Raw genomic sequence first — 112,857 nt, forward strand, 5'->3', positions numbered from 1 at the left:
ACGGTCACCAGGCCGCTCTTGCTGGCCAGCACGGTGTGCTCGCGGCTGATCTTCTTGGTGTTGTCGCCGTCGTCGTCCTGCGGCTTGACCAGGGGGCGCAGGCCCACCCAGATGCTGCGGATGTCGGCCACCTTGGGGGCCCGGGTGAGATAGCGGGCCGCCTCGTCGAGGATGAAGGCCACCTCTTCCTTGAAGGCCAGGGGCTCGCGCACCACGTCCTGGCGCGGGCTGTCGGTGGTGCCCAGAATGAGCTTGCCCAGCCACGGCACGGCAAACAGCACCCGGCCGTCTGCCGTCTTGGGCACCATCAGGGCATGGTCGGAGGGCAGGAATTCGCGGTCCACCACGATGTGCACGCCCTGGCTGGGCGCCACGATGGGCTTGACCGGGCGGCCGATGGCGTCGCCATCCATCTGGCGCAGGGCATCCACCCAGACACCGGTGGCGTTGACCACGGCCTTGGCGCGCACGGTGAACTGGCGGCCGCTGGCGCTGTCTTCGCAGACGAAGCCGGCCACCTTGCCGCTGTCATGGACCAGCGAGGTCGCCGGGCAGTAATTGACCAGTAGCGCACCCTTGGCGGCCGCCGTGCGGGCCAGGGCCAGCGCCAGGCGGGCATCGTCGAACTGGCCGTCCCAGTATTTCACGCCGCCCTTGAGCCCGTCCTGGCGCGCGTTGGGCAGGCATTGCAGCGTCTTGGCGCGGCCCAGGAACTGGGTGGACCCCAGGCCCGCCTTGCCGGCCAGGGCGTCGTACATCATCAGGCCGATGCCGTAGAACGGCGTCTCCCACACCTTGTAGGACGGCATGACGAAGGCCAGGGGCTGGGCCAGGTGGGGGGCGTTGTTGAGCAGCGTCGTGCGCTCGTGCAGGGCCTCGCGCACCAGCGCGATGTTGCCCTGGGCCAGGTAGCGCACGCCTCCGTGCACGAGTTTGGTGGCACGCGAGGAGGTTCCCTTGGCGAAATCGTGCGAATCGACCAGCACCACGCTGAAGCCCCGGGCCGCCGCGTCCAGCGCCACACCGAGGCCCGTCGCCCCGCCCCCGATCACGGCCAGGTCGTACTGGTGCGGCGCGGCAAGGCGGTCAAGGAGGTCGGAGCGCCGCGTGGGCAGGGGAGCGAAAGCGTGGGTCATAGGTGCTGATTGTCCACAGGCACGGGGGTTGGGCTAGGGTAAACCCTGAATTCTTGACACCTGCGGGGCGGATTGGCCTGGTGGGCCTCCCGCGCCCGCGGATGCGGAGGAGAAAAAATGGCGGCCGGCTGTCCATGGATACATGGACAGAGGACCGGCCGCCAGGGGCCTGGGCGCTCAGCGCGCCTTGCCGTCCTTCCAAGCCTGCAGCAGCTTGTCGTAGGCAATGGTTTCGCCCTTCGGCTTCTCATTGGCCAGCTTGGCCCATGGGGCCTGCTTGTCGCTCAGCCACTTGGTGGGTGCGCTCTTGGGGTTGAGCTTGGGCGCGCAGTGGGCCATGCCGGCGCGCTCCAGGCGGGCCATCACCTGGTCCATCTCATCGGCCAGCGTGTCCATGGCGCCCTGGGGGGTCTTTTCACCCGTGACGGCCTGGGCCACGTTCTTCCACCACAGCTGGGCCAGCTTGGGGTAGTCGGGCACGTTGGTACCGGTGGGCGACCATGCGACGCGGGCCGGGCTGCGGTAGAACTCCACCAGGCCACCGAGCTTGGGCGCCATGTCGGTCATGGCCTTGGACTGGATGTCGCTTTCACGGATCGGCGTCAGGCCCACCAGGGTCTTCTTGAGCGAGGTGGTCTTGGCCGTCACGAACTGGGCGTAGAGCCAGGCAGCAGCGGTCTTGTTGGCGTCATGGTCCTTGAAGAAGGTCCAGGAGCCCACGTCCTGGTAACCGTTCTGCATGCCCTGCTTCCAGTAAGGACCGTTCGGGCCGGGGGCCATGCGCCACTTGGGCGTGCCGTCGGCATTCACCACGGGCAGGCCGGGCTTGGTCATGTCGGCCGTGAAGGCGGTGTACCAGAAGATCTGCTGGGCGATCTGGCCCTGGGCAGGCACGGGGCCGGCCTCGCCGAAGGTCATGCCCGTGGCTTCCTTGGGCGCGTACTTCTTCATCCAGTCCACGTACTTGGTCAGTGCATAGACGGCTGCGGGCGAGTTGGTCGCACCGCCACGGGCCACCGAGGCGCCCACGGGCGTGCACTTGTCGTCGGCCACGCGGATGCCCCATTCGTCGATCGGCAGGCCATTGGGCGCGCCGATGTCGGCGGTGCCGGCCATGGACAGCCAGGCATCGGTGAAGCGCCAGCCCAGCGAAGGGTCCTTCTTGCCGTAGTCCATGTGACCATAGATGGCCTTGCCATCGATGGTCTTCACGTCGTTGGTGAAGAACTCGGCGATGTCCTCGTAGGCGCTCCAGTTGAGCGGCACACCCAGGTCGTAGCCGAACTTGGCCTTGAACTTGTCCTTGATGTCCTTGCGGTCGAACAGGTCGGCGCGGAACCAGTACAGGTTGGCGAACTGCTGGTCAGGCAGCTGGTACATCTTTCCGTCCGGACCGGTCGTGAACTTGGTCCCGATGTAGTCCTTGAGATCGATGCCCGGGTTGGTGAACTCCTTGCCCGCGCCGCCCATGTAGTCGGTCAGGCTCATGATCTTGCCGTAGCGGTAGTGCGTACCGATCAGGTCCGAGTCCGAGATCCAGCCGTCATAGATCGACTTGCCCGACTGCATCGAGGTCTGCAGCTTCTCGACCACGTCGCCTTCCTGGATCAGGTCGTGCTTGACCTTGATGCCCGTGATCTCCTCGAAGGCCTTGGCCAGGGTCTTGGATTCGTACTCATGGGTGGTGATGGTCTCGGAGACCACGGAGATCTCCTTGACCCCCTTGCCCTGGAGCTTCTTGGCAGCGTCGATGAACCACTTCATCTCGGCCATCTGCTGGTCCTTGCTCAGCGTGGAAGGCTGGAACTCGCTGTCGACCCACTTCTTGGCTTCGGCCTCGCCCGCCATGGCCGACTGCCCGGTCACGACTGCTACCGCCAGTGCCAGCGCTGTATACCGCGTCTTCATAGTGCCTGTCTCCTCATAGTCATCTCCCCATTGGATACACAAGGGTCGCCCGGCTCCGGGGAAGGTTTGAGCCGTGCAACGGGAACATTTCCAGGGCGCCTTCAGCCCTTGCGCATGATCAGTCCGAGCAACAGCATGGACAGCACGAAGCTGAACCAGATCGACGGGTCCTCGCCCAGATCGAACCACTGCGCGAGCCTGCCGCTCACGCCCACGAAGATCAGGTTCACATAGGCCGCCGACAGCAGCCCGATGAACAGGCGGTCGCCGCGCGTTGTTTCCAGGGGCAGGAAGCCCTTGCGCATCGTGGTGGGGGACTTGAACTCCCACACCGCCATGCCAGCCAGCATCAGCACGATGCACGTGAAGAACACCGCCACCGGCAGGGTCCAGGCCATCCACTCGAACATGGCAGCTCCTTCTTAAACGCGGCCCATCGCGAAACCCTTCGCGATGTAGTGCCGAACAAACCAGATCACGATGGCGCCCGGCACGATGGTGAGCACGCCGGCCGCAGCCAGCGTTGCCCAGTCCATGCCCGAGGCGCTCACGGTGCGCGTCATGGTGGCCACGATGGGCTTGGCGTTGACGCTGGTCAGCGTGCGCGCCAGCAGCAGCTCGACCCAGCTGAACATGAAGCAGAAGAACGCTGCCACGCCCACGCCGGCCTTGATCAGTGGCAGGAAGATGGTCACGAAGAAGCGCGGGAAGCTGTAGCCGTCGATGTAGGCGGTTTCGTCGATCTCGCGCGGGATGCCGCTCATGAAGCCCTCCAGGATCCACACCGCCAGCGGCACATTGAACAACAGGTGGGCCAGCGCCACGGCAATGTGCGTGTCCATCAGTCCCACCGTGGTGTACAGCTGGAAGAAGGGCAGCAGGAACACGGCAGGCGGCGTCATGCGGTTGGTCAGCAGCCAGAAGAACACATGCTTGTCGCCCATGAACTGGTAACGCGAGAAGGCGTAGGCCGCCGGCAGCGCCACGGTGAGCGAGATCACCGTGTTGATGCCCACGTAGATCAAGCTATTGATGTAGCCCGAGTACCAGGATGCATCGGTGAAGATGGTCCTGTAGTTGTCCCAGGTGAAGTGCTGGGGAAAGAACGAGAACGAGGACAGGATCTCCGCATTCGTCTTGAAGCTCATGTTGATCATCCAGTAGATGGGCAACACGGCGAAAATCAGATAGGCGATCAGGAACAGCGACCGCTTGTGGAAGCGTTTTTCATTCATGGCCGGCCCCCTCGTTGCTGGCGGTGCCCACGCGCTGCATCCAGTTGTAGAGGATGAAGCACAGGAGCAGGATGATGAAGAAGTAGATCAGCGAGAACGCCGCCGCCGGGCCCAGGTCGAACTGGCCCACGGCTTTGGTCGTCAGGTACTGGCTCAGGAAGGTGGTGGCATTGCCCGGCCCGCCGCCCGTGAGCACAAAGGGCTCGGTGTAGATCATGAAGCTGTCCATGAAGCGCAGCAGCACCGCGATCATGAGCACCCCACGCATCTTGGGCAGCTGGATGTAGCGAAACACCGCGAACTTGCTGGCCCCGTCAATGCGCGCCGCCTGGTAGTAGGCGTCGGGAATGGAGCGCAGGCCGGCGAACGCCAGCAGCGCCACCAGCGGAGTCCAGTGCCACACATCCATCAGCAGCACCGTGAGCCAGGCCTGCGTGGCATTGCCGGTGTAGCTGTACTCGATGCCGATCTCCTGCAGCATGCGGCCCATGAGCCCGATGTCGGCGCGGCCGTAGATCTGCCAGATGGTGCCCACCACGTTCCAGGGGATCAGCAGCGACAGGGCCACCACCACCAGCACGGCCGACGACTTCCAGCCCTGCGCGGGCATGGACAGCGCCAGCATGATGCCCAGCGGAATCTCCACCGCCAGCACCGCCAGCGAGAAGGTGATCTGGCGCCACAGCGCGGCGTGCAGCTCTTCGTCGCGCATCACGGCGGCAAACCATTCGGTGCCAACGAACACGCGGCGCTCGGGCGAGATGATGTCCTGCACCGAGTAGTTCACCACCGTCATCAGCGGCAGGATGGCCGAGAAGGCCACGCAGATGATGACCGGCAGGATCAGGAACCAGGCCTTCTGGTTCACCGGCTTGGTCGTGGTGCTCATGGGGTGACCTCCGCAGCCAGCAATTGTTCGTTCTGGTAGAAGCAGGTGTGCGTTCCCAGCACCTGCAGCCACGCCGTGTCACCGGTCGACGGCAACCGGGTCTCCGGCGCAAAGCGCGCCTTGAGCGTGTGCTCGCCCACCTTGGCGGTGAGCATCAGGTAGGTGCCGATGTCCTGCACCTGCACCACGGTGCAAGGCAAGGCGCCTGGCTGCTGCGGCTCGGCCAGGGCCAGGTACTCCGGCCGTATGCCCACCTGCAGGGCGCCTTCGGGCAGCGTGCGGCCCACGGGCGCCGACAGGCGGTGCCCGGCCACCGAGAGGTTGCCTCCATCGCGCTGCGCGGGCAGGAAATTCATGCCCGGCGAGCCGATGAAGTGGCCCACGAACACGTGCGCGGGGCGCTCGAACAGCGCATCGGCCGAGCCCACCTGCACGGCACGGCCGCGCGTCATCACCACCACCTGGTCGGCAAAAGTCAGCGCTTCGACCTGGTCGTGGGTCACGTAGATCAGGGTCAGCTTGAGTTCGTGGTGGATCTGCTTGAGCTTGCGGCGCAGCTGCCACTTGAGGTGCGGGTCGATCACCGTGAGCGGCTCGTCGAACAGCACGGCCGCCACGTCCGAGCGCACCAGGCCGCGGCCCAGCGAAATCTTCTGCTTGGCGTCGGCCGCCAGGCCCGCCGCGCGCTGGTTGAGCTGGCCGCTCATCTCCAGCATCTCGGCGATCACGCCCACGCGCTGCTTGATCTGGTCTTCGGGCACCTTGCGGTTGCGCAGCGGGAAGGCCAGGTTCTCGGCCACCGTCATGGTGTCGTAGATCACGGGGAACTGGAACACCTGGGCGATGTTGCGCTCCTGCGGGCTGGCGCGCGTGACGTCGCGGCCATCGAACAGCACCTTGCCATGCGAGGGCACGAGCAGGCCCGACATGATGTTGAGCATGGTCGTCTTGCCGCAGCCCGAGGGGCCGAGCAGCGCATACGCACCGCCGTCCTCGAACTCCATTTTCAGGGGCAGCAGCGCGTAGTCGCTGTCCTGCTTGGGGTTGGGCTTGTAGGAATGCGCCAGATCCAGGCTGATACGTGCCATCTCAACGCCCTCCCAGGCGCGCGGGCGCCCACACCAGCCGGTCGTCGGCACCGAACACATAGGCCTGCGCCGGGTCCAGGTGCAGCGCCAGGGGCGTGCCCAGTTCAAAGTAATGCACCCCGGTGAGCTGTGCCACCAGGTCGCCCCAGGGGGTGGAGGCATGCACGAAGGTGTCCGAGCCCGAGATCTCTGCCAACTCCACCGTGCCGTTCACGCTCACGTCGCCGGGGCGGGCGTGCACGCGCAGTGCGCTGGCGCGCACGCCGACGGTGACAGCGCCGGCCGCCGTACCCTCTGGCAGCGGGATGGACAGCGTGGCTCCGCCTTGCAATTGCACGCCTTGCGCGGCCACCGTGGCCGCGATCAGGTTCATCGGCGGGTCGCTGAAGGCACGCGCCACGCGCAGCGAATTGGGGGCATGGAACACCTCGGCCGTGGGGCCGTACTGCAGCAGGCGGCCTTCGTCGAGCACGGCGGTGTAGCCGCCCAGCAGCAGGGCCTCGCCCGGCTCGGTGGTGGCATAGACCACCGTGGACTGACCGGCGGCGAACAGCTGGGTCAGTTCCTCGCGCAGTTCCTCGCGCAGCTTGTAGTCCAGGTTCACCAGCGGCTCGTCGAGCAGCATCAGCGGCGCGCCCTTGGCCAGGGCGCGCGCCAGCGCCACGCGCTGCTGCTGGCCGCCCGAGAGCTCGGCAGGGTAGCGGTCGAGGAACATCTCGATGTGCAGGCGGGCGGCGATTTCGCGCACGCGGGTGTCGATGTTCTTTTCGCCGCGCAGCTTGAGCGGCGAGGCGATGTTGTCCGCCACCTTCATCGAGGGGTAATTGATGAACTGCTGGTAGACCATGGCCACGTTGCGCTCGCGCACCGGCACACCGGTCACGTCCGCACCGTCCACCCGCACGCTGCCGGCGGTGGGCGTGTCGAGCCCGGCCATGATGCGCATCAGGCTGGTCTTGCCGGCTTGCGTGGCGCCCAGCAGCACCGTCACGGCGCCGCTGTGCAGCGCCATGCTCATGTCATGGAGCCAGGTCTGCGCCCCCACCCTCTTGCTGATGCTGTCCAGTGCCAGCTGCATCACGCATGCCTTTCCATAGTGCCCCTCAAGGGGCCTGTTGCGCCAAACCGCTGGCACAGGCGCACAGCGGTCGTTTATTTTCGATTGCGTTCATTCTTGTTCTTTTGTGATCGTTTCAAATCAAGGTTTACCCTTAACGGGTTCCTTTTTGTTCCATTTAAAGTACATCCACCACTGGCGTCCTTCTTGCTGATCCATTCGCGTGAATACCAACCCCCGACAACTCCTGCTCCTCGAAGAAGTACGCGCACGCAAATCCGCCAGCGTTGAACAGTTGGCCGAAACCCTGGGCGTGACCCTGCAGACGGTGCGCCGCGACGTGCAGCGCCTGGCCGAATCGGGCCTGCTCACGCGCTTTCACGGCGGGGTGCGCGTGCCCAGCTCCACCGTGGAGAACCTGGCCCACACGCAGCGCGAAACCCTGCATGCCGAGGGCAAGGCGCGCATTGCACGCGCCGTGGCCGAGCAGGTACCCAACGACTGCTCGCTGATCCTGAACATCGGCACCACCACCGAAGCCATCGCGAAGGCGCTGCTGCACCACCGCGGCCTGCGCGTGATCACCAACAACCTGAACGTGGCCGCCATCCTGAGCGGCAACCCCGAGTGCGAGGTGATCGTGGCCGGCGGGGTGGTGCGCACGCGCGACCGCGGCATCGTGGGCGAGGCGGCGGTGGACTTCATCCGCCAGTTCCGCGTGGACATCGCGCTGATCGGCATCTCGGGCATCGAGCCCGATGGCTCGCTGCGCGACTTCGACTACCGCGAGGTGAAGGTGGCACAGACCATCATTGCCCAGTCACGCGAGGTCTGGCTGGCGGCCGACCAGAGCAAGTTCAACCGCCCGGCCATGGTGCAGCTGGCCACTCTGCAGCAGATCGACCGGCTGTTCACCGATGCGCCGCCGCCCGAGCCCTTCCCTGTACTGCTCCAGGACGCCGAGGTGATCTGCACCGTGGCTGCCTGACTTATCCTTGTTTGCCATGACCTACCTGCTTGCACTCGACCAAGGCACCTCCAGCTCCCGCAGCATCGTCTTTGACGAGCAGGGCCACATCGTGGCCCAGGCCCAGCGCGAGCTGCCGCAGATCTACCCACAGCCCGGCTGGGTGGAACACGACCCCATGGAGATCTGGCGCACCCAGCTGGCCACGGCCCGCGAGGCGCTGGAGAAGGCGAACATCCAGGCCAGCGCCATCCGCGCGGTGGGCATCACCAACCAGCGCGAGACGACCGTGCTGTGGAACCGCAAGACTGGCCTGCCGGTGCACCACGCCATCGTCTGGCAGGACCGCCGGGCCGAGCCCGCCTGCGCCGCGCTGCGCGAGCAAGGCAAGGCCGGAACCATCCAGGCCAAGACCGGCCTGCTGATCGATGCCTATTTTTCAGGCACGAAGCTGCAGTGGCTGCTGGACCATGTGCCCGGCGCACGCGACCAGGCAGAGCGCGGCGAGCTGGCCTTCGGCACGGTGGACAGCTGGCTCATGTGGCAGCTCACCCACGGCGAGGTGCATGTGACCGATGTGAGCAATGCCTCGCGCACCATGCTGTTCAACGTGCACACCAACCAGTGGGACGATGAGCTGCTGGCGCTGCTGCGCATTCCCAAATCGCTGATGCCCAGCGTGCAGCCATCGAGCTCGCATTTCTGCGACGTGGCCCCCGACCTGCTGGGCCACGCCATCCGCGTGGGCGGCGTGGCGGGCGACCAGCAGAGCGCCCTTTTCGGTCAGGCCTGCTTTGGCGCGGGCATGGCCAAGAACACCTATGGCACGGGCTGCTTCATGCTCATGCACACGGGCACCACCTTCCAGACCTCGCAGAACGGCCTGCTCACGACCAGCGCGGCCCAGGCCGGCACGCAGACCGAGTTTGCGATGGAGGGCAGCGTCTTCGTCGGGGGCGCCGTGGTGCAGTGGCTGCGTGACGGCCTGCGCGCCATCTCTACCAGCGGCGAGGTCGAGTCGCTCGCGCAGAGCGTGCCCGACTCGGGCGGCGTGATGATGGTGCCGGCCTTCACCGGCCTGGGCGCCCCCTACTGGAAGCCAGATGCGCGCGGCACCATCACCGGCCTGACGCGCGGCTCCACCTTGGGCCACATCGCGCGTGCCGCATTGGAGAGCATCGCCTACCAGAGCGCCGCCCTGCTGCTGGCCATGAGCCGCGACGCCGTGGCCGCCGGCGGCGCGCCGGTGAGCGAGCTGCGCGTGGATGGCGGGGCCTGCATCAACGACCTGCTGATGCAGTTCCAGGCCGACCTGCTGGGCATACCCGTGGTGCGCCCGGCTGTGATCGAGACCACGGCCCTGGGCGCAGCCTATCTCGCAGGCCTGTCGAGCGGCGTGTACGGCAGCACCGCCGAGCTGTCGCAGCTGTGGCGCGCCGAGCGGCGCTTCGTGCCCACCCTGGGCAAGGCGCGCGCGCAGGAACTCATGGAGCGCTGGGAGCTGGCGGTGCGCCAAGCCACCCTGGAATGACGACCCCGGTGGTCGGCGGGGCGGCTACCATCATGCCCCTGCCGTTCCCTTGTCTTCGTTCTTCCGACTGCACACCATGAGCCAGACCACCGCCTCCCTTTCCCTTCCCGTGATCGCCTTCATCGGCGGCGGCAACATGGCCAGCGCCATCATCGGTGGCCTCATCCGCCAGGGGCACCCGGCCAGCCAGATCGAGGTGGTCGAGCCCTGGGCCGAGGCGCGGGACGCCTTGCTCAAGAACCATGGTCTGCAGGCACAGCCCGAGGCCGGCCCTGCCCTGCAGCGCGCCCGCATCGTGGTCTGGGCGGTCAAGCCCCAGACGTTCAAGGATGCCGCGGCCCAGACCCGCGCCCATACCGAGGACGCCCTGCACCTGAGCGTGGCCGCCGGCATCCGCTCGGACAGCATCGCCCAGTGGCTCGGCAGCGAGCGCGTAGTGCGCACCATGCCCAACACCCCGGCCCTGGTGGGCAAGGGCATGAGCGCTCTGTATGCCCGCCCCGGTGTGTCACCAGCGGAGCGCGAGAGCGCGCAGGCCATCATGGCCACCACGGGCGAGTACCTGTGGGTGGACAGCGAAAAGCAGCTCGACGCTGTGACGGCCCTGTCGGGCTCGGGCCCGGCCTATGTCTTTTACTTTCTGGAAGCCATGGCGCGCGCGGGCACGGCCATGGGCCTCTCGGCAGAGCAGGCGCACCAGTTGGCAGTAGGCACCTTCGTGGGCGCGTCGGAGCTGGCGCGCCGCTCCGACGAATCACCGGCCGTGCTGCGCCAGCGTGTCACGTCCAAGGGCGGCACCACCTACGCGGCCCTGCAGTCCATGGAAAAGGATGGCGTGGGCGAGGCCTTCGAGCGCGCGATGAAAGCCGCCGAGCAGCGCGCCGACGAACTGGGCAACGAGTTCGGGGCCTGAGCCCTGGAGATTGCTATTCAGTTGGCCGTCATCTGCCGCAGCAGATAGCTGCCGGCAATGCCGGCGAACACCGTGGCGCCGAGCCAGTGGTTGACCCGGAAGGCGATGAAGCAGCCTTCGCGGGTGCGGTGGCGTATCAGCGTCCAGTGCCAGACACCCTGCGCCAGGGCCGCGCCCGTGGCCAGCCAGTACACCGGGCCCAGGCCATAAGGCGCCAGCGCCACGCCCCAGATGGCCAGGAACAGCAGGTAGAACAGAACGATGGCTGCCACATCGAAACGGCCCAGGGTGATGGCCGAGGTCTTGATGCCGATCTTCAAGTCGTCATCGCGGTCGACCATCGCGTACTCGGTGTCGTAGGCCAGCACCCAGAACAGGTTGCCGAGCCACATCCACCAGGCCACGGCAGGCACCTGGCCCTGCACCGCGGCGAACGCGATCACGATGCCGAAGTTGAAGGCAATGCCCAGCACCGCCTGGGGCATGGCGATCACGCGCTTGGAAAACGGGTAGGCAATGGCCACCAGCACGGCGGGCACGGACCAGGCGATGGCCGCTGCATTGGTGGTCAGCACCAGGCCGAAGGACACCAGGGCCAGCAAGGCGCCCACGGTCAGCGCCTCCTTGACGGAAACCGCGCCCGTGGTCACGGGCCGCGCCGCCGTGCGCTTGACGTGGCGGTCGAAGTCGCGGTCGGCCACATCGTTCACGCAGCAGCCGGCGCTGCGCATGAGGAAGGTGCCCAGCACGAACACCGCCAGCAGGTGCCAGCCCGGAAAACCGTCCGAGGCAATCCAGAGCGCGCTCAAGGTGGGCCACAGGCAGACCAGCCAGCCGGCGGGCCGGTTCCAGCGGATCAGGTCAAGGTAGAGGGAAAGGCGGCTGCGCGAAGGGGCGGGCATGGCGAAGAAGGCGGCAAATACGGGCAATGTTGCCCGTCGGGCGGGCGGCACCGGGAATGTAGCAGCCGCGCGGACCCCACTCGCCGCGCCTGCGATGCAGGAAATGTCCTACATCGGGAATTTGTACAAACCCGTTACATTGTCCGGTTGCCCCTCAACCGGAACCCGCTTCGCATGCCCCGATCACCGAGTACCCAGGCCGCCCAGCGTTTTGCCATTCCTCGCAGCCTGATGGCGGGGTTCATCGTGGCGGCCCTGGCCACGCTGGTCATTGCCTTCGTCAACTACCGCGCCTCGGAAGTGCGGGCCGATGCCGTCGCCGCCATGGACCGCACCTCGCAAGGCATGCGCCAGCTGTCGCTGGTTCACTCGGCGCTCAAGGACCAGGAGACTGGCCAGCGCGGCTACCTGCTTACAGGCGATGCCTCGTACCTGCAGCCCTACCTGCTGGCGCAGAACGTGCTGGACCGGCAGTTGACGGCCCTCAAGGCCAGCACCGAGGGCAACGCCAGCCAGCGCCGCCTCGTCATCCAGATCGAGGACCTGGCCCGGCAAAAGCGCAGCGAGCTCGCCGAAACCGTGGAGCTACGCAAGGCGGGCAACGTGGAAGGCGCCATGGCACTGGTGCGCACCGACACGGGCAAGAACATCATGGACAGGGTGCGCGACCTGGCCTCGGACCTGGCGGGCCTGCAGACCCAGGAACTTGAAGACCGCCGCCGCGGCTGGGAGGAAGCGACGTCGCTGTCGGCCTATTACTCATGGGGCGGCTCGCTGGTGCTGATGGCACTGATCTGCATCTCCGCCGCCTTGACGGCACGCGAGCACCGCCTGAAAGCGCGCCAGAACTGGGTGGTGACAGGCCTGAGCGGCCTGGCCCAGCGCCTGCAAGGTGACCGCCGCGTGGAAGAGATCGGCGAGCTAGCGCTCGAATACCTGGCCACCTACCTCAACGCCAAGGTGGGCGCGGCCTACGCGGTCAACGAACATGGCGGCGGCTTCACCCTGTTCGGCGGCTACGCCCTGCCGCGTGAGCGCCTGGCGCAGAAGCTGATCGACGGCGAGGGCCTGGTGGGCCAGTGCGCGCGCTCGCGCGAGCTGCTGCATGTGCGCGATGTGCCGGCCAACCACCTGACCGTGTCCTCCAGCACGGGCGCGTCGGCGCCGGCCGAGTTGCTGGTGGCACCCGCCATGGAGAACGGCGAGGTCTTTGCGGTGATCGAGCTCGGTTTCTACCGCGCAGTGGACGACTTCGAGCACCGCCTGTTCAAGCAGGCCTCCGAGATGCTGGCCGTGGCGATTCGCTCCGGCCAGGACCGCAGCCGGCTCGAAGCCCTGCTCGAAGAGACCCAGCGCCAGTCCGAAGAGCTGCAGGCCCAGCAGGAGGAACTGCGCGTCAACAACGAGGAGTTGGAGCAGCAAAGCCGCATCCTGCAGGAGTCGCAGGCGCAGATGGAGCTGCAGCAGACCGAGCTGGAGCAGACCAATGCCCAGCTCGAAGAGCAGACCCAGCAGCTCGAGAACCAGCGCGAGGAGCTGCTCGCCGCCCAGACGGACCTGACCGAGAAGGCGCGCGAGATCGAGCAGACCAGCCAGTACAAGAGCGAGTTCCTGGCCAACATGAGCCACGAACTGCGCACCCCGCTCAACTCCACCCTGATCCTGGCCAAGCTGCTGGCCGACAACAAGGCCGGCAACCTGACGAGCGAGCAGGTCAAGTACGCGCAGACCATCTCCTCGGCCGGCAACGACCTGCTGGCGCTGATCAACGACATCCTGGACCTGTCCAAGATCGAGGCCGGCCAGGCCACCATCGACATCGAGACCGTGGACATCGCGCGCGCCATGCAGTCGCTGGTCGACCCGCTGCGCCCCATCGCCGAGGAAAAGGGCCTGACCCTGGCCTTCACTATCGATGCCAACGTACCGGCCACCATGGACACCGATGCCCTGCGCCTGGGCCAGGTGCTCAAGAACCTGCTGTCCAACGCCGTGAAGTTCACCGAGCAGGGCAGCGTGGCGCTGCATGTCTCGCACCAGCCAGGCGACCTGCTGGCCTTTGCCGTGCGCGACACCGGCATCGGCATTCCCGAGCACCAGCAGGAGCTGGTCTTCGAAGCCTTCCGCCAGGCCGACGGCAGCACCCACCGCAAGTATGGCGGCACCGGCCTGGGCCTGTCGATCTCGCGCGATCTGGCCCAGCTGCTGGGCGGCAGCATCGCCATCCACAGCACGCCAGGCCAGGGCAGCGAGTTCACGCTGACGGTGCCGCGCCATGCCGTGCAGTCCGACGAGCCATCCACCGGCCGTGCCTTCCAGGCCCCCCAGAGCGCCGCCAGCGCGCCGCCTCCGGCGCCAGCCTCCAGGCCTGCCCGGCCGGCGCCGACAGCCCCCGCCATCCTGCCCGTGGCAGCGCGCCCCAAGGGCGAGCGCAACATCCTCGTGATCGAGGACGACGTGCGCTTTGCCAACATCCTGAACGACCTGGCGCAGGAGATGGATTTCCACTGCATCCTGGCCCACACGGCCACGGAGGGCCTGGCGGCGGCCACCCTGCACCAGCCCAGCGCCATCGTGCTGGACGTGAACCTGCCCGACTTCTCGGGTCTCGGGGTGCTCGACCAGCTCAAGCGCAACCCGGCCACGCGGCACATCCCCGTGCACGTGGTGTCGGTGGCCGACTACTCGCAGGAGGCCATGGGCCGCGGTGCCGTTGGCTACGCGCTCAAGCCCGTCAAGCGCGAAGAGCTGGTGCACGCCCTGCAGCGCCTGGAGGCCAAGTTCACCCAGGGCATGCGCCGCGTGCTGGTGGTGGAAGACGACGCGCGCCAGCGCGAGAGCGTGCGCGCCCTACTGGCCAGCGATGGCGTGGACATCGTGTGCGTGGAGAACGCCACGGCGGCCCTGGATTACCTGCGCAGCAGCACCTTCGACTGCATGGTGATGGATGTGAACCTGCCCGACCTGAGCGGGTACGAGCTGCTCCAGGCCATGTCCGAGCAGGAGGACGTCTCCTTTCCGCCCGTCATCGTCTACACCGGGCGCGCCCTCACGCGCGACGAGGAACAGCAGCTGCGCCGCTTCTCCAAGTCCATCATCATCAAAGACGCACGCTCGCCCGAGCGCCTGCTCGACGAGGTGACGCTGTTTCTGCACCAGGTGGAATCCGAACTTTCGGTGGAGCGCCGGCAGATGCTGCAGGTGGCGCGCAGCCGCGACGCGGCCTTCGAGGGCCGCACGGTGCTGGTGGTGGAGGACGACGTGCGCAACGTGTTCGCGCTCTCCAGCATCCTGGAGCCCACGGGCATCTCGGTGCAGATCGCGCGCAACGGCCGCGAGGCGATCGAGTTCCTGGAGCGCTCGGGTGGCAGCGGGCCCGCCGTCGACCTGGTGCTGATGGACATCATGATGCCGGAGATGGATGGCTACACCGCCATGCGCGAGATCCGCAAGCAGCCCGCCTGGCGCAGGCTGCCCATCATCGCCCTCACGGCCAAGGCCATGAAGGACGACCAGGACAAATGCCTGGCCGCCGGCGCCAACGACTACATCGCCAAGCCACTGGACGTGGAGAAGCTGCTGTCGCTGGTACGGGTGTGGATGCCCAAGTGAGCGCCCACCCCAAGACGGCCAGGATTGCCGACATCGAGCAGCGCCTGCTGCTGGACGCGATCTACTACCGCTACCACTACGACTTTCGCGGCTACGCGCAGGCTTCGCTCAAGCGGCGCCTGCAGACCGCGATCTCGCGCTTTGGCTGCCAGACGCTGTCGCAGCTGCAGGACAAGGTGCTGCACGACGCCACCGTGTTCCCGGCGCTGCTCGAATACCTCACGGTGCAGGTCAGCGAGATGTTCCGCGACCCGCGCTACTTCAAGTCGCTGCGCGAGCAGGTGATCCCCATCCTGCGCACCTACCCCTCGCTCAAGGTCTGGGTGGCCGGCTGCAGCAACGGCGAAGAGGTGTACTCGCTGGCCATCCTGCTGCACGAAGAAGGCCTGCTGGAGCGCACCATCATCTACGCCACCGACATCAACCAGCAGGCCCTGCAGGCCGCCGAGGCCGGCGTGTTCGACCTGGCGCGCGTAGCGGCCTTCACCGAAAACCATGCACGCTCGGGCGGCAAGACCTCGCTCTCGGACTACTACTCGGCCGGCTACGGCCGGGTGGTGTTCGACCGTGCGCTGCGCAAGCAGGTAGTGTTCTCCGACCACAGCCTGGCGACGGACACGGTGTTTGCCGAGGTGCACCTGGTGTCCTGCCGCAACGTGCTGATCTATTTCGAGCGCGAACTGCAGAACCGGGCGCTGGGCCTGTTCAAGGAGGCGCTGTGCCGCCGGGGTTTCCTGGGCCTGGGGTCCAAGGAGTCGATGCGCTTCACCGAGCAGGCCCCAGCCTTCGACGACTTCGTGCTCGAAGACCGCATCTACCGCAAGAAGGTAGGTACCTGATGGCATCTTCACCGGGATACCCGCACGGCCCGCGCGCCTTCGATGCCATCGTGATCGGTGGCTCGGCGGGCGCCATCGATGCCATCTCCACCATCCTGCCATCGCTTCAGGCGCAGACCCGCGTGGCGGTGCTGGTCACCCTGCACCTGCCGCGCGAGGCCCCCAGCCTGCTGCCCGAGATCTTTCGCCCGCGCTGTGCGCTGCGCACGGCCGAGGCGCAGGACAAGGAGCCCATCGAGGCCGGCAACGTGTACTTTGCCCCACCCGACTACCACCTGCTGGTGGATGCCGGTCCGCAGCTGGCGCTGTCGGTCGATGCCCCCGTGCACTTCTCGCGCCCGTCCATCGACGTGCTGTTCGAATCGGCGGCGGACATTTATGGAGAGCGTTTGATTGGTATGCTCCTGTCCGGTGCCAACCACGATGGCGCCCGTGGCATGGCCGCCATCGGCGCTGCAGGGGGGCTCTGCATCGTGCAGTCTCCTGCAAGCGCCGCCATGTCCGCCATGCCCCAGTCCGCGTTGGACCTGATGACGCCGCACCACATCCTCCCCCCTTCGGAGATCGCATCCCTGCTGACCGAACTGCAAATGCGGAGAATCCTGTGAGCCCCACCCTTCTCCACCCCCAGCCACCGCCAGCCGAGCGCATCAAGTGCCTGGTGGTGGACGACGTGCCCGAAAACCTCGTGGCCGTGGAAGCCCTGCTGCACAGCGACAGCATCGAGGTGCTCAAGGCGCAATCGGGCCCCGAGGCACTGGAACTGCTGCTGCTGCACGGTGACGTGGCGCTGGCGCTGCTGGACGTGCAGATGCCCGAGATGAACGGTTTCGAGCTGGCCGAGCTGATCCGCGGCAGCGAGCGCACGCGCCATATCCCCCTGATCTTCATGACCGCCGGTTCGCGCGACCCGAACTGGCAGTTCCGTGGCTACGAGACGGGGGCCGTGGACTTTCTGTACAAGCCCATCGATCCACAGATGCTGGCATCCAAGGCGGGCGTGTTCTTCGAGCTGTTCCGCCAGAAGCGCAGCCTGGCCCGCGAACTGCGCGAGCGCACCGAGGCGCTGCGCATCAACGAAATGTTCATGGCGGTGCTCAGCCATGACCTGCGCACGCCCCTGATGGCCATCGGCGCGGCGGCCACGGCGCTGCAACGCCAGCCCCTGGCGGCGGACAGGGCACAGGCGCTGGCCGGCCGCGTGCTCAGCAGCAGCCAGCGCATGGCACGCATGATCGAGGACCTGCTGGATGTGACGCGCATCCGCCAGGGCTCCGGCCTGGCGATGCGCATGGCCCCGGTGGACCTGCATGCCGTACTGCAGCGCTCGCTGCAGGAGATACGCACCAGCTTTCCCAACCATGTGATCAGCACCAGCGACCAGGGGAATCTGGCCGGCATGGGGGACGAGGAGCGCCTGTGCCAGCTGGCCATCAACCTCATCGGCAATGCGGTGCACCACGGCGATCCCGCGGTGGCGATCCATGTGGCACTCGATGGCACCGACACGGACACCATCGCCTTGACGGTGACCAACGGCGGCACCATTCCGCCGGCCCTGCTTCCGCAGTTGTTCAGCCCGTTTCGGGGGCGTGACCAGGAACCGGGGCGCCACCAGGGCCTGGGGCTGGGCCTGTTCATCGTGCAGCAGATCGTGCGCTCGCACGGCGGCCGGATCGATGTGCAGTCCGAAGACGGCACCACGCGCTTCCATGTGGTTCTGCCGCGCTGCGGCGCTGCGGCTGCAGGCTGATCGGACATCTGCCCGCGCTGCGGCGGCAGCTCCCGCGCCGGCCGCGCAGGAAGTCAGTGCCCGGCGGGCGTCTTTTCGAGGGTGGACTGCACCTGCACCAGCAATGCCTCCAGGTCTTCCAGCTCGAAAGGCTTCATCAGCGTGCGCACATGGGGGCCCCAGCCCGATGGATGCGCGCCCAGGTCATAGCCGGTGCACAACACCACCCAGCGCTGCGGGTCCACCGCCAGCACCTGCCGGGCCAGGTCCGTGCCCGACAGCCCGGGCAGGCTCACGTCGGTCACCAGCAGGTCAAAGCTGCCGGCCTTTTCGAGTTCGAGCGCCTCTTCGGCAGTAGTGCAGGTCGTGATCGCGCGCCCCTCGCCCTCCATCAGCATGCCGATGGTTTCGCGCAGTTCGGGGTTGTCCTCTACATAAAGGATTCGCATAGGGCGTCGTGTTCTCGAAGGCTGGCCATGGTTGAAAGAGGCAAATGCCAGCGGCGATCATTCCGCATCGCGCTGGCAGAGCTTGTAGGACGAGCACCCAAGGTGCAGCGCCGTCCTGCGGAAAAAGACCGGGCCGGATGAAAAACGGGGCCTCCGGGCCCCGTTCGCGCGGCGGACTGGCGGCTTATTCTTCGAGGAGCGAACGCAGCATCCACGCGGTCTGCTCATGCACCGTGAGGCGCTGGGTCAGCAGATCGGCCGTGGGCTCGTCGCTGGCCTTGTCGGCCAGGGGAAATAGGCTGCGCGCCGTGCGGGCCACGGCCTCATGACCTTCGACCAGCACGCGCACCATGTCCAGCGCCTTGGGCGGCCTGCTCGGCGCATCGGCGACGGTGGCCAGCTTGCCGAAGTCGGCATACGAGCCGGGAGCGATGTGGCCCAGCGAGCGGATGCGCTCGGCAATAGGGTCCACCGCGGTCCACAGCTCGGTGTACTGCGCCATGAACATGGTGTGCAGGGTGTTGAACATGGGCCCCGTCACGTTCCAATGGAAGTTGTGCGTGGTCAGGTACAGCGTATAGGTGTCGGCCAGCAGGCGCGACAGGCCCTGGGCGATGGCAGCCCGATCTTTTTCGCTGATGCCGATGTTGATGGTGGGGGCGGTGGACTTGGCGGCTTTGGCCATGGGGGGCTCCTTCGTTGGGATGGTGGTCGATCAATCGATGGAAGTACGCCGCGCCAGTGGACCGGGAAGGCTCCCGGCCAGAGCACGGCGGCTTGCGGTCACTTTAGCGCAAGCGCCTTTTCCCTCACTGCATCTGGCCCAAATTGCCGATGCGCACCAGCATCTCGGTGAACATCTGCATGTCGGCATCGAGGTCCACCACCTCCTTGAATTCCTTGGCGTTGTGGGCCGTGTACTTCTTGCCCGGCATGGCGGGGCCGAAGTTGATGGCGTTGGGCATGAGCTTGGCCGTGGTGCTGCCGGCGGTGGACACCGGCTGGGCTGTGAGGCCCGTGGTGTCGCCGAAGGTGTTGAGCAGCGTGGACAGCCAGGCGCCCTTGGGGTCGCGCGCCATCCAGTTGCCCTGCTGGTGGTCGATGATCACCGGAACGGACGCCTGCGCGGCCCAATCGTTGACCTTGACCTTGGTGGCGTGCACCAGGGCGTCGGGCGTTCTGCCGCGCGGCATGCGCACGTTCACCAGCACGTCGACCATGCCATCCTTCTCGCGCACGAGGTTGGGCGACATGGTCAGCGGGCCCATGAAGTCGTCGCTGTAGGCCAAGCCGATGGTGCGGCCCAGGTAGTCCGTGCCGTACAGCTCGGCGAGGTAGCGCACAGCGTTGGCATAGCCGGTGGGTGCCACGGGCACTTCGGATTCGCGCAGGAACAGTGCCATGCGCGGCAGCGGGTTCACGCCTTCTTCAGGGCGCGAGCCGTGGGCGGAGGTGCCCGTCACCTTGATCTGCACCGCGCTGGCGTCCTGCACCACGTCGATGCCGAAGCTGCCGCCCTGGGGCGTGTACTTGGCGATGAACGCAGCCTTGGCGGCGTTCAGGCGGGCCGCCACGGCAGCCAGGTCACCGCCCTGCAGACGCGCGGTCGCGGTCTGCGGCACGGCATTGGTGGAGGCGGCACCGGCCATGGCAGCGATGTAGGTGAAACCGGCCGGCGCATCCTGCAGCGGGAATGAGGTGCGCAGCGCGCCCGAGCCCTTCTCTGCGACCACGGCCGGGTACTTGCTGTCGAGCACGATGTTGTACTCGGGCAGCTCGGTCTTGGTGCGGTAGTACTTCATGGCGTCGCCACCGGTCTCTTCGGTGGTCTCGATCATGAGGCGGATGGTGCGCGACAGCGGCAGTCCGCTGTCCTTGACGGCCTTCATCGCATACAGCACGGTGGCGATGGAGCCCTTGTCGTCGATGGAGCCGCGGCCGTGAAGGTTGCCGCCCACCCGCGTGAGCTTGAAGGGATCGAGGCGCGTGCCGTCGTCCAGCACCCATTCGTCGGCCACCACGGGCACCACGTCGGCGTGCGTGAGGATACCGAATTCTTCCTTGCCGGTGCCCGGCAGCTTTACCTCGAAGATGCGGTTGTCCACATTGCGGTATTCCAGGCCGAAATCCTTGGCCATGGCTTCGACCAGCGCACCGAAGGCGATGATGGCCTTGTCCTCGTGCGGAGGCACCTTGTCGCTCCGGAAGGTGGGAAGGGCGACCATGCGCGCCGTGGCATCGATCACCGCAGCCTGGTTGCGCAAACGGTTGTACAGGCCCAGCAGGCGGCTGATGTTGACCAGGTCGTCGCCGGCCAGCGGCGCCTTGGCCTTGTAGCCGGCCACGCTGGCCTGCAGCATGGGGTTCTCACGCGCGGCCTGCGCCAGGAACTCATCAAAGCTGCCCTGGGCGGCGGCGGGCAATGTAGCCACCAGGCGGTCCATCTGGACCTTCTTGATCGTCGTGGCCTGCGGCGCGTTGGTCGTCACGCTGGAGCAGGCGGCAAGGCCCACGGCGAGGCCTGCGGCCATCAAAATCTTCTTCATCTCTGTAGCTTTCCTTGGGAATTGGGGAGCGCGGGACAGGCGCGGGCTGCATGTGGCGCAGCTTCGCAGCACCGGACCCCGTGTATGGCACGCCGGCAGGCCCTGCGCGGCGAAAGTGTAGCGCTGCCGGCCCCGGCAGCGCCAGGAATGCCCTGAATGGCAGATTTCATTCCGACCTGCGTGCAAGGGCGGCGCAGAGCATGAAACTGGCGCGACCCAAGCCAGCGCCCCCGCGCAAGGGCCGCCCCGCCGCGAAGAGGGCGTATCCATCGCTTGCGCTGGGGGCGTCCCCCTCCCAGATTGCGAAGCAATATGAGAGAGGGGTGAAGGCGCGCAGCGCCTCAGGGGGTGCTCACCTCACGACAGGCGCGTGACGCCCGGCAGCTCGCAGGCGTAGATCGCGTTGCGCAGCGCGGCAATGGCTTCGTAGCGCGTGAAGCTGCGCCGCCAGGCGAGCACCACGCGGCGCATGGGTGGCGGGCTGCCATCGTCCTCGCGGATGGGGATGTAGCGGATGTAGTTCTCGTCGCTCTTGCGCCGGCGCGACACCGTGAGCAGCGCATCGCGCGGCACCGACAGGCGCGGCACCAGGGTCACGCCCATGCCGGCCGCCACCATGTGTTTGATGGTTTCCAGCGACGAACCCTCGAAGGACCTGCGGATACCCTCGGCATTGCTGGCAAAGCGCGCGAACTCGGGGCAGACCTCCAGCACATGGTCGCGAAAGCAGTGGCCCGCGCCCAGCAGCAGCATGGTTTCGCTCTTGAGTTCTGCGGCTGTGATGGATTTCTGCGTGCCGAGGGGATGGGTGCTGGGCAGGGCGGCCATGAAAGGCTCGTCGTACAGCGGCGCCATGGCCAGGCCGGTGTCGGGAAAGGGCTCGGCCAGGATGGCGCAGTCGATCTCGCCGGTGCGCAGCATCTCCAGCAGCTTGACGGTGAAGTTCTCCTGCAGCATCAGCGGCATCTGCGGGGTGCGTGCGATCGAGTGGCGCACCAGGTCGGGCAGCAGGTAGGGGCCGATGGTGTAGATCACGCCCAGGGTCAGCGGCCCGGCCAGGGGATCCTTGCCGCGCTTGGCGATCTCCTTGATGGCGGCCGCCTGCTCCAGCACGCTTTGCGCCTGGCGCACGATCTCGTCGCCCAGCGGGGTGACGGTCACTTCGCCGGCGCTGCGCTCGAAAAGCTTCACGTCAAGTTCCTCTTCGAGCTTCTTGATGGCCACCGACAGTGTGGGCTGCGACACATAGCAGGCATCGGCGGCGTGGCCGAAGTGCTTTTCGCGCGCCACCGCGACGATGTATTTGAGTTCGGTGAGGGTCATGGAGATTCCAGACGGGTAGACCCCGCATTGTGCAGCGCCGCGTGCCATGCCACCCAGGGCGTGGTGCCGCAGCGGTGCAGAAAGAAGACCGACAGCAGCACAAGAATCCTCGCACAGGCTGCAACGGCAGGGATGGCCAACGGGTGGGACACGGTGACGGCCGGCCACGGCTTGGCAACTGGGGCTTGCGTCATGGCGGGGTCAGGCTTTCAGATAGTCGGATTTTCCACCCAGCCAGCGCATCACGTGGCGCTCGGCCAGCTCGGCGTGGCGGTCCAGCATCATCGGCGCGAGTTCGCGCGCCCATTCGAGCAGGTGGGTGTCGGTGGCCAGGTCGGCAAAGCGCAGCAGCGCGTCGCCCGACTGCCGGGCCCCGAGGAATTCGCCCGGCCCGCGGATCTCCAGGTCGCGCCGGGCGATCTCGAAGCCATCATTCGTGTCCGACATGGCCCTCAACCGCTCCTTGGCGGTCTCGCCCACCCGGCCGCTGTCGTTGGTGGAATACAGCAGCACGCAGGCCGATGCCGCCGCACCGCGCCCCACGCGCCCGCGCAGCTGGTGCAGCTGCGACAGGCCGAAGCGCTCGGCATGCTCGATCACCATCAGCGAGGCATTGGGCACATCCACCCCCACCTCGATCACCGTGGTGCTCACCAGCACGCCCATCTGGCCGCTGCTGAAGAGCGCCATCACGGCCTTCTTTTCCGCCGTCGGCATGCGCGAGTGCAGCAGGCCGACCATGATGCCGGGCAGGGCCTCGCTCAGGTCGGCATGGGTGGCGGTGGCATTGCTCAGGTCCAACGCCTCGCTTTCCTCGATCAGCGGGCACACCCAGTAGACCTGCCTTCCGTCGTTTACCTGGGCGCCAATGCGAGCGATCACTTCGTCCTTGCGGCTGTCGGCAATGAGCTTGGTGACGATGGGAGTGCGCCCGGGCGGCAGTTCATCGATCACCGAGACATCGAGGTCGGCGTAGTAGCTCATGGCCAGGGTACGCGGAATGGGCGTGGCACTCATCATGAGCATGTGCGGTTCCATGCCCTGAGCCGCCAATTTCTGGCGCAAGGAAAGGCGCTGCGCCACGCCGAAGCGGTGCTGCTCGTCGATGATGGCCAGCGCCAGGTTCTTGAAGCGCACCTGGTCCTGGATCACGGCATGCGTACCCACCACCAGCGCGGCCTCGCCGCTTTCGACCAGGGCCAGCATGGCCGTGCGTTCCTTCTTCTTCTGCCCGCCCACCAGCCAGGCCACGCGCCGGCCGTGCGCCGCCAGCAGCGGCTCCAGCCAGCCGATCATCTTGGCGAAGTGCTGCTCGGCCAGGATCTCGGTGGGTGCCATCAGCGCGCACTGCCAGCCGGCGTCCATGGCGATGGCGGCGGCCAGCGCCGCCACGACGGTCTTGCCCGAGCCCACGTCGCCCTGCAGCAGGCGGTGCATGGGCACGCGGTGCGCCAGGTCTTTGGCAATCTCCACCCCAACCCGCCGCTGGGCGGCGGTCAGGGAAAAGGGCAGCACGGCCATCAGTTGTTCGTGCAGCGGCAGCACGCCATCCACCACCTTGCGGGGGCGCAGCACCGGTGCGCGCAATTGGTCGCGCTCGCGGCGCGACTGCTGCTGCGACAGCTGCTGTGCCAGCAGTTCCTCGGCCTTCAGGCGCTGCCAGGCCGGGTGGCTGTGGTCCTCCAGTGTGGACAGCGACACGTCGGGCGTGGGGTGGTGCAAAAAAGTGAGCGCCTCGCGCAGATTGAACGCGCGGTAGCTGCCGTTGTCATGCCGGAAGACGGCGTACGGCGGCTCGGTGCCGGCAGGCAGGGTTTCGGACAGGTCCACCCGGCTGAGCGCACCCACCACCGCCCGGCGCAGGTAGGCCTGCGGCAGGCCGGCCGTGGTCGGGTAGACGGGGGTCAGCGCGGCCGGCAGCTCGCCGCCGGCCTGGCGAAAGGCCGGGTGCAGCATCTGCCGGCCCCAGAAGCCGCCCTTGACCTCGCCCCGGATGCGCAGGCGCGCGCCCACGGCCAGGGTCTTCTGGTGCGAGGGGTAGAAGCTGAAGAAGCGCAGCTCACAGGAGCCCGAAGCGTCCTCCACCTGCACCAGCAACTGGCGGCGCGGGCGCAACTGCACTTCGCAGGCCGTCACGGTGGCTTCGATCTGCACCATCTGGCCGTCGCGGGCACTGGACAGCGGCGTGATGCGGGTTTCATCCTCATAACGCAGTGGCAGGTGCAGGGCCAGATCGATATCGCGCTTCAGACCCAGCTTGTGCAGTGCCTTTTGCGCCACGCTGGCGGTGGAGGGCTTGCTGGGAGCAGCAGCCGCGGGCATTTTGTTCAAAGGTTATCCGGCAGGGCGAAGGTTTCGGCAGTCAAAAAGGCTACCATGGTTACTGTTTATTACCTGATTTCGGCAGACCCCGGCGATCCGGACAGATTCCATGCTCAAGCGCATCAGTATTCAGCATCTCACGTTGGGCATGTACCTGCACGACTTCTGCGGCTCCTGGATGGACCACCCCTTCTGGCGTGCCAAGTTCGTTCTCAAGGATCCCAAGGATCTGGCGCGCATCAAGGATACGGCCATTGAGGAGGTGTGGATCGACATTTCCAAGGGCCTGGACGTGGCGGCGGGCGTGCGCTCCATCTCGCGCGAAGAGGCGGACATCCAGGTCGAGACGGACTTCAGCATGCTGGAGAACCTGCCCTCCCTGGTGGTCGACCCCCCACCCCCTCCTGCCCCCCCCGCGCGCCGCCAGACACGCGGCAAGGCACCCGCCAGCATGCACAGCGAACTGCTGGCGGCCGCCTCGATCTGTGGCGAGGCCAAGCAGGCCATGGTCTCCATGTTCCGGGAAGCGCGCATGGGCAAGGCCGTGAATTCCGAGAATGCCCGCGGGCTGGTGGAGGAGATTTCCGACTCGGTCACGCGCAATCCGGGCGCCCTGATCAGCCTGGCCCGGCTCAAGACGGCCGACGACTACACCTACATGCACTCGGTGGCGGTGTGCGCGCTCATGGTGGCATTGGCCAAGCAGATCAACCTCAACGAAGAACACACCCGCAGCGCCGGCATGGCGGGGCTGCTGCACGACCTGGGCAAGGCAGCGATCCCGCTGGCGGTGCTCAACAAGCCGGGCAAGCTCACCGACAGCGAGTTCGCCATCGTCCAGACCCACCCACAGGAGGGCTACGACATGCTCAAGGAGGGTGGCAGCGTGGAAGATGCGGTGCTCGATGCCTGCCGCCACCACCACGAGAAGATGGACGGCTCGGGCTACCCCAGCAAGCTCAAGGGCGACGAGATCAGCCTGATTGCCCGCATGACGGCCATCTGCGATGTCTACGACGCCATCACCTCCGACCGCCCCTACAAGTCAGGCTGGGACCCGGCGGAGTCGCTGCGCCGCATGGCCGAGTGGACCAAAGGCCATTTCGACCCCCGCCTGTTCCAGGCCTTCGTCAAGAGCATCGGCATCTACCCCGTGGGTTCGCTGGTGCGGCTGACGTCCGGGCGCATCGGCGTGGTGATGGAGCAGGGGCAGCAATCACTGACCTCGCCCAAGGTGAAGCTCTTCTTTTCCACCAAGTCGGACCTGCGCATTCCGCCCGAGGTGGTGGACCTGGCTGCGCCCGGTTGTGCCGAGAAGATCGTGGCCCGCGAAGACCCGGACAAGTGGAAGTTCCCGGACCTTAACCAGCTGTGGTCCGGTTTTGCCGGGCAGGCCTGGTAAAGGCAGCCCGGGCTGGCGTGGGAAAATAGCGCCCCTGTTTCTTTACCCCTTGGTACGGGCCCGTCCGGCCCTCAAGCTCCATGACTGCTTCTGCCACGCCGGCCCCGCGCCACTTCACGCTCAGCGATTTCGACTTCTCGCTGCCCCCCGAACTCATTGCCCAACACCCCGCTGCAGAGCGCAGCGCATCGCGCCTGCTCGACGGCCGCGCGAGCGCACCGGTGGACCGCATCTTCCGCGAGCTGCCTGGCCTGCTGCAAAGCGGCGACCTAGTGGTCTTCAACGACACGCGCGTGGTCAAGGCGCGCATCTTTGGCGAAAAGGCCAGCGGCGGCAAGCTGGAGCTGCTGATCGAGCGCGTGCTGCTGGGCAATGAGGTCGTGGCCCACATGAAGGTCAGCAAGAAACCGCTGCCCGGCGCCGTGGTGCACATGGCGGGTGGTCTACGCGGCGGCGGCTTCAACGCCACCCTGCTCTCGCGCTGGCCGTCCGAGGACGATGGCCCGCTGTTCCGCTTTGCGCTCCAAGGTCCGGCCGGCGAGACGCCGCATGAGCTGATGGAGCGCCATGGCCACCTGCCATTGCCGCCCTACATCGAACGCCAGCAGAACGCCGACCACGACCCCGATGCGGCCGAGGACGCACAGCGTTACCAGACCGTGTTCGCGCGCGCACCCGGCGCAGTGGCCGCGCCTACGGCGGCCCTGCATTTCGACGAAGGCGTGCTGGCCGCGCTGGCAGAACGCGGCGTGGAGCGTGCGAGCGTCACCCTGCACGTGGGCGCCGGCACCTTCCAGCCCGTGAAGACCGAGAACCTTGCGGAGCACCAGATGCACAGCGAGTGGTACGAGGTGCCGCAGGCCACGCTGGCAGCGCTCGAGCGCTGCCGCCAGCGCGGCGGCCGCGTGGTGGCGGTGGGCACGACGACGGTGCGCACCCTCGAATCCTGGGCCCGCAGCGGCCAGTCCTCGGGCGATACGAACATATTCATCACCCCGGGCTTTGCATTCCAGGTGGTGGACCTGCTGCTCACCAACTTCCACCTGCCCAAGAGCACGCTGATGATGCTGGTCAGCGCCTTCGCGGGCTATGGGCGGATCATGGATCTGTACCGCCATGCCATTGCGCAGCAGTACCGCTTCTTCAGCTATGGCGATTCGATGCTGCTGGAGCGCCAGCGCCCCTAGTCCACTGAAACCGAGAAATCGGCTGTGCGTGAGGGACTGGCAGGGCCGCAATCTAGGCGCCGGGCGCAGCCGGGTTGCACACCCGGCGAGCACGGCAACGACGAGTGCGGCCCTGCCAGACCCTCACCCTGCGGGCCGGGTTGCAGCGGGCACATCGCTGCGTTGCGGGCTTTGCCAAGGCGGCCAGCCTTGGCCGCAGCCCGCGCCTTGCGCTGCATCCCGCGGCCACCCCGGCGCACTGCCGATTTCTCGGTTTCAGTGGACTAGGGCATGCTCAGCAGTTCGTGACGGTGGCGATGCGGGGCGCGGCCCCCACCTCCGGCAGGCGGTTGGCCGAGGGCAGGCGCACACAGTAGACGCCGGCCTCGCTCTCCACGCGCGTGACCCGGCCTGAATACGCGTTCTGCCACTCCTTTTCGGTGAGGGTGCCCAGGGGCCGGGGAGCCGGGCTTGCCGCGTTCGCAGCGAGTGCCGCAGCGGCGGGTGAACCATGGCGGCGCTGCCATTCACGCTCCTGCCGCGCGGCACGGGCCACGCCCTCGGGGCTCCATTGGATGGCGGGCACATCGCGGGTATCGGAGGCGGCGGGCAACGGTGCCGGGACGGCCACCAGGCCCGGACTGGGCTCCTGCGGCAAGGCCAAAACAGCAGGTGAGTGCACACTGCGGCCCTCGCGCACCGGCCCAGGCCGAGGTTCGGCCGACCTGGGGGGCTGCGCCGCCACCGGTTCTGGCGCGGGCGTTCTGGACACCGGTACCGCAACCTGCGGCGCCGTGATCCACAGGACTTCCATCGCCTGCCTGTCGGGCGGATCGGGTACCCGCACGGCCGTTGCCGGCAGCACCAGCCGCCACAGCAGCACCGCGTGCAGCAGCAGCGAAGCCACCACGGCAGCCCCAAGGCGCCGTCGGCCCGGGCGGTAGCCGTCAGGTGGCCACATCGTCCACGGCGCCGTCGTCCACACCATTCTCGGACGCCACCCAGGCGAGCAGTTCGCCGGGCTGGCACTGCAGGTAATCGCAGATGGCGGCCAGGGTCTCGAAGCGCACGCCCTTGACCTTGCCGCTCTTGAGCAGCGACAGGTTGGCCTCGGTGATGCCCACGTGCGCCGCCAGGTCGCGCGACTTCACCTTGCGGCGCACCAGCATTTCATCAAGGGTGACGACGATGGGCATGGCCACCTTTCCGGCGCGCGCCCTGGTCGTTGAACAGGCAGGCCCCCAGGCGGTCAGACAAACGCACTGGACTCCTCCTGCAGGCGCTGGCCCTCGGCCATCACGTGGGCCAACAGCAGCATCATCAGGCCGACGATCAGCACGCTCATCTCGAACGAACCCACCGACAGCGCCACCTGCCCGCCGCGCTGGCCCGAGGCCAGCCAGGACAACAGCGCCGTCACTGCCGCGCCGTGCACCAGCGAGGCCGCGAACATCGCGATGAAGCCCCAGCCCACGCCACGAAAGCCGCGCACCACTGCCGAACCGAACACCTCGCCACGCAGAAAGGCGGTGCAGATGCGGTGCAGGCACCACACGGTGAACAGCATGGCGGCGGTCGGCAGGCATTCGATGGCCAGGCCCACCAGGCGCCAGCTCACGTCGATCTGCAAAGGGGCGCCAATGTTTGCCTGCAGCGCCTGCGAGGGCAGCAGCATCTGCGCCAGGCCGCCCGATTCGCCACGGCCCAGCAGCAGCCAGCGGGCCACGGAAAAGCACACGCCCGCCAGCGCGCACAGCAGGGTCAGCGCGTGCAGCCCGCAGGACAAGCGCCGGAAGGCCGGGCTTTGGATGGATGCCATGGTGATTGCCTCATGTTTTCTGTAAAACAATAATAATATTCTGCCATACAGAAACAAAAAGGCAATCACCCGGTGCGCAGCCGCCCCCCAGGGCCGACAGCCGCTCTCTGATGCGTCAGAAAGCGACCGCGTGCCCGTCCTTGCGCGGGTCGGAGCCGGCGATGTAGCTGCCACCGTCACGCAGCACGAGCTGGGCGCCGCCGAAGGCGAAGACGCCATTGCCCTCCTCCACCGTGACCTCGTGGCCACGAGCGCGCAGTGCGGCGACCACGGCGGGGTCGAAGGCCGGCTCCACCGCCACGCCCTTGCCGCCCGTCACGCGCCAGCGCGGGGCGTCGGCCGCTGCCTGCGGGTTCTGGCCGTAGCGCAGCACGCGCAGGGCCATCTGCAGGTGGCCCTGGGACTGCATGGGGCCGCCCATTACGCCAAAGGCCATCTGCGGCGTGCCGTCGGCATGCATGGAAAAAGCCGGGATGATGGTGTGCGAGGGACGCTTGCGCGGGGCCACCTCGTTGGCATGCCCTGGCGTGAGGGTGAAGCCGTGGCCCCGGTTCTGCAGGCTGATGCCCGTGCCCGGCACGACCACGCCGGAGCCGAAGCCCATGTAGTTGGACTGGATGAACGAGACCATCATGCCCGAGGCATCGGCCGCTGCCAGGTACACCGTACCGCCGGGGCGCGGCGCACCGTGGCCGGGGTCGCCGGCCTGCGCGGCATCAATCAGTTGTGCGCGCTGCGCCAGATAGCCGGCGTCGAGCAGGTCGCGCGGCGTCACCGCCCGCATGGCATCGATGTCGGCGTTGTACTGGTGCAGGTCGGCCAGCGCGAGCTTCATGGCCTCGATGCTGGCGTGCACCGTGTCCACATGGTCCAAAGGCTGGCCGCCGATGCCGAAGGACTCAAGCATGCCCAGCGCCATCAGCGTGGCGATGCCCTGGCCGTTGGGCGGGATTTCATGGACCACCGAATCGCCGAAGCGCTGGCTCACGGTGCCCACCCAGTCGGCCTGGTGCGAAGCGAGGTCATCCTCGGTCATGGCTCCGCCATTGGCGCGGGAATGCTCCACCATCTGGCGTGCCAGGGTGCCACGGTAGAAGGCCTCGCCCTCGGTCTGGGCAATCAGCTCCAGCGTGCGCGCATGGGCTTCGCTGCGGAAGATCTCGCCCGCGCGCGGTGCGCGGCCACCGGGCATGAAGCACTCGGCAAAGCCGGGCTGGGCACCGAGCTTGGCCGCCCCCAGCGCCCACAGCCGGGCGATGGTGGGCGAAACCGGGAAGCCATTGCGCGCATAGTCGATGGCGGGCTCGGCCAGTTTGGCAAACGGCAACTTGCCCAGGCGTTTGGACAGGGCCACCCAGGCGGACACGGCGCCAGGCACGGTGACGGCGTTCCAGCCCGTCTCGGGCAGGCCCCCGCGCTCGGCGAAGTACGCAGGTGTCCATGCGGCGGGCGAACGGCCCGAGGCGTTCAGCCCATGCAGTTCCTTGCCGTCCCAGACGATGGCGAAGCCGTCGCTGCCCAGGCCGCAGCCCGTGGGCTCGACCACGGTGAGCGCCATGGCGGCAGCGATGGCGGCGTCCACGGCGTTGCCGCCGGCCAGCAGCATGCGCAGCCCCGCCTGCGCGGCCAGCGGCTGCGAGGTGGAGACGACGTTGCGCCCCATCACCGCGCTGCGGTGGGAGGCATAAGGCAGGGCCCAGTCCAGGGCGGGGGTGTCGGCAGGGGTGCGTGCGTTCATCGTCTCGGTCACTCCACGGAAATCTTGTGCTGGCGGATCACGGTGGCCCAGCGGGCGCTGTCGGCCTGCACCATGGCAGCGAACTTGGCGGGTGTGCTGGGGGCGGCGGGCTCCACGCCGAGCTTGGCCAGGCCTTCGGCCACCTCGGTCGACTGAATGGCCTTGGCAAAGGCCTTGTGGATGCGGTCCACCAGTGCGGGCGGTGCGCCGGCCGGCAGGTACACGCCGAACCAGGTCACCGAGGAATAGCCGGGCAGGCCGGACTCTGCCATGGTGGGCAGTTCGGGCGCGAGCGCGCTGCGCTTTTCGCTGGTCACCGCCAGGGCGCGCAGGCGACCGCCCTTGACGTGCGGCATGCCCGTGGGCAGCGAGTCGAACAGCACGTGGGTCTGACCAGCCACAAGGTCGGGGATGGCAAGGGCCGTGCCCTTGTAGGGCACGTGCATCATCTCGACGCCGGCCTGGGCGCTGAAGGCCGCAGCGTTCAGGTGCACGATGGTGCCATTGCCACTGGTGGCGTAATTGAGCTTGCCGGGGTGGGCCTTGCCGTAGGCAATCAGCTCGCCCACCGTCTTCACGGGCAACGAGTTGGTCACCAGCAGCACGCTGGGCGCATCGGCCAGGTGGGCGACGGGCGTGAAGTCCTTGCGCGGGTCGTAGGCCAGACGCGGCATCAGATGGGGCGAGATGGCGTGCGTGCTGCTCGTGGTGAGCAGCAGGGTGTAACCGTCGGGTTGCGCCTTGGCGGCTTCGGCCGCGCCGATGGTGCCGCCCGCGCCGGGGCGGTTGTCCACCACCATCTGCTGGCCCAGGTCCTGCGCCACGCGCTGCGCGACCACGCGGGCCACGAGGTCGGTGGCACCGCTGGCCGGGAAGGGAACGATCACCCGCACCGGACGGTCGGGCCAGTTCGATTGCGCATGCGCCCCCGCACACACGGCCATCAGGCAGGCCAGGCCAAGCACGCTACGGCCCCAGGAAAAAAGACGCATACGAAGCACTCCAGAAAAAGAACGGGGACAGGAAGAACCGGGCACGCTCTCCCCCGATATCCACAGGAAGGCGGCGCAACAGGCTTCATCTTAGGAATGTGGCAGTCGCATGACCACCACCAAATCAGCAAATAGCTTTGCCGCACCGGCAAAGCGCTTCGCTTTTTGAGATGATCCACGGCAAACCTCCCATCGACCCCTCCATGCGCGCCCAACTCCTGCAAGACACGGCTCTGCGCTACTTCCTCGAAGTGGCGCAAAGCGGCTCGCTCACCGAAGCCTCGGCGCGGCTGCACGTGGCCGCCTCGGCCCTGAGCCGGCAGATCGCCGGGCTCGAATCGCAGCTGGGCACGCCGCTGTTCGAGCGGCACCCGCGCGGCATGGTGCTCACCGCGGCCGGCGTGATCCTGGCCACGCACGCGCGCCGCACGGTGCTCGACGCCGAACGGGCGCTGGGGGAGATCGGCGCCTTGCAGGGACTGCGCGCCGGTCAGGTGCGCCTGGCCACTTCCGACGCCTTTGCCAACGAGCTGGTGCCGCGCCTGTGCGTGGAATTCCAGCGCACGCACACCGGCATCCAGTTCGAGGTGCAGTCCCTGCCCACGGCCCAGGTGCCCGGTGCGGTGCGCAGCGGCGCGGCCGACATCGGCCTGTGCTTCAGCCGCGCGCCACACAAGGACATCGACGTAGCCTACCGCCAGCGGGCGCCGGTGCTGGCCCTGGTGCCGCCCGGCCACCCTCTGGCCGGTGCGAAGAGCGTGACGCTGGCGCGCATGGGCCAGTACCCGCTGGCCCTGCCGCCGCCCGAAACCACGGTGCGCCAGATGATCGACATCGTCTGCAGCCGCCAGGGCCTGCAGCTGGCGCCGGTGCTGGTGAGCAACCACGTCAAGACCATGCTCCACTTCGTGGCCAACGGGGGTGGGCTGTCGGTGTCCAGCGAGATCGCGGCGCGCCACATGGTGGCCGCTGGCGACATCGTCGCGCTGCCCATCGGCGACCAGGGCATGGACCTGCGCGACCTGGAGCTGCAGACCCTGTCGGGCCGCAGCCTGCCCGTGGCGGCGCAGGCCTTTCTGGACCTGCTCAGGGAGCGGCTGCCCGGGCCCTGGTGATTCTCAATCGCGCCCTTCGTGCTGTTGGCGGAATTCGCGCGCCTTGCCGAAGTGGCCGTTGCCGATGAAGGGCACGGGGGGCCGCAGAGCCGACAGCGGCGAGGGGTGGTTGGAGGTCAGCACCATGTGCCCCCGGTCGGCCGGGATCCACACGCGCTTGGACTGGGCATGCGCGCCCCAGAGCATGAATACCACCGGGCGCTCGCCTTCGGCCACGTGGCGGATCACGGCGTCGGTCAGTTCCTCCCAGCCCTTGCCGGAATGGCTCGCGGCCTGGCCCTCTTCCACCGTGAGGCCGGTGTTGAGCAGCAGCACGCCGTTCTTCGCCCATTTGACGAGGCTGCCGCCCGGCTCGGGCCATGCGGGAAACGGGGTCTCCAGGTCACGCTGCATCTCCTTGAAGATGTTGCGCAGCGAGGGCGGCAACTGCACGCCGGGCGCGACGGAGAACGCCAACCCCTCGGCCTGGCCACGCCCGTGGTACGGGTCCTGGCCGAGGATGACCACGCGCACCTGCTCGGGTGGTGTCAGCTCCAGCGCGCGCAAAGGCTTGGGCGGGAAGATGGCAGCGCCGGCGGCCAGGCGCTGTTGCAGATAGCCCAGCAGCGCCTGGCCACGCGGGCCGGCGAAGAAGGCATCGACCAGCGGCTGCCAGCCGGGAGCCACAGGCCAGTCAGCGGGGTCAGCGCTTTGCAGTTGGGTGGCGTCGGTCATGGGTGGCAGGCCGTGGATCAGGCGAACAGGTTCGCCAGCGCCTCGCCGGGTTCAGGCGCGCGCATGAAGGCCTCGCCCACCAGGAAGGCATTCACGCCCGCATCGCGCATGGTCTTCACGTCGGCCGGCGTGAGGATGCCGGACTCGGTGACCAGCAGGCGGTCGGCCGGCACGTTCTTCTGCAGGTCCAGCGTGGTCTGCAGCGACACCTCGAAGGTGCGCAGGTTGCGGTTGTTGATGCCCACGAGCCGGGTCTTGAGCTTGAGCGCACGCTCGAGCTCAGCACCGTCATGCACCTCAACCAGCACCGCCATATCCAGGCTGCGCGCAATCGCCTCGAAGTCGGCCATCTGGGCATCGTCCAGGCTGGCCGCGATCAGCAAAATGGCATCGGCGCCCATGGCCCGCGATTCGTAGATCTGGTAGGCGTCGACCATGAAGTCCTTGCGCAGCACGGGCAGCTGGCAGCTGGCGCGCGCCTGCTTGAGGGCATCCACGCTGCCCTGGAAGAACTGCTTGTCGGTCAGCACCGAAAGGCAGGCCGCGCTCACCGTGCCATCGCCATCGGCATAGCTCTGCGCGATATCGGCGGGGATGAAGTCGGCGCGCAGCACACCCTTGCTGGGGCTGGCCTTCTTGACCTCGGCGATCACCGCCGCCTGGCCTTTGGCGATCTTGGCGCGCAGCGCGCCCTCGAAGTCGCGCGTGAGCACACGGCTCTCGGCATCGGCACGCATCGCGGCCAGGGGCATGCGCTTGGTAGCGGCGGCCACTTCTTCGTGCTTGACGGCCACGATCTTGTTGAGGATGTCACTCATGGGAAAACCTTCACGAAAAATTCAAACTAGCCGCACCAAAGTACACCACGAAACTTCGGCACACAAGAAATCAGCGGTGGCGTGATGCCGCCTCTGGCTACCGGCCCTGCCTTGGCTCGACACCCTGGAGACCAAGACGACCGTTCAAATGCTCCAGGCACCGGTCAATCAATGCCTGGTCACGCCTGGAGCCACGCTGCAACGTCAGGCTCGTCAGTGGGATTCTCTGGCCAGCAGGCCCAGGGTCCAGTACCAGGCGGCAGTAAAACATCGTCCCCTTCGCATTGCCAAAGGGCTCCCAGCTCAGGCCGCACCCCTCATGCAAGACAACTGTGCCTTGCCTCTTCAAGCCCAGAGGCGTAAGTGTGCGGCTTCGAAAATCCAGTATCCAGCCCCGCGACTTGTCGTTTTGGAATCGAAGTCGCAGAGCGATGGTTGCGCAAGCAACGCAAGGCAGCCCAACAGACCAGAAATGCTCCAAAGATACTGCGCCCGCCAATCCAGGACCATGATCACCGTTGCAACAAAAACAAGCACCGACATGCCACACAATGGGACGAAAACCGTCAGATCCGCGAGACTGGCGCCCCCGAGGCTCAAGGGAAGCCACACCCTGGATTGCTGCTCGATAGCAGCCACCCAAGCCGACAAAATGCGCAGACGTGCGGGCACAGGTGAAGGCTTGCGCGTCACGACGAGTCCTCTGACCTGGGGCAACGCGCAATGCGGTCGCAAAGAGAGACGCAGGCGCATCTGCCAATACACAGCGCGCCGGAAAGGCACGCCAGGCAGCCAGCGCGAAAAAGCCCGCCACCATCGAATGCCCCCCGCAGATGCATGCGGCGTGTGCCGGCCCAGCCACCCTCCCGGCGCATTCGCGCGCATGGGCACGATGCCCCCGGTATCGGCGAGCACCATGGCCCGGCGCGGTGCGCCGGGGGACGGGTGGCAGCATGGCAGCTCGGCACGCAGGACAGGTCAGTAGACAGGCATCAAGCGGCCACCGGACCGCCGGATACCGAGGCGGGCCGCCAGTTCATCCACGCACCGGTCGAGGGTGCCCATCTGCATAGACAGCGTTTCGGTATCGGAGGACTGCAGTTCCACCGCGAACAGGGTCGCGATCGGACCTGCTGTTCTATGGCGAAACTCGACCTCGCAGGAAAGGGAGCCGTGATCTGGAGGGCCGGGCATGATGCCGATGGAATGCGCCGGGTCCAGGGGAATGGCCGGGCCTGCTGCCTGTGCAGGCAGCAACGTGCGCAGGGACATGTTCAGCACCCACCGCACCCGGTACGTGAAGCGCCGCAGCTGCCACCAGCACATGCCCATGGCGGTGCCAACGACCAGCGCAATGACCCACCACGCGGTAGCGATCGAAGGCTGCAGCACGAATAGAAAGAAGTAGCAGCTGCCCCAGGCGAACAGGACAGGTCCCAGATAGGCCCATACGGCCTTTCGGTGCAGCCGCTCGGGCAGGTACAGACAGGCGTCCTCCCTCACGGCAGCCGCGAGGTCGTTGACGTCCCGCAACATGCGGTGCCCTTGTGTTGTCATGCGCTGCTGCGGCGATCAGACCGCCAGCGCGTGCGTGCGCGCCACCAGTTGCTCAAGCCGGGCCAGCGCGGCACCCGAGGCAATCGCTGCGCGCGCCTTGGCCAGGCCATCCGCGATGGAACTCGCCACATTGGCCGCATACAGCGCGGCGCCGGCGTTCAGGCAGACGATGTCTTGCGCGGCACCGGGATCGCCCTTGAGCACACCGATCAGCATGTCGCGCGACTGCTCGGGGGTTTCCACCTTGAGTGTGCGGTTGCTGGACATGGCCAGGCCGAAGTCCTCGGGGTGCACCTCGTACTCGGTGATCTGGCCGTTCTTCAACTCCCCCACCAGGGTGGCGGCACCCAGGCTGACTTCGTCCATGCCGTCGCGGCCATAGACCACCAGCGCATGCTCGGCGCCCAGGCGCTGCAATGCGCGAACCTGGATACCGACCAAGTCGGGGTGGAACACGCCCATGAGGATGTTGGGTGCACCGGCCGGGTTGGTCAGCGGGCCGAGGATGTTGAAGATGGTGCGCACGCCCAGCTCACGGCGCACGGGCGCCACGTTCTTCATCGCGGGGTGGTGGTTGGGCGCGAACATGAAGCCGATGCCCACCTCGGCGATGCATTGGGCAATCGCCTCGGGCGTGAGGTTGATGTGGATGCCCAGCGCCTCCATCACGTCGGCACTGCCGCTCTTGCTCGACACGCCGCGCCCGCCATGCTTGCTGACCTTGGCGCCCGCAGCAGCCGCCACGAACATCGAGCAGGTGGAGATGTTGAAGGTGTTGGCCCCGTCGCCGCCGGTGCCCACGATGTCCACCAGGTGCATGCTGTCGGGCACGTGGACTTTGGTGGAGAACTCGCGCATCACCTGCGCGGCGGCCGTGATCTCGCCGATGGTTTCCTTCTTCACGCGCAGGCCGGTGATGATGGCCGCCATCATCACCGGCGAGAGCTCGCCGCTCATGATCAGGCGCATCAGGTGCAGCATCTCGTCGTGGAAGATTTCGCGGTGCTCGATGGTGCGCTGCAGCGCTTCCTGGGGGGTGATGGACATGGTGTGGTCTCCGTCTCGTAATTTTTTAAGCGGCAGGCCGGTCCGAGAAGGCCAGCTTGAGGCCGAAGCCGATGAACATTGCCCCGGCGACGCGGTCCAGCCAGTGCATGCCGCGCTGCACGGCGCCCACGCGGCGCGCCATCCAGCTGGCGGCCAGCGCCCAGCCCACGTTGACGGGGATGGCGTTGAGGTTGAACAGCACCCCGAGCAGCACGAAGGCCAGGGCCTTGCTGTCCGTGCCCGGCGCGATGAACTGGGGCACAAAGGCCAGGAAGAAGATCGCCACCTTGGGGTTGAGCACATTGGTCCAGAAGCCGCCCATGAAGACGCCGCGCAGCGGCACGGCCGCAGCCGGCGCGGCCTGCGCCGCAGCGATGGCGGCACCGCTGCCACCATCACCCGAGGCCTTGGCGAACAGCATGCGCACGCCCATCCACAGCAGGTAGGCCGCGCCCACCCACTTGAGCACGGTGAAGGCCGTGGCCGACGCGGCCAGCAGCGCGCCCACACCCACGGCGGCGGCAAAGATGTGCACGAAGCAGCCGGCCGTGATACCCAGGCCCGCCACGATGCCCGCGCGCGTGCCAGAACGCAGCGCGTTGGAGACGATGTAGAGCACATCCGGCCCAGGCGTCAGGTTCAGCAGCCAGCCGGCCGCGATGAACATCAGCAGTTGGTGCGTCTCGATGATCATGGCCGGGGCTCCAGGAAGTTCTTGAGCATGGCGTGGCCGTGTTCGGTGAGGATGCTCTCGGGATGGAACTGCACGCCCTCGATGTCCAGCGTCTTGTGGCGCACGCCCATGATCTCGCCATCGTCGGTCCAGGCGGTCACGGCCAGCACCTCGGGGCAACTGGCGCGCTCGATGGACAGCGAGTGGTAGCGGTTCACGGTGAACTTCTCGGGCAGGCCCGCGAACACGCCCTGCTGCGTGGTGGTGATGACGCTGGTCTTGCCGTGCATCAACTGCTGTGCGCGCACGATGGTGCCGCCGAAGGCCGCGCCGATGGCCTGGTGGCCCAGGCACACGCCCAGAATGGGCAACTTACCGGCGAAGTGCTGGATCGCAGCCACCGAGATGCCGGCCTCGGCCGGTGAACACGGACCGGGCGAGATCACCAGCCGGTCGAGCTGGCCGGCGGCCAGGCGGGCGGCAATCTCGTCGACCGTGATCTCGTCGTTGCGGTGCACCTCGACCTCGGCACCGAGCTCGCCGAAATACTGCACGATGTTGTAGGTGAAGCTGTCGTAGTTGTCGACCATCAAGAGTTTCATGCTGCGCTCCCTGCGGTCTGGCCCGCGTCGCTGGCGTGCCCGGCGCGCAGGCGCGCGAACTCGCGGTGTTCGTAGGCAATGGATGCCTCCATGAGGCCCCGGTAGATGGCTTCCATCACTTCGGCCTGGCCGCCCTGTGCCAGGGCGCGCTCGCGCACCCGGTCCACGATGGCCTGGATGCGCGCCTCGTCGCGCACCTGCGCGTCGCTGTGCTTGATGCGCGCAGCCTGCGTCATGTAGCCCGTGCGCAGCACCAAGAGCGGCACGAGCACGTCGTCGAGTGCGTCGATTTCACGGCGCACGTCGGCCATGGTGGTGCAGTGCTGCACCTGGTCGATGGCGCGGCTCATTCGAGGCCCTCCTCGACGAGCTCCGCAGCGCGCAGCAGGGCGCGGGCCTTGTGCTCGGTTTCCTTCCATTCGAGCTCGGGCACCGAATCGGCCACCACCCCGGCGGCTGCCTGCACGTAGAGCGTGCCGTTCTTGATGATGCCGGTGCGGATGGCGATGGCCACGTCCATGTCGCCGGCATAGCTCAGGTAGCCGCAGGCGCCGCCGTACAGGCCGCGCTTGGTGGGTTCAAGCTGGTCGATGACTTCCATCGCATGAACTTTGGGCGCACCCGTGAGCGTGCCCGCCGGGAAGGTGGCCTTGAGCACGTCGATGGCCGTCATGCCGTCGTTGAGCATGCCCTCGACATTGCTCACGATGTGCATCACGTGGCTGTAGCGCTCCACGGCGAAGGCCTCGGTCACCTTCACGGTGCCGGTCTTGGCGATGCGGCCGATGTCGTTGCGCGCCAGGTCGATCAGCATCACATGCTCGGCGCGCTCCTTGGGGTCGTTGATGAGTTCGACCTCGGCGGCCTTGTCCTTCTCTGGCGTGGCGCCGCGCGGGCGCGTGCCGGCCAGCGGGCGGATGGTGATCTTCTGCCCGTCCGGCGTGCTCTCCTGGCGCACCAGAATCTCGGGGCTGGCGCCCACCACGTGGAAGTCGCCGAAGTCATAGAAATACATGTACGGCGAGGGGTTGAGCGAGCGCAGCGCACGGTACAGCGACAGCGGGCTTTCGGTGTAGCGCTTGTGGATGCGCTGGCCCACCTGCACCTGCATGAAGTCCCCGGCGGCGATCAGCTCCTTTGCGCGGTCCACCGCGGCCAGGTAGTCGGCCTTGGAAAAATCGCGCTGCGCGGGATGGCTCTCGGTGGGCTTGACCACCGGGGCGCTGACCGAATACTTGAGCTGCTCTTTCAGTTCGCGCAGGCGCTTCTTGGCCTTGGCATAGGCTTCGGGCGTGGCAGGATCGGCGTAGACGATGAGGTAGAGCTTGCCCGAGAGGTTGTCGATGACCGCCAGTTCCTCGCACTGCAGCAGCAGGATGTCGGGGCAGCCCAGGGTATCGGGCGGGCAGGTGTTCTCGAGCTTCTTTTCGATGTAACGCACAGCGTCGTAGCCGAAGTACCCTGCCAGGCCACCGCAAAAACGCGGCAAGCCGGGGCGCAGCGCTACCTTGAAGCGCTTTTGGTAAGCCGCGATGAAGTCGAGCGGATTGCCTTCGGCAGTCTCCACCACCTGGCCGTCGGTAACGACCTCGGTGCGCGCCGCAGCGCCGAAACCGCTGGCGCGCAGCAAGGTGCGCGCCGGCAGGCCGATGAAGCTGTAGCGCCCGAAGCGCTCGCCGCCCACCACGGATTCGAGCAGGAAGCTGTGCTTGCCGCCCTCCTTGGCGCGCGCCAGCTTCAGATAAAGCGAGAGCGGGGTTTCCAGGTCCGCAAAGGCCTCGGCCATGAGCGGAATGCGGTTGTAGCCTTCGCCGGCCAGGCTTTTGAATTCAAGTTCAGTGATCACGGGGAGAGCTCCCAGCTATCACAGCGCGTGTCCCCGCCAATGGGCATTGGGGGCGCTGCGGTTCATTCAATCGGCCCTGACAAGGGCCACGGGTGCACGCTGGGGCGGATCGCCCAGGTGCCATCAGGCGTTCAGGCAGACAGGCTGACGCCAGGGCCAGGCTCCCCGGTCGCTGCAACCTGTGATGAACACGTGGTGAATGAACATGGTCCAAAGTGTAGCAAAGGTCTTGGAGCTTTCGGGTTTTTGGCATGCAATCACCATGAAGAACCACTCGAAAACCCTGTTGCGCCCGTTGCACGGTCTTGCAACAATTAGAAACGAACGGTCGTTCTATTTTGAGGAGACAAGCATGAAAAACATGGTGCGATGCGCTGCACTCGCCGCCGCATGCATTCTGGCCGGGGCCACCATGGCCCAGCCCATCACGGTGTCCAACGTGAAGTACGAAGAGACCACCCAGGTGGCCGACAGCAGCCTGCAGCTCAATGGTGCGGGCGTGCGCTACAAGGCGGTGTTCAAGGTCTACACCGCCGGGCTGTACCTCGAGAAGAAGGCCGGCACCCCGCAGGAGGTGGCGAGCCAGAAGGGCCCCAAGCGCATGAGCATCACCATGCTGCGCGAGATCGATTCCACCGAGCTGGGCAAGCTGTTCTCGCGTGGCATGGAAGACAACATGGACCGCGCGGCCTTCTCCAAGCTGATCCCCGGCGTGCTGCGCATGAGCCAGATCTTCTCCGACCACAAGAAGCTCATGGCCGGTGACCAGTTCCAAGTGGACTGGATTCCCGGCACCGGCACCGTGATCACCGTCAAGGGCAAGCCCCAGGGCGAGCCTTTCAAGGAGCCCGAGTTCTTCAACGCCCTGCTGGGCATCTGGCTGGGCAATGCGCCGGCGGACTGGAAGCTCAAGGACGCGCTGCTGGGCAAGCAGCCTGCGTAAGCAGCTCTCCCATTGCGCCCACCCTCCCGGGAAAGCACCTACCCACCTCTGTCACCCGGCAGACACAGCGTCTGCAAACCGCAGGCGTAACCTTCGAAGAACCTGTTCAAGCCCCGGCAGCGTGTGCATGCGCCATCCGCCGCACGCTGCAGCCGGGCCTTCTCCTCGCCGGAGCGATCCGCCGACAACCCTCGCCCTATGACCCTGCACCTTCGTTCGCGCGCCTGACCACACCATGAAACCAAGCAACCTCTCCGTCGGCCTGCGCCTGGGCCTGTCCTTCAGCGCCATTTTGCTCATCACGGCGCTCATCGCAGCCACCGGCATGTGGCGCATCGCCAGCCTGCAGGGCGCCAGCGAGCGCGTGGCCACGCAGGAGATCGAACAACAGACCCTGGTCGAGAACTGGGCCGCCGACATCCGCCTGAACTGGGTGCGCACCGAGGCCTTCCTCAAGGCCATTGACCGCGACTACATGGAGAAGCTCACGGCCGACACGCAGGCCACGGCCAAGGGCATCGAGGCCAAGGTCCAGCGCGTCGAAGGCCTGGTGCAGGGTGACAGCAACCGCGCGCAACTGGCCACCATCGCTGCCGCCAGCAAGGCCTACAGCGAGAAGCTCGCCGAGATCCGCGAGCTGCACCGCGGTGGCGAGCCGAATGTACCCACACTGGTGGACAAGGAACTGCGCCCACTGGCCGACCGGTACCTCAAGTCCCTCGATGACCTGCGCACCGCCATGGCCACGCAACTGGCCGCGAGCCAGAGCGACACCGGCGCGCTGGCCAAAGCCAGCCAGGTGCTGCTGGGCGTGGGCACGCTGATCGCGGTGGCGCTGGGCGCTCTGCTGGCCTTCACCGTCACGCGCTCCATCGTGCGGCCGGTGCAGCAGGGCAAGCAGGCGGCCGAAAGCATTGCCGATGGCGACCTGACGCACCCCATCACCACCACGCACAACGACGAAACCGGCCAGTTGCTGCAGGCCCTGGCCACCATGCAGTCGCGCCTGGCAACCATCGTCGGCAATGTGCGCCACAGCGCCGAGGGCGTGGCCACCGCCAGCGCCGAGATCGCCTCGGGCAACAACGACCTGTCGGCCCGCACCGAGCAGCAGGCGTCGGCGCTCGAAGAAACCGCCGCCTCCATGGAGGAACTGGGCTCCACCGTGCGCCAGAACGCCGACAACGCACGCCAGGCCAACCAACTGGCGATGAGCGCTTCGACCGTCGCCATCCAGGGCGGCCAGGTGGTGGCCGAGGTGGTGGACACCATGAAGGGCATCAACGAAAGCAGCAAGAAGATCGCCGACATCATCAGCGTGATCGACTCCATTGCCTTCCAGACGAACATCCTGGCCTTGAATGCCGCAGTGGAAGCAGCCCGCGCGGGTGAACAGGGCCGCGGCTTTGCCGTGGTGGCCAGCGAGGTGCGCAACCTGGCCCAGCGCAGCGCCGAGGCGGCCAAGGAGATCAAGGGCCTGATCGGCACCAGCGTGGAACGTGTGGAGCGCGGCAGCGCCCTGGTGGACCGGGCCGGCGCCACCATGAGCGAGGTGGTGGCATCCATCCGCCGCGTGACCGACATCATGGGCGAGATCAGCGCCGCCAGCAGCGAGCAGAGCTCGGGCGTGGGCCAGGTGGGCGAGGCCATCACGCAGATGGACCAGGCCACGCAGCAGAACGCCGCGCTGGTGGAGCAGAGCGCTGCGGCGGCCGACAGCTTGAAGACCCAGGCCGGGCAGTTGGTGGAGGCGGTGGCCGTGTTCCGGCTCGGGGCGGGCCATGCCACCCCGGTCGCAGCCCCCCGCCCAGCCAGCAATGCCTCACGCCTGCTGCCGGCGAACGGACAGCGCCGTATCGCGGCCTGACAAACCCTCAGGTTGCGGCCGAGAACTCCGCGAGCGCATCCACGAAGCCATCGGCATCCACGGCCCGCACGGGGTGGCCGTGGTTGTAGCCATAGGTCACCAGCACCACGGGGCAGCCGGCGGCGCGCGCAGCCTGTGCGTCATTGCTCGAATCACCGACCATCAGCGTGCGCGCAGGCGCAGTGCCCAGGGCCTCGCAGGTCTTGAGCAGGGGCAGCGGATCGGGCTTCTTGCGCTCGAAGCTGTCGCCACCGAACACCTGCGAGAAATAACCGTGGAGCCCCTTGGCCTTGAGCAGCGGCACGGCAAAGTCCGTGGGCTTGTTGGTCAGGCAGGCAAGGCGCAGGCCTGCCTCCTGCAGCGCCTGCAGGCCTGCCACGACGCCTGGGTACACCTGCGCGTACTGGCCATTGATATCAAGGTAGTGCTTCTGGTAGCTGGCCCAGGCAGCGAGGTACAGCGACTCCACCTGCGCGGCATCTGCCGCCTGCGCGCCGGACGCCAGCACATGGCCCAGCACCGAACGCAGCAGGTGCTCCGAACCCTTGCCCACCATGTGCTCGATGTGCTCGGCCCCGATGGCAGGCAGCGCCAGTTCGCGCAGCATGCGGTTGAGCGCCTCGGCAAAGTCCCCGAGCGTGTCCACCATGGTGCCGTCCAGGTCCACGATGGCGGCGTCCACGCGGGACAGCAGGGCGGACAACGGTGGCGATGCGGACATGCGAAGAACTCCTCGGAATGCGGATGAAGAAAGGCCGGGCAGCGCTGCCCGGCCTTGGCGAGTTTAAAGGCGCCGGCTTACCGCAGACTCAAGGTCTGGCGCTTCCAGGCGGGATCCTGCCAGCGCTGGAACAGGGGCAGCGCAGCCACGTCGCCGGTCACGCGCTCGGTGGCCAGGCCTTCCAGGCGCACGATCTCGAAGCTGCGGCGGTAGCGGCCCTGGCCCCGGGCCTCGCGCGCCACCAGCATCTGCTGGCCGCCAGGCACCCAGCCGGCCCACTCGGCCACGCCGGTCTCGGGCGCGCTGGCGGCGGGGGGCAGCACGTCGACCAGCCAGCCCTCGGCTGTCTTGCGCATCACCCACAGTTCGCGCCAGCCTTCCAGGGGCTGCACGGCAAGCGCCAGGGCCGTGCCCTCGCGGTTCACACTGGCCGAGGCGGCCCAGACCACGCCGTAGGTGCAGCGGCGCACCAATGGTGCCTTCACACCCTTCTGGGCATCGACCAGCAGCACGCAGGTCTCGCCGGGCGCTCCGGGCTCGGTCACGATGCCGGGGCGGTTGCCTTGGGCTGCCGGCAGGCTGGTGGGCACCAGGGCCCAGCGCACGGCGCCTACGCGCATGGCGGCATCGTTGTAGGCGGCCTGGTCTTCATCGGGCAGGTCGTTCTTGCTGACTCCCGCGAACTCGGCCAGGGCGCGGGATGCCGCAGCGGCCACGGCCGGGCCGGCGGCGTCCTTGCGCGCCTGCTGGAAAGCCATGGCGCTCCACACGCCAGCGCGGCGCATCTGGATGCGGTTGCGCACATAGGGCGACAGGCCCGCCACTTCCACGCGCTCGAGCACCTGCGATTGCCACTCCTGCACGCGGGCCCGTTCGTGCGGCGGCAGGTCGGGGTTCACGCACTCGGGCCGCGTCAGCGCCAGGGCGGCGCGGGCGCGCTGCTCGGCATCGGCCATGGGCATGGCCAGCACGCGGCGAAAAGCCTCGCCGTCGTAGCAGACCTGCATGCGGCCTTCGACCTCGTAGGTGGTGAAGCGCACACCGTAGCCGTTGGCCACGTCCAGGTGGGCCGACAAGGTGGCGCCCGAGGCCTTGCCAGGCACGGCGGCCGAGGCGCGGCGCGCCAGCCGGTCGGCCAGGGTTCCCAATGCGTCGAAGGCCTGGGCGCCCTGCTCGCCGGCCAGCGCACTGGCGGGCGCCGCCTGCAGGTAGGCGGCCGTGATGCCGATGCCCAGCGCCTCGGAACCCGGAGTGTCGCGCACAAAGCGCAGCACCGACAGCAGCGCCGGGCCCTCGGCCTCATCGAGCGCCACGCGGCGCACGTCGCTGGTGCGGATGAAACCGCCGCGCTCGCGCTTGTGGTCCCATACCTGCAGGTAATCGAGACGCTCACCGCGCACCTCGAGCACCTCGCCCTGCCACAGGGCGGACTGCTGCTGGGCCGAGTCACGGGGGGCAGCACGCAGGCTGGCCTGGTCCTGCACGACGATGGCGCTGCCCAGGGCGCTGGCAGGTGCGGGCTGCACGGCAGCGGTGGCGACCATGGTGGCGGCAGAGGCGATGGCCGCGACGAGCGTCAGGGTGGTGCGGTTCATGTTCATTGCTCCGTGGCTTGGGTCGTGGAGGCGTCGTCGGCACCGGCAGCAGCCTGCGCGGCCACGGCCTGGGCGTTGCGGTTGCCGCCCAGCAGCGCGGCACCGATGAAGTCGCCATTGGTCGGAGGGGGCGCGATGATGACCTGGATCTTGTCCGACAGCTTGTCGGCCAGCGTCTTCTGGATCAGCAGCGGGTGGCGCGTGACCAGCGCGCCTTCGCGCGCCATCTGCTCGGCGTTGACCTTGCCGATGCGGTCCATGCGGTAGGCCTCGGCCTCGGCCAGCTTCTGGCGCGCGTCGGCCTCGCCGTTGGCTTCGATGCGGCGGGCCTGGGCGTTGCCTTCGGCGGCCTTGATGCGCGAGACCTTCTCGGCCTCGGCTTCGAGCTGGCGCTGCTCGATCTGACGCTGCTTGAAGGGCAGCACGTGCTTCATGGCTTCTTCCTGGGCGCGGGCGGCGATCACCTGTTCGCGGGCGGAGGCTTCGGCGGCCACTTCGCGGCGCACCTTGTCGGCGCTGGCGTCGAGCTCGGTTTCCTTCACGCGCTTGTCCTTGAGCTCCAGCGTGTAGCGCATCTTCTCGGAGGCCAGTTCCTCTGCCAGCAGGCTGTCCATGCCGCGGCGGTATTCGGCGGGCAGGTCCACCTTGCCTATCTGCACGTGGCGCAGCAGCACGCCATCGGCGGCCAGGCGGGTGCGCAGCTCGGTCTCGATGATCTGCTGGATTTCGGCGCGCTTGGACGAGAAGATCTCGCGCACCGTGTAGCGGGCGAACACCTTGTAGATCAGACCCTGCACGGCGGGCTCGACGATCTCGGCACCGATGTTGTCGGGCAGTTGGGCCGAGCGGGCGGCCATAGCGGCCGGATCCAGCGCATAGCGCACGCTCAGGTCCAGGCCGAAGGACAGGCCTTCCACCGACTGCAGCGGCGCGCTGCCCGTGGCTTGGCGCATCTGCTCGGCGCGGTAGGTCTGGTCACGCAGGGTGAACACGCGCACGCTGTGCAGGCCGGGCAGCACCCACACGCTGCCATCGCGCCACTGGCTGACCGAGCCGGTGAACTGGTTCACGCGCACACCGAGTTCGCCCTGGCCCAGGTGCTGCACCGGGGGGTTGCGGTACACCATGGCGCCCGCGGCCACCACCGCCGTGCCGGCAACCAGCCAGCCCAGGGTGCGGGGCGACTGCAGGGCCAGGGGGCGGGAGGCGGCGATGGGAGCGCCTGCAGCGATCTCTTCCTGGGCGCCGTCCAGCATGGTCTCCACGGCAGGGGCAGCAGCAGGGGTGCGGCGCAGGGCGCGGGTGATGCGGTTCCAGGTGGCTTTCATGGTGTTTCCCTCGTTGGTTCGGTTCGGTGGGTGGTTTCTCTGCGGCGCCGGATTTCCGTGCTGCATTGGTGTCCAATTCTTCGCATTCCCCCCGGAAGCAACAATGCGGCGCACCCACCAAAGCGCTCACGCCGGGCGTGCAAAAGCTCCTACCCCGGAAGAAAAACTCACACCGCTGCCGGCGGGGGCCCGGGATAATCCCTGCAGCACCACTTCCAGAACCGCTCCATGACCCGCATCGCCGTGATCGAAGACGACCTGCCCACCAGCAACCAGCTGGCCGGCTGGATACGCAGTGCGCGCAGCGGCATCGTGATCGACCAGTGGTTCACCCGCGACGAGGCCGAGGCGGCCCTGGCGCGCGAGCACTACGACGCAGTGGTGCTGGACATCGAGCTCGGCCGCGAGCGCCATGCGGGCGTGGCCCTCATCAACGCCATCAACAAGCTGCGCCAGGGCACGCCGGTGCTGGTGGTGTCGGCCATGCCGGCGGCCATCTACCGCAGCATCATGAAAGCGCTGGACGCCTGGGACTACCTGCAAAAGACGACCTTCGAGGAGGCCGACTTCATCGAGACCTTCCTCGACATCCTGCGCACCACGCAGACGACCCAGGCTGCGGCATCCGTTGCCGCGGCTGCCGCCGCACCGGGCGACGCGCTGGTGCTCGACCCACTGTGGCAGCGCACCCCCACCTGGCGCGGCGAGCGCATCAACCTGCCGCTCACGGCGCAGCGCATCCTGGCAACGCTGCACCAGCGCAGCGGCGAGGTGGTCTCGTACGACGAGCTGTTCGAGGTGGTCAAGAGCGGGCGCAACCGCGACAACGTGCGCAAGCATGTGAGCACCATCCGCGAGGCCCTGCGCGAAGTGGACCCGGCCTTCGAAGGGATCGAGAATGTGCCCATGCGCGGGTTTCGCTGGGTCGGCTCGCCGCTGGCGCAAGGCCGCCTCAAGACATGATCAAGCGCCTGCTGCGCCCCGGCCTGGAGATGCCCCGGCTCGAAATGCCGCGCCTGGGCCTGCCGGCCTTTCGCCTGCGCATCCTTGTGCGCAGCGTGTTCATCCTGCTGGCGGTGGCCACCGTGGCGCTCAGTGTGGTGCTGCTGCGCGAGGAGAAGGAGCGCGCCTGGCAGAGCTACCAGCACGGCTTCGAGCGCAGTCAGGCCGAGGTGATGGCGCGGCTGCGCCACCCCTCCGGGCAGCTCGCGCTGCTCAACGCAGGAAGCCTGGGCCAGGGTGCCACGCCGCTCGCACCGCTGCTGCTGCCCTACTCGGCCATCGACTTCGACGACCAGAACAAGGCCCAGCAGGCGGTGGAGATGGCCGGCTGCTCGGTGCTGTACCCCGATGGCTCCTCGGTCTGCGCGGCCATAGGCAACAACCCCTACGCAGGCGGCTTCATCTACATCGTGGGCAGCTTCTACGCAGGCGAACTGGCCGCGCGCGAACGCGGTGCGCTGGACCTGGCGGCCGTGCACCGGGCCCGAGTGACGCTGGACATGCGCGGCACCACCAGCCGCTGGGTGGCGCCATTCGAGGCCATGGCGCCAGCCAGCAGCACGGCGGCCGGCAACAGCCCCGGGGCGCGTGGCCGGCTCACCGGCTTCGTGGACAACGGCGGCGAGGCGCTCGATGTGCGCGCCCGCCCGGTGCGCGATTTCCGCGGCTGGCTGTGGCAGAACGGCCAGTGCCGCGACCTGGCCGGCGCTGCGCCCGACTGCCTGCGCCGCAGCTTCTATTCCATCCGCCTGCCGGTGGAGTTGTTCCGCGAGGCCCTGTTCCGCAAGGAGCGCCTGGTGTGGCCGCCCGAAGACCTGGGCAGCATGCGCGTGCGCGTGGAGATGCTCGCGCCCGGCGAGGGCCCGGCGCTGTTCGACAGCAACACCCCCGGCGCGCAGCCCGGCGCCTCGCTGACCGAGGTCACGCGCAGCCTGCTGCCCGGTGAAAAGGTGCAGGTGCGAAAGATGGGCGATGGCGAGGAGAACACCCTCACCCTCAAGGGCAGCGAGGTGCAGGCCGAGCCCTCGGCCCCCTGGCTGATCCGCCTGGTGAGCTGGCTGCCGCTGGACGCACCCGATGCGCGCGCCACGCCGGCGGGCCTGGACATTCTCGACACGCCCACGGGCAACTACGTGGTCAGCTTCACCGGCAATCTGCGCGGACTGGAGCAGGGCCTGGCCGCCGTGGCCACGCGCATGTCCTGGTACCTGGGTGCCATGCTGACCGCCATCGCGCTGGCCTGGCTGGTCGTGGAGGTGGGGCTGCTGCGCCGCGTGACCGCCCTCACCCGGCGCGCAGCCGCCGTCTCCTACAACGTGCAGGACGGGCACATCGGCCCGCGCCTGGGGGACCTCGATGTCTCGGACCTGCGCGGCTCGGACGAGTTGGGCATCCTGGCGGGCGGCCTGGCCGACCTGCTGCAGCGCGTGAAGGACGACATCCAGCGTGAACAGCTGCGCGCCCAGCAGGAGCGCGACATGTGGCACGCCGTGGGCCACGAGATCATGTCGCCCCTACAGTCGCTGATGGTTCTGCATGGGGGCCCTGGCGACCCAGGCCACCGCTATGTGCAGCGAATGCAGCAGGCGGTGCACGTGCTCTATGGCACCGCTTCGCCGGCCGAGGCGCTGCAGGCGGCCGACGTGCCGCAGGGGCGGCTCGACCTCGACGCCTTTTTGCGCCATGTGGCGGACAACGCGCACTTCGCTGGCATCGTGGACGTGGTGTACCAGGGGGGCGCTGGCACAGTCATCGTGCGCGCCGACGAATTCGCGCTGGAGGATGTGGTCACGCACATCCTGCGCAATGCTGACCGCTACCGCCCTGCGGGCACGGCCATTACGCTCACGCTCACGGCATCGGAATCCACGGCCAGCGCCACGCTGCACAACGTGGGGGTCACAATTGCCGACGAGTTGCTGGGCCGCATCTTCGAGCTGGGAGTCTCCGACCCCAACCTGCCCACACCCGTGGGCGAAGGGGAGCACCGGGGCCAGGGCCTGTTCGTGGCCAAGACCTACATGGCCAAGATGGGCGGCACGATCAATGCGCGCAATACGGCAGATGGGGTGGCATTCATTCTGACGTTCCAGCGGCTGGGCTAGGCAAGGCTGCAGGAAGAAGGCGCCACGGCGCACGACCGGGGTCGGCGCTGTCCGACAGGGTACGAGGAGATGCAGGGCTACGCTGCAACCATCCTTTTGCAACTCGATTGCACCCCTGAAATTTGCGCCCTGCGCAAGGAGCCCTCGCCATGAAACGTTTCGCCTTTTTCGCCCCCGTTGTCACCGCCGCCCTGCTGGCGGCCTCTGGCGCCGCTTTGGCCCAGTCGCCTTCCTCGGAGGCCACGGCCCGCTATGAGCAGGATCGCCAGAAGTGCATGACCAACAACACCCAGGACAGCATGGCGACCTGCATGCGCGAGGCCACCAACGCGTTGGATGCATCGCGCAAGGGCCAACTGAGCGACCCCGGCCCGATCGCAGCGGCCAACGGCACCGACCGCTGCAGTGCGTTCCAGAGTGCGCAGGAGCGTTCGGAATGCGTGCGCCGAGTCGAGAGCAGCGCCTTGAGCGGCTCGGTCTCTGGCGGCGGCGTGCTGCGCGAATCGACGACCACCACGATCATCGTCCCGGCAAAATAAGCGAAAGTCGCCTGCGGCGGGCTCAGCCCAGTTGCAGGCGCATTGCGTCGATGACGCCCTTGTAGTCCGGCTTGCCAAAAATGGCACTGCCGGCTACGAAGGTATCGGCACCCGCATCCGCCACCCGGCGGATGTTGTCCGTCTTGATGCCGCCATCGACTTCGAGGCGGATGTCCTTGCCCGAAGCATCGATGCGGCGGCGCACGTCCTCGATCTTGCGCAGGGCCGAATCGATGAAGCTCTGGCCGCCGAAACCGGGGTTCACGCTCATGATCAGGATGAGGTCGATGTCGTCGATCACCCAGTCCAGCACGTCCAGCGGTTCTGCCGGGTTGAACACCAGGCCGGGCTTGGCGCCCTTGGAGCGGATGGCCTGGATGCTGCGGTGCACATGGCCCGAGGCATCGGGGTGGAAGCTGATGTAGTCTGCCCCGGCATCGGCAAAGGCGGCCGCCAGGGCGTCCACGGGCTCGATCATCAGGTGCACATCCACCGGAATGGCGGCTCCATCGGCCGTCTTGGCATGCGGCTTGAGCGCCTGGCACACCATGGGGCCGAATGTGAGGTTGGGCACGTAATGGTTGTCCATCACGTCGAAGTGGATCCAGTCCGCTCCGGCGGCAATGACATTGCGCACTTCTTCGCCCAGGCGGGCAAAATCGGCGGAGAGGATCGAGGGGGCTATGCGAAAAGGTCGGCTCATGCCCCAATTGTCGCAGTTACCATTCGCCCATGCCAAAGTACCAGTTTGACGTGCAAGTGCAGCCCGAGTACCTGCCGGAGCAGTCTGCCCCGGACACAGGGGTGTTCAGCTTCGCCTATACGATTACCATCACCAATGCCGGGGATGCGCCCGCCCAGTTGATCTCGCGCCACTGGATCATCAGCGACTCGCGCGGCCATACCGAAGAGGTCAAGGGCCTGGGCGTGGTGGGTCACCAGCCCCTGCTCAAGCCTGGTGAATCCTTCCAGTACACCAGCGGTTGCCGCCTGCGCACGGCCAGCGGCACCATGCACGGCACTTTCCATTGCGTGGGCGAGGAAGGCGAGCCCTTCGATGCCAAGGTCGACCTGTTCATGCTGGAGGCGATCAACCAGGGTCCCACGGGACAACCCTTGACCGGCCGGGTGCTGCATTGAGCCGCAGCGTCGATCTGGCCACCATCCTCGCGCGGCTGGACCCCACCGCCGATCTGGCCCACCGCCACCTGTGGCTGATCGGTCTGCTCGACTGGGTGCGCGGCAAGCGCGACTCGGTGCCCGGCGCCATCGGCCGCCTGCAGCTGTTCCTGGACGCGGTGGAAGCCCGCCCCGAGGTGCAGACCAAGCTGCAGGCATGGTGGGCGGTGCTGGTGGATACGGTAGACATCACCACCCTGCTCGCCGACTTCGGTTTTGCGCCGCGCACTGCGCTGGCCAGCGAGGTGGCCGAGCGCCTGCGCACCAAGCTGCTGCCGGCGAGCCCCGAGACCATCGATGCCTCGGAACTGTTCATGCTGGCCCTGCCCGGCGGGTTCGACGCCCAGTGGGTGGCCGCGCTGGAAGAGGCCCAGCTCACGCGCCTGGTGCACCTGCTGGCACCCACGGACACGGGCGGCGCCTCGCGCTGGCAAAAGGCCCTGCTCGATGCGATCACCTACTGCGCCGGGCAGATCCTCTCGACCGGGTTCGCACCCGAGCTGCGCCTGCGCATGAGCGAGACGGCGCGCGAGTCCCAGCCCTTCCACGCCCTGATCCACGACGTGGAAAGCCTGCGCGTGGAGGTGCTGCACGGCCTGCGCACGCCCGAGCGGCTCGATGCCGCCGTGCAGCGCCTGCGCGAACGGCTGGAGGCCTGCCGCGCCGCGGCTGCCACGGTGTACACGCACTTCGAGGAAAACGGCATCTCGGTGGGCCTGGTGTTCCGCCTGCGCCAACTGCGCGAGCGCATCCTGCGCGTGCGCCAGTTGCTCGACTGCCTTCTGTCGCCCCAGCCGGCGCTGACGGCGGCCAAACTCATGGCCAACCTGGTGCTGGTGGGGCAGGAGCGGCGCAGCCTGCGCGCGCTGTTCGCCTCCAACTCCTCGCTGCTGGCCGCCAAGGTGGCCGAACGCAGCGCCGAGACGGGCGAGCACTACATCACCCGCACGGGCGCCGAGTACCGCTCCATGCTGAAGAAGGCGGCGGGCGGCGGGGCCCTGATGGCCTTCACCACGCTGGCCAAGTTCGGCCTGTATGCACTGGCGCTGTCGGCCTTCTGGGGCGGTTTCTGGGCAGGCGTGAACTACGCCACCACCTTCGTGCTGATCCAGCTGCTGCACCTCACGGTGGCGACCAAGCAGCCGGCCATGACGGCACCGGCCATGGCCGCCAAGCTCAAGGAGCTTGGGGCCAGCGATGCCATCGAATCCTTCGTCGACGAGATCACCCACCTGGTGCGCTCGCAGGTGGCGGCCGTGCTGGGCAATGTGCTGGTGGTGTTCCCGGCCGTGCTGGCCCTCGCCTTGCTGATCGCCCAGGCCACCGGCGCGCCGGCCATCACGGAAAAGCAGGCAGAGCATGTGTTCGAGTCGCTGCATCTGCTCGGGCCCTCGCTGTTCTTCGCGGCCTTCACCGGGGTGCTGCTGTTCCTGTCGAGCATCATCGCGGGCTGGACGGAGAACTGGTTCGTGCTGCACCGGCTGGACTCGGCCATGCACTACAACCCGCGCATCACCCGGTTTCTGGGGCAGGCGCGGGCGGCCCGATGGGCGCGTTTCCTGCGCGAGAACCTGTCGGGCTTCGCTGCCAACATCTCGCTCGGCTTCATGCTGGGCCTGGTGCCGGCCATCGCCGGCTTCTTCGGCCTGGGGCTGGATGTGCGCCACGTGACGCTGTCCACCGGCCAGATCGGCGCGGCCTGCGCCGCGCTGGGCATGGCCGTGCTGCACATGCAGGCCTTCTGGTGGGCCGTGGCGGCCATTCCGCTGATCGGGGCGCTCAACGTCACGGTGAGCTTCTACCTGGCCTTCAGCCTGGCGCTGCGCGCGCAGAGCGTGAGCGGCGTGGACCGCTCGCGCATCTACGCAGCCATCCGCAAGCGTCTTCGCTCATCGCCGCTGAGCTTCTTCATGCCGGGGCGCGGACGCACAGCAACCGCCTGACGCACGCAGCAAGGGTTGCAAACAGCTCCTTACAAAGCTCGAAACTGTCCTACAAGAAGCGCAGGCGGCGGCAGTTAAATTAGGCGCACCCTGGAAAGCCTCAGCCCTTCTGAAAAACCGAAGCGATTCCTGAGGTCTCTGCAGGGTACGTTAAGGTAACGACGCGCCAGCAGCTGTCTGCTGGGGCCACGGCTATGTACAACGCCGTGCCAATCAGATGCGATCTGGCGGGTACCGCACGGCACACGCCACCCCACCGGTGGCACTGCGCCGCCGAAGAATCAACCCGCGGGCGACTCGTGTGCCCGCGCCATGCAGAGGTCACCTACATGAATGAAATCCTGAGCTTCTGGGCGCAGTGGCTGCGCCCCTCGGCCGGGCTCCCCACGGTGCAATGGTCCCTGCTGCTGGCCGTGGCCGCCATGGCCGGCTACCTGTGCCAGCGCCACACGGGCCTGCCCAAGGTGGTGGGCTATTCGCTGGTGGGCACGGCCGCGGGCCTGGCCGGCTTCAGCGGCGCGCTGTGGCCGCTGCAGGGCATCGGCCTGTTCTTGTTGGAACTGGGTATTGCCCTGGTGCTGTTCGAATGCGGCGGGCGCATCCCGCTGCGCTGGTTTCGCCACAACCCCATGGTGCTGGTGCAGAGCATTGCCGAATCCACGCTGACCTACTTCGCCGTGTACTGGGTACTGGTCTGGCTCAACCAGCCCACACAGGTGGCAGGGCCCCTGGCCCTGGTGGCGCTGGCCGCCTCGCCCGCAGTGCTGACGCGTGTGGTGGCCGACACCCGCGCCGCTGGCCCGGTGACCGAACGCGCCATCGTGCTGGCCACCCTGTCCACCTTGTACGCGCTGACCTTGGGCAGCGCCCGGGCCGAGCAGATCAACCGCCAGAGCCTGACGCTCATCGACACCATGTACCCGGTGATCGTGGTGCTGGGCGTCTCGGTGGTGGTGGCGGCCGCACTGGCGCTGGTGATGCGCTCGGCGCTGCGCTTCATGAGCCCCACGAGCGAGAACACCTCGATGCTGCTGTTGGCACTGATCGCCGCGGGCACTGCCGTGGCGGCGCACATGGGCGGCTCGGCCCCGCTGGCTGCGCTGCTGGGCGGCATCTTGCTCAAGCAGCTCAACCCGCGCCCCTGGGCCTGGCCACGCCAGTTGGGCAATGCGTCATCGCTCTTGACCATGCTGATGTTCGTGCTGGTCTCCACCGTGGCGGCACAGGCCGACTGGAGCGGCCCCGTGGCCGGCGTGGTGCTGGCCCTGATCGCCGTACGCCTGGTGGCCAAGGTGCTGGGCGTGGCCCTGGGCAATGTGGGCAGCGGCGCCAGCTGGCGCCAGGCCCTGTGGGTCGGCGGCGCGATGACGCCCATGTCCTCCATCGCGCTGCTGATCGCCTCGCAGTTCGTCGTGGCCTCGCCCTCTACCGGCCACCTGATCGCCCGCGTTGCACTGCCCGCCATCCTGCTGATGGAGGTGCTGGGCGCGGTGATCGCCACCATCGCCATCTACCGCGCAGGCGAGAGTTCGAAACCCTGGGCGCCGCTGTCGAACGCCGCCGCCAGCAGCAACGGAGACCACGCGTGAGCCTTGAAGCCTTCAACCATTCCGAACCGCTGACGCTGGGCGTCGAGCTGGAACTGCAGCTCGTCAACACCAACGACTACGACCTAGCGCCCTATGCCGAGGACATGCTGCGCCTCATGCACAAGACGCCGCTGCCCGGCAGCGTGGTGCCCGAGATGACGAACAGCATGATAGAGATCTCCACCGACATCTGCCACTCGGCCAGCGAGGTGCTGGGCCAGCTCACGCCGATCCGCGATGCGCTGGTCAAGAGCGCCGACAAGCTCAACATCGCCGTGGTGGGCGGGGGCACGCACCCCTTCCAGCAGTGGCATGAGCGGCGCATCTACGACAAGCCGCGCTTTCGCGAGCTGTCGGAGCTGTACGGCTACCTGTCCAAGCAGTTCACCATCTTCGGCCAGCACGTGCACATCGGCTGCCCCGACGCCAATTCTGCGCTGCTGATGCTGCACCGCATGTCGCGCTACATACCGCACTTCATCGCACTGTCGGCGTCGAGCCCCTACGTGCAGGGCCAGGACACGGCCTTCGATTCGGCGCGGTTGAACTCGGTGTTCGCCTTCCCTCTGTCGGGCCGCGCACCGTTCGCGCTGACCTGGGAAGACTTCACGGCCTACTTCGACAAGATGACGCGCACCGGCGTGGTCAAGAGCATGAAGGACTTCTACTGGGACATCCGCCCCAAGCCCGAGTTCGGCACCATCGAGATCCGCGTGTTCGACACGCCGCTGACCATCGAGCGTGCCGCCGCGCTGGCGGGCTACGTGCAGTCGCTCGGCGCCTGGTTCCTCGCAGACCAGCCCTTCATGCCAGAGGAAGACGACTACCTGGTCTACACCTACAACCGCTTCCAGGCCTGCCGCTTCGGCATGGACGCGGTGTACGTGGACCCGGCCACCGGCGACCACATGCCGCTGCGCGAGCACATCATGATGACCATGGACAAGATCGCCAGCCATGCCGCCATGCAGGGCGCGGCCAACGCCATGCACATGCTGCGCACCGAGACCGAGGCGGGCCAGAACGACGCCCGCTGGCTGCGTGAGCGCCAGCGCGAAGAGCAACTGCTGGCCGAGGTCAGCCGGCAGGCGGCGCAGCGCTTTCGCGGCGCACGTCTCTGAACAGCGCCGTCAGGCGCCCCAGGGCCTGGGCGGCGATGTGCCGCAGCCTCCCGGGAGCGCTCCACAGCGCTTCGTTGCGCAGACGGTGGGATTCGCGGATGGGGGCAGCCTTGAGGCGATGCAGGTCGGAGGGGTAGAGTTCATCGTGCTGCGACATGGGGCACATCCTTGCGGTTCGAAGCGGGATGTGGCCAATGTAGGCATGGGCATGCGGCGGCGAAACGCCACCCGCTGCAAGGGCGTTTTGCAGCGTCTGCAAAGGCCTTGCCACCCCGGGCTCGGCGCCCGCTACCATTGACCGATGCGCGATATCCGCTTTGAAGACATGCACCTCTTTGTCCGCGTGGCGGACCTGGGCTCGCTCTCGGCTGTGGCGCGCGAGCGCGATGTGCCGGTGAGCCAGGTCTCGCGCACCCTGGCGCGCATCGAGAAGGCCTGCAATGCGCGGCTGATCCACCGCTCGACGCATGGCCTCACGCCCACGGCCGAGGGGCTGACCTTCCTCGAATACTGCCGACGCCTGACCAGCACCATGGACCAGCTCGAAGGCGAGTTCGCCAGCCAGAGCGGCCAGGCCAGCGGCTCGGTGCGCGTGGCCGCCAGCTCGGTGGTGGCCGAGCACCTGCTGATCCCCAGCTTCGACAGCCTGCAGCAGGCACACCCGCTGCTGCGAGTGGAGCTGGTGGTGGACGACCGCATGGCCGACATGGCGCGCGATGGCATCGACATCGCCATCCGCACCGGACCGCCCACCAGCGACACCGTGGTGGCGCGCCCGCTGGGCACCCTGGTGCGCCGGCTCTATGCCACGCCGGCCTACCTGCAGGCCCACGGTGCGCCGCAGCACCCGGATGAGCTGCACCGCCACCGGCTCATCACCAACAGCGCGATGGCCCAGCTCAACCGCTGGCCCTTCGTGGTCGATGGCGAGCCCCACGTGGTGGTGGCCAACGGGCACTGGCGCTCCGGCAGCACCGGCATCACGGCGCGTCTGGTACTGCAGGGGCTGGGCATTGCCCGGCTGGCCACGCTGGTGGCCGAACCCCTGGTGCAGCAGGGCGTGCTGGCACCGGTGCTGCGCGATTGGGTGGACGAGCAGCCCTCGCCCATCCATGCGATCACGCTCACGCGCAGGCACCGCCTGCCCAAGATCAAGGCCTGCATCGACCACTGGGCGCTGTGGTTCGGCAGCGGCGGCAGCGCCCCGGGCTGAAGCGGCCAGGGCGCGCTCTGGTCACAGGAACACGGCAGCATCCAGGGGCTGGACCACGCCCACCAGCTCGGCCAGGCCTTCGGTGGCGATCGGCAGCTTGGCCACCGCCGCCAGGAAGGCGCCTTGCGTGGCATAGGCCTTGCCAGGGCCGATCAGCGATGCGAACTCCTGCACCTGCTGGGCCGTGGGGGCCACGCCGGTGACGCTCTGGAACAGGAAGCTCACCAGGCCATCGTTGCCGATGCCAGGGGCCAGCGCATCGATGAAGGACTGGGCCAGTGCGTCCAGGCCCGTCATGCTGTCGGCCTTGTGCACCCACTGGCTCAGGGCGGCGGTGTCCGGCTTCTGGCCGAAGATGGTGTAGGCCAGGGCCAGCAACTGGCCGGTCTTGCCGCCCTCGCTGGTCGCAGTGGGCAATGCCACGTCGAAGGCAAACAGGCTGCCCTGCAGTTCCACGCGTTCCACGCCGCTCAGGGTGACAGGGCCCGTAGGGGTGTTGATCACCACCTTGCCGCTGCTGTCCTGGCTGATGCCCAGGCGCAATACATCGGCCAGCGTGGCCGAGACCACGACCGTGTCCACGCCACTGCCACCCGTCACTGTGTCGGCGCCGCCACCCGTGACCACACGGGTCAGGGGCAGGTCGGGCACGACGATGGTGTCGTTGCCGCTGGAGCCCTGCAACGTGGCAGGCGCGCCAGGCGCCGTGGGGGGAATGACGGGAATGGTCGGCGGGGTGGGCGTACCACCACCGCCGCCGGCCGCAGGCGTGCTGCTGAGGTTCAGACCGATCAGGATCGGGTTGTGGTCGCTGGAGCGGTAGGGGTCGGCATTGAAATAGCTGGCGTCCTGCGCGTCGTTCTTGTTCTCCATGTTGTAGTCGAGCACGGCGGGCTCTTCGGCATTGATGCCCCACTTGTAGGTGCCGCTCACCTGGCCCGCCAGGCTGCCGCTGGCCAGCGCATGGTCGAGCGAGCCCCACAGGCCGTCGAACGAGTACGAGTTGCCCGTGGACACCTTGCTGTAGCCGTTGGCGGCCAGCTTGGTGATCGGGTCTTCCTTGCCGTAAGCATTGAAGTCGCCGACCAGCAGCACATCGCTGTCGGTGGTGCCGGTGGGCTTGGTGGCCAGCCAGGCCGACAGGTCCTCGGCGGCCTTCACGCGTGCCAGGTTGTTGGCGCCCTGGCCATCACCGATGTCCGGGTCGTTCACGCTGCCCTTGGACTTGAAGTGGTTCACCACCACGGTGAACTCCTCGTTGTCGGCATTCGATTTGAAGGTCTGCGCCACCGGCACGCGGCTGCCGAAGGCCGCCGAGAAGGCGGTGTACACCGTCGGATCGGCCACGGCGGCCTGGCCCACGGGGGTGACCTTGGCTGGCTTGTAGAGGATGGCCACCATGATGGCATCGGTGCCTGCGGTCGCAGCATCTCCGGCCTTGGCACCATCGTTGTACGGCGCCTTGATGTAGGCATAGGTGCCGGCACCGGCCTTGGCGTTGAGGGCGTCCACCAGCGAGTCGAGGGCACTGGTGCCGTCGCCAAAGCCGTTGTTCTGCACTTCCATCAGGCCCAGCACATCGGCGTCCATGCCCACCAGGTTCTCGACCACCTTGGCCTGCTGGCGCGCGAGCTCTGCGGGGTTGGTGGCGCCACGGCCGGACTGGGTCCCGCCATCGGGCGTGGTGAAGCTGCCGGTGCCCAGCGTGGTGAAGTAGTTGAGCACATTGGCAGAACCGACCTTGATCTCGGCGTTGCGGATGCTGGCCGGAATGTCGGCCGTGGTGGGGCGTGCATCGCCCGTGAAGTTCACGGCCTGCGTGGGCTGTAGGCGGTAGCTGGTTTCGTGCGGGGCCGCCGCCGCGTCCACCAGTTGGTCCACGATGCCGGTCACGCTCGCCACACCATCGCCCGCGCGCAGTGTGTTGCTGGCCGACAGCGGCTGGCCGCCGCGGCCGAGGTGGCTCGTGGGGTTCTGCGTGCTGCTCAGGTCATCCAGGATGATCTGGTCCTTCTTGAGCTCGGCCAGGTAGTCGGTGTTGCCGCTGATGCTGGGCGCGTTGTGCTCGGTGTACTGCCCCTGGATGGCATCCGAGGTCAGCGTGACCTGGCCGTACTGGCCCAGGTTGTAGTTGTCGGTGACCACCAGTTGGCCGCCAGCCGTGCCGGACTGCACGGTCACCAGCATGCCTTCATAGGCCTCCCATTGGATGGCGCTGGCCACGGGCAAGGTCACCACGGTGGCAGCGGGCAGGCCGGCGTTGTCCTGCACCAGCGTGAAGCCCGACAGGCCCGTCAGCTGGGTCTGACCCTTGAAGTCGGCCACCGTGCCCTTGATGCGGACCTTGTCGCCCACGCTGTTCGCGTCCAGGCCGGCGATGGGCGTGCCGCCGTAGTAGACGAAGATGCCTTCGGAGGTGCTGGCATTGCCATCCTGGTCGGCCACCTCTTCCTGCACGTAGAAGCCCTGCAGGTTGGGTGCGTAGCCGGTCACGATGCCTTCGATGGTGACGGCGCTGCCCATGAGCAGCGCGGTGTCGTTGCTGCCCTGGATCTCGTGGATCCTGGTGATCGGCGCTTCGTCGGTGCGAACCAGTCCTTGTGCGGTGCCGCCACCGATGATGGTGGTGCCGCCGGACGCGCCCGACAGCGTGACGGTGAAAGCCTCGTCCTGCTCCAGCTGGGTATCGCCTTGCACGCCGATGGTGATGGTCTTGCTGGTCTCGCCGGCCGCAAAGGCCACGGTACCCGAGGGCAGCGCACCGCCCACGAAGTCATCGGCCGCCACGGGCGAGCCGCCCGAGCCCGCCACGGCCCATTGCACCGAGGCAGCGGCCGAGGCATCGCCCGCACGCGTCACGGTGAAGGTGTACTCGGTCGTGCCGCTGTTGCCTTCGGGCTTGTCGGCGCTGGTGGCGGCGATGGACACCACCGGGCCCGTGAAGCTCTCCAGCTTGAAGTCGTCCACGCGCCAGCTCGAGGAGCTGTTGCTCGCCGTGCCAGAGGCCTGGTACTGGAAGCCGAAGTGGACGTTGCTGCCCTGGATGGCGGACAGGTCGATCAGGCCCGAGGGCGTGGTCACCTGGCTGTCCGCCGGGGAGTGGGTGTAGGACAGCTGCGTCCAGGTGGCGGCCGTGGGATCGCCCGAGCCGCTGTAGTTGGTGGAGTAGTAGAGCTTGACCTCGGGGTCGGCGATGCCGGTGTCGGCAAAGCGCGTCCAGGTGTTGAAGCTCAGGAACTCGGCGCTCGTGCCGTCGAGGTTGAAGGCCTTGGAGACCAGCCAGTCGTTGGCATGGGCCGTGTCACCGAAGCCGTTGACTTCGGCGGTCTTGGTGGCCGTGCTGTAGTACCAGCTGCTGGCCACATCGGCATCCTTGCTGAACACCGTGAACTCGTTGAAGCCTGCCGCGTTCTCGAACGTCTGCGTGTAGCTGGGGGCGGCGCCCGGTGGGATGGCCGGAGCGCTGGTCAGGCCGGGCGAGCCGATGTTGGCCGGCGTGCCGGTCTGCGCAAATGCGCCCAGTTGGCCGACCACGGCGGCCTTGTAGGTCGGGTTGGTGGTGGACAGGCCGTCCCACACGGCCGAGGTGGTGGCCGTGCCGCCGAAGGCCAGGCCCGCATGCTCGGAGCCGGTCACCGCGCCGCCACCGGTCTTGGACATGGGTGCTACCGCCGTGCTGCCATTGTTGAAGGCCGTGCCGCTGTAGTTGATGGCCGTGGCCACCTGGCCGTTGGCGTCGAGGATCACCACGCCATCGCCCTTGCCCAGGCCGGGGCCGCCCACGGCCACAACGCTGGTGTTGGCGTCCAGCCCCCAGGCTGCCTTCAGGGCGGTGGGATCGGTGACTTCACCGGCCACCACCAGCTTGCCGCCGGCTGGGATCTTGGTGCCCGCCGCAAACGTACCGAGCTTGGCGGGGTCGGCAGCGGAGTCGGTCCACTTCCAGCCGGAAAGGTCGATCTCCGTGGTGCCGTAGTTGTACAGCTCGAAGAAGTCGCCCGGCGTGGCGTTGGAATTGACCTCGGTGATCAGCAGCTTGGGCTGCGCTACCACCAGCGTGCCGGGGGAGCCGATATTGGCAGGGGTACCGGTCTGCGCAAACGCACCCAGTTCACCCACCACGGCCGCCTTGTAGGTCGGGTTGGTGGTGGACAGGCCGTCCCACACGGCCGACGCGGTGGCCGTACCGCCCACGGCAAGGCCCGCGTGCTCCGTCACGCTGACCACCCCGCCGCTGCTTTTGGCCAGCGGGTTCACCGTGGTGCCGCCATTGGTGAAGGCAGCGCCACCATAGTTGAGGGCGGTCGCCACCTGGCCGTTGTCGTTGAGGATGACCACGCCATCGCCCTTGCCCAGGCCAGGGCCGCCGACGGCGACGACATTCGTGCCGGCATCCAAGCCCCAGGCCGCCTTCAGGGCGGTGGGGTCGGTGGTTTCACCGGCCACCACCAGCTTGCCACCGGCCGCGATCTTGGTGCCGCTGGCAAAGCTTCCCATCGAGCCGACAACGCCTGAGGAATCGGTCCACTTCCAGCCCGTGAGGTCGATCTCCGTGGAGCCGTAGTTGTACAGCTCGAAGAAGTCGCCGGGGGTGGCGTTGGAATTGACTTCGGTGATCAACAGCTTGGGCGCCGGAGCGGCCGAGGTGGTGAAATTGAGCGCTGCATTGCCCGTGAGGCCGCTCCAGTGGTTGCCGTAGTGGTCCTTGATGGTGCCGGACACGGCCTCGATGTAGTACGCGGTGCCCGCAGCCAGATCGGCTGTCGGGTTGATGGTGACCGTATTGAAGGCCACCGTGACCTGGGTCGTGTCGGTGGCGGCAATCGTGGCCACGGTGCTGTTGTCGCTGACCTTCTTGATCACGAAATCGCCAGTGCCGCGCGCCACGCCTTCGTTGAAGCGCAGCACGATGTCGGCGCCCTTGCCAAAGTTGGCGGCATCGTCGGCAGGCGTGCTGCTGGCCAGCGCCGGGCCGGTGCCGTCGGTGACATTGGCACCGATCTGCACCCAGTTGCCCACGAATTTCTGCTGCGCTGCGGGCAGGTCCTTGGAAGCGGTTGCGCCGCCCCAGGTGCTGTCGCCATTGTCCTGCAGCAGCTGCACCAGGGTGCCCTGGGCCGTGCTCTGCACATCGACGATGCTCTCGAAGCTGCCGCCCGTGCCGTCGCGCAGGGCGTCGAGGTCCACGTCCAGCTCGGTGGGCGTGGTGCCCGCGCCATCCCAGCGAAACAGGCGGAAGTCGTGGGTGACTTCGGTGCTGGCGCCCCCCGATGGGCCGGCCAGGATCAGGTAGCTGCCGTCGCCTGCCTTCTCGATGGAGCGGATGCCACGGCCGCCCAGGTTGAGTTCGAACACGGCACTGACGTTGGGCGCGCTGCCACCCGTGGCGTCGACGAGCCCGGCCACGTCCAGCGCCAGCACCACGGCCTTGTCGCGCGTGTTGGCGTCGGTCTGTGGCGCGCGGAAGGCCACCAGGAGCTTGCTGCCGTCCTGCGAGGCGGTCATGCCTTCGATGGAGAAGCCGTTCACGTTTTCGGGAATCACCCCGACCGACGAGGCGGTGAAGCCAAAGTAGTTCGCGCCCTTGCCGTGGACGTTGCCCTGGTCCCAGGCCACAAGCTGGTCTTCCAGGCCGCTGTGCTTGCCCAGGTAGGTGAATTGCGTGTCGGCGCCCGTGCCCTCGATCTTCACGGCCAGGATGTATTCGCGGTTGTTCTGCTCCGCGCCGCTCTTGTTGTTGCTGTGCGAGCCGGTGAAGTAGAAGGTGTCGCCGATGCGCGTGCCGGCCTCCAGGTCCAGCTCGCCGCCGTTGCCCAGCGCGGCGCCGTAGTTCCACTCCTTGACGGCAGCGCCGCCTGCACGGTCGTAGACACGCAGCACGCTGGCTTCGTCGTCTCCGACCACCATCCAGTTGGCGTCGAGCGCGAGCGCGTCCGATGCGTCGGAGCTGCCGAGCGTCGTACCGGCGTTGGGGGTGAAGGTCTGCGCGCTGCCGGCCGCGCCCTCGTCGCCGAAGTTGACCTTCAGGCTGTTCTGGGTGGCGTTAGCGACACCTGCGGCGGAGCCGCCGGTGAAGGCGCCATCGGCAAACGTGACAGTGAGGTTGCCCACGTCGTTGGCGTTGGCATGGCTGGTGGCCGTACCGGTGAAGCCCAGTTCGGCCGTGGTGGCGCTGGTGCGGGTGAGCACGGCCGTGAGGCCGGCAGGCACGTTGCTGACGGTGGCCGCCGACAGCAGGCTGGCCCCGTCGGTGCCGGTGAAGGTCTCGCCCGTCAGGGTGATGGTGATCTTGGTACCTGGGGCCATGTGGCCGTCGAAGGCCTGGGATTCGTTGATAGAGCCGCTGTAGGCCAGGCTCGGGCCGACAGGGCCGGCCGCGGTGGAGCTCACCACGATGTCGTCGATGCCGGTCCACTCGTCGCTGCTGGCCGCATTGATGGTGATGATGCGCAACTGGATCTGTGCAGCACCGTTGGCGTCGGCCGGCAAGGTGGCCGATACGGCGGTTTCCTTGGTCGCCGTGCCGCCCTCTGACGCATCGGCCACGTAAGCGGCAGGCACATTGGTGAAGTTGCCACTGTTGCCCAACCGGTATTGCAGGGCCACTGGCTGGATGGCGTTGTCTGCCGCGCCATCGACGTCGCGCAGCTTGTAGTTGACAACGATGTCCTTGCGCCCCGTGGCATCGAGGTGGATCACGAGGCCAGGGGCATCGGCCGTACCCGAGCCCTGCAATGCCACAACGGGGTTGGTGAGATGGAATTCCGCCACCCCGCCCGACGTGTTGGTGCTGGGATTGGTCTGGTTGGCGATCACATCCACGGCACCGCTGTTGGCCCCCAGCACCGTCTGCGGATCACCACCGGCATAGGGGGTGGTGGAGGCCGCATCGATGTCACCCAGGTAGCCGACGACGGAGGGCACGCCATCCCAGTTGTCATTGGCGGTGATCAGCCCGATATCGGTCCAATCCTGGGTGAAGTTGCTGGTCGACAGGGCGTGGTAGACGGTGGTCATGCTCGTTTCCTCCGCGTGCGGGCGGGTGGGTGGTCTGGAATGAAGGGATGGCGCGGGGAAAGCCGGGGTTCGCCGCGCGGCTGCGAAAAGCCTGCGGCCCCCGGGAACCCGTTAAAGGGTCTCCCTGCCAGGAAGCGGTAACTCTAGGCACCGTGTGTTGCAGAGATATGTCACGCTGTCGGTGCCAATGAACGCGGGGCACGCCACAATCGACCCATGGGTGAATTCGATCTGATCGCACGCTATTTCACGCGGCCCGTGTACCGCGCCGCGCTGGGCGTGGGGGACGACTGCGCGCTGCTGGCACCTGCGCCGGGCATGCAGCTGGCCGTCTCCAGCGACATGCTGGTGGAGGGCCGCCACTTCTTTGCGGACGTGGCACCCGAGCTGCTGGGCCACAAGGCCCTGGCCGTGAACCTGTCGGACCTGGCGGCCTGCGGAGCCCGGCCATTGGCCTTCACCCTGGCGCTGGCGTTGCCGCGCGTGGACGAGGCCTGGCTGGCCGGCTTTTCACGCGGGCTGCTGGCCCTGGCCGATGCGCATGGCTGCGAACTGGTGGGGGGCGATACCACGCAGGGCCCGCTCAATATCTGCATCACGGTGTTCGGCGAGGTGCCTGCCGGCCAGGCCCTGCTGCGCAGCGGCGCGCGCGCAGGCGACGACCTGTATGTGAGCGGCACCCTGGGCGATGCCCGGCTGGCGCTGGAGGCGCTGCTGGGGCACACGGCCCTGCCCCCCGAGGTGCTCGCCGCCGCCCGCCTGCGGCTGGAGCAGCCCACGCCGCGCGTGGCCCTGGGCCTGGCGCTGCGCAACGTGGCCAGCAGTGCCATGGACGTGAGTGACGGGCTGCTGGGCGATCTGTCCCACATCCTCAAGGCATCCGGCGTGGGGGCACGCATCGACACCTCGCTCACGGGCGCCCTGATGGCCCATGGCAGCACCGTGGCGGACCCCGAGCTGCTGCGCCAGTGCACCCTGGCCGGTGGCGACGACTACGAACTGGCCTTCACCGCACCGCCATCGCAGGGTGCGGCTGTGCTGGCTGCTGCGAAGACCAGCCAGACACCGGTGGCACGCATCGGGGTGATCGAGGCGGAACCCGGCCTGCGGCTGGTGGATGGGCAAGGCCGGCCAGTGGACCACCGCTACGCCTCGTTCGACCACTTCGGCTGACAGCTTTTTTCTCGCAGCATGAATCCTTTGGCCCCAAGGCCCGCTCTTGTCAGGGAAGGCGCCCCGTGCCGGCGCTTTCTCTTTCAACACCCAAGGAGCTTTGCCATGCTGTACCGCAAGAACATCACCCGTCCCGAAAGCCTGCTGCGCGTCGTCGCCGGGGTAGCCCTCATCGCCGCCAGCCTCTTCTGGCTGGGTGCCACACCGCTGGGCCTGGTGCTGGCGGCATCGGGCGCCATGGGCATCGTGACCGGCATGTTCGGCTACTGCCCGGCCTGCGCCATGGTGGGCAGAAAGCCGGTGGAATGGGCACTGCCTCGAACACGTTGGCGCAGCTCCTGCCCGCCGCGCAGGCGGGCGACACCGAGGCCATGGAGCGCCTGCTGGCGCTGGCCCGGCCCGACATCCGCCGCTATGCGCTGCGCCACTGCGCGGCCACCACCGCGACCGACGACGTGGTGCAGGAGGCGCTGATCATCGTCTACCGCCGCGTGGGCGCGCTGCGCGAGGTGGCAGCCTTTGGCGGCTGGGTGGTGCGCATCGTGCAGCGGCTGTGCATGCGCCCGGCGCTGGCCTGGCTCAGGGGCGAGCCACTGGCGCAGGTGGAAGATGCGCTGGCCTGGTCGCACCGGCCCGACCACGAGTTGCGCCACGACCTGGCCCTGGCCATCGACTCGCTGCCGCCCCTGTACCGCGAAGCCCTGCTGCTGCGCGACTTCGAGGAGCTCACCATCGAGGAGATGGCCCAGCGCCTCTCCACCACGCGCGAGGCGGCGAAGAGCCGGCTGCACCGCGCGCGCAGCCTGGTGCGAGAGTACCTCGTGCCCTCGTCGCCCGGCTGATCCCGCAGTAGCTGCGGTTCACTCCGGCTGCAGGCCAATCTTGCGCACCACGGCGCCCCAGTGGCCCACCTCGTCGCGCAGGAAGCCGCGCAGTTCGTCGCGCGTGGAACCCTTGAGCTCGATGCCCAGCGTGGTCAGGCGCTCGCGCGTGGCGGGGTGCTCCAGCGCGGCAATGGCTTCCTTGCGCAGCCGCTCGATCACTTCGATGGGTGTGGTGGCCGGAGCCACCAGAGCCCACCACTGGTTGAACTGCATGCCGGCCAGGCCCGCCTCGCGGGCCGTGGGCACCTGGGGCATCGAGGCCAGGCGTGCAGGCCCGGTGGTCATGAGCACGGAGATCTTGCCCGCTGAGAGCAGCGATGCACCGCTGGCCAGCGTGGCGAAGTGGCCCGCCACCTGCTCGGCCGCCACGTCGGTGAGCGCCGGGGCCGAGCCTCGGTACGGGATGGCATTGACCTTGAGCCCGCTGGCCCCGGCCAGCAGTTCGGACGAGAGGTGGCTGATGGAGCCATTGCCGCTGTGGGCCAGGGTGACCGGTGTGGCGCTGGCGCGCCCGTCCTTCAGGAATCCCTTGATGTCGCCCGCCTTGTACCTGCTGCCGTTGACGAACAACAGCAGCGGCGAGGTGCCGACCATCGAGATCGGCGTGAAGTCCTTGAGCAGGTCGTAAGGCAGTTTGGCCGCGACAGCAGGCGCAATGGCATGGGGCAACTCCACGATGGCGATGGTGTAGCCATCGGGTGCCGCCTTGGCGGCCGCCTCGGTGCCGATGCGGCCAGACGCGCCAGAGCGGTTGTCCACGATGACGCTCTGCCCCAGCGACTCGCCCATGCGCTGCGCAATGGCGCGGGCAATGGCATCGGTGCTGCCGCCCGGTGCCCACGGCACGATGAGGCGCACGGGTTTGTCGGGATAGGCGGCGAAGGCGCTGGTGCCCAGGAGGCAGGCACAGGCCAGCACGAAGCTGCGGCGGAACAGGAAGGTCATGACAAGGGTCCTTGGTCAGGCGAAGAGATAGAAAAAAAGCGATCAGGCGTCTCGGTCGCCCTTGGCGGTGAGCAACAGCAGCACGTGGTCCTCTGGCGCAATGCGGCCCTGCCGGCGCAGCTGTGACGCCGCGCCCACGCAGGCGCCCGCACACAGTTCCACCCACAGGCCCTGGGCACCGAGCTCGGCCACGCCACGGGCCGCATCCGCATCGCCTACCACGGCGGCACCGCCGCCCGAGCGCTGCACTGCGATCTGCTGCTGCAGGGTGACGGTGCTGCCGGCAATGGAGAACTGCGCAGTGCTGCCGCTGAAATCGGCCTGGGCCGGTGCGCCGGCCAGCACCTGGCTGAGCCGGGCAAAGGGCTCCACTGCCCACAGGCGCGGCATGTGCGTGATCAGCCCTGCGGCCAGCAGGTCGCGCAGGCCGCTGTACAGGCCCCAGAGCAGGTCGCCACGCGCAGTGGGTACGAGCACATGGTCGGGCACGCAGCCCTCGGCCACGCATTCGAGCGCCACCGCGCGGTAGCCTTCCACGCCGAAGGCCGGGCTGCCCACGGCCGGCACGCTGAAGTTGGTGAGCGCAAAGGCCCCCTCGTCCAGTACCTGCCGGCGCACATGGGTCCAGCGGTCCAGTCCCTGGTCGAACGCAACCCGGCGGGCACCCAGGCGGTCCAGCGCTCGGGCAAAGGACTCCGGCATGTCCCGGTAGGTGGCGATTTCGCACGGCAGACCCGCCGCCGCACAGTAAGCGGCAGCGGACACGGCCGCATTGCCGCTCGATGCCAGCACCACCTTGGAGGCACCCACCGCCAGCGCGCGGGTCACGGCCTGGGCCGACATGCGGTCCTTGTGCGAGCCCGTGGGGTTCACGCCCTCGTGCTTGGCCGTCAGTTCGCGGATGCCCAGGGACCGGGCCAGCCGCGGCAGCGTGAGGCAAGGCGTGTTCCCCTCGCCCAGCGACACCCCGTGGGTGTAGGGCAGCCATTCGCCCCAGGTATAACCCGAGCTGCTTGCTGCCAGCGTGCGCGGCAGATCACTGTAGACCGCCTCGACGCTGGCGGGCGTGCCTTGTGCTGCACATGCAGGGCAGCCGGCGGGCATCTCCTGTACCGGGTAGCGCGCGCCGCAGTGAATGCAGCGCATGCCCTGGAGCCGCGGATTTTCGCGCTGGGCAGGGGTTTCGTTCGTGCCGGAGCGGTGCGGCTGCACACCGAAGGATGTATCGGAAATCATGCCTGCATCGTAGTCAGGCGCAGGCCATCGCGGTACCATGCCGCAGCCGTTTCCATTAAGCCAAACTTATATGAAAAACCTTCCCAAGCTCGATGCCAAGGAAGTGAGTACGCGCCAGATCGAGGTTTTCCGCATGGTGATGCGGCTGGGCTCGGCCAACCGTGCGGCGGCGGCACTGCACGTGAGCCAGCCTGCCGTGACACAGCTGCTACAGCAGCTGGAGCTGCGCTCACAACTCACGCTGTTCGACCGGCCCAAGGGCCGCCTGGTTCCCACACCCGAGGCCCATGCGCTGATGGAAGAAATCGAGCGTGTGTACGAGGGGCTGGAGGCGGTGCAGCGCAAGATCGTGGCGCTGCAGTCGCTGGAAGACCAGGTGCTGCGCATCGGCAGCCTGCATGCCCTGGCCGCGAGCATCATGCCCGGGGTGCTGGCCGATTTCCAGCGCCACTACCCGCGCACCCGCTGCCTGCTGATGGTCGACAGCTCCAAGGCATTGCGCGAGGCGCTGTTCCAGGGCGCCGTGGACCTGGCCTTCCTGGGCGACGAGGCGGACACCAGCGGCCTGGTGTCCTCAGCGTTCTATGAATTGCCCGCCGTGTGCGCCGTGCCCGCTGCCCACCCGCTGGCACGCAAAGCAGTGCTGGAGCTGGCCGACCTGCGCGATGCGCCGCTGATCGGCCTGTCGGCCACCGACCCGGCCCAGCAGCGGCTGGAAATACTCTTTGCCGCCGCAGGGATCACGCCACGCTTCGTGATCGAGACCCCGTACAGCGCAACACAGTGCGCGCTGGTGCTGGCCGGCGCGGGGCTGGCCGTGACCAACCTGCTGGTAGCGGCCGAGCATGCGCCCCTGGGGCTGTGCAGCGTGCCCTTGGCGGGCGAGGGCCTCTTCTTTCGGGCCTTGCTGGCCTTCAAGCCGCGCCAGGCCCAGTCGCGTGCGGTGCAGGAGTTCGTGGCCCTGTGCCGGCGGCGTCTGGCAGGCTGACCGCGCCGGGGGCACCCAGGAGCGCCATCACTTGGAGATGATGGTCAGCAGTTCTTCGCGCGTGGTCGGGTCGGCCATGTACTTGTTGTACAGCGGGGCCATGCGCCGCACGAAGGGGGAGACGTCCTTGACCCGCACGAACTGCGCACCCTGTTTGGCCGTGTTCTCCAGCGCCTGGGCCACGCGCTTGTTCCACAGCTCGCGCATCAGCAGTGCCGACTGGGCGCCCGCGTCCGAGAAGGCCTTGCGGTCCTCGGGCGAGAGCCTGGCCCATAGCGCGCTGGACACCACCAGTGCTTCGGGAGAGATCACATGGTTGGTCACGTACACGCTCTTGGCCACCTTGAAGTGCCCGGTGGACTCGTAGGAGGGCATGTTGTTCTCCGCACAGTCGATGGTGCCCTGCTGGAAGCCCGCCAGCACTTCCTTGAAAGGCAGGGCCACGGGTTTGGCATCGAGCAGCCGGATCATCTCCATGAAGACCTCGGACTGCTGCACGCGGATGGACGCCCCCGCCAGATCGCGGATGGTGGCCAGTGCGCGGTTGGCGCAGTAGAAGGAGCGCCCGCCCCCGTCGTACCAGCCCAGCACCACGAAGCCGGCAGATTGCAGGTTGGCGGCAAAGCGCTGCCCCAGTGCGCCATCAAGGTGGCGGAACATGTGGGCCGAGTCGGTGAACAGGAACGGCAGGTTCAGCACCTTGATGCCGGGCACCGCGTCGGACAGGGGCCCTGAGCTGAACTCGGCAATGTCGATCTCGCCGCTCTTGAGCATTTGCACCGCCTTGGGCTGGTCGCCCAGCGTGGCGTTGGAGAACACCTCGATCTGGTAACGGCCCTGCGTGGCCCGCGTCACCTGGGCGGCAAAGCCCTTCATGGCCTCGGTCACCGGGTAGCCGTCGGGGTGGATATTCCAGGCGCGCAGTCGCGTCGGCGCTTGCGCATGGCTGGCCTCGGCGCACAGCAGGGCCATGCACAGGGCACCCAGCGTCGCCATGCCGGATCGGGTCCATCGGTTCACAGGTCTCCTCCTTTGTTGTGGTGCCGGTCAGGTCGAACCCAGGGTTCAACGCCAGCAACTGTGCGTCAATTTATAAGACGTCATATAACTAACTTGTCTTCAACGATACCTGCAATGGCATCCGCCCACTCCAACCGGGCGCATCGAGGGCCATTCTGCTGCAACATCTGCACACAAGATGTTCGGGTAAACGCCAGCACACCGGTGGATCCAGCTGTCGAGAATCACCACCAAGTTGTACGACATCATCTGTCTTGGGTGCCGTGCAACTGCAGGTGACAAGAGCCCATGGGCCACGCCCGTGATGGCGGCACGCCAGGTGCCAGCCCCGACCCCAACCTTCGAGGAGACCAACCGATGAAGCGCAGAGACTTTGCCATTGCCACCACCTTGACCCCGCTGCTGCTGTCCGCCTGCGGCGGCAGCGACTCCGGGCCCGCACCCCTGACCGGCCCCAAGGCCGAAGCCGCCGCCGGCCTCAAGCGTGCAGCGCAGTACATGGACGAGGTGGTGTCCTACCAGGGTGGCTACGTGTGGTCGTACTCGCCCGACCTCAAGCAGACCTTTGGCGAGATGGAGGCCTACCGCACCATGTGCTGGATCCAGCCGCCCGGCACGCCCTCCGTCGGCCATGTGTACCTGGACGCCTACCACGCCACGGGCGATGAGCGCTACTACCAGGCGGCAGAGCGCACCGCGCTGGCCATCGTCGCGGCGCAGCACCGCTCGGGTGGGTGGAACTACATCCACGACTTCGCGGGCGAGGATTCGCTCAAGCGCTGGTACGACACCATCGGCAAAAACGGCTGGCGGCTCGAGGAGTTCCAGCACTACTACGGCAACGCCACCTTCGACGATGCCGGCACGGCCGTGGCGTCGCAGCTGCTGCTGCGCATGTTCGTGGAAAAGCGCGACGTGCGCTTCTCCGGCCCGCTGCAGCGCGCCATCGACTTCGTGGTGCAGTCGCAGTTCGGCTCCGAGTACGGCATTGCCGATGGGGGCTGGCCACAGCGCTTTCCGCATTTCCCGGGGGCCATCAGCAGCATGCCGCTGCCCAATCCGCAGCAGGTGCCGCCGGGCGCCCGCGTGGGCATGGCCGATGGCGACTACACGCTGCACGTGACCTTCAACGACGACGTGATGGGCGAGAACATCAAGTTCCTCACGCTGTGCGTGACGGCGCTGGGGGAGACGCGCCTGATCGGCAATATCCAGCGCGCCATGGAGTGCATGCGCCTCATGCAGCAGCCCGGCCCCCAGGCCGGCTGGAGCCTGCAGCACCTCTAGCGCCCCACAGGCGGGCGGCCAGCCGGTGCGCCCGCTGGCGCGCGCAGCTACGAGCCGCGCTCGCTGGCCACGCACACCACGCAGACCAACATCCGCCAGCTGTTCAACTACTTCCAGCTCAGCGGCGACAGGAAGTACCTGGCCCGCATCCCGGAGGCGATTGCCTGGCTCAAATCCTGTCCGCTGCCGGCGGATGCAGCCACAGTCAATCCGCTGCTCGGCGGCGGGCGCACCCATCCCACCTTCGTGGAGCTGGGTACCAACGACGGCCTGTACATGCACCGCTACGGCTCCAACATCCACAACGGGGCCTACTACGCCGACAAGGACTACACCAACACCATCAGCCACTACTCGGCCGGCCGCCCCATCGACATCGCCGGGCTCGAGTCGACCTACCAGTCGCTCAGCCGCATGGGCGACACGGCGATTGCCGACATGGTGGCGCGCTCGCCGCTCAAGTCCACGGGCGCAACGCGCACGCTGCCGCGCTACTTCTCGATCCGCGAGGTGGACTTCCCGGACCTCTTCGCCGGCGCCACCATGCCCACCCCGGTGGTGCCCGACAGCGAGGCACAGACGCTGCTGACCGAGCTGGGCACGAAGAACTACTGGACCTCGCCCGTGCCCGAGATCGTCAACACCTACCGAGGCGATGGCCCCACCACGCCCTACACCGGCACGGCTTACCGCAGCAGGCATGTGGGCGATGTGTACGACACATCCCCCTACCCGGCCGACAACCCACCCGACATCGAGCCCTACGTGAAGCGCGAGAAACCGCAGTTCATCGTGACCTCGGAATGGATACGCCGCATGGGCCGGCTCATCGCCTACGTGGCACCGCAGGCTTGAGAGCCAGCAGCCTCAGGCCTGCAACAGGTGCGCCAGGGGACGGCGCGGCGTGGCAGGCACCTCGCCCTGCGGGTAGCCGATGCGGCACAGCATCTGCACCGTGGGGTCGCCGGCTTCCTTGGGCGCGCCGTGCCCCAACACCAGCTGGTGCGCGCGCTCGTAGTGCGGCGCCATCTCGGCAAACTCCTGCAAGGCCTGGCTCATGGGGTGCATGCCCACGCCCAGTTCGGTGGACTTGAGCTGCAGGCGCACATAGGCGCGGCCGGCCGCGATCTGCTCGGCGCGGGTGTTGCCCCCCGTCAGCCACACGAAGCCCATCGCCGTGCGGCTGTGGCCCTCGAAGCGGTCCATCGCGCCCTTGTAGCCCGCACTGCCCTCCTCGGGCGGGGCGGAGCGGTCGAAGAAGCCGAGCGCCGCTGCGGCGCGTATGAACGGTGTGTTCAGCGAGATGCCATCGCGGTGTTCCAGGATCTCGGAGGGGCCGACACGGGTGAGGCGGATGCTTTCCATCATGGTGCGCGGCGTGCGCAGCTCCACCTGGGCCGACTGCCAGCACAGCGCGCGCAAGGCGTCCAGGCGGGCGGGCTCCACCGTTCCACCCGCCTGCGGGCTGCCCGACAGGGACGCACTGGCCAGCAAGGCCTTGAGCAGATCGGGTGCCACGGGCCGGGCCAGGTCGAAATCCACCTTGGGCGTGCGGCGGCGCAGCACCTGGGTGAACAAGGCCTCGGGCTCGCCGCCGGGCCGCAGCACCACGCGGGCCACAGGGCGCTCGTCCCATTCGCGCAATTGCGCCGGCAGCGGTCCCTGCGGCCACAGCGTGACCTCGCTGGCCATGCCCTGCTGGGCCAGTGCCTGCACCAGGAGCTCCAGGAAGGCGCCGTGGCCGATCAGGATCTGGCGGCCCAGCGGGTCGGTCTCGGGCAGCACGCGCTCGCGGTCGGTGCGCAGGGTGATCACGCCCTCTTCGCGCAGGTCCACCACCCAGGGCTGCAGGTTGTGCGGGTTGGGCGCGGTGATGGCATAGGCCACGGCACGGCGGCGCAGGTCGGTTTCGCCCACGGGTCCCTGCCAGGCCTCGACGGCCTGGGCGGGGTAGTGCGGACCCGAGCTGCAGGCAACCAGGGGGGCGATGGCAGCGGCGGCGATGGTGCCACCGCCGGCCAGGCGGATGAAGGTACGGCGTTGCATGGTGAGACTCTCCTTGCGGTTCATGCCAGGGCGGCTTGGGGATGGGCCGGGGCCAGCAGCCCCAGGTCGTGGAGCGCGCGGCGAACCGCCTGCTCGAAAGGGGTGTGCGGCTCCTCGCCAATCAGCGCGGCCAGGCGCGTGTTGTCCAACCGGTGCGGCGTGTTCCAGAGGTAACGCATGTCTGCCAGGGCCGCCAGATGGGGCACCACCAGGCCGGCCATGCGCAGCAGCGGCCAGGGCAACTGGCCTGCGCGCAGGGTCTGGGCGTCTGCTGCCCAGCCCTGCTCGGCCGCCACGGCAGAAAGCACCCGCACCCACTGGTGCGCCGTGACCTGCTGGCCAGCGAAGTGCAGCGTGTCGAACGCAGAAAGGCGGTGGCGCTCCTCGGCCACCCTTACCAGGGTGCGGGCCAGATCGGGCAGGTAGGCCCAGGGCCGGCTGATGTCCAGCGGGCCGGGCCAGGTGACGCGGCCTTTGGGCAGGTCCTTGGCGATGGACTGGTCCAGCCAGCTGCCAGCGCCGCTGCCAAAGAAGTCGCCGGCGCGCACCACCACAGCGCGCATGGCGCCATCGCGCGTGGCGGCCTGCAGGCGCTGCTCCAGGTGGATGCGCAGCCGCCCCTTGAAGTCCAGCGCGGTCTGCGGCGTGTCTTCGCGCAGCACCGGCGGCATGGCACGGCCATAGTTGTACACACTGCCCGGCAGCATGAGCGTGGCGCCCAGAGTGCGAGTGACTTCGATGGCAGCGTCCATCAGCATCGGCGCCTCCTTGCGCCAGGCCTTGTGCGTGTAGGCCGGGTTCATGGCATGCACTACCACCTGCGCCCCCTGCGCTGCAGCCACCAGGGCCGGCGTGTCCTGCGGTGCGACTGCGATCCACTGCACACCGGGCACGGCGGGGCCGGCGGCACCCGGGCGGACCTGGGCACGCACCTGCCAGCCGGCCTGGGCGAAAGCCCGGGCGGCAGCAAGCCCCAGGCGCCCGCGGGCCCCTAGGATGAGAACGGTGGATGCAGCGATCGACATGGCAGGGCTCCTGAACAAAGACGGAATGGAGCGATTGTGGAAATGCGGCCGCCGTTACACAATTGGCTAACTGTCGATAACAGCAATGCAAAAATGAATACCTGTACCGGCCGTGAAACAACGCTTTGACTGGAGCCTCATCCAATCCTTTCTGGCTGCCCTGGACCAGGGCAGCCTGCTGGGCGCTGCGCGCGTGCTGAACGCGAGCCAGCCCACCATCGGGCGCCACATCGCCGAGCTGGAGGCCCAGCTCGGCGTGGTGCTGTTCGAGCGCACGGGGCGCGGCCTGCTGCCCACCGCGACCGCACTGCGACTGGCGGAATCGGCACGGACGATGGAGGCCGGGGCCGACCAGTTGGCGCGCAGCGTCTCGGGCGCCGAGGCCGGCGTGAGCGGCACCGTGCGCATCACAGCCAGCCAGCCGGTGGCCTGTGTGCTGCTGCCGCCCCTGCTGGCGCGCATGCGCCAGGCGCTGCCCGAGGTGCAGGTGGAGCTGGTGTCCAGCAACGAGGTCACCAACCTGCTGCGCCGCGAAGCCGATATTGCGCTGCGTATGGTGCAGCCCATGCAGGCAAGCCTTGTGGCCAAGCGCATCGGCAAGGTCACGCTGGGCGCCTACGCCCACCGCGACTACCTGCGCCGCCGGGGCACGCCACGCCAACTGGTCGACCTGCTGCAGCATGAGCTCATCGGCAACGACCGCCATGAAGACATCCTGCGCGGCTTTGCTGCCATGGGCCATCCGGTGGCGCGCGAGCAGTTCGCGTTCCGCACCGATGACCTCATGGCCTACTGGGAAGCCGTGCGCAGCGGCCTGGGTATCGGATTCGTGGGCCACTACATGGCGCGCACCGATCCCGATGTGGTGGGCATACTCCCCATGCTCCAGCCGCCGGACCTGCCCATCTGGCTCACGGTGCACCGCGAGATCCGCACCAACCAGCGCATCCGGGCGGTGTACGATTTTCTGGCACAGGCCGTGCCCGAAGTGCTGTAACCCGCCCTATCCACCATGACCATGCACTCCAACCACCTGCGCCGATTCGCGGCAAGCCTTCTCGCCTGCATCCTGAGCGCCGCAGGGGCGGCCATGGCGGCCGATACCGCGACCTTCGAGCCCGCCACCAGCACGTTGCGCCTGCCCACCCTGCAGTTGGATGCCGGCGACCGCTACCGTGACGTGGTCGTGCGTCTGCTCGAACCTGGGCAGCTGCGGGTGGAAGACCCCGCCGTGGGCGCCGAACTGCAGTTCATGACTACCGGCAGCGTGCTGCGCATGCCGCAGGTGGTGATAGGCACCGTGACCTATCCACGAGTCACACTGACCCGGCCGCAGCTGGAGCTGCTGGGCGTGGGCGGTCTGGTGGGCCCTGCCAGCGCGGCGGACGCCAGTGTGCCCGGCGCCGTCACCACGCCCTTCCCCACGCTGGAGAACATCACGGTGGAATGGGCCTTCACGGGCGATGCCAACCGCAATGCGGTGGTCGGCGTGCGCTACCGCGCGCAGGGCAGCAGCACCTGGCTCACGGGCATGCCGCTGCGCCGCATCCACAACGAGACCTCGGGCCAGGGCCGTACCTGGCCGCTGCGCCATTCGGGCAGCATCTTCGACGTGGCGCCGGGTACCACCTACGAGATCGAGCTCACGCTCACCGACCCCGATGGCGGCAGCACCGTGCGCACGACCACGGCCACGACACGCAGCACGCCAGCCCCAGCAGCGGGCGCCATCGTCAAGCCCGCCACGCCAGCCACCCTGGCCAGCGTGCTGGCGGCCGCGAATGCTGGCGACATCGTGGAGCTGGGCGCCGGGCGCTACAGCGGCTTAAGCGTGGCGCGCAGTGGCGCACCGGGACGGCCGCTGGTGATCCGGGGCACCCCGGGCGCGGTGGTCGAAGGCGAGATCAGCGTCTTCAACCAGCGCCATGTGATGCTGACCGAGCTGACCCTGAACGGCCGCGTGCGCTTCAACGGCAGCAACGACTTCAGCATGACGCGCAGCACCGTCAACGCCACGGCGGCACTGGGCGGGCACGGCATCATCACGTTCACGCGCGCGGAAAACGCCTACATCGCCGACAACACGGTGACCGGCACGGTGGTGTGGTCCGAAGCGGCGCTGGGCACATCGGGCGGCAACGCGGGCGAGGGCATCCTCATCACGGGCCCCGGCCACGTGGTCATGAACAACCGCGTGGCGCGCTTTCGGGACAACATCTCGCTGCTCGAAGACGACGAGGCAGTGGACCAGTACAGCATCGACATCCTGAACAACGACATTTCCGAAGCGGCAGACGACGGCGTGGAGGCTGATTTCTGCATGCACAACTGCCGCATCATGCGCAACCGGCTGACCAATGTGTTCATCGCGCTGTCATCGCAGCCGGGCCTGGGCGGGCCCACCTACTTCGTGCGCAATGTCGTCTACAACGCCGTGCACGTGGCCTTCAAGCTGTACCGCAGCAGCTACGGCGACGTGCTGCTGCACAACACCGTGGTGAAGAACGGCGACGCACTCGGCATCTATGCCGGCGCTACGGTGGGGCGGCTCCATGCGCGCAACAACCTGTTCATCGGCGGGCCGGGCGGCACGTATGGCGGCTATTCCAGCGGCACCGGGCGCGTGCTGTCGATTGCCGACCTGGATGCCGCCAGCGCCGACCTCGACTTCGATGCCTATGGCTCCACCGTGGGCAGCTTCACCGGCCGCTGGGGCGCTACCAGCTTTGCCAGCCTGGCCGAACTGCGCGCCCGCACCACCGAGCGCGCCGCCGTGCAGGTGGGCATGGACTCGTTCGCCTCCGTTCCCGTTTTTCCCGGTTCGCCCATCACGCTTTACACCGTGCCCGACCTGCGCCTGCAACCCGGCTCGGCGGCAGTCGATGCAGGGCAGGCCATTCCCAACATCAGCCAGGGATTCCAGGGCCGAGCCCCTGATGCCGGAGCCTATGAACTCGGCCAGGCCCTGCCGGTGTACGGCCCCCGCTGAGCAGGATCAGAACAGCGGAGATATCGGTTTCACCACATACAGCATGTTGCTGTCGGGCTTGCCGTCGTACAGGTACTTCTGCTTGATGCCGCCCAGGTTGTCCGGGGCGATCACGAAGTCGGCATCGTTGATGATGGCCAGGCGGTTCGCGTCGATGACCCACATGCCTTCCAGCTTGTCGTGCGGGTACTTCTGCGAGGCAACGGCGTCATAGGCCAGCACCTTGGTGATGGGCTTGATGCCCAGCGCGGCCAGCTGCGCCCAGCCGGCGGCGTAGTTGTCGGCGGTGCCGCCGTCCTTGACCACCAGCTCCAGCGTCTTGCCATCGACCAGCAGGCCGTTGGCGGCATTCACCGTGAGCGATGCGTTGGCACTGCGCAGGGCGGTGTTGGAGCGGTCCACGTTGGTCGCCTGGCCGATGTCGATCTTGTAGATGTTCTTGCGGACCACCCCGGTGTCGATGCCGTAGAACTTGGTGTCGCGCTCGACCACCAGGAAGCTGGTGGCGGAAAGGGCTGCGATCTCGGAGTTGGCCAGGCCCGCCGCATCCTGGCGGTACAGGTATTGCGCCGTGGCACCGGTTTCGATGTTCACCGTGATGAGGCGAACCAGGTTGATGCTGCCCACCGCGCTGCTGGGGTTGTACAGGTTCGATTGCATCATGCCCACCAGCGTCTTGCCGTCGGGCGTGATGGTCAGGCCTTCCATGCCGCGGTTGGGCCAGCGCGTGGACAGCTCGGCCGGCAGGGTGCGCCCGGCTTTGTTGCGCGGGTCGGCCGCAAAGGGGTTGATGCGCTCGATTTCCTTGCCCGTGGCGTCGAAATGCACGATGTGCGGGCCGTATTCGTCACTGATCCAGAACGTGCCGTCCTTCAGCGCCACCAGGCCTTCGGAATCGAGCCCGCTTTCATCGAAGCCCTTGATTCCATCGCCGTCCGGGTCCAGTGACACCACGCTGCCGTTCAGGTTGTAGGGTGTCTCGCCGGTGCCGCCGAATTGGCGGTTGGGCAGGCCGGTGATCGGGCGTCCCTTGGGGTCTTTGAGCAGGATGGTGCTCACCAGCTCGGCCCTGCCTTCGGGCGTGAGCTTGAACAGGCCGATGCGCGGCGTGTACTCGGGCGTGATGAAGATGATGCCCGAGGGCGTGCGGCTCGGTTCGGTGGCGGCGTTCGGGCCGCGGTCGCTCAGGCCGTAGAAGTAGCCTTCCAGGGTGGGGTGCGGCGTCATGGACGAACCGTAGCTGCCGTTGCGCAGCTCGGTCTTTTCGGCATTGTCCACCCGGCCCATCACCTCATAGGGCAGGCTGGTGCCACTGGCGCCGGGGTACTGGAACCCGTCGTCGGAGCCCCCGCAGGCGACCATACCCAGGCCCAGGGCAAGAATGGACAGGGCATGGGGAATGAAATGCGTCATGGTTGTTGGAGTGAGAATGGAAGACTTTTCGAGGGTATGAAGGCTGCGTGACAATCCCATGAATCCACCAAGGTTGGCGCTGTTGATCGCCCATGCGCCGCCGCACGACGGCCTGCATTTGCGCTACAAACGCTGAAACAGACCCCGCGCTGCCGCCCTCGGCGCGCCCCGAACCACACCAGGAGGCATCCTTGACCCCTACCACCGGTTTCGCCGCCCGGCTCGCCGTCTGCGCCAGCCTGCTGCTGTGCGCTGCGGGCACAGCGCTCGCGCAGGACACGACCCACTCCCGCATCTCCCGCGTCACCGTTTATTCCGGCAGCGCCACCGTGGAGCGAGCGGCCAAGGTGCCCGCGGGTGCGCGCAGCTTCACCTTCACCTGCCTGCCCGCCTCCCTCGATGCGCAGAGCCTGCAGATCAATGCCGATGCCAGCGTGCGCCTGGGTGAATTCAACGTGCTCACCGAGGACCGCGACGTCGCCCCCGCCTGCGCCAGCCCGCTGGACGGCCGCATCCGTGAGCTGGAGGACCAGATCGCCGGCGTGAAGGCCGAAACCGGGGCGCTGGACCTGGTGGACAGCTACCTCAAAGGCGTGGCCAGCAGTCGGGGCACGGGCGATGAAGCCCCCGGCGGCCGTACACAGCACCCCACGCCGGCGCAGATCACCGCCATGGCCGAGGTGCTGCGCAAGTCGGGCCAGGACGCACTGGCCCGCACGCACCAGTTGCGGCGCAAGCAGGAGGCGCTGGAGTTGGCCTTGAAGCCCCTGGTGGCCGAGCGCAACCGTGTGGCCAGCCAGCGCGCGCGCGTGGTGTCGGTCAGCATCAACCTGGCGGCCGAGCGCGAGGGCGAGTTGCGCCTGTCCTACCAGGTGCGCGGCCCCGGCTGGCAGCCGACCTACCGCGCCACGCTGGACCCGGCCAAGGCCACCGTGCTGCTCGAACGCCAGGCCCTGGTGGCACAGAACAGCGGCGAAGACTGGAGCAATGTGCAGCTCGTCCTCTCCACCGGCCAGCCGGGACGCGCCACCCAGGGCCGCCTGCCGCGCCCGTGGACGCTGGACGTGGCCCCGCCACCGCAACCCATGACCATGGCGGCTCCGGCGATGGCCATGGCCCCTGCCGCGCCTCCCGCCCCTGTGGCTCGGGAGCGGGCCATGGCAGAAGAGGCCATGCCCAGCTTCGACGTGAGCACCACCGACAAGGGCTTTGCCACCGAGTTCGCCGTGCCCCAGCGCATCACCGTGCCCTCGAGCGGCCAGCGCGTGACACTGGCGCTGGGCAACCACACCAGCAACGCCACGCTCATCACGCGCACGGCCCCGGCCGTGGAAGACGCCGCTTACCTGGTGGCCGACATCGCCACGCCGCCCGGCGTATGGCCGGCGGGTGCCGTGGGCCTGTACCGCGACGGCGCCTTCGTGGGCACCGGGCGGCTGGACTTCGGCGCGCCCAGCACCGCACCTGCAGGCAGCACCAGCCTGTCGTTCGGCAGGGACGAACTGGTCACCGTGCGCGCCGAGGCCCCGCAGGACCTGACCGGCGCCACGGGCTTCACGGGCTCGCGCACCGAGCGCCGCACGCGCCGCGCCTATAGCGTCGAGAACCGCCACAAGACCGGCATCACGCTGCAGGTGCTGCATGCGGCCCCGGTCTCGCGCAACGAGAAGATCGAGGTCGAGTCGCGCTACCAGCCGCAGCCCGCCGAAATGGCGTTCAACCGCACGCCTGGCACGGTGGCCTGGCAGCAGCCGCTGGCGGCAGGCGCCACGGCGCAGTTCAGCGCCGAGCACACGGTCCGCTACGCCAAGGAACTGCAGCTGCAGGAGCGCCAGTGACAGCCCCCACCATGGATCCGACGGCCCCCCACACTCCGTCTGCACCGCGCCGCGCCACGGCGGCCTTCATGCTCTCGCACCCGGCCCACTGCATCGCGCTGGGCTTTGGCGCGGGGCTCTCGCGCATCGCCCCCGGCACCGTGGGCACGCTCTGGGCCTGGCTGGCCTTCCTGGCGCTGCAGCAGTGGCTGAGCCCTCTGGCCATGGGCCTGCTGATCGCCGCCAGCACGGTGGTGGGCTGGTGGGCCTGCACGGTGGCGGCGCGCAACCTGGGCATCGCCGACCCCGGCAACATCGTCTGGGACGAGGTGGTGGCCTTCTGGCTGGTGCTGTGGCTGGCCATGCCCATGGGCTGGTGGGGGCAGCTCGCTGCGTTTGCGCTGTTCCGCTTCTTCGATGCCGCCAAGCCCGGCCCCGTGGCCTGGGCCGACAGCCTGTTCAAGGGCTTTGGCTGGCGTGGGGGCTGGGGCATCCTGTGGGACGACTTCGTGGCGGCCTTCTGCACGCTGCTGGTGATCGCACTGTGGAGGTTCTGGTGGTGAACGATCCCAAGGCACAGGCCACCCTGCTGGCCGACATCGCGGCCAGGCTGCTCGCACGCGGGCAGATGCTGGCCACGGCCGAGAGCTGCACCGGCGGCATGATCGCCGCAGCCTGCACCGACCTCTCGGGGTCGAGCCAGTGGTTCGAACGCGGCTTCGTGAGCTATTCCAACGAGGCCAAGGCCGAGCTGCTGGGCGTACCACCCGCATTGATCGACGCCCACGGCGCCGTGAGCGAGCCAGTGGCCCGCGCCATGGCCGCAGGCGCGGTGGCGCATTCGCGCGCGCAGGTGGCCGTGGCCGTCACCGGCGTGGCAGGGCCCACGGGCGGCAGCCCGGCCAAGCCGGTGGGCACGGTGTGGTTCGGCTGGGCCGTGGATGGCGCCGTGCACACCGAACTGCAGCAATTCCCAGGCGACCGTGCCGCGGTGCGCCATGCCACCGTGGCGCACGCGCTGCAGCGGCTGCACCACTACCTGGGTTGACGCGGCAAGCGCGTCGCCCAGGCGCCAGCGGGCCTGCACAGCGCCGGTGTAGCATTTGCCGCCCGGGCTCCAAAGCCCGCATTGCCCCTACCGGAGCCTCCATGCACCCCAACGCCCAGACCCTGCAGCGCTTTTACACCGCCTTCGGCCAGCTCGACCATGCCACCATGCAGGCCTGCTACGCGCCCGACGCCAGCTTCGACGACGAGGCCTTCTCGCTCAGGGGCCGCGAGCAGATCGGGGGCATGTGGCGCATGCTGGCCACTGCCACGCGCAAGAACGGCGCCGAGCACTGGAAGCTCGAGTCGAGCGGCATCGAGGCCGACGACAAGGGCGGGCGCGCGCACTGGGAGGCACACTACCTTTTCAGCGCCACGGGGCGCAAGGTGCACAACATCATCGACGGCACGTTCACCTTCACGCCCGAAGGCCTGATCGCCACGCACCGCGACCGCTTCAACTTCTGGCGCTGGTCGCGCCAGGCCCTGGGCACGCCCGGGCTGCTGCTGGGCTGGTCGCCTTCGCTCAAGCGCAAGGTGCGCAGCACGGCGGCGGGCAACCTGGCCAAGTTCCTCGCGCAGGAAAAGAAGTAAGCCGGCGCAGGCTGCGGCAGCAGCCCGACCTCAGCCGCTGCGCGGCGCCGAACCCATCCGGTCGACCAACACCGCGCTGGCCTGGTTGAGCCCCAGCACCTGCACCGTGCAGCCATGGTGCTGCAGGCGCTGCACCACCTTGTCGAGCGCTGCCACGGCGGTGACGTCCCAGAAATGCGCGCCCGAGACGTCGATGCGCACGGGCCGGCCTTCGGCGCCCAGGATGTCGAAGGCGTCGATGAAGGCATCCGCCGAGGCGAAGAACACCTGGCCCGTGACCTGCCAGGTGCGCAGGCCGCTGGCTTCGTCGTCCGTTGCGCGCACCTGCAGCATGCGCGCCACCTTGAAGGCAAAGAACACGCCGCTGAGCAGCACGCCCACGGCCACGCCGGCCGCCAGGTTGTGCGTGAAGAGGGTCACGGCCACCGTGGCCAGCACCACGGCGCTGGACATGCGCGGGTGGCGCACCAGGGTGCCGAGCGACTTCCAGTCGAAGGTGGAGGCAGACACCATGACCATGATGGCCACCAGGGCGATCACCGGCACCTGCGACACCCAGGGCTTGAGCACCACCATGAGGATGAGCAGGAACACGCCTGCGAACAGCGTGGACAGGCGCCCGCGCCCGCCGTACTTCACGTTGCCCACCGCTTGGCCGATCATGCCGCAGCCGGCAATGCCGCCGAACAGGCTGGCTGCCACGTTGGCCACGCCCAGGCCGGCGCATTCGCGGTTCTTGGAGCTCGGGGTATCCGTCATTTCGTCGACCACCGCGGCGGTCAGCACCGATTCCAGCAGTCCCACCATGGCGATGGCCAGCGCGGGCAGCGCGATGATGCGCAGCGTGTCGAGCGCCAGCGGCACCTCGGGCAGGCCGAACAGGGGCAGGGAATCGGGCAGCTGGCCCAGGTCGGCCACAGTGGGCAGCGGCAGGCCCATGCCAGAGGCCAAGAGCGAGAGTGCCACCACGCAGATCAGCGGCGAAGGGATGGCCGTGAGCGCGCGCCAGCCCAGGCGCTGGCCCAGCGCAGGCAGTCCGTAGATGATGGCCAGCCCCAGGCCCAGCATGGCCCAGGTGGCCGTGCCCGCGCCGGCAAGGTGCGGCAGCTGCGCCGAGAAGATGAGGATGGCCAGTGCATTCACGAAGCCGGTGCGCACCGAGCTGGAAACGAAACGCACCAGCACGCCCATGCGCAGCAGCCCGAAGGCCAGTTGCACCACGCCCGCCAGGATGCCCGCAGCCAACAGGTACTGCAGCCCATGCGACTGCACCAGCGGCGCCGCCACCAGGGCAACGGAGCCCGCCGCCGCCGAGACCATGGCCGGTCGCCCGCCCACGAAGGCGATCACCAGGCTGATGACGAAGGAGGCAAAGAGCCCCACCGACGGGTTCACCCCCGCGACGAAGGAAAAGGCGATGACCTCGGGGATCAGTGCAAAGGTGGCAACGGCACCAGCCAGCAGTTCGCGTGGAATGCTGACCGGCGCCCATTCGGCGCGCAGGCGGGACAGGGTGGAGGCGTTCATGGGGCAGCCGCACGCCGCAGGCGCGCTCGGTCAACGGGGACAGGAAAGAAAAAGCAGGAAACACACCCAAGGGCGCCGCGCCCGTGGAAGCGACACACCGCAACCGCGTGCGCCGCAGGGAAAGGGCTCAGCCGCCGCTCAGCTGGCGCCGTGGCACTTCTTGTACTTCTTGCCGCTGCCGCAGTGGCAGGGGTCGTTGCGGCCGGGCTCGGGGGCCTTGCGCAGGGTTTCCACGCGCGGGCCCATGCTCTTCCAGATCTGGCGCAGGTCGTACACGGCCCAGATGGCCTCGCCGAAGGCCTCTACCCGGGCCTGGCTGGTGCTGGGCGGGCCGTTCTCGTCGAACATGCAGACTTCGGGCTTGCCGGTGTCGTCCTCGGTCAGGGAAACGATGCTGTCCAGCGCGTCGTTGAGCCATTGGGCGGCCTCCTTGTCGCGCGGGGCGGCCCAGTCCTCGGGCCAGTTTTCCACGGCGAACATGAAACCCAGCGCCCAGACCTGGCCGAACGAGGGAATATCCTGCTCATCGGAGTCCATCTCGGCGCGTTGCTCTTCGGTCAGGCTGGCCACCGCGCCGCGCATGTCCATGGCCTCGGGCTGGAAGGTCTGATCGTCGTCCAGGCGGTCGACCTTGGCATCGAGCTGGCGCACCACCTCGTCCCAGCGGCGTGTCCACAACTCCAGGAACCGCGCCTGCTGGGCTGCATCGGCAAACGCCGGCAGCAGCGGCAGGGGCTCGCCCTCGACCACTTCGAGTTCGGCGCCATCGCCCAGCAGCATGGGCAGGTACTCGGCCGGCGCGATGGGGCGGCGGTTGCAGATGACGGCGGTCATGAAGCCATCGCAGAACTCCCACTGGGGAATCTCGTCGCCGCGCGTGCGCAGGTCGTCAAGGAGGTTGTCGATCTCTTCGAGCTCGTCAGGGCCCAGGGCCGGGGCCAAGGCAGCGGTTTCGGGATCGGTTTCGGGCTTTTCAATGGGGTCGGTCATGGCGGGGCTCCGTGGTGCGGCTGCTGGAAGCAAAGTTTTACTTTTATGATGCGCAAGGCCTGCGCCCGAGCGCAACACCCGGGCACAGTGCGGTGGGCGGCAACGCCACCCGTGCAAAGGCGGCCAGTGTAGCCCTCCCGCTTCGCCCGCAAAAGAACCAGGACACCCGATGATCCACCAACTCAACTCCCTGTACCCGGTGCGCTACACGGCCTTTGCACTGTGCGTGCTGGGCCTGCTGGCGGCGCTCTGCGCCCTCGTGGTCTTCGGCCCGAGCCTGGCGCTGGTGCTGGCCCTGGGGGCTTTGGCGGCGCTGGTGGCCGTGGGCGTGTACGACCTGCGCCAGACGCGCCATGCCATCCTGCGCAACTACCCGGTCATCGGGCACATCCGCTTCATGCTCGAATACGTGCGCCCCGAGGTGCGCCAGTATTTCATCGAGAGCGACAGCGAGGCCGCCCCGTTCTCGCGCGCCCAGCGCTCGCTGGTCTACCAGCGCGCCAAGGGCGAGCCCGACAACCGGCCCTTCGGCACGCACCTGGACGTGGGCGCACGGGGCTACGAATGGGTGAACCACTCCATGGCGCCTTCGCACCTCACATCGAGCGACTTTCGCGTATGGATCGGCGGCAGCCCCGATGCGCCCTCGCCCTCCGTGTCGCCGTGCACCCAGCCCTACCACGCCAGCGTGTTCAACATCTCGGCCATGAGCTTTGGCGCGCTGTCGGCCAACGCGGTGCTGGCGCTGAACAAGGGCGCGCAGCTGGGTGGCTTTGCCCACGATACGGGCGAAGGCTCCATCTCGCAGCACCACCGCGTGCACGGAGGCGACCTGATCTGGGAAATCGGTTCGGGCTACTTCGGCTGCCGCAACGACGATGGCAGCTTCAGCCCCGAACGCTTTGCCACGAATGCGCAGGACCCGCAGGTGAAGATGATCGAGCTCAAGCTGAGCCAGGGAGCCAAGCCCGGGCACGGTGGGGTGCTGCCCGCAGCCAAGGTCACCATCGAGATCGCGGCCGCACGCGGCGTGCCCGTCGGCAAGGACTGCATCTCGCCCTCGCGGCACAGCGCGTTCGCGAGCCCGGTGGAGATGATGCAGTTCATTGCCCGCCTGCGCGAGCTCTCGGGCGGCAAGCCCACCGGTTTCAAGTTCTGCCTGGGCCACCCCTGGGAGTGGTTTGCCATCGTCAAGGCTATGCTGGTCACCGGCATCACGCCCGACTTCATCGTGGTGGACGGGGCCGAGGGCGGCACGGGGGCCGCGCCCGTGGAGTTCAGCGACCATGTGGGCGCACCGCTGCAGGAAGGCCTGCTGCTGGTGCACAACACGCTGGTGGGCGTGAACCTGCGCGAGCGCGTGCGCATCGGCTGCGCGGGCAAGGTGATCACAGCCTTCGACATCGCGCGCATGATGGCGCTGGGTGCTGACTGGTGCAACGCCGGGCGCGGCTTCATGATGGCGCTGGGCTGCATCCAGGCGCAAAGCTGCCACACCGGCCACTGCCCCACCGGCGTGACCACGCAGGACGCGCAGCGCCAACAGGCCCTGGTGGTGCCCGACAAGGCCTCGCGCGTGGCGCAGTTCCACCACAGTACCCTGCATGCGCTGCAGGAGCTGGTGCAGGCCGCCGGCCTGCAGCACCCCAAGGACATCACAGCCCACCATATCGTGCGCCGCATCAGCGATACCGAGGTACGTCTTCTGTCCAACCTGATCACGCGCATGCAGCCCGGCGCCTTGCTGGGCTCGCTGGAGGCGCAGCACAACGTGTTCCGCCTGTACTGGCCGCTGTCCAGCGCGCACAGCTTTGCCGCCAGCGAACCGGCGCTGGAACCGTCGGTGCCCCACCATGTGGAAGTGGCCCACGCGGCCGTGGCCGCCGTCAGCGATCTGCCCGCCAACGCCGCCGTATGACGATGGAGGCAGGCAAGGTTCCTGACAGCAACCCCGGCAGCAACACCGTCGATTACGCGGCCTACCTGCGCCAGCAGCTCGTGCAGCAGCAGTTCAATGTCGCCAGCTACCGGCTCGGCGAGGAGCAGGTATGGCTCAAGAAGGCCGGTGCACCCCACGGCCCGGGCCGCTACCGTGCCATGGCGGCAATGGCTGCGGTGCTGCGGCTGGAAGTGCTGCGCCCGGTGCCCAACCGGGGCGGGCGCGAAGCCATCGCCACCGAGGTGCGGCGCCTGCGCGACCTGCAGGCGCGCGGCCTGCGCGTGCCCACCGTGCTGGCAGCGCAGGAGGATGGCTTTTTGATGCGCCACCTGGGGCGGCCCGCGCAGCAAACTCCCTCGCTGGGCAATGAAATCGACCATGCCGTGTCCGCCGGGCCCGCCGCCGTGCTGGCGCTGTGGCAGCAGGGCCTGGTGGCCATTGCGCAGGTGCACGCCAGCGGCACCTGCCTGAGCCAGGCGTTCGCGCGCAACCTCGTGCGCTGCCCCGATCGCGTGGTGGGCTACATCGATTTCGAGGACGACCCGGCCGCCGTGCTGCCGCTGCCGGTATGCCACGCGCGCGATGCGCTGTGCTACGCGCACTCCACGGCCATCTACCTGCGCTTGGTGGGCGCGCTCGACGACGCCCGCGCGATGTGGACAGCCTGGATCGCGTCAGGCAGCCCGGAGCTGCAGGCCATGCTGGCCACCAGCATCGGGCGCATGGGCTGGATGCAGCACCTGCCGCAAAACCGCAAGCTTGGCCGCGACATGCAGCGCGTGCGCGCGGCCTACGACCTGCTGCGGCCTTGAACCATGCCCGCGGGCATGGGCTGCGCGCAAAGCGGGCCCGTCCTTAGCGGGCTGTAGGCATTGGCTGACAGAGGCAGACCGGCCGCCCGCCTATCGTGCAGGCGGTGCTCCCGTTTGCCTCCTTTTGCCTGTGCCTTATGTCTACTCCTGCCGCCACCCTTTCAGCACCACCCGCTCCCGCATCGCCGCCGCCGGCCGCGAAGAAGCCCCGCCGCCGCCGCCCTCCTACCCTGTCGCTCTCGGCATGGAAGCAGTTCATGAGCGTGGCCCGCCCCTACTGGATGGGCGAGAAGAAAAGAACGGCCTGGGGCCTGCTCGCGCTGCTCATCGGCCTGATGGTCTGCGAGACGCAACTGGCCGTGATGCTGATCGACAAGACCGGCGAAATGACCTCGGCCCTGGCCGCCAAGCAGGCCGACCGGTTCTGGGACGCGGTGCGCGCCAGCCTCATCGTGCTGGCCTTCGCGGTGCCGGTGTACGCCTTCTACTACTACATGCGCGACGCGTTTTCCAACCACTGGCGGCGCTGGCTCACGCACCGCTTCCTGGATGGCTACCTGGGTGAGCGCAAGTACTACGAACTCGGTACCGGCAGCGACATCGACAACCCCGACCAGCGCATCAGCGAGGACATCAACACCTTCACCGGCCGGTCCACGCACTTCCTGCTGATCTTTCTGGGCTCGCTGATGCAGCTCGTGGCGTTCAGCGCAGTGCTGTGGTCCATTTCCAAGGTGCTGGTGGCCTTTCTGGCGGTGTATGCGCTGCTGGGAACCTTCGGCGCGCTGTACCTGTTTGGCGCACCGCTGATCCGACTCAATTTCTGGCAGATCCGGCGCGAGGCGGACTTCCGCTTCGGGCTGATGCGGCTGCGCGAGAACGCCGAGTCCATCGCCTTCTACCGCGGCGAGCCGCAGGAGCGCGCGCAGATCGACCACCGCTTCGAAGCCGCCTTCACCAACTACGCGCGGCTCATCAAGAAGCAGCGTTCGCTCAACCTGTTCCAGCGCTCGTTCAGCCAGCTCACGCTGGTGCTGCCGAGCATCATCCTGGCCAATGGCGTGCTTTCGGGCGAACTCGAGGTGGGGCGCGCGATCCAGGCGGCGGGCGCCTTTGCGGCCGTGCTGGGCGCGGTCTCGCTCATCGTGGATAACTTCGAGAGCCTGAGCCGCTTCGTGGCCGGCATCGACCGGCTGCACGCGCTGTCGCAGATGGTCCTCAAGACACCTGCCGCCCCCACCCCCTGGGCCGAGCCGGCTGCGACGACGCTGCCTGCCAACGGCACCGCCAGCGCAGCACAGGCGCCATCAGAACCTGCGCCGCAGATTGCCACGCGCATCGGCGAAGCCATGGCCATCGAGGGGCTCACGCTCTACACGCCTCAGTTCGGCCGCCTGCTGGTGCAGGACCTGTCACTGCAGCTGCAAACCGGCGATGCCCTGCTGATCACCGGCCCCAGCGGCTGCGGCAAAAGCTCGCTGCTGCGGGCCATTGCAGGCCTGTGGCGCACCGGCAGCGGTGCCGTGCAGCACCCGCCGATGGAGGATGTGTTCTTTCTGCCCCAGCGCCCGTACATGCAGATGGGTACGCTGCGCAGCCAGATCATTTACCCCATGAAGGAAACCGACCTGGCGGACGAACGTTTGCTCGAGCTGTTGCAGGAAGTGCAGCTGGAGTCCTTGGCCGAACGCGTGGGCGGGCTCGACGCCTCGCACGACTGGGAAAAGCAGCTGTCCATCGGCGAGCAGCAGCGCCTGGCGTTTGCCCGAGTGCTGGCGCGTGCGCCGCGCATCGTGATCCTGGACGAAGCCACCAGCGCCCTCGACAGCGCCAACGAGGCAGCGCTTTACGAGCGCCTGCGCGCCAATGGCACCACGCTGATCAGCATTGCCCACCGCCCGGCCGTGCTCAAGCACCACACGCATGTGCTGGAGCTCAAGGGCGAGGGCGCGTGGCAGGTGCACGCGGCGGGCGATTTCAGCTTCGACCGCTGACGGGGGGATTCAGGCGCTGGCGCAGGCGGGTTCGCCCACCATCTCCAGCACCAGCGCCGTCGCCACGTGGGCGTCCAGCGTCAGCAGGCGCTTGCGCATGCAGATCACCGCCTTGTCCTTGCTCAGCAGGATGGCGCGGTGTGCGGCGGCCAAGTCGATGAACTTCTGGTCGTCGGTGTCCTTGCAGACGTAGGCCACGCGCGGAGCAATCTCCACCAGGCGGGCCTGTGCGTCGAAGGCGGCCAGCACCTGCGCCGCGTCCACACGGTAGTAGTCCATGCGGCCGACGATGTGCGGGTAGGCCAGCACGCGCTCGAGTTCGTCGCGCATGACCTGCGTGGCGATCCAGGCCAGGCGCCCTTCGGCGAGCAGTTGGCGCAACGGCACGGTGGCGGGGTCCGAGAAGATCAGCAGGTCCAGCGCGACGTTGGTGTCGACGACCACAGGGCGCACGGGTTCACCCGCCGGCGCCTGGGCCGGCAGCGCCAACTCAACCCGCATCGCGCGGGCCGGCCTGTGGCGTCTCGGATGATGGCTTGGTGCGCACCGATCCCTTGACCATGTCGAAGCGGAACATGCGGCACTCGATGGGGCCGTTCCACATGGGCACGCGGCGCGACTCCTTCAGGCGCATCTTGCCGGGCAGCTTGAGGTCGGGGGTCAGCATCCAGGCCGTCCAGCCCGCATAGTTCTTCTTCCAGTGGGTGGCCAGTTGGCTGAAGAACTCGCCGCCGTCGTCGGTGTGCGCGGCCTCGCGGCCCACGCTGGCGCCCAGGGCCCGCTCGGCCGCGCGTTCGTTGGCGTTCTGGCCGGCGGAGCCGGCGGCGGCAATGCGCTCGCCGTAGGGCGGGTTGAGCAGCATCAGGCCCGGCTGTTCGCTCGGCGGCATGCGCTGCAATGCATCGCCACCGCGCAGCTGCACGGCCTCGGCCACGCCTGCGCGCTCGGCATTGCGCTCGGCAAAGTCGACCATGCGGTGGGCCACGTCGCTGCCGAAGATGGGCACCGGGCTCGCCTGGATAGCGCTCTCGGCCTCGGCCTGGATGGCCGACCACACATGGCCCTGGAAGGGCAGGAGCTTCTCGAACGCAAATCGGCGCAGCATGCCGGCCGGGATGCGGCAGGCGATCTGCGCGGCCTCGATGGCGATGGTGCCGCTGCCGCAGCAGGGGTCGTACAGCGGCACGGGCGCATCACCGAGCGGGTCCCAGCCGCTGGCGGCGATCATGGCGGCGGCCAGGGTTTCCTTGAGCGGGGCGTCGCCCTTGTCCTCGCGCCAGCCGCGCTTGAACAGCGGCTCGCCCGAGGTGTCGATGTAGACAGTGGCCTCTTCGGTGGTCAGGTGCAGGTGGATGCGCACGTCGGGCCACTGGGTGTTCACGTCGGGGCGCACGCCGGACTTGGCGCGAAAACGGTCGGCCACAGCGTCCTTCACGCGCAGGCCGGCGAAGTTCAGACTCTGCAGCGGGCTGTGCTGGGCCGTAACCTCGACCTTGAAGGTCTGGCGCGTGGTGAACCAGATCTCCCAGGCCACCTCGCTGGCGATGCCGTACAGGTCGTTCTCGGAGCGGTAGGGCCGGTGCGCCAGTTGCACCAGCACGCGCTGCGCCAGCCGGCTGTGCAGGTTGAGCAGCAGCGCCTGGCGCCACGAGGCGCGCAGCAGCACGCCGCCCCGGCCCATGAGCAGGTCCTGGCCCGTGAGGCCGGTGATGGCGTGCACCTCGTCGGCGAGGTAGCCCTCGACACCGGCGGCGCAGGGGAGAAAGAGTTGGAGTTGGTTCATGGCACTGGGCGAAAGGATACGCGCTTAAACGACGACTGCGTCAGTCGCTGCGCGCGCCAGCAGCAGCTGGCGGATGGATTCAGGGATGGGCGCCACCTTGCGGTCGCTGCGGCCGATGAAGACGATGCCGACCTTGCCGCGCGCCACTTCGCGGCCCGTCGTCTTCTCCGTCATCCGAAAGACGAGGTCGAAGCCGTAGCGGTTGAGGTCCTCGGGCGCCATCTCCACGCGCATGGTCTCGCCATGGAAGCCTTCGGACTTGTACTGGGCCACGATGTCGCCCACCACGGTGGACAGGCCGCCCACGTCCGCCTCGGGGTAACCGAGCGACTGGAAGAAGCGCACGCGCGCCTCGGACACCAGGCTCAGCAGCTGCGCATTGTCCAGGTGCCCGCCCTGGTTGACGTGGCTGATGTAGATCTGCAGCTCGGTGGCAAAGCCGAAGTGCGTGGGGAGGTCGAAAACAATGCGGGCCATGGCGCGGGCGGTAGAAAGGTAAGCAGCGAAACGGTGGCAGCCCATGCAAGGCGCTCCGCAGGCAAGGCCCGTGGAAGGACCAAAAAAGGAAGGCCGTATCCCCATTGGCGGGGTAGCCGGCACAGGCAGCGCACGCGCTGCCGGGTCTCGGGGCAGAAGTCTCTTATGCTCCCGGAATGCCGATTTTACCCGGAGCCCCCATGCACGCCCTGCGCTGTACCCTGACCCTCGCCCTGATTGCGGCCGCGCTCACCGGCACGGCGCATGCCCAGACGCTCTACAAATCCGTGGATGCGAGCGGAAAGGTCGTCTACAGCGACCAGCCCCCCGCCTCGGGTGCGGTGCAAAAAACCCTGAAGCTCGAAAGCCTGCCCGTCAGCGTGGTCCCGGGCAACCCGCTGCCACCCACCACGCCCGGCCAGGCACCTGTAGAAGCCCAGAAAGCAGCCCAACCCCGGGGCGAGGTCACGCTCTACATGGCCACCTGGTGCGGCTACTGCAAAGCGGCCAAGGCCTACCTGGGCGGCAAGGGCATCGCGTACCGGGAGTTCGACGTGGACACGCCCACCGGCAAGGCCGCCTTTGCGCAACTGGGTGCGCGCGGCGTGCCGGTGCTGCTCACCAATGGCCAGCGGGTGGCGGGCTTCAGCACGCAGTCGTATGACGCCGTCTTCGCCAGCCGCAAGTAAGCCACCACCTCACTCACTCCGTTCCTCCGACCACCGCTCCATGCTCCGCACTGCCCTCACGCTGCTCACCTTCGCCCTGTGCCAGCCCGTTCTTGCCGAAGAACTGCGCGTTCCGCTGCCCGGGCGCGACGACCTCGTCATCGACCTGCCCGCCCAATGGCGCGCCCAGGTCCGCCGCCCCCATGCCGAGCTGCCGCCCTCGGTCGCCATCAGCGGCCCCGATACCACGGCCCTGCAGATGATCCTCACGCCCATCTGGCCCGCAGGCACAGGCAAAGCCTCTACGCCCGATGAACTTAGGGCCCAGGTGCAAAGCGCGGCAAGGCAAGCCCAGCCCCGCGCCGTGGAAGCCGAACTGCCCCTCAAGGACCTGGGTGCCTCGGGCAAGACGGGCTACTACTTCTCGGCCACCGACGGCGCCCCCGAGCCGGGCGGCTACAAGTATTTGACCCAAGGCGTGCTGGGCATGAACGAACTGCGCGTGGCCTTCACCGTGCTGGCCAATGGCCAGTCGCAGGAGCCGACCGCACAGGCGCTGGAGCTGCTGCGCTCGCTGCGGCGCGCGCCGGCCTCGAAGTCGCCTTGATGGCGGATGGCCGACCCACCATGCACCCCATGCTCGGCACCATCATGGTCTACGCGCGCGACATGCAGCGCAGCGCGGCGTTCTACGGCACGCATTTCGGCCTGCAGACCACGGGAGAGGTGGTGGAGGGCCTGATCGAACTCAAGGCCCCGGACGGCGGCGCCAGCATCCTCATCCACCAGGCGGCCAAGAGCGTGAAGCTCGGCCAGGCCGGGGTGAAGCTGTGCTTTCATGTGCACGATGTGGAGGCATTCAAGGCGAAGGCGCTGGTGCAGGGCCTGGCGTTCGGCCCGACCCACCAGGCCAACGGCTATGCGTTTGCCAATGCCAGGGACCCGGACGGCAATGCCGTCAGCATCTCCAGCCGGGCGTTCAGAACAGCCGCCTGATCAGAGCGCCTTGCGCAGGTTGGCCGGCGCGATCCGGAGCGCCTCGCGGTACTTGGCCACGGTGCGGCGCGCGCACTCGATGCCCTGCTCCTTGAGCATCTCGGCGATCTGACTGTCCGACAGCGGCTTGGCGGGGCTTTCGGCCGCCACGAACTGCTTGATGAGGGCACGCACGGCCGTGCTCGATGCGTTGCCGCCGGTCTCGGTGCCCAGGCCCGAGCCGAAGAAGTACTTGAGCTCGTAGGTGCCGATGGGCGTGGACATGTACTTGGCCGTGGTCACGCGGCTGATGGTGGACTCGTGCAAACCCAGCTCATCGGCGATATCGCGCAGCACCAGCGGGCGCATGGCCAGCTCGCCATGGGTGAAGAAGCTCTTTTGCCGCTCGACGATGGCCCGCGAGACGCGCAGGATGGTGTCAAAGCGCTGCTGGATGTTCTTGATGAACCAGCGCGCCTCCTGCAGCCGCTGCTGCATGGCCTGGTGGCCCTCGCCGCCCTTGTGGCCGCGCAGGGCACCGGCGTAGATGTCGTGCACGCGCAGGCGCGGCATCACGTCGGGGTTCAGGGCCACGATGAAGTTGTGCTGGCCATCGCGGCCATTGGCCCGCCCGGCCTTGCGCACGATGACGTCGGGCACGATGATGTTGCGCTCCACGTCCACGAACTTGCGCCCGGGGCGAGGCTCCAGCCGCGCGATCAGGGCCATGGCGGCGCGGGTGCGCTCCTCGCCATCGCCACACAGCTGCGTGAGGCGGCGGATGTCACGGCGCGCCAGCATCTCCAGCGGCTGCTGGCACACGCGCAGCGCGGTCTGCACGGTGTCGGGGTCGATCTCGCTGTCCTCGTCGGCGGCCAGCGCCGTGAGCTGCAGCGTGAGGCATTCACCCAGGCCACGTGCACCCACGCCCACGGGCTCCAGGCTTTGCAGCAGGCGCAGGGCGACGGTGAAGCGGTGCACCAGCTCCTCGATCTGCTCCAGGTCGTCCGGGCCGGCCAGGCCCACGGCCAGTTCTTCGAGCGGGTCTTCGAGGTAGCCGTCGTCGTTGAGCGATTCGATCAAAAAGCGCAGGGCGGCCCGGTCCACCTCGGACAGGCGCAACGACAGCGCCTGCCGGTGCAAAAACGCGGTGAGCGATTCGTGCGTGCGCGCCAGCTCGGTGGCGTCCGCCTCGTCGCCTTCGGAATCATTGCGGTTGCGGGCCGGCGCATCGCCGCCCCACTCGGCATCATTGGGGGACACGTCCACGGTGCCATCGCCACTCCAGTCGGGCTCGTCGCCCGCACTGCTGCCCACTTCCGCATCGCCCTGCGGGCTGTCGGCCGAGGTCTCGGTCGAGGTGCTGGAGCCCGGGGCGCTGGAATAGACCGCGTCGTCGGAACTGTAATCGTCCGGCTGCACCGGCGCATCGGCCGTTTCCACACCGAACTCTTCGCGCGGCGCCTCGTCGGCATTGCGTTCGAGAAAGGGGTTTTCGTCGAGCATCTGCTCGACCTCCTGGCCCAGTTCCAGCGTGGACAGCTGCAGCAGCCGGATGGACTGCTGCAATTGCGGCGTGAGCGCCAGGTGCTGCGATACGCGCAGTGACAGGCCGGGCTTCATCGCACAGCCCCCCGAGGCTGCCGCAAAGGCAGGTGCATGGCGAACGGGTGGTCCATCGGTCTGTTACATGCGGAAGTGTTCACCCAGGTACACCCGGCGCACTTCGGCGTTGTCGACGATTTCGGAGGGGGTTCCCTGGGCCAGCACATGGCCGTCGCTGATGATGAAGGCGTGGTCGCAGATGCCCAGCGTCTCGCGCACGTTGTGGTCGGTGATGAGCACGCCAATGCCGCGCGCCTTGAGGAAGCCGATGATGCGCTGGATCTCGATCACGGCGATGGGATCGATGCCGGCAAAAGGCTCGTCCAGCAGGATGAAGCGCGGCTGCGTGGCCAGCGCGCGGGCGATCTCCACGCGGCGGCGCTCGCCGCCGGACAGGGCCAGCGCGGGCGAGGCGCGCAGGTGCTCAACGCGCAGTTCGGTCAGCAAGGCCGTGAGGCGTTCCTCGATGGCCGCGCGCGGCAGCGGCTGGCCGTCGTCGCCGCGCTGCAATTCGAGCACAGCGCGCACGTTCTCTTCGACCGTGAGCTTGCGGAAGATCGAGGCTTCCTGCGGCAGGTAGGACAGGCCCAGGCGCGAGCGCCGGTGGATGGGCATGTGGGCCACCGAGTGGCCGTCGATGCGGATGTCGCCGGCATCGCTGCGCACCAGGCCCACGATCATGTAGAACGAGGTGGTCTTGCCCGCACCGTTGGGGCCGAGCAGCCCGACGACCTCGCCCTTTTGCACGACCAGCGATACGTCCTTGACGACCTTGCGGCTGCCATAGGATTTTTCGAGGTGGTGCACCTCCAGCCGGCTGTCCGCCGGAGAGTCGGCGACGGTACTCACGTGCGGCCCACTCACTTGGCGCCGCCGCTCAGGGTGCTGCTGGGGCGCAGGGCGGTGCCCGGTGCCGCTGCGGCAGGGGCGGCCGCGCTGGCGGGTGTTTCCTTGGGCGACAGGATGGCGCGCACGCGGCCACCGGGCGCCGGGGTGTCGCCCGCGGCATTGGTGCTGCCGCGCGGCTTGGCGTCCACGGTGAACACGTCGGTCAGGTTGTTGTAGACGATGACCTGCCCGGTGATCTCGTCGGTCAGCGTGGATTCGCGGAAGCGCCGCAGCTCGGCGCGGGTGATGAACTTCACGTTGTCGGCGCGGCCGTCGTACTCGATGACCTCGCTCTCGCCCTCGATGAACTCGTCGGGCGCTCCCGCCAGCGTGTCGCGCTTCTGGCGGAAGAAGGCGCGTTTGCCCGGCTCGGCCGTGACCACGCCGAACTGGTAGCCATCGGCGTCCTGGCGCACGTCCAGGCGCGCGCCACGCAGCACGATGGTGCCCTTGGTCATGACCACGCGGCCGGTGAACACGCTGGTCTGCTTGAGCTCATCGTGGCGCAGTGCGTCGGCCTCGATGTTCATGGGCTTGTTGCGGTCGGCCTTTTCGGCGTGGGCCGCCGTCTGGACCATGGCCAGGGCCGAGAGGAGGAGTAGGGTCGGGAGGATGCGGTAGTTCATAGGGCACGAATCTTGCAGATCATTGTAGCCACCCGTGGCGACATGCCATGAAAAAAGCCCGCATCAGCGGGCTGTTGGTACACGCAGGCGCCAGTCCTGCCAAGAAACGGTCAGCCTTTGCGGGCCACGCCCACCAGTTGCTCCACCACCTGCAGCACCACAGACATGCTGCCGGCCATGGTGCCATCGGTGTAGAAACGGCCGGCCACGCCCATCGAGGGCACGCCTTCCACACCGTACGCATCCTGCAGTTGCGACGCGCGGCGCACCTGGTTGGATACGGTGAACGAGTTGTAGACTTCCTTGAACTTGGCCACGTCCACGCCCTGCGTGGCGATCCAGGCCATGATTTCATCGTCCTTGGCGAGCTTGGCCTTCTCCACGTGGATGGCACGGAAGACCTTGGCGTGCAGGGCATCGAGCTTGCCCATGCCTTCGAGCGTGAAGTACAGCTTTTGCTGTGGCACGAAGCTGGCGTTGAAGGCCACCGGGATACGGCGGATGCTCAGGTCCTTGGGGGCTGCCTTGACCCAGGCGTCGAGCGTGGGCTCGAAGGCATTGCAGTGGGGGCAGCTGTACCAGAAGAATTCGATCACGTCGACCTTGCCCGCAGGCGCGTCGGGCGTGACAGGCTTGTCGAGCTTGCGGTAGTCCTTGCCCTCCTTGAACTGGCGCGGTTGCGCCAGCGCGGGGGCGGCCACGGGCAGGGTCAGGGCGGATGCGGCCACTGCGGAAGCGGCAGACAGGGAAAACTCGCGGCGTTTCATGAAAGTGGCACTCCTTGGTCTGGTATTGGGGGGTGTGAGCCACTCCCCCGGAAAAAGTTCAGGCAGGCATGCGCTCAGCGCTGCACCCGCACCAGGGCAGATTCGACACCCGTGGTGTCGAGCTTGTCCTTGAGCTGGGCGGCATCATCGCGCTTGGTGAACGGGCCGACGCGCACGCGGAACACGGTGCGGCCATTTTGCTCGCGCTCGCTCACGCGGGCCTCCCAGCCCAGCATGGCCAGTTTGGCGCGCTGCGCATCGGCATCGGCCTGGGTGCGGAAGGCACCGGCCTGCACGAAGTAGTCGAAGGGGTCGGCACTGTTGCCGGGCGCCGCAGCGGCCTTGGCAGCGGCCAGATCACCCAAGGGGTCGGCACTGCCGGGCTTGGTGGCTGCGGCGGCAGGCTTGGCCGACGAGGCGGCGGCACGCGGGTCCGCTGCTGCCACGGCAGGTGCCGAGGCGGCAGGCGCAGGCGCCACCCCCGCCGTGGCGGGAACCGACGCTGCAGCCGCAGGAGGCCGCGCGGGGTTCTTGCCATACAGCGGCGAGTTCGGGTCCCAGTTCTTGTTCTTCTGCGCTTCGGCCGCGTCCTGGTCGGTGCCGCGTGCGCCGCCCTTGTTGAGGAAGGGCACGGGCACCTTGGTCACGTAGACGGCGACCGCCAGCGCGGCGCCCAGGCCGAAGATCACGCCCACGATAAAGCCGATGATGGTTCCGCCCAGTTGCTTGTTCTTCATAGGTAGTGGTTGCTTACATTCTGGCCGGAGCCGATACGCCCAGCACAGCCAGGCCATTGTGCAATACCTGCGCGGTGGCGGCGACGAGGGCCAGGCGCGCGCGCTTGACGGCCTCGTCATCCACCAGGATGCGCTCGGCATCGTAATAGCTGTGGTAGCTGGCGGCCAGGTCGCGCAGGTAGAAGGTGACGTCGTGCGGGGCCTCGCCATCGGCAGCGGCGGTGAGCATCTCGGGGTACTTGGCCAGCTGCAGCATCAGCGCCTGGGCCTGCGGGCCTTCGAGCGGGGACAGGTCCACGCCCTGGAGCGAAGCCATGTCGCCACCGCCCTGCTCGGCCCAACTGCGCAGCACCGAGCAGATGCGCGCATGCGCGTACTGCACGTAGTACACCGGATTGTCGTTGTTCTGCGCAACGGCCAGGTCCACGTCGAAGGTGTACTCGGTGTCGGGTTTGCGGCTGAGCAGGAAGAAGCGCACCGCGTCCTTGCTGGTCCATTCGATCAGGTCGCGCAAGGTGACGTAGCTGCCCGCGCGCTTGCTGATCTTGACCTCTTCACCACCCTTGACCACGCGCACCATGGTGTGCAGCACGTAGTCGGGGTAGCCCTGTGGAATGCCCACTTCGGCCGCCTGCAGGCCGGCGCGCACGCGCGCGATGGTGCCGTGGTGGTCGGTGCCCTGGATGTTCACGACCTTGGTGTAGCCGCGCTCCCACTTGGCGATGTGGTAGGCCACGTCGGGTACGAAATAGGTGAAGGTACCGTCCTGCTTGCGCATCACGCGGTCCTTGTCGTCGCCGTAGTCCGTGCTCTTGAGCCACAGGGCGCCGTCCTGCTCGTAGGTCTTGCCGTTGGCCACCAGCTTGCCCACCGTGGCCTCGACGCGGCCGCTGGTGTACAGGCTCGACTCGAGGTAGTACTCGTCGAACTTCAGGTTGAAGGCCTGCAGGTCCTTGTCCTGCTCGTTGCGCAGGTAGGCCACGGCGAACTGGCGGATCGATTCCACGTCGTCGACGTCGCCGCTGGCGGTGTACTCGCGGTCATCGGCCTTGACGGTCTTCTTCGCCAGGAAATCGTTGGCAATGTCCTGAATGTAGTCGCCGTTGTAGAAGGCCTTGCTGGCCGGGTTCTCGGAATCGGTGGGCCAGCACTCGTCGCCGGGCTTGAAGCCCTTGGCGCGCAGCTGGGTGCTGTTCGTGAGCGTCTGGATCTGCACGCCCGCATCGTTGTAATAGAACTCGCGGTGCACGCCCCATCCCTGGGTGGCGAACAGGTTGCAGATGGCATCGCCCAGGGCGGCCTGGCGGCCATGGCCCACGTGCAGCGGGCCGGTGGGGTTGGCCGAGACGAACTCGACCAGCACCTTGGCACCCCGGTCGGCCTGGTAGCCGAAGCGCTCGCCGGCAGACAGCACCTCGCGCACTACCTCCTGCTTGGCAGCGGGCTTCAAGCGAATGTTCAGGAAGCCCGGGCCCGCGATCTCGATGGCATCGACCCAACGCTTGAAGGCGGGCGTGGCCTCCAGCGCGGCCTTGAGCTGCTCGCCCAGGGCGCGCGGATTGAGCTTGAGCGGCTTGGCCAATTGCATGGCCGCCGTGCAGGCGAAATCGCCATGCGCAGCCACCTTGGGGGATTCGAACGCCGCCTTGGCGCCCGCGCCAGGGGAAAGGGTGTCCAGCTCGGCCGCGAGCGCGGCCAGCAGATCGTGTTTGACAGAGAGCATCGGGGGATTTTACGGGGCGGCCCGGTCACCGCCTTGGGAAGGTGTGTTGCCCGCGCCACCAAATGCCTGCCCAGGCCTGTGCAGCGGAGCAACAGATCGTAAAGAATTCTTGCCGCCGGGCAGGCATGTCAGCGCGGCCCGATGCCCGTACGTTGTAATCGGGCAATCCGATGCGGATTGCGTTGGATGCCCTTACCACCGGAGCACTATATGAAAAAGCTTCTCTCCCTCGCGGCCCTGAGCCTGGTTCTTTTGTTGGGCGCAGCACATGCTGCCGATGCCCCTGCGGCGCCCGCCAAGGTGGCTGCACCGGCGACAGCGGCCACCCCAGCCGCACCTGCAGCCTCTGCGGCAGCCCCGACCAAGCAACAGACCAAGATGGCCACCTGCAATACCGAGGCGGCCGACAAGAAGGGCGACGAGCGCAAGGCGTTCATGAAGACCTGCCTGTCCAACAAGCCTGCCACCCAGCAGGACAAGATGAAGACCTGCAACGCCGATGCCACCGGCAAGAAGGGCGACGAGCGCAAGGCCTTCATGAGCGAGTGCCTTAAGAAGTGATCTGCTGAGCCAGCCACCGCGCTGGCTCTTGCCACCCACCCGCCCGGCACCTGTGCCCGGCGGGTTTTTTTCATCGCCGGGCCGCCCCAAGATAAATCACCCCCTCGGGGGGCAGTGACCCACGCAGCGGCGGAGCGTGGGGGCCATCTTTCATGGGCTTACCAGCCGCGGGCCCAGAACACCGCGATCACGGCCACCACCGGGATCGCATGGGCCTGCAGCATCACCAGGCGGCGCACCCTGGCGACTTCGCGCGCGTCCGGCAGGGTGCCATCGGCGCGCAGCTTGCGCAGCCAGCGCCGGAAGGCGATGGTCGGGAAAATGGACAGGATGGCAATCGCCACCACCAGCGTGATCTTGAAGTGGAACATGGGCTGCGACACATACCAGGACATGCCCTTGACCCCGAAGAACACCCGCGCCAGCCCCGTGGCCACCAGCGCCATGGCCGCAGCGGCGTAGATGGCGTCGAGCCGCGCCAGGCGCTCCACCACCGCGGCGTTGAGCCATTCGATGCGGCACAGCGCGGCCTGGCTCGACAGGAAGACCACTAGGGTCAGGATGGCCACCATGTGCAGGGCGGCCAATACGGCTTCGAGGGTCATCGCGGATCCTTTTTTTGGGCAGTTCGCGGCGATTGTGCGCGAGGAACGGCCCGGCAGAGGTAGGCGCCCTTCCTGACCCGTCCCTGGGCCGACAGTTGCATGCGAAAAAGGGGCATGCCCATGCAGGCACGCCCCTTCTTGTGAAACCATGGCCCCGCAACGGGGACTGCCAGCGATCAGGCGGCCGTACGCGCCACGGCGGCCACACCGGCCGGCACCACGGGTGCCGATACGGGAGCGGCAGCCTCCGGCAGCGGATGGCCGTCCAGCGCGGCATTCAGGCGGTCGTAGTCGAGCGCGTTTTCCCAGCGGGAGACCACCACGGTGGCGACGGCATTGCCGATGAAGTTGGTCAGCGAGCGGCACTCGCTCATGAAGCGGTCCACGCCCAGGATCAGGGCCATGCCGGCCACGGGCACTTCGGGCACCACGGCCAGGGTGGCGGCCAGGGTGATGAAGCCTGCGCCGGTCACGCCTGCTGCGCCCTTGGAACTCAGCATGGCGACCAGCAGCAGGGCGATCTGGTGGCCCAGCGTCAGTTCGGTGTTGGTGGCCTGGGCGATGAACAGCGCGGCCAGGGTCATGTAGATGTTGGTGCCGTCCAGGTTGAAGGAGTAGCCTGTGGGCACCACCAGGCCGACCACCGACTTGCTGCAGCCGGCCTTCTCCATCTTTTCCATCAGCGAGGGCAAGGCCGATTCGGAGGACGAGGTGCCCAGTACCAGCATCAGCTCGGCCTTGAGGTAGCGGCACAGCTTGAGCACCGAGAAGCCGCACAGGCGCGCCACGAAGCCCAGCACCACCAGCACGAACAGCAGCGAGGTGATGTAGAAGGCGCCCACCAGCCAGGCCAGGTTGACCAGCGAGCCCAGGCCGAACTTGCCGATGGTGAAGGCCATGGCACCGAACGCCCCCAGGGGCGCGGCCTTCATCACCAGGCCCACCACCTTGAAGACAGGGGTCGTCAGGGCTTCGAGAAAGTTCTGCACGGGCCGGCCGGCCTCACCCACCATGGCCAGCGCAATGCCGAACAGCACGGCCACCAGCAGCACCTGCAGGATGTTGTCGCCCACAAAGGGGCTGACCAGCGTCTTGGGGATGATGTCCATGGCAAAGCCGGTGAGCGTCATCTCGTGCGACTTGGCGACGTAGGTCTTCACGGCCGTCTGGTCCAGGTCGGCCGGGTTGATGTTCATGCCCGCACCGGGCTGCACCACATTGGCCACGATCATGCCGATGACCAGTGCCAGCGTGGAGAAGAACAAGAAGTACGCCATGGCCTTGCCGAACACCCGACCCACGGAGCTGAGCTGCGACATGCCCGCGATGCCGGTGACGATGGTCAGGAAGATCACCGGGGCGATGATCATCTTCACCAGCTTGATGAAGGCATCGCCCAACGGCTTGAGGGCCTCGCCGTACGCCGGCTCGAAATGGCCCAGCAGCACGCCCAGGACGATGGCGAGCACCACCTGGAAGTACAGTTGGCGGTAAAACGGCAGGTGCACCGGTTGGGCGGCCTTGGCAGGAATGGCGTGCATGGGGGACTCCAGAAGTCACGAAAACTGCACCACCGGGGTGCTTCAAGGGTGCCGTTTGTACCCCTGCACTCCGTTTCAGCAGATAGCTAATTGGTAGTAGTCGCTGGCACCCCCATAGGAGGCGGGTCGGCAGAACCTAGGGAAAACACCTAGCACCCCAGAAAGGTGCGGCACACTCCCATGCGCACCAGATTTGCACCAAGCGCGCGCTTGCAGGCGCCCTCCACTCACCTCACCCGCCATGACCCCGTCCCACCGCCGCAAGTTCTGGACTGTGCTGATCCTGCTCTCGGGCATGGCCGGCTGCATGTTCGTGGCCGGGCAATCGGCCTGGCGGCATTCGCTGTACGACGAGAGCGACAGGGTGCAGCGCCAGCTGGCCCTGTATGGGCAGACGCTGGCCCAGCGCATCGACCGCTACCGCACCCTGCCCGAGGTGCTGGCACTGGACGCGCAGCTGTACGACGCGCTGAGCCGCCCGCGCAGCCCGGCGCAGGTGGAGCAGCTCAACCTCAAGCTGGAGCGGGCCAACGGCGCCAGCCAATCGTCCACCCTGACCCTGATCAACCGCGAGGGCCTGGCCGTGGCAGCCAGCAACTGGCGCAGCGCCACCAGCAACGTGGGCGTGGACTACAGCTTTCGCCCCTACGTGCAGCAGGCTCTGACCCAAGGCAGCGGCAGCTTCTATGGCATCGGGGTGACGACGGGAGAGCCTGGCTACTTCCTGTCGCAGGCCATCCGCGATGACCAGGGCGAGCCGCTCGGCCTGGTGGTGATCAAGATCGCACTGCAGGAGCTGGAGCGCGAATGGCTGCAGACGGAGGACATCGTGCTGGCGTCCGACGCGCACGGCGTGGTTTTTCTCGCCAGCCAGGATGCCTGGCGCTACCGGCTGCTGGAACCGTTGACGGAGGCAGAGCGCAGGGAGCTTGCCGCCACGCGTCAGTATTCGGACCAACCCCTGCGCCCGCTGGACTACCGGGTGGACGACCACATGGACAACGGCGGCCGCCTGGTGCGCGTGCTCACCCCCGACCTGCAGGACGTGCCCGGCCGCCTCTTGTGGCAGACCCAGCCCTTGCCCGGCACGCCCTGGCAACTGCACCTGGTACATGCAACCCACAGCAGCTTGGCGGACAGCCGCTGGGCTGCTGCGGCGGGCGGGGGCGGCTGGCTGGCACTGGCCCTGCTGGTGCTGTTCGTGCGCCAGCGCCAGCGCCTGGCCCACCTGCGCCAGCGCAGCCGCCAGGAGCTGGAGACCGTGCTGCAGCAGCACGCCCAGGAACTGCGCACCGCTCAGGACGGCATCGTGCAGGCGGCGCAGCAGGCCGCGCAACAGACGGATACGGGACTGTCACGCAGCCTGGAACACCTGCCGCAGGGCGTGGTCATCATCGACGCCGACCTGCGCCTCGTGGCCTGGAACTCGCGCTATGTGCAGCTGTTCCGCTACCCCTCCGACCTGATGCAGGTGGGCCAGCCCATCGAGGGCCTGCTGCGCCACAACGCACGCCGCGGCCTGCTGGGGCCCGGCCCGGTTCAGGACTCCATCGAGCGGCGCCTGTCGCACCTGCGCAGCGGCCTGCCCCACCTGCACGAAAGCGCCAAGGACGACGGCACGGTGCTGGAGATCCGCGGCACCCCCCTGCCCGAGGGCGGGTTCGTGACCAGCTACGCCGACATCACCAGCTACAAGAATGCCGCGCGCGAGCTGCGTTCGCTGGCCGATGCGCTGGAGCAGCGCGTGGCCGACCGCACGCGCGACCTGGACGCCGCCCGGCGCGAGGCCGAGCAGGCCAACCGCTACAAGACCCGCTTCGTCGCGGCGGCCGTGCACGACCTGCTGCAGCCGCTGAACGCTGCGCGCATGTTCAGCTCGCTGTTGCGCAGCCACCTGCACGACGATGCCAGCCGGCATGCGGCCGACAGCATCGACGGGGCCCTGGCCGCGCAGGACGCCATCCTCAACAGCCTGCTCGATATCTCGCGCATGGAGTCCGGCCAGCTCGACGTGCGTATCCACGACGTGGCCCTGGGCCCGCTGCTGCAGGTGCTGGCCCACAATTTCGGCGTGCTGGCCGAGAACCAGGGCCTGAAGCTCTCGTGTGTGGCCACGCGCCAGGTGGTACGCACCGACGAAAACCTGCTGCGCCGCATCCTGCAGAACTTCGTCTCCAACGCCATCCGCTACAGCCGGCGCGGGCGCATCGTGGTGGGCTGCCGGCGCGTGGGCAACGGCCACCTGCGCATCGAAGTACATGACCAGGGGCCAGGCATTCCCAAGGCGCTGCAGCGCGAGATCTTCGAGGAGTTCCGCCGTCTGGACGAGGGCCGTGCCGACGACCGGGGTGCCGGCCTGGGCCTGGCCATCGTGGAGCGCCTGGGCCGCCTGCTGGGCCACCCCATCGGGCTGCGCTCGCAACTGGGGCGCGGCAGCGTGTTCTGGGTGCTGGTGCCGCTGGGCGATCCGGTCGCCCTGCAGCAGCAGACTGCCCCACCCGCCACCGCACAGCAAGCGCCCGAGGACACTCCGCTGCACGGCAGCAGTGCCTGGGTGATCGAGGACGATGGCCCGACTTGCGCCGCCACCCAGGCCCTGCTGGAGCGCTGGGGTTGCCGTGTGCCGCTGGCCGGCGGCGCTACTGCGGCGCTCGGCCATGCGCAGCCTGGCCAGGCCCCACAGTTGGTGCTGCTGGATGTGCACCTGGAGGGCGACCACCACGGCCCTGACGTCTATGCCGAGCTGTGTCAGCGCTGGGGTCAGGCGCCTGCCGTGATCCTGGTGACCGCCGAGCGCGACGCCACGCTGCGCCGCCAGGCCGCCGAACGCGGCTGGGGCTTCCTTGCCAAGCCGGTGCGCGCGCCTGCGCTGCGGGCCCTGATGAGCCAGACCCTGCTGCGTCTGCGGGAGAGATAGAGGACCGCAGGCTCAGGCCGACGCAGCGTCCTCGGGCTCCAGGCTCTTGACCAGCACGGCGGCCTGGGTGCGGCTGTGGCAGGCCAGCTTTTTCAGGATGGCGGTGACATGCACCTTGACGGTGTTCTCGGCCAGGCCCAGCTCACCCGCAATCTGCTTGTTGAGCAGGCCGTCGGCCAGGCACAGCAGCACGCGGAACTGCTGGGGGGTGAGCTGCGCCAGGCGTGCGGCCAGCTCGGCGTCGGCCTCGGAGCGCTCGGCCGCCATGGGCGGGAACCAGCTGTCGCCGGCCAGCACCGCCTCGATGGCCTCGCCCATGGCTTCGGCGGGCGCGGACTTGGGGATGAAGCCCACCGCGCCGAACTGCTGGGCGCGGCGGATGACGCGCGGGTGGTCATTGGACGAGATGATCACCACGGGCAGCTCCGGGTACTCACCACGCACATGCAGCAGGGCCGAGAAGCCGCGCGCGCCCGGCATGCTCAGGTCCAGCAGCACCAGCTCCACCTCGGGATGCTCCTGCAGCGCCGCGCCCAGCGTGGCCGCACTGGCGGCCTCCAGCGTGCGGAACTGGGGCAGGCGCTCGTGCAGCACATGCAGAACGGCAGCGCGGAACAAGGGGTGGTCGTCAGCGACCAGGAGCGTGGGCTCGGACATGGAATCTGCAGTCTGCCACGGGCCCGATCAATGGGCCGGTATGCCCCGCCAGAAGGCAGGCTGCGCGTAATGGTGCTTGAGGAAGTCGATCCACAGCCGCACACGCAGCGGCATGTGCTTGCGCTGGGGAAACACCACGTAGATGCCGTTGGGCGGGGCGGCAAACTCTTCCAGCACCTCCACCAGGCGGCCGGCTGCGATCTCGGCCTCCACCTCCCAGGTGCTGCGCCAGGCGATGCCGTAGCCGGCCAGGCACCAGTCGTGCAGCACCTGCCCGTCGGAGCAGTCGAGCGGCCCGCCGGGCTTGAGGTGAACCACCTCGGTGCCGCCGCCGTCCACCGGCATGCGAAAGGCCCAGCCGCGCGTCTGCGAGGCTTCGCTCGACAGGGTGAGGCAGTTGTGCGAGGGCAGTTCGCCCGGGTGGCGCGGGGTCGGGTGGCTTTTCAGGTAACCGGGCGTGGCCACGCACAGGCGCCGGTTGTCGGCAATGCGCACGCTGACCAGGGACGAATCGGGCAGATCGCCCACGCGCACGGCACAGTCGAAGCCTTCACCGGCGAGGTCGACCACCCGGTCACTGAGGTTGAGTGAAATCGTCACGTCCGGGTGTTCGCTACGAAAGCGCGGCACGAGCGGCGCTACATGGCGCCGGCCAAAGCCTGCTGGCGCCGTGATGCGCAGGTGCCCTGTGGCCTTCACGCCGCCTTCGGACACGCTGGCCTCGGCGTTGGCCACGTCGGACAGCAGGCGCTGGCAGTCTTCCAAAAAGGCGCTGCCCTCGTGCGTCAAGCTGATGCGCCGCGTGGTGCGCACCAGCAGCTTCACGCCCAGGTGCTCTTCGAGCGCATCGAGCCGGCGGCCCATGATGGCGGGCGCCACGCCCTCGGCCTTGGCGGCGGCGGTGAGGCTGCCACGTGTGGCAACCGAGACGAAGGATTCGAAGGCCTTGAGCTTGTCCATGGGGCTGATTATGGGGACGGAGCGCGCCCGCCGCACCCTCACTTGTGCGTAAAAGTCATTGGTTTACAGCTTTTGAGCATATTTATACCGACAAACATTTGCAATACAGTCTGTCCATGGCCTGCAGTGGCGGGCTCCGCATTTGTTCATATCCAACGCCTGAGGCACTCCCATGACCGACCGCACCTCCATCCACGGCCTGCAAGTGGCCACGTCCTTGTTCCGCTTCGTCGAAGACAAGGTGCTGCCCGGCACCGGCGTGGACAGCGCCGCCTTCTGGAAGGGCTTTGACGGCATCGTCGCCGACCTGGCACCGCGCAACATCGCCCTGCTGGCCGAGCGCGACCGCCTGCAGACCGAGCTCGACACCTGGCACCAGGCCAACCCCGGCCCCATCACGGACATGGTGGCCTACCGCAGCTTCCTCGAAAAGATCGGCTACCTGGTGCCCCAGCCTGCCGACGTGCAGGCCACCACCACCAACGTGGACGACGAACTGGCCACCCAGGCCGGCCCGCAGCTGGTGGTGCCCATCCTGAACGCCCGCTATGCGCTGAACGCGGCCAATGCGCGCTGGGGCAGCCTGTACGATGCGCTGTATGGCACCGATGCCATCCCCGAGACCGATGGTGCGGACAAGGGCAAGGGCTACAACCCCGTGCGCGGCGCCAAGGTGATCGCCTTCGCGCGCCAGGTACTGGACGACACGGCCCCCCTGGCCAGCGGCTCGCACAAGGATTCGACCGGCTACCGCGTGGAAGGTGGCCAGTTGGTGGTGGCGCTTGCCAACGGCAGCACCTCGGGCTTGAAGGATACTTCCCAGTTCAAGGGCTACCAGGGTGATGCCGCCAGCCCGTCTTCGGTGCTGCTGCAGCACAACGGCCTGCACCTCGATCTCCAGATCAACCGCAACACCCCCATCGGCCAGAGCGATGCGGCCGGCGTGAGTGACCTGGTGCTGGAAGCGGCGCTCTCCACGATTCTCGACCTCGAAGATTCCGTGGCCGCGGTGGACGCCGAAGACAAGGTGCTGGGCTACAGCAACTGGCTGGGCATCATCCAGGCCACGCTGACCGAGCAGGTCGTCAAGGGCGGCAAGACGATCACGCGCGGGCTCAATCCCGACCGGGTGTACACCGCCCCCTCCGGCGCGGCCGGTGCGGTGCGCCTGCACGGCCGTTCGCTGATGTTCCTGCGCAATGTGGGCCACCTGATGACCAACCCGGCCATCCTGTACACCGACGCCCAGGGCAAGGAGCGCGAGATCCCCGAAGGCATCATGGACGCCGTGGTCACGACCACCATCGCGCTGCACGACCTGCAGGGCCATGGCGCCAACGGCATCCGCAACTCGCGCAAGGGCAGTGTCTACATCGTCAAGCCCAAGATGCACGGCCCCGCCGAAGTGGGCTTTGCCAGCGACCTGTTCGGCCGCGTGGAGCAGTTGCTGGGCCTGCCCACCAACACCGTGAAGCTGGGCATCATGGACGAAGAGCGCCGCACCAGCGTGAACCTCAAGGCCTGCATCGCCGCCGCCGCCAGCCGCGTGGCCTTCATCAACACCGGCTTCCTGGACCGCACGGGCGACGAGATGCACACCGCCATGCTGGCCGGCCCCATGATCCGCAAGGGCGACATGAAGACCAGCGCCTGGATCCAGTCGTACGAAAAGAACAACGTGCTGGTGGGCCTGTCCTGCGGCCTGCGCGGCAAGGCGCAGATCGGCAAGGGCATGTGGGCCATGCCCGACCTGATGGCCGAGATGCTGAAACAGAAGATCGCCCACCCCAAGGCCGGCGCCAACACCGCCTGGGTGCCCAGCCCCACGGGCGCCACGCTGCACGCACTGCACTACCACCAGGTCAACGTGGCCGAGATCCAGATCGGCCTGGAAAAAACCGATGTGAACAGCGAGCGCGACAACCTGCTGACGGGCCTGCTCACCGTGCCCGTGACCGCCACACCCAACTGGACCGATGCCGAGAAGCAGCAGGAGCTGGACAACAACGCCCAGGGCATCCTGGGCTATGTGGTGCGCTGGGTGGACCAGGGCGTGGGCTGCTCCAAGGTGCCCGACATCCACAACGTGGGCCTGATGGAAGACCGTGCGACGCTGCGCATCAGCAGCCAGCATATGGCCAACTGGCTGCGCCATGGCGTGGTGACCGAAGCCCAGGTGAAGGAGACCTTCGAGCGCATGGCAGCCGTGGTGGACGGCCAGAACGCCGGCGACCCGCTGTACCAGCCCATGGCCGGCCATTTCGGCACCAGCATGGCCTACCAGGCGGCCTGCGACCTGGTCTTCAAGGGCATGGCCCAGCCCAGCGGCTACACCGAGCCGCTGCTGCACGCCTGGCGCCTGAAGCTCAAGGCGGCGGCCTGACCACCGGGGCCCTGCGGCCCCCCCCTGCACAGAGGGGTCCCCCGGATCCCTCCTCCAACGGCACCTTCGGGTGCCTTTTTTCGGCATGGCCCGCACCGCCGACCACACAAAGGCCCTTACCCTGGCCCTTGGGCCCGGGAGGCGGCACAATGGGCCGGGCACTCCAGCCAAGCAGCGCGCCAGGCGTGGCGCGCCCTGCTGCACCCACCCCATGATGACCCCCCCACCGATTTCCACCGCCTCGCAGTGCCCTTTGTGCGGGCAGGCGAACCAGTGCGCCATCGCGGCCGGGCAGCCACCCGAAACCTGCTGGTGCATGGCCATCACCGTGGCGCCCGAGGCCCTGGCCGAAATTCCTGCGGCGGCCCGCGGCAAGGTGTGCATCTGCCCCCTGTGCGCCCGGCCTCGACCGGCTTTGGGCGTGTTGGACCCGGCGGCCCCGATATGATTTCCTCTTTCCTTTTCGTTCACTGACCATTACCCCAAGGAGTCCTGCATGCCCACTTACCACGTCGAGATGATGGAAGGCCGCACCATCGAGCAAAAGAAGAAGCTCGTGGAAGAAATCACCCGCGTGTCCGTCGAAGTGCTCGGCGGCTCGCCCGAGTCGGTCGACATCCTCATCACCGACATCAAGCGCGAGAACTGGGCCACCGGCGGCAAGCTCTGGTCCGAGCGCACCTGATATCCCCCGGGACCACGATCCCCCGCCCATGAGCGCACAGCGGTCCTCCAGCTCCCTCGCCGCACTGCGCGAACGCCATGGCGAGCGCTACCGCTGGCTGCTGCTGCTGTCGGTCATGGTCGGCACGATGGCGTCGATCATGTCCTCGACCATCGTCAACGTGGCCATCCCGGACATGAGCCATTACTTCACGCTGGGGCAGGAACGTGCCCAGTGGGTGACCTCGGGCTTCATGGTGGCCACCACGGTGTCCATGCTCACCACGCCGTGGCTGCTGTCGCGCTACGGCTACCGCGCCACCTACGTGGGCGCCATGCTGCTGTTGCTGGCGGGCGGCATCGGGGGTGGCCTGGCGCGCGATTTTGGCCTGGTGCTGGTGGCGCGTGTGGCCGAGGGCCTTGCGGCCGGGGTGGTGCAACCCATTCCTGCCGTCATCATCCTGTACGCATTCCAACCGCATGAACAGGGCCGCGCGAGCGGCATCTTCGGCATGGGTGTGGTGCTGGCGCCGGCGATCGGCCCCAGCATCGGCGGGCTGCTGGTCGATTGGTTCGGCTGGCGCTCCATCTTCTTCATGGTGGTGCCGCTGTGCCTGGCCTCCATCTGGCTGGCCTACAAGTTCGTACCGGTCACGGCACCGGGCGGCGTGGCGGCCAACCGCAATGGCGAGGCGCTCGACTGGCGCGGCCTGGCGCTGGGTACCGCCGGCACGCTGTGCCTGCTCAATGGGCTGGTGGCCCTGCATGGGGGCACCGTCACCGAAGCCATCCTCCTGCTGGCGGGCGCCGTGGTGGCCACAGGCCTGTTCATCGGCTGGCAGCGCCGGCAACTGCGGCAGGGCCGCAAGCCGCTGATGGACCTGCGGCTCTTTCAGTACCGGCAATTCGCCATGGGCAGTATCGTGGCCTTCATCTACGGCACGGCGCTGTTCGGCTCCACCTACCTGCTGCCCGTGTTCATGCAACTCGGCATGCAGCTGTCGGCCTCGCACGTGGGCACCATCATGCTGCCCGCAGGCTTCGTGCTGGCCATCACCATTGCCATGGTGGGCCGGCTGGCCGACCGGCAGCCCACGCACCTGCTGGTGAGCATCGGCCTGGCCCTGCTGGCCCTGTCCTTCGGGCTCATGGTGCTGGTGGGCCTGGGCTCGGCGCTGTGGATGCTGGTGGCCTTTGCGATCCTGGGCCGCATTGGCCTCGGTTTCATCCTGCCATCGCTGAACCTCGGGGCCATGCGGCCGCTGGACAAGTCGCTGATCTCGCAGGGATCGAGCGCCATCGGCTTTCTGCGCATGCTCGGCGGTGCTGCGGGTGTGAGCCTGTGCGGTATCGTGCTCGAATGGCGCCTGGGTGCGCATGGTGTATCGCTGACCTCGGGCGCGAGCAACGCAGCCCGCATCGATGCCTTTGGCGAAACCTTTCTGATGTTGACCGCGCTGTGCGTGCTGGCCCTGGTGGCCGCCTGGCAACTGCGCGAAGCGCCTGCGGCGCCGGCCGATACACCCTCCTCTTCACCCCAGGCCTGATGGCCGACTGATCCGGACTGCTCGCGACCATGTGCCAACTGCTGGGTATGAACTGCAACACGCCGACCGACGTGACCTTCAGCTTCACCGGATTCGCACAGCGTGGCGGCAACACGGCCGACCACGCCGACGGCTGGGGCATCGCCTTTTTCGAGGACCGGGGGCTGCGCCACTTCGTGGACCACCTGCCGGCGGTGGATTCACCCGTGGCGGAGCTGATCCGCCGCTACCCCATCAAGAGCCGCAACGTGATTGCGCACATCCGCAAGGCCACGCAGGGCCTGGTGAGCCTGCAGAACTGCCACCCCTTCGTGCGAGAACTATGGGGGCGGTACTGGGTGTTTGCGCACAACGGCGACTTGAAGGACTTCCGTCCCCGCCTGCACGCGCATTTCCACCCCGTGGGGGATACGGACAGCGAACATGTGTTCTGCTGGATCATGCAGGAGCTGGCCAAGTCCCATGCCAGCGTGCCCAGCATTGCCGAGCTGACCATCACCTTGAAGGAACTGGCCGCACGCATTGCACCGCACGGCACCTTCAACTTCCTGCTCTCCAATGGGCAGGCGCTGTGGGCCCATGCCTCCACGGGCCTGTACTACATCGAGCGCAAACACCCGTTCAGCGAGGCGCAACTGTCCGATGAGGACGTGCGCATCGACTTCGCCACCCAGACCACGGCCACCGACCGCGTGGCCGTGATCGTGACTGCACCACTCACCACCAATGAGGAGTGGACGGCCTTCGGCAAGCAAGAACTGCTGGTGTTTGTGGACGGGCAGCGGCAAGTCTGCTGAAACGCTGGGTGCTGGCCTGGGTCGCTAGAAGGCTGGCCGACCGGCCCACAACCCTCTGAACGCTCTGCGGAAAATCGCAAAGGCCTTGCGGTCATGGCAGCACCTGCGGCGCGGCTATGTGTCTTCAGCGGCCACCGCGACCATTGGGCGA

Annotated in this window: 99 protein-coding genes (1 of these 99 only partly in view); 45 read left to right on the forward strand and 54 right to left on the reverse strand. The window is 67.7% G+C overall.

Going from position 1 to position 112,857, the window contains the following annotated elements; translation table 11 throughout:
• The 7 genes from QYL93_RS16440 to QYL93_RS16470 all read right to left on the reverse strand — a co-directional run.
• Nucleotides 1-1,136, reverse strand: partial view of a glycerol-3-phosphate dehydrogenase/oxidase gene (locus tag QYL93_RS16440; RefSeq protein ID WP_305744628.1) — the 5' portion only. It extends 457 nt beyond the left edge of the window; the window shows 1,136 of its 1,593 coding nt (coding positions 1-1,136); its start codon is at nucleotides 1,134-1,136; its stop codon lies beyond the left edge, outside the window.
• A 177-nt stretch (nucleotides 1,137-1,313) separates the two neighbouring features.
• Nucleotides 1,314-3,044: an ABC transporter substrate-binding protein gene (locus tag QYL93_RS16445; RefSeq protein ID WP_305744629.1), complete on the reverse strand. Its 1,731-nt coding sequence runs from the start codon at nucleotides 3,042-3,044 to the stop codon at nucleotides 1,314-1,316.
• A gap of 101 nt (nucleotides 3,045-3,145) precedes the next feature.
• Entirely contained in the window at nucleotides 3,146-3,454 is a 309-nt protein-coding gene (locus QYL93_RS16450; RefSeq protein ID WP_305744630.1) for a DUF2160 domain-containing protein, read from the reverse strand.
• Nucleotides 3,455-3,466: 12 nt separating this feature from the next.
• Entirely contained in the window at nucleotides 3,467-4,279 is an 813-nt protein-coding gene (locus tag QYL93_RS16455; protein ID WP_057203956.1) for a carbohydrate ABC transporter permease, read from the reverse strand.
• The gene (locus QYL93_RS16460; protein WP_057203955.1) at nucleotides 4,272-5,168 is read right to left on the reverse strand and encodes a carbohydrate ABC transporter permease; all 897 of its coding nucleotides are present in this window, start codon (nucleotides 5,166-5,168) and stop codon (nucleotides 4,272-4,274) included. Before QYL93_RS16460 ends, QYL93_RS16455 begins: the two co-directional genes overlap by 8 nt.
• Nucleotides 5,165-6,256 (reverse strand): ABC transporter ATP-binding protein, encoded by a 1,092-nt coding sequence (locus QYL93_RS16465; protein ID WP_305744631.1) that lies wholly within the window; start codon nucleotides 6,254-6,256, stop codon nucleotides 5,165-5,167. The genes QYL93_RS16460 and QYL93_RS16465 overlap by 4 nt, the downstream gene beginning before the upstream one ends.
• A gap of 1 nt (nucleotide 6,257) precedes the next feature.
• Nucleotides 6,258-7,334 (reverse strand): ABC transporter ATP-binding protein, encoded by a 1,077-nt coding sequence (locus QYL93_RS16470; RefSeq protein WP_305744632.1) that lies wholly within the window; start codon nucleotides 7,332-7,334, stop codon nucleotides 6,258-6,260.
• 202 nt (nucleotides 7,335-7,536) lie between these two features.
• Here QYL93_RS16470 and QYL93_RS16475 point away from each other — a divergent pair, with 202 nt between their 5' ends.
• The 3 genes from QYL93_RS16475 to proC all read left to right on the forward strand — a co-directional run bounded on the left by QYL93_RS16475 (nucleotide 7,537) and on the right by proC (nucleotide 10,724).
• Nucleotides 7,537-8,301, forward strand: a complete 765-nt coding sequence (locus tag QYL93_RS16475) for a DeoR/GlpR family DNA-binding transcription regulator (protein WP_305744633.1) — start codon at nucleotides 7,537-7,539, stop codon at nucleotides 8,299-8,301.
• A gap of 16 nt (nucleotides 8,302-8,317) precedes the next feature.
• Nucleotides 8,318-9,811, forward strand: a complete 1,494-nt coding sequence (glpK, locus tag QYL93_RS16480; protein WP_305744634.1) for a glycerol kinase GlpK — start codon at nucleotides 8,318-8,320, stop codon at nucleotides 9,809-9,811.
• A 76-nt stretch (nucleotides 9,812-9,887) separates the two neighbouring features.
• Entirely contained in the window at nucleotides 9,888-10,724 is an 837-nt protein-coding gene (proC, locus tag QYL93_RS16485; protein WP_305744635.1) for a pyrroline-5-carboxylate reductase, read from the forward strand.
• Nucleotides 10,725-10,741: 17 nt separating this feature from the next.
• Here the strand turns inward: proC and ubiA are convergent, their stop codons facing one another.
• Nucleotides 10,742-11,626, reverse strand: coding sequence for a 4-hydroxybenzoate octaprenyltransferase (gene ubiA, locus QYL93_RS16490; RefSeq protein ID WP_305744636.1), 885 nt, complete (start codon nucleotides 11,624-11,626; stop codon nucleotides 10,742-10,744).
• 174 nt (nucleotides 11,627-11,800) lie between these two features.
• Between ubiA and QYL93_RS16495 the strand changes: the two genes are divergently transcribed.
• From QYL93_RS16495 to QYL93_RS16510, 4 genes are read left to right on the forward strand one after another with little or no spacing between them, the layout of a single operon-like run.
• Nucleotides 11,801-15,238: a response regulator gene (locus tag QYL93_RS16495; protein WP_305744637.1), complete on the forward strand. Its 3,438-nt coding sequence runs from the start codon at nucleotides 11,801-11,803 to the stop codon at nucleotides 15,236-15,238.
• The gene (locus QYL93_RS16500; RefSeq protein ID WP_305744638.1) at nucleotides 15,235-16,077 is read left to right on the forward strand and encodes a protein-glutamate O-methyltransferase CheR; all 843 of its coding nucleotides are present in this window, start codon (nucleotides 15,235-15,237) and stop codon (nucleotides 16,075-16,077) included. Before QYL93_RS16495 ends, QYL93_RS16500 begins: the two co-directional genes overlap by 4 nt.
• On the forward strand, nucleotides 16,077-16,685 hold the full coding sequence (locus QYL93_RS16505) for a chemotaxis protein CheB (protein WP_305744639.1): 609 nt from the start codon (nucleotides 16,077-16,079) through the stop codon (nucleotides 16,683-16,685). Before QYL93_RS16500 ends, QYL93_RS16505 begins: the two co-directional genes overlap by 1 nt.
• Nucleotides 16,682-17,830 (forward strand): hybrid sensor histidine kinase/response regulator, encoded by a 1,149-nt coding sequence (locus QYL93_RS16510; protein ID WP_305744640.1) that lies wholly within the window; start codon nucleotides 16,682-16,684, stop codon nucleotides 17,828-17,830. The genes QYL93_RS16505 and QYL93_RS16510 overlap by 4 nt, the downstream gene beginning before the upstream one ends.
• Nucleotides 17,831-17,883: 53 nt before the next feature.
• On the opposite strand, the gene QYL93_RS16515 is transcribed toward QYL93_RS16510, so the two are convergent.
• The 5 genes from QYL93_RS16515 to recG form a co-directional block, all read right to left on the reverse strand.
• Entirely contained in the window at nucleotides 17,884-18,258 is a 375-nt protein-coding gene (locus QYL93_RS16515; RefSeq protein ID WP_057203947.1) for a response regulator, read from the reverse strand.
• 184 nt (nucleotides 18,259-18,442) lie between these two features.
• Nucleotides 18,443-18,943, reverse strand: coding sequence for a Dps family protein (locus QYL93_RS16520; protein ID WP_305744641.1), 501 nt, complete (start codon nucleotides 18,941-18,943; stop codon nucleotides 18,443-18,445).
• Nucleotides 18,944-19,067: 124 nt separating this feature from the next.
• On the reverse strand, nucleotides 19,068-20,804 hold the full coding sequence (locus QYL93_RS16525; RefSeq protein ID WP_305744642.1) for a dipeptidase: 1,737 nt from the start codon (nucleotides 20,802-20,804) through the stop codon (nucleotides 19,068-19,070).
• 357 nt (nucleotides 20,805-21,161) lie between these two features.
• Entirely contained in the window at nucleotides 21,162-22,127 is a 966-nt protein-coding gene (locus QYL93_RS16530; protein ID WP_057268545.1) for a LysR substrate-binding domain-containing protein, read from the reverse strand.
• A 201-nt stretch (nucleotides 22,128-22,328) separates the two neighbouring features.
• On the reverse strand, nucleotides 22,329-24,449 hold the full coding sequence (gene recG / locus QYL93_RS16535; RefSeq protein ID WP_305744714.1) for an ATP-dependent DNA helicase RecG: 2,121 nt from the start codon (nucleotides 24,447-24,449) through the stop codon (nucleotides 22,329-22,331).
• Nucleotides 24,450-24,558: 109 nt separating this feature from the next.
• On the opposite strand from recG, the gene QYL93_RS16540 reads away from it, so the two are divergent.
• Both QYL93_RS16540 and queA read left to right on the forward strand, forming a co-directional pair.
• Nucleotides 24,559-25,851, forward strand: coding sequence for an HD-GYP domain-containing protein (locus tag QYL93_RS16540; protein WP_305744643.1), 1,293 nt, complete (start codon nucleotides 24,559-24,561; stop codon nucleotides 25,849-25,851).
• 80 nt (nucleotides 25,852-25,931) lie between these two features.
• Nucleotides 25,932-27,038: a tRNA preQ1(34) S-adenosylmethionine ribosyltransferase-isomerase QueA gene (gene queA, locus QYL93_RS16545; RefSeq protein WP_305744644.1), complete on the forward strand. Its 1,107-nt coding sequence runs from the start codon at nucleotides 25,932-25,934 to the stop codon at nucleotides 27,036-27,038.
• Nucleotides 27,039-27,312: 274 nt separating this feature from the next.
• Here the strand turns inward: queA and QYL93_RS16550 are convergent, their stop codons facing one another.
• The 5 genes from QYL93_RS16550 to QYL93_RS16570 all read right to left on the reverse strand — a co-directional run bounded on the left by QYL93_RS16550 (nucleotide 27,313) and on the right by QYL93_RS16570 (nucleotide 31,566).
• Nucleotides 27,313-27,978 carry a hypothetical protein gene (locus QYL93_RS16550; protein ID WP_305744645.1) on the reverse strand — a complete coding sequence of 222 codons (666 nt, stop codon included), beginning with the start codon at nucleotides 27,976-27,978 and terminating at the stop codon, nucleotides 27,313-27,315.
• The gene (locus QYL93_RS16555; RefSeq protein WP_305744646.1) at nucleotides 27,965-28,213 is read right to left on the reverse strand and encodes a helix-turn-helix transcriptional regulator; all 249 of its coding nucleotides are present in this window, start codon (nucleotides 28,211-28,213) and stop codon (nucleotides 27,965-27,967) included. Before QYL93_RS16555 ends, QYL93_RS16550 begins: the two co-directional genes overlap by 14 nt.
• Nucleotides 28,214-28,266: 53 nt before the next feature.
• The gene (locus tag QYL93_RS16560) at nucleotides 28,267-28,836 is read right to left on the reverse strand and encodes a DUF2975 domain-containing protein (protein ID WP_305744647.1); all 570 of its coding nucleotides are present in this window, start codon (nucleotides 28,834-28,836) and stop codon (nucleotides 28,267-28,269) included.
• Nucleotides 28,837-28,951: 115 nt separating this feature from the next.
• Nucleotides 28,952-30,574, reverse strand: coding sequence for a gamma-glutamyltransferase family protein (locus QYL93_RS16565; protein WP_305744648.1), 1,623 nt, complete (start codon nucleotides 30,572-30,574; stop codon nucleotides 28,952-28,954).
• Between the two features lie 8 nt (nucleotides 30,575-30,582).
• Nucleotides 30,583-31,566: a tripartite tricarboxylate transporter substrate binding protein gene (locus tag QYL93_RS16570; protein WP_305744649.1), complete on the reverse strand. Its 984-nt coding sequence runs from the start codon at nucleotides 31,564-31,566 to the stop codon at nucleotides 30,583-30,585.
• 203 nt (nucleotides 31,567-31,769) lie between these two features.
• On the opposite strand from QYL93_RS16570, the gene QYL93_RS16575 reads away from it, so the two are divergent.
• A complete protein-coding gene (locus tag QYL93_RS16575) occupies nucleotides 31,770-32,681 on the forward strand; it encodes a LysR substrate-binding domain-containing protein (RefSeq protein WP_305744650.1) in 912 nt (303 codons plus the stop codon).
• Nucleotides 32,682-32,684: 3 nt separating this feature from the next.
• Here QYL93_RS16575 and QYL93_RS16580 read toward each other — a convergent pair whose 3' ends face one another.
• The 9 genes from QYL93_RS16580 to trpE form a co-directional block, all read right to left on the reverse strand.
• Complete coding sequence (locus QYL93_RS16580) at nucleotides 32,685-33,395, reverse strand: uracil-DNA glycosylase (protein ID WP_305744651.1); 711 nt, start codon at nucleotides 33,393-33,395, stop codon at nucleotides 32,685-32,687.
• Between the two features lie 17 nt (nucleotides 33,396-33,412).
• Nucleotides 33,413-34,213: an indole-3-glycerol phosphate synthase TrpC gene (trpC, locus tag QYL93_RS16585; RefSeq protein WP_305744652.1), complete on the reverse strand. Its 801-nt coding sequence runs from the start codon at nucleotides 34,211-34,213 to the stop codon at nucleotides 33,413-33,415.
• Nucleotides 34,214-34,558: 345 nt separating this feature from the next.
• A complete protein-coding gene (locus tag QYL93_RS16590) occupies nucleotides 34,559-35,131 on the reverse strand; it encodes a hypothetical protein (protein ID WP_305744653.1) in 573 nt (190 codons plus the stop codon).
• 60 nt (nucleotides 35,132-35,191) lie between these two features.
• Nucleotides 35,192-35,749, reverse strand: coding sequence for a hypothetical protein (locus QYL93_RS16595; RefSeq protein WP_305744654.1), 558 nt, complete (start codon nucleotides 35,747-35,749; stop codon nucleotides 35,192-35,194).
• Nucleotides 35,750-35,785: 36 nt separating this feature from the next.
• Nucleotides 35,786-36,817, reverse strand: a complete 1,032-nt coding sequence (trpD, locus tag QYL93_RS16600; protein WP_305744655.1) for an anthranilate phosphoribosyltransferase — start codon at nucleotides 36,815-36,817, stop codon at nucleotides 35,786-35,788.
• A gap of 25 nt (nucleotides 36,818-36,842) precedes the next feature.
• Nucleotides 36,843-37,511: a LysE family translocator gene (locus QYL93_RS16605; RefSeq protein ID WP_305744656.1), complete on the reverse strand. Its 669-nt coding sequence runs from the start codon at nucleotides 37,509-37,511 to the stop codon at nucleotides 36,843-36,845.
• Nucleotides 37,508-38,092: an aminodeoxychorismate/anthranilate synthase component II gene (locus QYL93_RS16610; RefSeq protein WP_305744657.1), complete on the reverse strand. Its 585-nt coding sequence runs from the start codon at nucleotides 38,090-38,092 to the stop codon at nucleotides 37,508-37,510. The genes QYL93_RS16605 and QYL93_RS16610 overlap by 4 nt, the downstream gene beginning before the upstream one ends.
• A complete protein-coding gene (locus QYL93_RS16615; RefSeq protein WP_305744658.1) occupies nucleotides 38,089-38,442 on the reverse strand; it encodes a chorismate mutase in 354 nt (117 codons plus the stop codon). The genes QYL93_RS16610 and QYL93_RS16615 overlap by 4 nt, the downstream gene beginning before the upstream one ends.
• On the reverse strand, nucleotides 38,439-39,938 hold the full coding sequence (gene trpE, locus QYL93_RS16620) for an anthranilate synthase component I (protein WP_305744659.1): 1,500 nt from the start codon (nucleotides 39,936-39,938) through the stop codon (nucleotides 38,439-38,441). The genes QYL93_RS16615 and trpE overlap by 4 nt, the downstream gene beginning before the upstream one ends.
• Before the next feature lie 352 nt (nucleotides 39,939-40,290).
• On the opposite strand from trpE, the gene QYL93_RS16625 reads away from it, so the two are divergent.
• Entirely contained in the window at nucleotides 40,291-40,881 is a 591-nt protein-coding gene (locus tag QYL93_RS16625) for a chalcone isomerase family protein (RefSeq protein WP_305744660.1), read from the forward strand.
• 235 nt (nucleotides 40,882-41,116) lie between these two features.
• Entirely contained in the window at nucleotides 41,117-42,748 is a 1,632-nt protein-coding gene (locus QYL93_RS16630; RefSeq protein WP_305744661.1) for a methyl-accepting chemotaxis protein, read from the forward strand.
• A 7-nt stretch (nucleotides 42,749-42,755) separates the two neighbouring features.
• Here the strand turns inward: QYL93_RS16630 and QYL93_RS16635 are convergent, their stop codons facing one another.
• From QYL93_RS16635 to QYL93_RS16645, 3 genes are all read right to left on the reverse strand, one after another.
• Nucleotides 42,756-43,469, reverse strand: coding sequence for a phosphoglycolate phosphatase (locus tag QYL93_RS16635; RefSeq protein WP_305744662.1), 714 nt, complete (start codon nucleotides 43,467-43,469; stop codon nucleotides 42,756-42,758).
• Between the two features lie 77 nt (nucleotides 43,470-43,546).
• Nucleotides 43,547-45,013: a hypothetical protein gene (locus QYL93_RS16640; RefSeq protein WP_305744715.1), complete on the reverse strand. Its 1,467-nt coding sequence runs from the start codon at nucleotides 45,011-45,013 to the stop codon at nucleotides 43,547-43,549.
• A 53-nt stretch (nucleotides 45,014-45,066) separates the two neighbouring features.
• On the reverse strand, nucleotides 45,067-46,392 hold the full coding sequence (locus QYL93_RS16645) for an SPFH domain-containing protein (RefSeq protein WP_305744663.1): 1,326 nt from the start codon (nucleotides 46,390-46,392) through the stop codon (nucleotides 45,067-45,069).
• A gap of 228 nt (nucleotides 46,393-46,620) precedes the next feature.
• On the opposite strand from QYL93_RS16645, the gene QYL93_RS16650 reads away from it, so the two are divergent.
• From QYL93_RS16650 to QYL93_RS16660, 3 genes are all read left to right on the forward strand, one after another.
• A complete protein-coding gene (locus QYL93_RS16650) occupies nucleotides 46,621-47,355 on the forward strand; it encodes a response regulator transcription factor (protein WP_057203923.1) in 735 nt (244 codons plus the stop codon).
• Entirely contained in the window at nucleotides 47,352-49,499 is a 2,148-nt protein-coding gene (locus QYL93_RS16655) for a HAMP domain-containing sensor histidine kinase (RefSeq protein WP_305744664.1), read from the forward strand. Before QYL93_RS16650 ends, QYL93_RS16655 begins: the two co-directional genes overlap by 4 nt.
• Nucleotides 49,500-49,648: 149 nt before the next feature.
• On the forward strand, nucleotides 49,649-50,038 hold the full coding sequence (locus QYL93_RS16660; protein ID WP_305744665.1) for a hypothetical protein: 390 nt from the start codon (nucleotides 49,649-49,651) through the stop codon (nucleotides 50,036-50,038).
• Nucleotides 50,039-50,060: 22 nt separating this feature from the next.
• Here the strand turns inward: QYL93_RS16660 and rpe are convergent, their stop codons facing one another.
• Entirely contained in the window at nucleotides 50,061-50,741 is a 681-nt protein-coding gene (gene rpe, locus QYL93_RS16665; protein WP_305744666.1) for a ribulose-phosphate 3-epimerase, read from the reverse strand.
• A 29-nt stretch (nucleotides 50,742-50,770) separates the two neighbouring features.
• Here rpe and apaG point away from each other — a divergent pair, with 29 nt between their 5' ends.
• The 4 genes from apaG to QYL93_RS16685 all read left to right on the forward strand — a co-directional run bounded on the left by apaG (nucleotide 50,771) and on the right by QYL93_RS16685 (nucleotide 55,870).
• Nucleotides 50,771-51,178 (forward strand): Co2+/Mg2+ efflux protein ApaG, encoded by a 408-nt coding sequence (gene apaG, locus QYL93_RS16670; RefSeq protein WP_057203920.1) that lies wholly within the window; start codon nucleotides 50,771-50,773, stop codon nucleotides 51,176-51,178.
• The gene (locus tag QYL93_RS16675; protein ID WP_305744667.1) at nucleotides 51,175-53,160 is read left to right on the forward strand and encodes a site-specific recombinase; all 1,986 of its coding nucleotides are present in this window, start codon (nucleotides 51,175-51,177) and stop codon (nucleotides 53,158-53,160) included. The genes apaG and QYL93_RS16675 overlap by 4 nt, the downstream gene beginning before the upstream one ends.
• A gap of 329 nt (nucleotides 53,161-53,489) precedes the next feature.
• Nucleotides 53,490-54,749, forward strand: coding sequence for a cation:proton antiporter (locus tag QYL93_RS16680; RefSeq protein ID WP_305744668.1), 1,260 nt, complete (start codon nucleotides 53,490-53,492; stop codon nucleotides 54,747-54,749).
• Nucleotides 54,746-55,870 (forward strand): YbdK family carboxylate-amine ligase, encoded by a 1,125-nt coding sequence (locus QYL93_RS16685; protein ID WP_179683144.1) that lies wholly within the window; start codon nucleotides 54,746-54,748, stop codon nucleotides 55,868-55,870. The genes QYL93_RS16680 and QYL93_RS16685 overlap by 4 nt, the downstream gene beginning before the upstream one ends.
• On the opposite strand, the gene QYL93_RS16690 is transcribed toward QYL93_RS16685, so the two are convergent.
• Complete coding sequence (locus QYL93_RS16690; RefSeq protein ID WP_305744669.1) at nucleotides 55,827-56,027, reverse strand: hypothetical protein; 201 nt, start codon at nucleotides 56,025-56,027, stop codon at nucleotides 55,827-55,829. The two genes, QYL93_RS16685 and QYL93_RS16690, sit on opposite strands and share 44 nt — an antisense overlap.
• Before the next feature lie 168 nt (nucleotides 56,028-56,195).
• Here QYL93_RS16690 and QYL93_RS16695 point away from each other — a divergent pair, with 168 nt between their 5' ends.
• Nucleotides 56,196-57,083: a LysR family transcriptional regulator gene (locus QYL93_RS16695; RefSeq protein WP_305744670.1), complete on the forward strand. Its 888-nt coding sequence runs from the start codon at nucleotides 56,196-56,198 to the stop codon at nucleotides 57,081-57,083.
• A 21-nt stretch (nucleotides 57,084-57,104) separates the two neighbouring features.
• Here the strand turns inward: QYL93_RS16695 and QYL93_RS16700 are convergent, their stop codons facing one another.
• The gene (locus QYL93_RS16700) at nucleotides 57,105-64,100 is read right to left on the reverse strand and encodes an ExeM/NucH family extracellular endonuclease (protein WP_305744671.1); all 6,996 of its coding nucleotides are present in this window, start codon (nucleotides 64,098-64,100) and stop codon (nucleotides 57,105-57,107) included.
• 216 nt (nucleotides 64,101-64,316) lie between these two features.
• Between QYL93_RS16700 and thiL the strand changes: the two genes are divergently transcribed.
• The 3 genes from thiL to QYL93_RS16715 all read left to right on the forward strand — a co-directional run bounded on the left by thiL (nucleotide 64,317) and on the right by QYL93_RS16715 (nucleotide 66,115).
• Nucleotides 64,317-65,273, forward strand: coding sequence for a thiamine-phosphate kinase (thiL, locus tag QYL93_RS16705; RefSeq protein WP_305744672.1), 957 nt, complete (start codon nucleotides 64,317-64,319; stop codon nucleotides 65,271-65,273).
• 105 nt (nucleotides 65,274-65,378) lie between these two features.
• Complete coding sequence (locus QYL93_RS16710) at nucleotides 65,379-65,747, forward strand: DUF2892 domain-containing protein (RefSeq protein ID WP_305744673.1); 369 nt, start codon at nucleotides 65,379-65,381, stop codon at nucleotides 65,745-65,747.
• Entirely contained in the window at nucleotides 65,645-66,115 is a 471-nt protein-coding gene (locus QYL93_RS16715; protein ID WP_305744716.1) for an RNA polymerase sigma factor, read from the forward strand. The genes QYL93_RS16710 and QYL93_RS16715 overlap by 103 nt, the downstream gene beginning before the upstream one ends.
• An 18-nt stretch (nucleotides 66,116-66,133) precedes the next feature.
• On the opposite strand, the gene QYL93_RS16720 is transcribed toward QYL93_RS16715, so the two are convergent.
• A complete protein-coding gene (locus QYL93_RS16720) occupies nucleotides 66,134-67,102 on the reverse strand; it encodes a tripartite tricarboxylate transporter substrate binding protein (RefSeq protein WP_305744674.1) in 969 nt (322 codons plus the stop codon).
• A gap of 42 nt (nucleotides 67,103-67,144) precedes the next feature.
• Nucleotides 67,145-68,338 (reverse strand): pyridoxal-phosphate dependent enzyme, encoded by a 1,194-nt coding sequence (locus tag QYL93_RS16725; protein WP_305744675.1) that lies wholly within the window; start codon nucleotides 68,336-68,338, stop codon nucleotides 67,145-67,147.
• Nucleotides 68,339-68,408: 70 nt separating this feature from the next.
• Here QYL93_RS16725 and QYL93_RS16730 point away from each other — a divergent pair, with 70 nt between their 5' ends.
• Entirely contained in the window at nucleotides 68,409-69,326 is a 918-nt protein-coding gene (locus QYL93_RS16730; protein WP_305744676.1) for a LysR substrate-binding domain-containing protein, read from the forward strand.
• A 27-nt stretch (nucleotides 69,327-69,353) separates the two neighbouring features.
• Here the strand turns inward: QYL93_RS16730 and QYL93_RS16735 are convergent, their stop codons facing one another.
• A complete protein-coding gene (locus QYL93_RS16735) occupies nucleotides 69,354-70,298 on the reverse strand; it encodes a TRAP transporter substrate-binding protein (RefSeq protein ID WP_370876986.1) in 945 nt (314 codons plus the stop codon).
• A gap of 405 nt (nucleotides 70,299-70,703) precedes the next feature.
• On the opposite strand from QYL93_RS16735, the gene QYL93_RS16740 reads away from it, so the two are divergent.
• Both QYL93_RS16740 and QYL93_RS16745 read left to right on the forward strand, forming a co-directional pair.
• Nucleotides 70,704-71,633 (forward strand): pectate lyase, encoded by a 930-nt coding sequence (locus QYL93_RS16740; RefSeq protein ID WP_305744677.1) that lies wholly within the window; start codon nucleotides 70,704-70,706, stop codon nucleotides 71,631-71,633.
• Nucleotides 71,634-71,879: 246 nt separating this feature from the next.
• A complete protein-coding gene (locus tag QYL93_RS16745) occupies nucleotides 71,880-72,488 on the forward strand; it encodes a hypothetical protein (protein WP_305744678.1) in 609 nt (202 codons plus the stop codon).
• A gap of 12 nt (nucleotides 72,489-72,500) precedes the next feature.
• Here QYL93_RS16745 and QYL93_RS16750 read toward each other — a convergent pair whose 3' ends face one another.
• Nucleotides 72,501-73,679 carry a twin-arginine translocation pathway signal protein gene (locus tag QYL93_RS16750; protein WP_305744679.1) on the reverse strand — a complete coding sequence of 393 codons (1,179 nt, stop codon included), beginning with the start codon at nucleotides 73,677-73,679 and terminating at the stop codon, nucleotides 72,501-72,503.
• 20 nt (nucleotides 73,680-73,699) lie between these two features.
• Nucleotides 73,700-74,704 (reverse strand): NAD-dependent epimerase/dehydratase family protein, encoded by a 1,005-nt coding sequence (locus QYL93_RS16755; RefSeq protein WP_305744680.1) that lies wholly within the window; start codon nucleotides 74,702-74,704, stop codon nucleotides 73,700-73,702.
• 112 nt (nucleotides 74,705-74,816) lie between these two features.
• On the opposite strand from QYL93_RS16755, the gene QYL93_RS16760 reads away from it, so the two are divergent.
• Together QYL93_RS16760 and QYL93_RS16765 are read left to right on the forward strand one after the other, a co-directional pair.
• The gene (locus QYL93_RS16760; RefSeq protein WP_305744681.1) at nucleotides 74,817-75,701 is read left to right on the forward strand and encodes a LysR family transcriptional regulator; all 885 of its coding nucleotides are present in this window, start codon (nucleotides 74,817-74,819) and stop codon (nucleotides 75,699-75,701) included.
• A 15-nt stretch (nucleotides 75,702-75,716) separates the two neighbouring features.
• On the forward strand, nucleotides 75,717-77,693 hold the full coding sequence (locus QYL93_RS16765) for a right-handed parallel beta-helix repeat-containing protein (RefSeq protein ID WP_305744682.1): 1,977 nt from the start codon (nucleotides 75,717-75,719) through the stop codon (nucleotides 77,691-77,693).
• Between the two features lie 6 nt (nucleotides 77,694-77,699).
• Here QYL93_RS16765 and QYL93_RS16770 read toward each other — a convergent pair whose 3' ends face one another.
• On the reverse strand, nucleotides 77,700-79,106 hold the full coding sequence (locus tag QYL93_RS16770) for an esterase-like activity of phytase family protein (RefSeq protein ID WP_305744683.1): 1,407 nt from the start codon (nucleotides 79,104-79,106) through the stop codon (nucleotides 77,700-77,702).
• 191 nt (nucleotides 79,107-79,297) lie between these two features.
• Here QYL93_RS16770 and QYL93_RS16775 point away from each other — a divergent pair, with 191 nt between their 5' ends.
• From QYL93_RS16775 to QYL93_RS16790, 4 genes are all read left to right on the forward strand, one after another.
• On the forward strand, nucleotides 79,298-80,944 hold the full coding sequence (locus tag QYL93_RS16775) for a DUF4139 domain-containing protein (protein ID WP_305744684.1): 1,647 nt from the start codon (nucleotides 79,298-79,300) through the stop codon (nucleotides 80,942-80,944).
• A gap of 11 nt (nucleotides 80,945-80,955) precedes the next feature.
• The gene (locus QYL93_RS16780; protein ID WP_305744685.1) at nucleotides 80,956-81,486 is read left to right on the forward strand and encodes a phosphatidylglycerophosphatase A; all 531 of its coding nucleotides are present in this window, start codon (nucleotides 80,956-80,958) and stop codon (nucleotides 81,484-81,486) included.
• A 65-nt stretch (nucleotides 81,487-81,551) separates the two neighbouring features.
• Nucleotides 81,552-81,971 (forward strand): CinA family protein, encoded by a 420-nt coding sequence (locus tag QYL93_RS16785; protein WP_305744718.1) that lies wholly within the window; start codon nucleotides 81,552-81,554, stop codon nucleotides 81,969-81,971.
• Nucleotides 81,972-82,072: 101 nt separating this feature from the next.
• The gene (locus QYL93_RS16790; protein WP_179683129.1) at nucleotides 82,073-82,564 is read left to right on the forward strand and encodes a nuclear transport factor 2 family protein; all 492 of its coding nucleotides are present in this window, start codon (nucleotides 82,073-82,075) and stop codon (nucleotides 82,562-82,564) included.
• Between the two features lie 30 nt (nucleotides 82,565-82,594).
• On the opposite strand, the gene QYL93_RS16795 is transcribed toward QYL93_RS16790, so the two are convergent.
• Together QYL93_RS16795 and QYL93_RS16800 are read right to left on the reverse strand one after the other, a co-directional pair.
• A complete protein-coding gene (locus QYL93_RS16795; RefSeq protein ID WP_305744686.1) occupies nucleotides 82,595-84,091 on the reverse strand; it encodes a SulP family inorganic anion transporter in 1,497 nt (498 codons plus the stop codon).
• Between the two features lie 138 nt (nucleotides 84,092-84,229).
• The gene (locus QYL93_RS16800) at nucleotides 84,230-85,081 is read right to left on the reverse strand and encodes a UPF0149 family protein (RefSeq protein WP_305744687.1); all 852 of its coding nucleotides are present in this window, start codon (nucleotides 85,079-85,081) and stop codon (nucleotides 84,230-84,232) included.
• A 169-nt stretch (nucleotides 85,082-85,250) separates the two neighbouring features.
• Between QYL93_RS16800 and QYL93_RS16805 the strand changes: the two genes are divergently transcribed.
• The 3 genes from QYL93_RS16805 to QYL93_RS16815 all read left to right on the forward strand — a co-directional run bounded on the left by QYL93_RS16805 (nucleotide 85,251) and on the right by QYL93_RS16815 (nucleotide 89,826).
• Complete coding sequence (locus QYL93_RS16805) at nucleotides 85,251-86,999, forward strand: FMN-binding glutamate synthase family protein (RefSeq protein WP_305744688.1); 1,749 nt, start codon at nucleotides 85,251-85,253, stop codon at nucleotides 86,997-86,999.
• Nucleotides 86,996-87,832 (forward strand): hypothetical protein, encoded by an 837-nt coding sequence (locus QYL93_RS16810; RefSeq protein ID WP_057268508.1) that lies wholly within the window; start codon nucleotides 86,996-86,998, stop codon nucleotides 87,830-87,832. The genes QYL93_RS16805 and QYL93_RS16810 overlap by 4 nt, the downstream gene beginning before the upstream one ends.
• A 257-nt stretch (nucleotides 87,833-88,089) precedes the next feature.
• Entirely contained in the window at nucleotides 88,090-89,826 is a 1,737-nt protein-coding gene (locus QYL93_RS16815) for an ABC transporter ATP-binding protein/permease (protein ID WP_305744719.1), read from the forward strand.
• A 9-nt stretch (nucleotides 89,827-89,835) separates the two neighbouring features.
• On the opposite strand, the gene QYL93_RS16820 is transcribed toward QYL93_RS16815, so the two are convergent.
• Genes QYL93_RS16820 through QYL93_RS16830 form a run of 3 tightly spaced genes read right to left on the reverse strand, consistent with a single transcriptional unit; the run spans nucleotide 89,836 to nucleotide 92,086 of the window.
• Nucleotides 89,836-90,327: a putative toxin-antitoxin system toxin component, PIN family gene (locus QYL93_RS16820; RefSeq protein ID WP_305744689.1), complete on the reverse strand. Its 492-nt coding sequence runs from the start codon at nucleotides 90,325-90,327 to the stop codon at nucleotides 89,836-89,838.
• Nucleotides 90,317-91,609, reverse strand: coding sequence for a class I SAM-dependent RNA methyltransferase (locus QYL93_RS16825; RefSeq protein ID WP_305744690.1), 1,293 nt, complete (start codon nucleotides 91,607-91,609; stop codon nucleotides 90,317-90,319). The genes QYL93_RS16820 and QYL93_RS16825 overlap by 11 nt, the downstream gene beginning before the upstream one ends.
• A 24-nt stretch (nucleotides 91,610-91,633) precedes the next feature.
• The gene (locus QYL93_RS16830; protein ID WP_305744691.1) at nucleotides 91,634-92,086 is read right to left on the reverse strand and encodes a thioesterase family protein; all 453 of its coding nucleotides are present in this window, start codon (nucleotides 92,084-92,086) and stop codon (nucleotides 91,634-91,636) included.
• A 200-nt stretch (nucleotides 92,087-92,286) separates the two neighbouring features.
• Here QYL93_RS16830 and QYL93_RS16835 point away from each other — a divergent pair, with 200 nt between their 5' ends.
• The 3 genes from QYL93_RS16835 to QYL93_RS16845 are packed head-to-tail and all read left to right on the forward strand — an operon-like array spanning nucleotide 92,287 to nucleotide 93,750.
• Complete coding sequence (locus tag QYL93_RS16835) at nucleotides 92,287-92,775, forward strand: glutaredoxin domain-containing protein (protein WP_305744692.1); 489 nt, start codon at nucleotides 92,287-92,289, stop codon at nucleotides 92,773-92,775.
• Between the two features lie 40 nt (nucleotides 92,776-92,815).
• A complete protein-coding gene (locus QYL93_RS16840; RefSeq protein ID WP_305744693.1) occupies nucleotides 92,816-93,361 on the forward strand; it encodes a hypothetical protein in 546 nt (181 codons plus the stop codon).
• 20 nt (nucleotides 93,362-93,381) lie between these two features.
• Nucleotides 93,382-93,750, forward strand: coding sequence for a VOC family protein (locus QYL93_RS16845; RefSeq protein WP_305744694.1), 369 nt, complete (start codon nucleotides 93,382-93,384; stop codon nucleotides 93,748-93,750).
• Here QYL93_RS16845 and QYL93_RS16850 read toward each other — a convergent pair whose 3' ends face one another.
• The 6 genes from QYL93_RS16850 to argS all read right to left on the reverse strand — a co-directional run bounded on the left by QYL93_RS16850 (nucleotide 93,751) and on the right by argS (nucleotide 100,075).
• Complete coding sequence (locus tag QYL93_RS16850) at nucleotides 93,751-95,352, reverse strand: RNA polymerase factor sigma-54 (protein ID WP_305744695.1); 1,602 nt, start codon at nucleotides 95,350-95,352, stop codon at nucleotides 93,751-93,753.
• A gap of 63 nt (nucleotides 95,353-95,415) precedes the next feature.
• Entirely contained in the window at nucleotides 95,416-96,198 is a 783-nt protein-coding gene (gene lptB, locus QYL93_RS16855; RefSeq protein WP_305744696.1) for an LPS export ABC transporter ATP-binding protein, read from the reverse strand.
• Nucleotides 96,195-96,848 (reverse strand): lipopolysaccharide transport periplasmic protein LptA, encoded by a 654-nt coding sequence (lptA, locus tag QYL93_RS16860; protein WP_305744697.1) that lies wholly within the window; start codon nucleotides 96,846-96,848, stop codon nucleotides 96,195-96,197. Before lptA ends, lptB begins: the two co-directional genes overlap by 4 nt.
• Before the next feature lie 110 nt (nucleotides 96,849-96,958).
• The gene (locus QYL93_RS16865) at nucleotides 96,959-97,615 is read right to left on the reverse strand and encodes a thiol:disulfide interchange protein DsbA/DsbL (RefSeq protein ID WP_305744698.1); all 657 of its coding nucleotides are present in this window, start codon (nucleotides 97,613-97,615) and stop codon (nucleotides 96,959-96,961) included.
• Between the two features lie 74 nt (nucleotides 97,616-97,689).
• Nucleotides 97,690-98,352 (reverse strand): SPOR domain-containing protein, encoded by a 663-nt coding sequence (locus tag QYL93_RS16870; protein ID WP_305744699.1) that lies wholly within the window; start codon nucleotides 98,350-98,352, stop codon nucleotides 97,690-97,692.
• A gap of 13 nt (nucleotides 98,353-98,365) precedes the next feature.
• A complete protein-coding gene (gene argS / locus QYL93_RS16875) occupies nucleotides 98,366-100,075 on the reverse strand; it encodes an arginine--tRNA ligase (protein WP_305744700.1) in 1,710 nt (569 codons plus the stop codon).
• Between the two features lie 210 nt (nucleotides 100,076-100,285).
• Here argS and QYL93_RS16880 point away from each other — a divergent pair, with 210 nt between their 5' ends.
• Nucleotides 100,286-100,636, forward strand: coding sequence for a PsiF family protein (locus QYL93_RS16880; protein ID WP_305744701.1), 351 nt, complete (start codon nucleotides 100,286-100,288; stop codon nucleotides 100,634-100,636).
• A 158-nt stretch (nucleotides 100,637-100,794) separates the two neighbouring features.
• On the opposite strand, the gene QYL93_RS16885 is transcribed toward QYL93_RS16880, so the two are convergent.
• Both QYL93_RS16885 and QYL93_RS16890 read right to left on the reverse strand, forming a co-directional pair.
• A complete protein-coding gene (locus QYL93_RS16885) occupies nucleotides 100,795-101,241 on the reverse strand; it encodes a DUF2214 family protein (protein WP_305744702.1) in 447 nt (148 codons plus the stop codon).
• A gap of 176 nt (nucleotides 101,242-101,417) precedes the next feature.
• On the reverse strand, nucleotides 101,418-102,782 hold the full coding sequence (locus QYL93_RS16890) for a dicarboxylate/amino acid:cation symporter (RefSeq protein WP_305744703.1): 1,365 nt from the start codon (nucleotides 102,780-102,782) through the stop codon (nucleotides 101,418-101,420).
• Between the two features lie 241 nt (nucleotides 102,783-103,023).
• Here QYL93_RS16890 and QYL93_RS16895 point away from each other — a divergent pair, with 241 nt between their 5' ends.
• Entirely contained in the window at nucleotides 103,024-105,699 is a 2,676-nt protein-coding gene (locus tag QYL93_RS16895; RefSeq protein ID WP_305744704.1) for a PAS-domain containing protein, read from the forward strand.
• 12 nt (nucleotides 105,700-105,711) lie between these two features.
• On the opposite strand, the gene QYL93_RS16900 is transcribed toward QYL93_RS16895, so the two are convergent.
• A complete protein-coding gene (locus tag QYL93_RS16900; RefSeq protein WP_305744705.1) occupies nucleotides 105,712-106,356 on the reverse strand; it encodes a response regulator transcription factor in 645 nt (214 codons plus the stop codon).
• Between the two features lie 27 nt (nucleotides 106,357-106,383).
• Nucleotides 106,384-107,316 carry a LysR family transcriptional regulator gene (locus tag QYL93_RS16905; protein ID WP_305744706.1) on the reverse strand — a complete coding sequence of 311 codons (933 nt, stop codon included), beginning with the start codon at nucleotides 107,314-107,316 and terminating at the stop codon, nucleotides 106,384-106,386.
• 172 nt (nucleotides 107,317-107,488) lie between these two features.
• On the opposite strand from QYL93_RS16905, the gene QYL93_RS16910 reads away from it, so the two are divergent.
• From QYL93_RS16910 to QYL93_RS16930, 5 genes are all read left to right on the forward strand, one after another.
• Nucleotides 107,489-109,699, forward strand: coding sequence for a malate synthase G (locus QYL93_RS16910; RefSeq protein ID WP_305744707.1), 2,211 nt, complete (start codon nucleotides 107,489-107,491; stop codon nucleotides 109,697-109,699).
• Between the two features lie 211 nt (nucleotides 109,700-109,910).
• Nucleotides 109,911-110,147: a cysteine-rich CWC family protein gene (locus QYL93_RS16915; RefSeq protein ID WP_305744708.1), complete on the forward strand. Its 237-nt coding sequence runs from the start codon at nucleotides 109,911-109,913 to the stop codon at nucleotides 110,145-110,147.
• 48 nt (nucleotides 110,148-110,195) lie between these two features.
• On the forward strand, nucleotides 110,196-110,384 hold the full coding sequence (locus QYL93_RS16920; protein ID WP_057203875.1) for a 4-oxalocrotonate tautomerase: 189 nt from the start codon (nucleotides 110,196-110,198) through the stop codon (nucleotides 110,382-110,384).
• 28 nt (nucleotides 110,385-110,412) lie between these two features.
• Nucleotides 110,413-111,909, forward strand: a complete 1,497-nt coding sequence (locus QYL93_RS16925) for an MFS transporter (protein WP_305744709.1) — start codon at nucleotides 110,413-110,415, stop codon at nucleotides 111,907-111,909.
• A gap of 29 nt (nucleotides 111,910-111,938) precedes the next feature.
• Nucleotides 111,939-112,706 carry a class II glutamine amidotransferase gene (locus QYL93_RS16930; RefSeq protein ID WP_305744710.1) on the forward strand — a complete coding sequence of 256 codons (768 nt, stop codon included), beginning with the start codon at nucleotides 111,939-111,941 and terminating at the stop codon, nucleotides 112,704-112,706.
• Nucleotides 112,707-112,857 lie beyond the last annotated feature (151 nt).

Source organism: Acidovorax sp. A1169 (assembly GCF_030704685.1).
In the GTDB taxonomy this organism is placed as follows: Bacteria; Pseudomonadota; Gammaproteobacteria; order Burkholderiales; family Burkholderiaceae_C; genus Acidovorax.

Excerpts from the sequence above, each read along its gene's own strand:
- QYL93_RS16445 (WP_305744629.1), bottom strand. The coding sequence starts at position 3,044 with ATGAAGACGCGGTATACAGCGCTGGCACTGGCGGTAGCAGTCGTGACC.
- QYL93_RS16450 (WP_305744630.1), bottom strand. The coding sequence starts at position 3,454 with ATGTTCGAGTGGATGGCCTGGACCCTGCCGGTGGCGGTGTTCTTCACG.
- QYL93_RS16455 (WP_057203956.1), bottom strand. The coding sequence starts at position 4,279 with ATGAATGAAAAACGCTTCCACAAGCGGTCGCTGTTCCTGATCGCCTAT.
- QYL93_RS16460 (WP_057203955.1), bottom strand. The coding sequence starts at position 5,168 with ATGAGCACCACGACCAAGCCGGTGAACCAGAAGGCCTGGTTCCTGATC.
- QYL93_RS16465 (WP_305744631.1), bottom strand. The coding sequence starts at position 6,256 with ATGGCACGTATCAGCCTGGATCTGGCGCATTCCTACAAGCCCAACCCC.
- QYL93_RS16470 (WP_305744632.1), bottom strand. The coding sequence starts at position 7,334 with ATGCAGCTGGCACTGGACAGCATCAGCAAGAGGGTGGGGGCGCAGACC.
- glpK (WP_305744634.1), top strand. The coding sequence starts at position 8,318 with ATGACCTACCTGCTTGCACTCGACCAAGGCACCTCCAGCTCCCGCAGC.
- proC (WP_305744635.1), top strand. The coding sequence starts at position 9,888 with ATGAGCCAGACCACCGCCTCCCTTTCCCTTCCCGTGATCGCCTTCATC.
- ubiA (WP_305744636.1), bottom strand. The coding sequence starts at position 11,626 with ATGCCCGCCCCTTCGCGCAGCCGCCTTTCCCTCTACCTTGACCTGATC.
- QYL93_RS16495 (WP_305744637.1), top strand. The coding sequence starts at position 11,801 with ATGCCCCGATCACCGAGTACCCAGGCCGCCCAGCGTTTTGCCATTCCT.
- QYL93_RS16505 (WP_305744639.1), top strand. The coding sequence starts at position 16,077 with ATGGCATCTTCACCGGGATACCCGCACGGCCCGCGCGCCTTCGATGCC.
- QYL93_RS16515 (WP_057203947.1), bottom strand. The coding sequence starts at position 18,258 with ATGCGAATCCTTTATGTAGAGGACAACCCCGAACTGCGCGAAACCATC.
- QYL93_RS16520 (WP_305744641.1), bottom strand. The coding sequence starts at position 18,943 with ATGGCCAAAGCCGCCAAGTCCACCGCCCCCACCATCAACATCGGCATC.
- QYL93_RS16525 (WP_305744642.1), bottom strand. The coding sequence starts at position 20,804 with ATGAAGAAGATTTTGATGGCCGCAGGCCTCGCCGTGGGCCTTGCCGCC.
- QYL93_RS16530 (WP_057268545.1), bottom strand. The coding sequence starts at position 22,127 with ATGACCCTCACCGAACTCAAATACATCGTCGCGGTGGCGCGCGAAAAG.
- recG (WP_305744714.1), bottom strand. The coding sequence starts at position 24,449 with ATGCCCGCGGCTGCTGCTCCCAGCAAGCCCTCCACCGCCAGCGTGGCG.
- QYL93_RS16540 (WP_305744643.1), top strand. The coding sequence starts at position 24,559 with ATGCTCAAGCGCATCAGTATTCAGCATCTCACGTTGGGCATGTACCTG.
- queA (WP_305744644.1), top strand. The coding sequence starts at position 25,932 with ATGACTGCTTCTGCCACGCCGGCCCCGCGCCACTTCACGCTCAGCGAT.
- QYL93_RS16550 (WP_305744645.1), bottom strand. The coding sequence starts at position 27,978 with ATGTGGCCACCTGACGGCTACCGCCCGGGCCGACGGCGCCTTGGGGCT.
- QYL93_RS16555 (WP_305744646.1), bottom strand. The coding sequence starts at position 28,213 with ATGCCCATCGTCGTCACCCTTGATGAAATGCTGGTGCGCCGCAAGGTG.
- QYL93_RS16560 (WP_305744647.1), bottom strand. The coding sequence starts at position 28,836 with ATGGCATCCATCCAAAGCCCGGCCTTCCGGCGCTTGTCCTGCGGGCTG.
- QYL93_RS16565 (WP_305744648.1), bottom strand. The coding sequence starts at position 30,574 with ATGAACGCACGCACCCCTGCCGACACCCCCGCCCTGGACTGGGCCCTG.
- QYL93_RS16570 (WP_305744649.1), bottom strand. The coding sequence starts at position 31,566 with ATGCGTCTTTTTTCCTGGGGCCGTAGCGTGCTTGGCCTGGCCTGCCTG.
- QYL93_RS16575 (WP_305744650.1), top strand. The coding sequence starts at position 31,770 with ATGCGCGCCCAACTCCTGCAAGACACGGCTCTGCGCTACTTCCTCGAA.
- QYL93_RS16580 (WP_305744651.1), bottom strand. The coding sequence starts at position 33,395 with ATGACCGACGCCACCCAACTGCAAAGCGCTGACCCCGCTGACTGGCCT.
- trpC (WP_305744652.1), bottom strand. The coding sequence starts at position 34,213 with ATGAGTGACATCCTCAACAAGATCGTGGCCGTCAAGCACGAAGAAGTG.
- QYL93_RS16590 (WP_305744653.1), bottom strand. The coding sequence starts at position 35,131 with ATGGTGCTCGCCGATACCGGGGGCATCGTGCCCATGCGCGCGAATGCG.
- QYL93_RS16595 (WP_305744654.1), bottom strand. The coding sequence starts at position 35,749 with ATGTTGCGGGACGTCAACGACCTCGCGGCTGCCGTGAGGGAGGACGCC.
- trpD (WP_305744655.1), bottom strand. The coding sequence starts at position 36,817 with ATGTCCATCACCCCCCAGGAAGCGCTGCAGCGCACCATCGAGCACCGC.
- QYL93_RS16605 (WP_305744656.1), bottom strand. The coding sequence starts at position 37,511 with ATGATCATCGAGACGCACCAACTGCTGATGTTCATCGCGGCCGGCTGG.
- QYL93_RS16610 (WP_305744657.1), bottom strand. The coding sequence starts at position 38,092 with ATGAAACTCTTGATGGTCGACAACTACGACAGCTTCACCTACAACATC.
- QYL93_RS16615 (WP_305744658.1), bottom strand. The coding sequence starts at position 38,442 with ATGAGCCGCGCCATCGACCAGGTGCAGCACTGCACCACCATGGCCGAC.
- QYL93_RS16625 (WP_305744660.1), top strand. The coding sequence starts at position 40,291 with ATGAAAAACATGGTGCGATGCGCTGCACTCGCCGCCGCATGCATTCTG.
- QYL93_RS16630 (WP_305744661.1), top strand. The coding sequence starts at position 41,117 with ATGAAACCAAGCAACCTCTCCGTCGGCCTGCGCCTGGGCCTGTCCTTC.
- QYL93_RS16635 (WP_305744662.1), bottom strand. The coding sequence starts at position 43,469 with ATGTCCGCATCGCCACCGTTGTCCGCCCTGCTGTCCCGCGTGGACGCC.
- QYL93_RS16640 (WP_305744715.1), bottom strand. The coding sequence starts at position 45,013 with ATGGTCGCCACCGCTGCCGTGCAGCCCGCACCTGCCAGCGCCCTGGGC.
- QYL93_RS16645 (WP_305744663.1), bottom strand. The coding sequence starts at position 46,392 with ATGAAAGCCACCTGGAACCGCATCACCCGCGCCCTGCGCCGCACCCCT.
- QYL93_RS16650 (WP_057203923.1), top strand. The coding sequence starts at position 46,621 with ATGACCCGCATCGCCGTGATCGAAGACGACCTGCCCACCAGCAACCAG.
- QYL93_RS16655 (WP_305744664.1), top strand. The coding sequence starts at position 47,352 with ATGATCAAGCGCCTGCTGCGCCCCGGCCTGGAGATGCCCCGGCTCGAA.
- QYL93_RS16660 (WP_305744665.1), top strand. The coding sequence starts at position 49,649 with ATGAAACGTTTCGCCTTTTTCGCCCCCGTTGTCACCGCCGCCCTGCTG.
- rpe (WP_305744666.1), bottom strand. The coding sequence starts at position 50,741 with ATGAGCCGACCTTTTCGCATAGCCCCCTCGATCCTCTCCGCCGATTTT.
- apaG (WP_057203920.1), top strand. The coding sequence starts at position 50,771 with ATGCCAAAGTACCAGTTTGACGTGCAAGTGCAGCCCGAGTACCTGCCG.
- QYL93_RS16680 (WP_305744668.1), top strand. The coding sequence starts at position 53,490 with ATGAATGAAATCCTGAGCTTCTGGGCGCAGTGGCTGCGCCCCTCGGCC.
- QYL93_RS16690 (WP_305744669.1), bottom strand. The coding sequence starts at position 56,027 with ATGTCGCAGCACGATGAACTCTACCCCTCCGACCTGCATCGCCTCAAG.
- QYL93_RS16695 (WP_305744670.1), top strand. The coding sequence starts at position 56,196 with ATGCACCTCTTTGTCCGCGTGGCGGACCTGGGCTCGCTCTCGGCTGTG.
- QYL93_RS16700 (WP_305744671.1), bottom strand. The coding sequence starts at position 64,100 with ATGACCACCGTCTACCACGCCCTGTCGACCAGCAACTTCACCCAGGAT.
- thiL (WP_305744672.1), top strand. The coding sequence starts at position 64,317 with ATGGGTGAATTCGATCTGATCGCACGCTATTTCACGCGGCCCGTGTAC.
- QYL93_RS16710 (WP_305744673.1), top strand. The coding sequence starts at position 65,379 with ATGCTGTACCGCAAGAACATCACCCGTCCCGAAAGCCTGCTGCGCGTC.
- QYL93_RS16715 (WP_305744716.1), top strand. The coding sequence starts at position 65,645 with ATGGAGCGCCTGCTGGCGCTGGCCCGGCCCGACATCCGCCGCTATGCG.
- QYL93_RS16720 (WP_305744674.1), bottom strand. The coding sequence starts at position 67,102 with ATGACCTTCCTGTTCCGCCGCAGCTTCGTGCTGGCCTGTGCCTGCCTC.
- QYL93_RS16725 (WP_305744675.1), bottom strand. The coding sequence starts at position 68,338 with ATGATTTCCGATACATCCTTCGGTGTGCAGCCGCACCGCTCCGGCACG.
- QYL93_RS16730 (WP_305744676.1), top strand. The coding sequence starts at position 68,409 with ATGAAAAACCTTCCCAAGCTCGATGCCAAGGAAGTGAGTACGCGCCAG.
- QYL93_RS16735 (WP_370876986.1), bottom strand. The coding sequence starts at position 70,298 with ATGGCCCTGCTGTGCGCCGAGGCCAGCCATGCGCAAGCGCCGACGCGA.
- QYL93_RS16740 (WP_305744677.1), top strand. The coding sequence starts at position 70,704 with ATGAAGCGCAGAGACTTTGCCATTGCCACCACCTTGACCCCGCTGCTG.
- QYL93_RS16750 (WP_305744679.1), bottom strand. The coding sequence starts at position 73,679 with ATGCAACGCCGTACCTTCATCCGCCTGGCCGGCGGTGGCACCATCGCC.
- QYL93_RS16755 (WP_305744680.1), bottom strand. The coding sequence starts at position 74,704 with ATGTCGATCGCTGCATCCACCGTTCTCATCCTAGGGGCCCGCGGGCGC.
- QYL93_RS16765 (WP_305744682.1), top strand. The coding sequence starts at position 75,717 with ATGACCATGCACTCCAACCACCTGCGCCGATTCGCGGCAAGCCTTCTC.
- QYL93_RS16770 (WP_305744683.1), bottom strand. The coding sequence starts at position 79,106 with ATGACGCATTTCATTCCCCATGCCCTGTCCATTCTTGCCCTGGGCCTG.
- QYL93_RS16780 (WP_305744685.1), top strand. The coding sequence starts at position 80,956 with ATGGATCCGACGGCCCCCCACACTCCGTCTGCACCGCGCCGCGCCACG.
- QYL93_RS16785 (WP_305744718.1), top strand. The coding sequence starts at position 81,552 with ATGCTGGCCACGGCCGAGAGCTGCACCGGCGGCATGATCGCCGCAGCC.
- QYL93_RS16790 (WP_179683129.1), top strand. The coding sequence starts at position 82,073 with ATGCACCCCAACGCCCAGACCCTGCAGCGCTTTTACACCGCCTTCGGC.
- QYL93_RS16795 (WP_305744686.1), bottom strand. The coding sequence starts at position 84,091 with ATGAACGCCTCCACCCTGTCCCGCCTGCGCGCCGAATGGGCGCCGGTC.
- QYL93_RS16800 (WP_305744687.1), bottom strand. The coding sequence starts at position 85,081 with ATGACCGACCCCATTGAAAAGCCCGAAACCGATCCCGAAACCGCTGCC.
- QYL93_RS16805 (WP_305744688.1), top strand. The coding sequence starts at position 85,251 with ATGATCCACCAACTCAACTCCCTGTACCCGGTGCGCTACACGGCCTTT.
- QYL93_RS16810 (WP_057268508.1), top strand. The coding sequence starts at position 86,996 with ATGACGATGGAGGCAGGCAAGGTTCCTGACAGCAACCCCGGCAGCAAC.
- QYL93_RS16815 (WP_305744719.1), top strand. The coding sequence starts at position 88,090 with ATGAGCGTGGCCCGCCCCTACTGGATGGGCGAGAAGAAAAGAACGGCC.
- QYL93_RS16820 (WP_305744689.1), bottom strand. The coding sequence starts at position 90,327 with ATGCGGGTTGAGTTGGCGCTGCCGGCCCAGGCGCCGGCGGGTGAACCC.
- QYL93_RS16825 (WP_305744690.1), bottom strand. The coding sequence starts at position 91,609 with ATGAACCAACTCCAACTCTTTCTCCCCTGCGCCGCCGGTGTCGAGGGC.
- QYL93_RS16830 (WP_305744691.1), bottom strand. The coding sequence starts at position 92,086 with ATGGCCCGCATTGTTTTCGACCTCCCCACGCACTTCGGCTTTGCCACC.
- QYL93_RS16835 (WP_305744692.1), top strand. The coding sequence starts at position 92,287 with ATGCACGCCCTGCGCTGTACCCTGACCCTCGCCCTGATTGCGGCCGCG.
- QYL93_RS16840 (WP_305744693.1), top strand. The coding sequence starts at position 92,816 with ATGCTCCGCACTGCCCTCACGCTGCTCACCTTCGCCCTGTGCCAGCCC.
- QYL93_RS16845 (WP_305744694.1), top strand. The coding sequence starts at position 93,382 with ATGCACCCCATGCTCGGCACCATCATGGTCTACGCGCGCGACATGCAG.
- QYL93_RS16850 (WP_305744695.1), bottom strand. The coding sequence starts at position 95,352 with ATGAAGCCCGGCCTGTCACTGCGCGTATCGCAGCACCTGGCGCTCACG.
- lptA (WP_305744697.1), bottom strand. The coding sequence starts at position 96,848 with ATGAACTACCGCATCCTCCCGACCCTACTCCTCCTCTCGGCCCTGGCC.
- QYL93_RS16865 (WP_305744698.1), bottom strand. The coding sequence starts at position 97,615 with ATGAAACGCCGCGAGTTTTCCCTGTCTGCCGCTTCCGCAGTGGCCGCA.
- QYL93_RS16870 (WP_305744699.1), bottom strand. The coding sequence starts at position 98,352 with ATGAAGAACAAGCAACTGGGCGGAACCATCATCGGCTTTATCGTGGGC.
- argS (WP_305744700.1), bottom strand. The coding sequence starts at position 100,075 with ATGCTCTCTGTCAAACACGATCTGCTGGCCGCGCTCGCGGCCGAGCTG.
- QYL93_RS16880 (WP_305744701.1), top strand. The coding sequence starts at position 100,286 with ATGAAAAAGCTTCTCTCCCTCGCGGCCCTGAGCCTGGTTCTTTTGTTG.
- QYL93_RS16885 (WP_305744702.1), bottom strand. The coding sequence starts at position 101,241 with ATGACCCTCGAAGCCGTATTGGCCGCCCTGCACATGGTGGCCATCCTG.
- QYL93_RS16890 (WP_305744703.1), bottom strand. The coding sequence starts at position 102,782 with ATGCACGCCATTCCTGCCAAGGCCGCCCAACCGGTGCACCTGCCGTTT.
- QYL93_RS16895 (WP_305744704.1), top strand. The coding sequence starts at position 103,024 with ATGACCCCGTCCCACCGCCGCAAGTTCTGGACTGTGCTGATCCTGCTC.
- QYL93_RS16900 (WP_305744705.1), bottom strand. The coding sequence starts at position 106,356 with ATGTCCGAGCCCACGCTCCTGGTCGCTGACGACCACCCCTTGTTCCGC.
- QYL93_RS16905 (WP_305744706.1), bottom strand. The coding sequence starts at position 107,316 with ATGGACAAGCTCAAGGCCTTCGAATCCTTCGTCTCGGTTGCCACACGT.
- QYL93_RS16910 (WP_305744707.1), top strand. The coding sequence starts at position 107,489 with ATGACCGACCGCACCTCCATCCACGGCCTGCAAGTGGCCACGTCCTTG.
- QYL93_RS16915 (WP_305744708.1), top strand. The coding sequence starts at position 109,911 with ATGATGACCCCCCCACCGATTTCCACCGCCTCGCAGTGCCCTTTGTGC.
- QYL93_RS16920 (WP_057203875.1), top strand. The coding sequence starts at position 110,196 with ATGCCCACTTACCACGTCGAGATGATGGAAGGCCGCACCATCGAGCAA.
- QYL93_RS16925 (WP_305744709.1), top strand. The coding sequence starts at position 110,413 with ATGAGCGCACAGCGGTCCTCCAGCTCCCTCGCCGCACTGCGCGAACGC.
- QYL93_RS16930 (WP_305744710.1), top strand. The coding sequence starts at position 111,939 with ATGTGCCAACTGCTGGGTATGAACTGCAACACGCCGACCGACGTGACC.